112 protein-coding genes, 2 tRNA genes, 1 pseudogene and 2 riboswitches (2 of these 117 running past the window's edge) are annotated in these 115,343 nt (G+C 28.3%); of the genes and pseudogenes, 78 read left to right on the top strand and 37 right to left on the bottom strand.

The features are described 5' to 3' along the window. The 6 genes from pyrF to DYA59_RS04605 form a co-directional block, all read left to right on the top strand. Window positions 1–167, top strand: the final stretch of a protein-coding gene (gene pyrF, locus DYA59_RS04630) for an orotidine-5'-phosphate decarboxylase (RefSeq protein WP_115269845.1). The gene continues 562 nt to the left of window position 1, outside the view; 167 of the gene's 729 nt are visible here — the last part of the coding sequence; the start codon falls outside the window, past its left edge; its stop codon occupies window positions 165–167. Next, window positions 161–1,375, top strand: a complete 1,215-nt coding sequence (locus DYA59_RS04625; RefSeq protein WP_115269843.1) for a dihydroorotase — start codon at window positions 161–163, stop codon at window positions 1,373–1,375. The genes pyrF and DYA59_RS04625 overlap by 7 nt, the downstream gene beginning before the upstream one ends. Further along, a complete protein-coding gene (gene pyrE / locus DYA59_RS04620; RefSeq protein WP_005887442.1) occupies window positions 1,368–1,991 on the top strand; it encodes an orotate phosphoribosyltransferase in 624 nt (207 codons plus the stop codon). The genes DYA59_RS04625 and pyrE overlap by 8 nt, the downstream gene beginning before the upstream one ends. 219 nt (window positions 1,992–2,210) lie before the next feature. Then, window positions 2,211–2,480: a cysteine-rich small domain-containing protein gene (locus tag DYA59_RS04615; RefSeq protein WP_115269841.1), complete on the top strand. Its 270-nt coding sequence runs from the start codon at window positions 2,211–2,213 to the stop codon at window positions 2,478–2,480. A 77-nt stretch (window positions 2,481–2,557) separates the two neighbouring features. Further along, on the top strand, window positions 2,558–4,348 hold the full coding sequence (hflX, locus tag DYA59_RS04610; protein WP_115271484.1) for a GTPase HflX: 1,791 nt from the start codon (window positions 2,558–2,560) through the stop codon (window positions 4,346–4,348). Between the two features lie 4 nt (window positions 4,349–4,352). Continuing rightward, window positions 4,353–5,699 carry an MATE family efflux transporter gene (locus DYA59_RS04605; RefSeq protein WP_115269839.1) on the top strand — a complete coding sequence of 449 codons (1,347 nt, stop codon included), beginning with the start codon at window positions 4,353–4,355 and terminating at the stop codon, window positions 5,697–5,699. Here the strand turns inward: DYA59_RS04605 and DYA59_RS04600 are convergent. Then, entirely contained in the window at window positions 5,696–6,331 is a 636-nt protein-coding gene (locus DYA59_RS04600) for a hypothetical protein (RefSeq protein ID WP_115269838.1), read from the bottom strand. The two genes, DYA59_RS04605 and DYA59_RS04600, sit on opposite strands and share 4 nt — an antisense overlap. Before the next feature lie 11 nt (window positions 6,332–6,342). After that, window positions 6,343–6,744: a GrdX family protein gene (locus DYA59_RS04595; protein WP_115269836.1), complete on the bottom strand. Its 402-nt coding sequence runs from the start codon at window positions 6,742–6,744 to the stop codon at window positions 6,343–6,345. Window positions 6,745–6,974: 230 nt separating this feature from the next. Between DYA59_RS04595 and DYA59_RS09600 the strand changes: the two genes are divergently transcribed. Genes DYA59_RS09600 through carB form a run of 3 tightly spaced genes read left to right on the top strand, consistent with a single transcriptional unit; the run spans window position 6,975 to window position 11,476 of the window. Continuing rightward, on the top strand, window positions 6,975–7,109 hold the full coding sequence (locus DYA59_RS09600; protein WP_281268938.1) for a hypothetical protein: 135 nt from the start codon (window positions 6,975–6,977) through the stop codon (window positions 7,107–7,109). Between the two features lie 55 nt (window positions 7,110–7,164). Beyond that, on the top strand, window positions 7,165–8,220 hold the full coding sequence (locus tag DYA59_RS04590) for a carbamoyl phosphate synthase small subunit (protein WP_115269834.1): 1,056 nt from the start codon (window positions 7,165–7,167) through the stop codon (window positions 8,218–8,220). 49 nt (window positions 8,221–8,269) lie between these two features. Continuing rightward, window positions 8,270–11,476 carry a carbamoyl-phosphate synthase large subunit gene (carB, locus tag DYA59_RS04585; protein WP_115269832.1) on the top strand — a complete coding sequence of 1,069 codons (3,207 nt, stop codon included), beginning with the start codon at window positions 8,270–8,272 and terminating at the stop codon, window positions 11,474–11,476. Between the two features lie 89 nt (window positions 11,477–11,565). Here carB and DYA59_RS04580 read toward each other — a convergent pair whose 3' ends face one another. After that, complete coding sequence (locus DYA59_RS04580) at window positions 11,566–13,302, bottom strand: phosphoenolpyruvate carboxykinase (RefSeq protein WP_115269829.1); 1,737 nt, start codon at window positions 13,300–13,302, stop codon at window positions 11,566–11,568. A 212-nt stretch (window positions 13,303–13,514) separates the two neighbouring features. Here DYA59_RS04580 and DYA59_RS04575 point away from each other — a divergent pair, with 212 nt between their 5' ends. The 6 genes from DYA59_RS04575 (at window position 13,515) to DYA59_RS04550 (ending at window position 19,724) form a co-directional block, all read left to right on the top strand. Continuing rightward, a complete protein-coding gene (locus DYA59_RS04575) occupies window positions 13,515–14,225 on the top strand; it encodes a DeoR/GlpR family DNA-binding transcription regulator (RefSeq protein WP_115269827.1) in 711 nt (236 codons plus the stop codon). A 15-nt stretch (window positions 14,226–14,240) separates the two neighbouring features. After that, window positions 14,241–15,152, top strand: coding sequence for a 1-phosphofructokinase (gene pfkB / locus DYA59_RS04570; protein WP_115269825.1), 912 nt, complete (start codon window positions 14,241–14,243; stop codon window positions 15,150–15,152). An 11-nt stretch (window positions 15,153–15,163) separates the two neighbouring features. Next, window positions 15,164–17,020 carry a PTS fructose transporter subunit IIABC gene (locus DYA59_RS04565; RefSeq protein WP_115269823.1) on the top strand — a complete coding sequence of 619 codons (1,857 nt, stop codon included), beginning with the start codon at window positions 15,164–15,166 and terminating at the stop codon, window positions 17,018–17,020. Between the two features lie 332 nt (window positions 17,021–17,352). Next, the gene (locus tag DYA59_RS09670; protein ID WP_115269821.1) at window positions 17,353–17,535 is read left to right on the top strand and encodes a transposase; all 183 of its coding nucleotides are present in this window, start codon (window positions 17,353–17,355) and stop codon (window positions 17,533–17,535) included. 8 nt (window positions 17,536–17,543) lie between these two features. Next, the gene (locus DYA59_RS04555) at window positions 17,544–17,834 is read left to right on the top strand and encodes a hypothetical protein (protein WP_115269819.1); all 291 of its coding nucleotides are present in this window, start codon (window positions 17,544–17,546) and stop codon (window positions 17,832–17,834) included. 336 nt (window positions 17,835–18,170) lie between these two features. Further along, window positions 18,171–19,724 carry a nitrite/sulfite reductase gene (locus DYA59_RS04550; protein WP_115269817.1) on the top strand — a complete coding sequence of 518 codons (1,554 nt, stop codon included), beginning with the start codon at window positions 18,171–18,173 and terminating at the stop codon, window positions 19,722–19,724. Window positions 19,725–19,967: 243 nt separating this feature from the next. Here the strand turns inward: DYA59_RS04550 and DYA59_RS04545 are convergent, their stop codons facing one another. Continuing rightward, window positions 19,968–20,876, bottom strand: coding sequence for a DMT family transporter (locus tag DYA59_RS04545; protein ID WP_115269815.1), 909 nt, complete (start codon window positions 20,874–20,876; stop codon window positions 19,968–19,970). A gap of 154 nt (window positions 20,877–21,030) precedes the next feature. Between DYA59_RS04545 and DYA59_RS04540 the strand changes: the two genes are divergently transcribed. From DYA59_RS04540 to DYA59_RS04455, 18 genes are all read left to right on the top strand, one after another. Then, window positions 21,031–22,353: a hemolysin family protein gene (locus DYA59_RS04540; protein WP_115269813.1), complete on the top strand. Its 1,323-nt coding sequence runs from the start codon at window positions 21,031–21,033 to the stop codon at window positions 22,351–22,353. A gap of 19 nt (window positions 22,354–22,372) precedes the next feature. Next, window positions 22,373–23,722: an MATE family efflux transporter gene (locus DYA59_RS04535; RefSeq protein WP_115269811.1), complete on the top strand. Its 1,350-nt coding sequence runs from the start codon at window positions 22,373–22,375 to the stop codon at window positions 23,720–23,722. 9 nt (window positions 23,723–23,731) lie between these two features. Next, window positions 23,732–26,350 (top strand): PD-(D/E)XK nuclease family protein, encoded by a 2,619-nt coding sequence (locus DYA59_RS04530; protein WP_115269809.1) that lies wholly within the window; start codon window positions 23,732–23,734, stop codon window positions 26,348–26,350. Then, entirely contained in the window at window positions 26,350–29,403 is a 3,054-nt protein-coding gene (locus DYA59_RS04525) for a UvrD-helicase domain-containing protein (protein ID WP_115269807.1), read from the top strand. Before DYA59_RS04530 ends, DYA59_RS04525 begins: the two co-directional genes overlap by 1 nt. Before the next feature lie 98 nt (window positions 29,404–29,501). Then, window positions 29,502–30,344 (top strand): fumarate hydratase, encoded by an 843-nt coding sequence (locus DYA59_RS04520; RefSeq protein ID WP_115269805.1) that lies wholly within the window; start codon window positions 29,502–29,504, stop codon window positions 30,342–30,344. Between the two features lie 22 nt (window positions 30,345–30,366). After that, entirely contained in the window at window positions 30,367–30,924 is a 558-nt protein-coding gene (locus DYA59_RS04515) for a Fe-S-containing hydro-lyase (protein ID WP_115269803.1), read from the top strand. Between the two features lie 589 nt (window positions 30,925–31,513). Further along, window positions 31,514–32,203, top strand: coding sequence for a metal ABC transporter ATP-binding protein (locus tag DYA59_RS04510; protein ID WP_115269801.1), 690 nt, complete (start codon window positions 31,514–31,516; stop codon window positions 32,201–32,203). Between the two features lie 2 nt (window positions 32,204–32,205). Beyond that, window positions 32,206–33,141 (top strand): ABC transporter substrate-binding protein, encoded by a 936-nt coding sequence (locus DYA59_RS04505; protein WP_115269799.1) that lies wholly within the window; start codon window positions 32,206–32,208, stop codon window positions 33,139–33,141. After that, window positions 33,119–33,868, top strand: coding sequence for an ABC transporter permease (locus DYA59_RS04500; protein ID WP_115269797.1), 750 nt, complete (start codon window positions 33,119–33,121; stop codon window positions 33,866–33,868). The genes DYA59_RS04505 and DYA59_RS04500 overlap by 23 nt, the downstream gene beginning before the upstream one ends. Then, on the top strand, window positions 33,865–34,539 hold the full coding sequence (locus DYA59_RS04495) for an ABC transporter ATP-binding protein (RefSeq protein WP_115269795.1): 675 nt from the start codon (window positions 33,865–33,867) through the stop codon (window positions 34,537–34,539). The genes DYA59_RS04500 and DYA59_RS04495 overlap by 4 nt, the downstream gene beginning before the upstream one ends. Window positions 34,540–34,598: 59 nt before the next feature. Next, window positions 34,599–35,453, top strand: a complete 855-nt coding sequence (locus DYA59_RS04490; protein ID WP_115269793.1) for a CvfB family protein — start codon at window positions 34,599–34,601, stop codon at window positions 35,451–35,453. Between the two features lie 29 nt (window positions 35,454–35,482). Next, on the top strand, window positions 35,483–35,821 hold the full coding sequence (locus DYA59_RS04485) for a DUF5684 domain-containing protein (RefSeq protein ID WP_115269791.1): 339 nt from the start codon (window positions 35,483–35,485) through the stop codon (window positions 35,819–35,821). Between the two features lie 193 nt (window positions 35,822–36,014). Beyond that, a complete protein-coding gene (locus DYA59_RS04480) occupies window positions 36,015–36,590 on the top strand; it encodes a beta-class carbonic anhydrase (RefSeq protein WP_115269789.1) in 576 nt (191 codons plus the stop codon). Between the two features lie 14 nt (window positions 36,591–36,604). Then, window positions 36,605–37,408 (top strand): DUF368 domain-containing protein, encoded by an 804-nt coding sequence (locus DYA59_RS04475; protein ID WP_115269787.1) that lies wholly within the window; start codon window positions 36,605–36,607, stop codon window positions 37,406–37,408. 10 nt (window positions 37,409–37,418) lie between these two features. Next, window positions 37,419–37,835, top strand: a complete 417-nt coding sequence (locus DYA59_RS04470) for a septal ring lytic transglycosylase RlpA family protein (RefSeq protein WP_115269785.1) — start codon at window positions 37,419–37,421, stop codon at window positions 37,833–37,835. A gap of 79 nt (window positions 37,836–37,914) precedes the next feature. Continuing rightward, the gene (locus DYA59_RS04465) at window positions 37,915–38,670 is read left to right on the top strand and encodes an SDR family NAD(P)-dependent oxidoreductase (RefSeq protein WP_115269783.1); all 756 of its coding nucleotides are present in this window, start codon (window positions 37,915–37,917) and stop codon (window positions 38,668–38,670) included. Window positions 38,671–38,726: 56 nt separating this feature from the next. Next, window positions 38,727–39,890 (top strand): hypothetical protein, encoded by a 1,164-nt coding sequence (locus DYA59_RS04460; RefSeq protein ID WP_115269781.1) that lies wholly within the window; start codon window positions 38,727–38,729, stop codon window positions 39,888–39,890. A gap of 12 nt (window positions 39,891–39,902) precedes the next feature. Next, window positions 39,903–41,162 (top strand): pyridoxal phosphate-dependent aminotransferase, encoded by a 1,260-nt coding sequence (locus DYA59_RS04455; RefSeq protein ID WP_115269779.1) that lies wholly within the window; start codon window positions 39,903–39,905, stop codon window positions 41,160–41,162. Between the two features lie 105 nt (window positions 41,163–41,267). On the opposite strand, the gene DYA59_RS04450 is transcribed toward DYA59_RS04455, so the two are convergent. The 5 genes from DYA59_RS04450 to DYA59_RS04430 all read right to left on the bottom strand — a co-directional run bounded on the left by DYA59_RS04450 (window position 41,268) and on the right by DYA59_RS04430 (window position 43,642). Continuing rightward, the gene (locus DYA59_RS04450; protein ID WP_115269777.1) at window positions 41,268–41,540 is read right to left on the bottom strand and encodes a hypothetical protein; all 273 of its coding nucleotides are present in this window, start codon (window positions 41,538–41,540) and stop codon (window positions 41,268–41,270) included. 102 nt (window positions 41,541–41,642) lie between these two features. Further along, on the bottom strand, window positions 41,643–41,987 hold the full coding sequence (locus tag DYA59_RS04445) for a histidine triad nucleotide-binding protein (RefSeq protein ID WP_115271482.1): 345 nt from the start codon (window positions 41,985–41,987) through the stop codon (window positions 41,643–41,645). Between the two features lie 13 nt (window positions 41,988–42,000). Next, a complete protein-coding gene (gene rpiB, locus DYA59_RS04440; protein ID WP_115269775.1) occupies window positions 42,001–42,432 on the bottom strand; it encodes a ribose 5-phosphate isomerase B in 432 nt (143 codons plus the stop codon). Between the two features lie 63 nt (window positions 42,433–42,495). Beyond that, complete coding sequence (locus DYA59_RS04435; RefSeq protein ID WP_115269773.1) at window positions 42,496–42,987, bottom strand: FKBP-type peptidyl-prolyl cis-trans isomerase; 492 nt, start codon at window positions 42,985–42,987, stop codon at window positions 42,496–42,498. Window positions 42,988–43,051: 64 nt separating this feature from the next. After that, on the bottom strand, window positions 43,052–43,642 hold the full coding sequence (locus tag DYA59_RS04430) for a DJ-1/PfpI family protein (protein ID WP_115269771.1): 591 nt from the start codon (window positions 43,640–43,642) through the stop codon (window positions 43,052–43,054). Between the two features lie 118 nt (window positions 43,643–43,760). Here DYA59_RS04430 and DYA59_RS04425 point away from each other — a divergent pair, with 118 nt between their 5' ends. Together DYA59_RS04425 and DYA59_RS04420 are read left to right on the top strand one after the other, a co-directional pair. Beyond that, a complete protein-coding gene (locus tag DYA59_RS04425) occupies window positions 43,761–46,112 on the top strand; it encodes an aminotransferase class I/II-fold pyridoxal phosphate-dependent enzyme (protein ID WP_115269769.1) in 2,352 nt (783 codons plus the stop codon). A 156-nt stretch (window positions 46,113–46,268) separates the two neighbouring features. Continuing rightward, window positions 46,269–47,123: a YitT family protein gene (locus DYA59_RS04420; protein WP_115269767.1), complete on the top strand. Its 855-nt coding sequence runs from the start codon at window positions 46,269–46,271 to the stop codon at window positions 47,121–47,123. A 70-nt stretch (window positions 47,124–47,193) separates the two neighbouring features. Here the strand turns inward: DYA59_RS04420 and DYA59_RS04415 are convergent, their stop codons facing one another. Next, a complete protein-coding gene (locus DYA59_RS04415; RefSeq protein ID WP_115269765.1) occupies window positions 47,194–47,760 on the bottom strand; it encodes a thymidine kinase in 567 nt (188 codons plus the stop codon). Between the two features lie 194 nt (window positions 47,761–47,954). On the opposite strand from DYA59_RS04415, the gene DYA59_RS04410 reads away from it, so the two are divergent. The 5 genes from DYA59_RS04410 (at window position 47,955) to DYA59_RS04390 (ending at window position 55,236) form a co-directional block, all read left to right on the top strand. Next, on the top strand, window positions 47,955–48,557 hold the full coding sequence (locus tag DYA59_RS04410; protein WP_115269763.1) for a helix-turn-helix transcriptional regulator: 603 nt from the start codon (window positions 47,955–47,957) through the stop codon (window positions 48,555–48,557). 11 nt (window positions 48,558–48,568) lie between these two features. After that, window positions 48,569–51,136 carry a pyruvate, phosphate dikinase gene (gene ppdK / locus DYA59_RS04405; protein WP_115269761.1) on the top strand — a complete coding sequence of 856 codons (2,568 nt, stop codon included), beginning with the start codon at window positions 48,569–48,571 and terminating at the stop codon, window positions 51,134–51,136. A gap of 87 nt (window positions 51,137–51,223) precedes the next feature. After that, window positions 51,224–53,179 (top strand): fructose-1,6-bisphosphatase, encoded by a 1,956-nt coding sequence (locus DYA59_RS04400; RefSeq protein ID WP_115269759.1) that lies wholly within the window; start codon window positions 51,224–51,226, stop codon window positions 53,177–53,179. 88 nt (window positions 53,180–53,267) lie between these two features. After that, window positions 53,268–54,638, top strand: coding sequence for an OmpP1/FadL family transporter (locus DYA59_RS04395; protein ID WP_115269757.1), 1,371 nt, complete (start codon window positions 53,268–53,270; stop codon window positions 54,636–54,638). A 25-nt stretch (window positions 54,639–54,663) separates the two neighbouring features. Beyond that, on the top strand, window positions 54,664–55,236 hold the full coding sequence (locus tag DYA59_RS04390) for a TetR family transcriptional regulator (RefSeq protein WP_115269755.1): 573 nt from the start codon (window positions 54,664–54,666) through the stop codon (window positions 55,234–55,236). Between the two features lie 185 nt (window positions 55,237–55,421). Here DYA59_RS04390 and DYA59_RS09665 read toward each other — a convergent pair. The 9 genes and pseudogenes from DYA59_RS09665 to moaA form a co-directional block, all read right to left on the bottom strand. Further along, window positions 55,422–56,041, bottom strand: a pseudogene (locus DYA59_RS09665) (transposase); the annotation flags it as partial. Between the two features lie 567 nt (window positions 56,042–56,608). Then, window positions 56,609–56,684, bottom strand: a tRNA-Thr gene (locus DYA59_RS04380). Between the two features lie 38 nt (window positions 56,685–56,722). Continuing rightward, window positions 56,723–57,427 carry a radical SAM protein gene (locus DYA59_RS04375; RefSeq protein ID WP_115269753.1) on the bottom strand — a complete coding sequence of 235 codons (705 nt, stop codon included), beginning with the start codon at window positions 57,425–57,427 and terminating at the stop codon, window positions 56,723–56,725. 95 nt (window positions 57,428–57,522) lie between these two features. Further along, on the bottom strand, window positions 57,523–58,332 hold the full coding sequence (locus tag DYA59_RS04370; RefSeq protein ID WP_115269751.1) for a peptidylprolyl isomerase: 810 nt from the start codon (window positions 58,330–58,332) through the stop codon (window positions 57,523–57,525). A gap of 66 nt (window positions 58,333–58,398) precedes the next feature. Beyond that, window positions 58,399–59,172: an ABC transporter permease gene (locus tag DYA59_RS04365; protein ID WP_005885530.1), complete on the bottom strand. Its 774-nt coding sequence runs from the start codon at window positions 59,170–59,172 to the stop codon at window positions 58,399–58,401. Further along, window positions 59,165–60,025 (bottom strand): ABC transporter permease, encoded by an 861-nt coding sequence (locus tag DYA59_RS04360; protein WP_172606981.1) that lies wholly within the window; start codon window positions 60,023–60,025, stop codon window positions 59,165–59,167. The genes DYA59_RS04365 and DYA59_RS04360 overlap by 8 nt, the downstream gene beginning before the upstream one ends. Then, window positions 60,009–61,151 carry an ABC transporter ATP-binding protein gene (locus DYA59_RS04355; protein WP_115269744.1) on the bottom strand — a complete coding sequence of 381 codons (1,143 nt, stop codon included), beginning with the start codon at window positions 61,149–61,151 and terminating at the stop codon, window positions 60,009–60,011. The genes DYA59_RS04360 and DYA59_RS04355 overlap by 17 nt, the downstream gene beginning before the upstream one ends. A gap of 132 nt (window positions 61,152–61,283) precedes the next feature. Continuing rightward, a complete protein-coding gene (locus DYA59_RS04350; RefSeq protein WP_115269742.1) occupies window positions 61,284–61,715 on the bottom strand; it encodes an MOSC domain-containing protein in 432 nt (143 codons plus the stop codon). 1 nt (window position 61,716) lies between these two features. Then, the gene (moaA, locus tag DYA59_RS04345; RefSeq protein WP_115269740.1) at window positions 61,717–62,691 is read right to left on the bottom strand and encodes a GTP 3',8-cyclase MoaA; all 975 of its coding nucleotides are present in this window, start codon (window positions 62,689–62,691) and stop codon (window positions 61,717–61,719) included. Window positions 62,692–62,829: 138 nt separating this feature from the next. Between moaA and yqeB the strand changes: the two genes are divergently transcribed. From yqeB to DYA59_RS04320, 5 genes are all read left to right on the top strand, one after another. Beyond that, window positions 62,830–63,645 carry a selenium-dependent molybdenum cofactor biosynthesis protein YqeB gene (gene yqeB, locus DYA59_RS04340; RefSeq protein ID WP_115269738.1) on the top strand — a complete coding sequence of 272 codons (816 nt, stop codon included), beginning with the start codon at window positions 62,830–62,832 and terminating at the stop codon, window positions 63,643–63,645. A gap of 9 nt (window positions 63,646–63,654) precedes the next feature. Then, complete coding sequence (locus DYA59_RS04335) at window positions 63,655–64,425, top strand: XdhC family protein (RefSeq protein ID WP_115269736.1); 771 nt, start codon at window positions 63,655–63,657, stop codon at window positions 64,423–64,425. 62 nt (window positions 64,426–64,487) lie between these two features. Then, on the top strand, window positions 64,488–64,865 hold the full coding sequence (locus DYA59_RS04330; protein ID WP_115269734.1) for a RidA family protein: 378 nt from the start codon (window positions 64,488–64,490) through the stop codon (window positions 64,863–64,865). A 127-nt stretch (window positions 64,866–64,992) separates the two neighbouring features. Then, complete coding sequence (locus DYA59_RS04325; protein WP_115269732.1) at window positions 64,993–65,748, top strand: exodeoxyribonuclease III; 756 nt, start codon at window positions 64,993–64,995, stop codon at window positions 65,746–65,748. Window positions 65,749–65,773: 25 nt separating this feature from the next. After that, complete coding sequence (locus DYA59_RS04320) at window positions 65,774–66,532, top strand: GntR family transcriptional regulator (RefSeq protein ID WP_218564213.1); 759 nt, start codon at window positions 65,774–65,776, stop codon at window positions 66,530–66,532. Between the two features lie 196 nt (window positions 66,533–66,728). Here the strand turns inward: DYA59_RS04320 and DYA59_RS04315 are convergent, their stop codons facing one another. From DYA59_RS04315 to DYA59_RS04305, 3 genes are read right to left on the bottom strand one after another with little or no spacing between them, the layout of a single operon-like run. Further along, window positions 66,729–67,502: a nucleotidyltransferase family protein gene (locus DYA59_RS04315; RefSeq protein ID WP_115269730.1), complete on the bottom strand. Its 774-nt coding sequence runs from the start codon at window positions 67,500–67,502 to the stop codon at window positions 66,729–66,731. 24 nt (window positions 67,503–67,526) lie between these two features. Next, on the bottom strand, window positions 67,527–68,519 hold the full coding sequence (locus tag DYA59_RS04310) for a hypothetical protein (protein WP_115269728.1): 993 nt from the start codon (window positions 68,517–68,519) through the stop codon (window positions 67,527–67,529). Next, window positions 68,513–69,319: an SIR2 family protein gene (locus DYA59_RS04305; protein ID WP_115269726.1), complete on the bottom strand. Its 807-nt coding sequence runs from the start codon at window positions 69,317–69,319 to the stop codon at window positions 68,513–68,515. Before DYA59_RS04305 ends, DYA59_RS04310 begins: the two co-directional genes overlap by 7 nt. Window positions 69,320–69,453: 134 nt before the next feature. Here DYA59_RS04305 and cls point away from each other — a divergent pair, with 134 nt between their 5' ends. From cls to DYA59_RS04280, 5 genes are all read left to right on the top strand, one after another. After that, a complete protein-coding gene (gene cls, locus DYA59_RS04300; RefSeq protein ID WP_115269724.1) occupies window positions 69,454–70,899 on the top strand; it encodes a cardiolipin synthase in 1,446 nt (481 codons plus the stop codon). 24 nt (window positions 70,900–70,923) lie between these two features. Continuing rightward, window positions 70,924–71,676, top strand: coding sequence for a PHP domain-containing protein (locus DYA59_RS04295; protein ID WP_115269722.1), 753 nt, complete (start codon window positions 70,924–70,926; stop codon window positions 71,674–71,676). A gap of 50 nt (window positions 71,677–71,726) precedes the next feature. Next, window positions 71,727–71,803 (top strand) — tRNA-Arg (locus DYA59_RS04290). Between the two features lie 23 nt (window positions 71,804–71,826). Next, on the top strand, window positions 71,827–72,123 hold the full coding sequence (locus tag DYA59_RS04285) for a hypothetical protein (protein ID WP_115269721.1): 297 nt from the start codon (window positions 71,827–71,829) through the stop codon (window positions 72,121–72,123). A 112-nt stretch (window positions 72,124–72,235) separates the two neighbouring features. Further along, a riboswitch (glycine riboswitch) is annotated at window positions 72,236–72,314 on the top strand. Between the two features lie 3 nt (window positions 72,315–72,317). Beyond that, window positions 72,318–72,393: riboswitch (glycine riboswitch) on the top strand. 106 nt (window positions 72,394–72,499) lie between these two features. Continuing rightward, window positions 72,500–73,852, top strand: a complete 1,353-nt coding sequence (locus tag DYA59_RS04280) for an alanine/glycine:cation symporter family protein (RefSeq protein WP_115269719.1) — start codon at window positions 72,500–72,502, stop codon at window positions 73,850–73,852. Between the two features lie 171 nt (window positions 73,853–74,023). Here the strand turns inward: DYA59_RS04280 and DYA59_RS04275 are convergent, their stop codons facing one another. The 12 genes from DYA59_RS04275 to DYA59_RS04215 all read right to left on the bottom strand — a co-directional run bounded on the left by DYA59_RS04275 (window position 74,024) and on the right by DYA59_RS04215 (window position 84,768). Then, window positions 74,024–74,215 (bottom strand): DUF4250 domain-containing protein, encoded by a 192-nt coding sequence (locus tag DYA59_RS04275; RefSeq protein WP_115269717.1) that lies wholly within the window; start codon window positions 74,213–74,215, stop codon window positions 74,024–74,026. Next, window positions 74,205–75,923, bottom strand: a complete 1,719-nt coding sequence (locus DYA59_RS04270) for a BatD family protein (protein ID WP_115269715.1) — start codon at window positions 75,921–75,923, stop codon at window positions 74,205–74,207. The genes DYA59_RS04275 and DYA59_RS04270 overlap by 11 nt, the downstream gene beginning before the upstream one ends. Beyond that, window positions 75,850–76,818: a hypothetical protein gene (locus DYA59_RS04265; protein WP_115269713.1), complete on the bottom strand. Its 969-nt coding sequence runs from the start codon at window positions 76,816–76,818 to the stop codon at window positions 75,850–75,852. Before DYA59_RS04265 ends, DYA59_RS04270 begins: the two co-directional genes overlap by 74 nt. Beyond that, window positions 76,808–77,776 carry a vWA domain-containing protein gene (locus tag DYA59_RS04260; RefSeq protein WP_115269711.1) on the bottom strand — a complete coding sequence of 323 codons (969 nt, stop codon included), beginning with the start codon at window positions 77,774–77,776 and terminating at the stop codon, window positions 76,808–76,810. The genes DYA59_RS04265 and DYA59_RS04260 overlap by 11 nt, the downstream gene beginning before the upstream one ends. 14 nt (window positions 77,777–77,790) lie before the next feature. Continuing rightward, entirely contained in the window at window positions 77,791–78,750 is a 960-nt protein-coding gene (locus tag DYA59_RS04255; RefSeq protein WP_115269709.1) for a vWA domain-containing protein, read from the bottom strand. Continuing rightward, window positions 78,743–79,450 carry a hypothetical protein gene (locus tag DYA59_RS04250; protein ID WP_115269707.1) on the bottom strand — a complete coding sequence of 236 codons (708 nt, stop codon included), beginning with the start codon at window positions 79,448–79,450 and terminating at the stop codon, window positions 78,743–78,745. The genes DYA59_RS04255 and DYA59_RS04250 overlap by 8 nt, the downstream gene beginning before the upstream one ends. Beyond that, window positions 79,447–80,259, bottom strand: a complete 813-nt coding sequence (locus DYA59_RS04245) for a DUF58 domain-containing protein (protein ID WP_115269705.1) — start codon at window positions 80,257–80,259, stop codon at window positions 79,447–79,449. Before DYA59_RS04245 ends, DYA59_RS04250 begins: the two co-directional genes overlap by 4 nt. 9 nt (window positions 80,260–80,268) lie before the next feature. Continuing rightward, window positions 80,269–81,231 (bottom strand): AAA family ATPase, encoded by a 963-nt coding sequence (locus tag DYA59_RS04240; protein ID WP_115269703.1) that lies wholly within the window; start codon window positions 81,229–81,231, stop codon window positions 80,269–80,271. Between the two features lie 462 nt (window positions 81,232–81,693). Then, window positions 81,694–82,830, bottom strand: coding sequence for an aminotransferase class V-fold PLP-dependent enzyme (locus DYA59_RS04230; RefSeq protein ID WP_115269701.1), 1,137 nt, complete (start codon window positions 82,828–82,830; stop codon window positions 81,694–81,696). A 182-nt stretch (window positions 82,831–83,012) separates the two neighbouring features. Then, window positions 83,013–83,768, bottom strand: a complete 756-nt coding sequence (locus DYA59_RS04225; RefSeq protein WP_115269699.1) for an energy transducer TonB — start codon at window positions 83,766–83,768, stop codon at window positions 83,013–83,015. Beyond that, the gene (locus tag DYA59_RS04220) at window positions 83,761–84,153 is read right to left on the bottom strand and encodes an ExbD/TolR family protein (RefSeq protein ID WP_115269697.1); all 393 of its coding nucleotides are present in this window, start codon (window positions 84,151–84,153) and stop codon (window positions 83,761–83,763) included. The genes DYA59_RS04225 and DYA59_RS04220 overlap by 8 nt, the downstream gene beginning before the upstream one ends. Window positions 84,154–84,156: 3 nt before the next feature. After that, the gene (locus tag DYA59_RS04215; protein ID WP_115269695.1) at window positions 84,157–84,768 is read right to left on the bottom strand and encodes a MotA/TolQ/ExbB proton channel family protein; all 612 of its coding nucleotides are present in this window, start codon (window positions 84,766–84,768) and stop codon (window positions 84,157–84,159) included. A gap of 232 nt (window positions 84,769–85,000) precedes the next feature. Here DYA59_RS04215 and DYA59_RS04210 point away from each other — a divergent pair, with 232 nt between their 5' ends. From DYA59_RS04210 to DYA59_RS09505, 21 genes are all read left to right on the top strand, one after another. Next, complete coding sequence (locus DYA59_RS04210; RefSeq protein ID WP_115269693.1) at window positions 85,001–85,492, top strand: SGNH/GDSL hydrolase family protein; 492 nt, start codon at window positions 85,001–85,003, stop codon at window positions 85,490–85,492. Window positions 85,493–85,540: 48 nt separating this feature from the next. After that, entirely contained in the window at window positions 85,541–85,765 is a 225-nt protein-coding gene (locus DYA59_RS04205) for a hypothetical protein (protein ID WP_115269691.1), read from the top strand. 847 nt (window positions 85,766–86,612) lie between these two features. Continuing rightward, complete coding sequence (locus DYA59_RS04195) at window positions 86,613–87,764, top strand: ABC transporter substrate-binding protein (RefSeq protein WP_115269689.1); 1,152 nt, start codon at window positions 86,613–86,615, stop codon at window positions 87,762–87,764. Window positions 87,765–87,874: 110 nt separating this feature from the next. After that, window positions 87,875–88,759, top strand: a complete 885-nt coding sequence (locus DYA59_RS04190) for a branched-chain amino acid ABC transporter permease (RefSeq protein ID WP_115269687.1) — start codon at window positions 87,875–87,877, stop codon at window positions 88,757–88,759. Between the two features lie 12 nt (window positions 88,760–88,771). After that, window positions 88,772–89,749 (top strand): branched-chain amino acid ABC transporter permease, encoded by a 978-nt coding sequence (locus DYA59_RS04185; RefSeq protein ID WP_115269685.1) that lies wholly within the window; start codon window positions 88,772–88,774, stop codon window positions 89,747–89,749. Further along, window positions 89,739–90,590 (top strand): ABC transporter ATP-binding protein, encoded by an 852-nt coding sequence (locus DYA59_RS04180; RefSeq protein ID WP_115269683.1) that lies wholly within the window; start codon window positions 89,739–89,741, stop codon window positions 90,588–90,590. Before DYA59_RS04185 ends, DYA59_RS04180 begins: the two co-directional genes overlap by 11 nt. Beyond that, a complete protein-coding gene (locus tag DYA59_RS04175; protein WP_172606950.1) occupies window positions 90,590–91,312 on the top strand; it encodes an ABC transporter ATP-binding protein in 723 nt (240 codons plus the stop codon). Before DYA59_RS04180 ends, DYA59_RS04175 begins: the two co-directional genes overlap by 1 nt. A gap of 752 nt (window positions 91,313–92,064) precedes the next feature. Beyond that, window positions 92,065–93,672 (top strand): nickel ABC transporter substrate-binding protein, encoded by a 1,608-nt coding sequence (nikA, locus tag DYA59_RS04170; RefSeq protein ID WP_115269681.1) that lies wholly within the window; start codon window positions 92,065–92,067, stop codon window positions 93,670–93,672. 55 nt (window positions 93,673–93,727) lie between these two features. Then, complete coding sequence (opp1B, locus tag DYA59_RS04165) at window positions 93,728–94,669, top strand: nickel/cobalt ABC transporter permease (protein WP_115269679.1); 942 nt, start codon at window positions 93,728–93,730, stop codon at window positions 94,667–94,669. A gap of 4 nt (window positions 94,670–94,673) precedes the next feature. Further along, window positions 94,674–95,498: a nickel/cobalt ABC transporter permease gene (gene opp1C / locus DYA59_RS04160; RefSeq protein ID WP_115269677.1), complete on the top strand. Its 825-nt coding sequence runs from the start codon at window positions 94,674–94,676 to the stop codon at window positions 95,496–95,498. Further along, window positions 95,498–96,337, top strand: a complete 840-nt coding sequence (locus DYA59_RS04155) for an ABC transporter ATP-binding protein (protein WP_115269675.1) — start codon at window positions 95,498–95,500, stop codon at window positions 96,335–96,337. The genes opp1C and DYA59_RS04155 overlap by 1 nt, the downstream gene beginning before the upstream one ends. After that, window positions 96,321–97,118, top strand: a complete 798-nt coding sequence (locus DYA59_RS04150) for an ABC transporter ATP-binding protein (RefSeq protein WP_005885476.1) — start codon at window positions 96,321–96,323, stop codon at window positions 97,116–97,118. Before DYA59_RS04155 ends, DYA59_RS04150 begins: the two co-directional genes overlap by 17 nt. After that, complete coding sequence (locus tag DYA59_RS04145) at window positions 97,111–98,409, top strand: MATE family efflux transporter (protein WP_115269673.1); 1,299 nt, start codon at window positions 97,111–97,113, stop codon at window positions 98,407–98,409. Before DYA59_RS04150 ends, DYA59_RS04145 begins: the two co-directional genes overlap by 8 nt. A gap of 10 nt (window positions 98,410–98,419) precedes the next feature. Further along, window positions 98,420–99,358, top strand: coding sequence for a M14 family metallopeptidase (locus tag DYA59_RS04140; RefSeq protein WP_115269671.1), 939 nt, complete (start codon window positions 98,420–98,422; stop codon window positions 99,356–99,358). 157 nt (window positions 99,359–99,515) lie between these two features. Next, on the top strand, window positions 99,516–101,105 hold the full coding sequence (locus DYA59_RS04135) for a CTP synthase (RefSeq protein WP_115269669.1): 1,590 nt from the start codon (window positions 99,516–99,518) through the stop codon (window positions 101,103–101,105). A 244-nt stretch (window positions 101,106–101,349) separates the two neighbouring features. Continuing rightward, entirely contained in the window at window positions 101,350–101,778 is a 429-nt protein-coding gene (queD, locus tag DYA59_RS04130) for a 6-carboxytetrahydropterin synthase QueD (protein ID WP_115269667.1), read from the top strand. Beyond that, window positions 101,778–102,446: a putative 7-carboxy-7-deazaguanine synthase QueE gene (gene queE, locus DYA59_RS04125; protein ID WP_115269665.1), complete on the top strand. Its 669-nt coding sequence runs from the start codon at window positions 101,778–101,780 to the stop codon at window positions 102,444–102,446. The genes queD and queE overlap by 1 nt, the downstream gene beginning before the upstream one ends. Continuing rightward, window positions 102,446–103,021, top strand: coding sequence for a GTP cyclohydrolase I FolE (folE, locus tag DYA59_RS04120; RefSeq protein ID WP_115269663.1), 576 nt, complete (start codon window positions 102,446–102,448; stop codon window positions 103,019–103,021). The genes queE and folE overlap by 1 nt, the downstream gene beginning before the upstream one ends. Before the next feature lie 12 nt (window positions 103,022–103,033). Next, window positions 103,034–103,732 carry a 7-cyano-7-deazaguanine synthase QueC gene (queC, locus tag DYA59_RS04115; protein WP_115269661.1) on the top strand — a complete coding sequence of 233 codons (699 nt, stop codon included), beginning with the start codon at window positions 103,034–103,036 and terminating at the stop codon, window positions 103,730–103,732. Further along, the gene (gene queF, locus DYA59_RS04110; RefSeq protein ID WP_115269659.1) at window positions 103,733–104,215 is read left to right on the top strand and encodes a preQ(1) synthase; all 483 of its coding nucleotides are present in this window, start codon (window positions 103,733–103,735) and stop codon (window positions 104,213–104,215) included. A 95-nt stretch (window positions 104,216–104,310) separates the two neighbouring features. Continuing rightward, on the top strand, window positions 104,311–104,727 hold the full coding sequence (locus DYA59_RS09505) for a hypothetical protein (RefSeq protein ID WP_218564212.1): 417 nt from the start codon (window positions 104,311–104,313) through the stop codon (window positions 104,725–104,727). Window positions 104,728–104,806: 79 nt separating this feature from the next. Here DYA59_RS09505 and DYA59_RS04100 read toward each other — a convergent pair whose 3' ends face one another. The 3 genes from DYA59_RS04100 to eutH all read right to left on the bottom strand — a co-directional run bounded on the left by DYA59_RS04100 (window position 104,807) and on the right by eutH (window position 109,198). Next, window positions 104,807–105,754, bottom strand: a complete 948-nt coding sequence (locus DYA59_RS04100) for a hypothetical protein (RefSeq protein WP_115269657.1) — start codon at window positions 105,752–105,754, stop codon at window positions 104,807–104,809. A 95-nt stretch (window positions 105,755–105,849) separates the two neighbouring features. Further along, window positions 105,850–107,838, bottom strand: a complete 1,989-nt coding sequence (locus tag DYA59_RS04095; protein ID WP_115269655.1) for a PAS domain-containing hybrid sensor histidine kinase/response regulator — start codon at window positions 107,836–107,838, stop codon at window positions 105,850–105,852. A gap of 268 nt (window positions 107,839–108,106) precedes the next feature. Then, entirely contained in the window at window positions 108,107–109,198 is a 1,092-nt protein-coding gene (eutH, locus tag DYA59_RS04090) for an ethanolamine utilization protein EutH (RefSeq protein WP_115269653.1), read from the bottom strand. A gap of 105 nt (window positions 109,199–109,303) precedes the next feature. Between eutH and DYA59_RS04085 the strand changes: the two genes are divergently transcribed. From DYA59_RS04085 to DYA59_RS04055, 7 genes are all read left to right on the top strand, one after another. Beyond that, window positions 109,304–110,149, top strand: a complete 846-nt coding sequence (locus DYA59_RS04085) for a hypothetical protein (protein WP_115269651.1) — start codon at window positions 109,304–109,306, stop codon at window positions 110,147–110,149. 187 nt (window positions 110,150–110,336) lie between these two features. Then, a complete protein-coding gene (locus DYA59_RS04080) occupies window positions 110,337–110,816 on the top strand; it encodes a tyrosine-type recombinase/integrase (RefSeq protein WP_342767466.1) in 480 nt (159 codons plus the stop codon). Between the two features lie 76 nt (window positions 110,817–110,892). Next, the gene (locus tag DYA59_RS04075; RefSeq protein WP_115269649.1) at window positions 110,893–111,165 is read left to right on the top strand and encodes an HU family DNA-binding protein; all 273 of its coding nucleotides are present in this window, start codon (window positions 110,893–110,895) and stop codon (window positions 111,163–111,165) included. Between the two features lie 120 nt (window positions 111,166–111,285). Next, window positions 111,286–112,866 carry an NAD(P)/FAD-dependent oxidoreductase gene (locus DYA59_RS04070; RefSeq protein ID WP_115269647.1) on the top strand — a complete coding sequence of 527 codons (1,581 nt, stop codon included), beginning with the start codon at window positions 111,286–111,288 and terminating at the stop codon, window positions 112,864–112,866. Between the two features lie 21 nt (window positions 112,867–112,887). Continuing rightward, on the top strand, window positions 112,888–114,060 hold the full coding sequence (locus DYA59_RS04065) for an iron-containing alcohol dehydrogenase (RefSeq protein ID WP_115269645.1): 1,173 nt from the start codon (window positions 112,888–112,890) through the stop codon (window positions 114,058–114,060). Between the two features lie 33 nt (window positions 114,061–114,093). Beyond that, window positions 114,094–114,801, top strand: a complete 708-nt coding sequence (locus DYA59_RS04060) for a Bax inhibitor-1/YccA family protein (protein WP_115269643.1) — start codon at window positions 114,094–114,096, stop codon at window positions 114,799–114,801. A gap of 17 nt (window positions 114,802–114,818) precedes the next feature. Beyond that, window positions 114,819–115,343, top strand: the 5' portion of a protein-coding gene (locus tag DYA59_RS04055) for an autotransporter outer membrane beta-barrel domain-containing protein (protein WP_115269641.1). 381 nt of this gene lie beyond the right edge of the window; 525 of the gene's 906 nt are visible here — the first part of the coding sequence; its start codon is at window positions 114,819–114,821; the stop codon falls past the right edge of the window.

The raw sequence follows: 115,343 nt of genomic DNA, 5'->3' as shown, positions 1-115,343 counted from the left end.
CTACAAATGACCAAGAGAGAATAATGACTCCAAAAGATGCTATAATAAATGGATGTGATTTCTTAGTAGTAGGTAGACCAATTACTAAAAATGAAGACCCAGCTAAAGCAGCACAAATGGTAGAGGCAGAAATCTTAGAAGGAATGAAAGAGGCAGGATTATGCTAATAAAAAACTGTAGAATTCTAATTGATGGAGTAGAAAAAGTTACAGATATATTAACAGCAGATGGGAAAATAATAGAGATATCGGAAAATATTCCAGAAGGAAGATTAGAGGTAGTAGATGCTAAAGGAAAATGGGTAATTCCTGGAGTGGTAGATGCTCATTGCCATATGAGAGACCCAGGACTTTCTCATAAAGAGGATTTCATGACTGGAAGTATGGCTTGTGCTAGAGGTGGAGTTACTACATTTATTGATATGCCAAATACAGTACCAGCTGTAACTACTTCTGAAATATTTGAAGAAAAAAGAGCTATGATGGTTGGAAAATCATATGTAGACTATGGATTTAATTTTGGTGGAAGTAGAAACGATAACAGTGAAGAGATAAAAAAAGTAATAGATAAGGCTGCTTCTACAAAGATATTTTTAAATATGTCTACTGGAGATATGTTAATAACAGAAGATAGTGTTATAGAAAATATTTTTAGAGAATCAAAAATTATATCTGTACATGCTGAAGAAGAGATGGTAGCCAAAGCTATTGAGCTTTGTGAAAAATATGATAAACCATTATATCTATGTCATCTATCAAAAGCTAGTGAAGCTAAGATGTTAAGAGAAGCAAAGGCTAAGGGATTAAAAGTTTACGGAGAAGTTACTCCACATCATCTTTTCTTAAATGTAGATGATGTAAATGCTGATGAGAGAAGTTCAATGTTACTTAGAATGAAGCCAGAATTAAAAACTAAAGAGGATAATGAGGAGTTATGGAAAGCTCTTGCTGATGGGACTATTGATACAATAGGAACAGACCATGCACCTCATCTAATAGAGGAAAAATTAGCAAAACTTACTTTTGGTATACCTGGAGTAGAAAACTCACTTGAGATGATGCTGAAAGGTGTAGATGAAGGGAAAATCTCAATGGCAAGACTTATTGAGGTAATGTGTACAAAACCAGCTGAAATTTTTAATATAGCAAATAAAGGAAAAATTCAAGTTGGATATGACGCTGATTTAGTAATAATAGATAGAGATGATAAGTCAGCTATAAAAGATGATGATGTAATAACTAAAGCAAATTGGACACCATATGAAAAATTTAATAGAGGTGGAAGAGTTGTTACAACAATTTTAAGAGGTCAAATAGTATATTCAAATAAAGAGTTTTATGGAAAATATGGGAGGGAAATTAATTATCATGAGTAGAGCAAAAGATGTAGCAAAATCATTATTAAGCACAGGAGCAGTAAAATTAAACGTAAAGGAACCATTTACATTTGTATCTGGAATCAAAAGTCCAATCTATTGTGACAATAGAAAAATGATAGGATATCCTGTTGAAAGACAAGTAGTAGTAGATGAGTTTATAAAAAAATTATCTGAAAAAGATTTTGATGTAGTAGCAGGAACAGCAACTGCTGGAATTCCTTGGGCAGCTTTTATAGCACAACTTATGAATAAACCAATGAGTTATATAAGAGGAGAGAAAAAAGCTCACGGAGCAGGAAGACAAATAGAAGGAGCAGATTTTGAAGGAAAAAAAGTTATTGTAATTGAAGACTTAATCTCTACTGGGGGAAGCTCAATAAAAGCTGTTGAAGCTGCTAGAAATGAAGGAGCCAAAGAAGTAGAAGTACTAGCTATCTTCTCTTATGAGTTTGATAAAGCTTATAAAAACTTTGGAGAAAAAAATATCAAATGGGAAACTTTATCTAACTTCACAGCATTACTTGAATTAGCAAAAGAAGAAAAATATTTAACTGAAGAGGAAGCTGAAATAGCTGCTTCTTGGAATAAAAATACAGATACTTGGGGAAGATAGGATATTAAGAATTATTGTATAAAAAATTAAATAATTTATGTGGGAAGAAAGTTTTATTTTCAATTGCTAGTACTTAGAACAATGCTTGCTATAATAAAATTTTCTTTTTTTATATATAGATAATTTATTTAGTTTTAATTTAAAGTAAATTATAAAAGTATATAAATATACATTGAGATATAATACTAAATTTAATTTTATAAAACAAGGAGATAAATTATGAATAGTTATAAATTTATGTGTAATAAAGATTGCAAGTATTTCCCATGTCATAAAGTTGACAATTTAGAAGACTTTAATTGTATGTTTTGTTACTGCCCATTATATATGTTGGATGATAAATGTGGTGGAAACTTTAGATATACATCTGAAGGTATAAAAGATTGTTCAAATTGTACAATACCACATTTGAAAGATATAGGCTATGATTATGTTCAGAAAAAAATTAAAGATATAATTAAGATAATAAGAGAAAATCACTCTTCTTGAGAATAAAATATTAAAATGTGGATTTATTTAGAGTTTATGTTATAATATGGAGAAAGATAGAAGATGGAGTTGATATTATGATAAGAGGGAATACAGAGGGAATAAAGGATTATATACTTAAAGAATTGGATTCTCTCTATGAGATAAATGTAGAAAAAAATAAACTTATTGAGCCAGAGATGCTTATGATCATAGCTCAAATAAGTAACAAAATAAATAGAGAGATAAATATAGCAATAGATAGAAGAGGAAATGTTACAGAGATTTCAATAGGAGATAGTAGTAGTGTACAGCTTCCTATTATGGATATACAGGAGAAAAGACTTTCTGGAGTGAGAGTTATACATACACACCCTAGTGGAAGTTCAAATCTATCTAACATAGATATATCTGCACTTATAAAATTAAAACTAGATTGTATAGCAGCAATAGGAATAACTGAAGACAAAATTACAGGAGTAACTTTAGGATTTTGTAATGTAGAGAATAATGAGTTAACACATGAGGTAGTAGGACCACTTAGTATAGAAGAAGCAGTAAACTATCCTATGATAAATAAATTTGATGAGATAGAGTCTCTTTTGAGAAAGAGAGATATAGTGGAGAATGATACTGAGTATGCTGTTCTTGTGGGAATAGATACACAGGAGAGTTTAGATGAGTTAGCAGAGTTAGCTAGAGCTTGTAATGTTCAAGTAGTAGGGACATTTATGCAAAAGAAAAATAGAGTGGATTCATGTTTTTTTATAGGTACAGGAAAGGCTCAAGAGTTGGCAGTATACAAACAATTAAAAAGAGCAAATCTGATAATTTTTGATGAAGAGTTAACAGGTATGCAGGTAAAAAATCTTGAGATGATAACAAGTTGTAAAGTCATTGATAGAACTACTCTTATATTGGAGATATTTGCTAGAAGAGCTAGAACTAGAGAGGCAAAAATTCAAGTAGAGTTAGCACAATTAAAATATAGAAGTACTAGACTTCTTGGACTTGGAAGCACAATGTCAAGAACAGGAGGAGGAGTAGGAACCAAAGGACCTGGAGAGAAAAAACTTGAGATAGATAAAAGAAGAATAAGAGAAACTATCTATGACTTGAAGCAAGAGTTAGAAAAGATAAGAAAAACTAGAGTTACTCAAAGGGAGAAGAGAGAGGAATCTGGTATTCCTAAAATATCTTTAGTAGGGTATACAAACGTAGGAAAATCAACTTTGAGAAACCTTTTAGTAGATATGTTCCCAGCAGATAATACTTCTAAAAAAGAGGCTGTTTTTGCTGAAAATATGCTATTTGCCACTTTAGATATTACAACTAGAGCTATAACTTTACCAGATAAGAGAGTGGTTTCTCTTACAGATACAGTAGGATTTGTAAGAAAACTCCCACATGATTTAGTAGAGGCTTTTAAGTCTACTTTAGAGGAGGTAAGTTTTTCAGATTTGATTATCCATGTAGTAGATGCCTCTAGTGATACTGCTATTGAACAGATAATAGCTGTTGAAAAGGTATTGACAGAGTTAGACGCTATGGATAAGCCGATGTTTTTAGCTTTAAATAAGTGTGACAAAGCTACGGAAGAGCAACTTAATACTATAAAAGAGAAGTTCCCAGCTTATAAAACTATTGAGATAAGTGCAAAATCTCAAATGAATATAGATGGATTCTTAGAGATGATGGTGGAATCTCTACCTCAAACAACAAGAGTATGTACATATCTAATCCCTTATAGTGACTCATCTATGGGAGCTTATCTACACAGAAATGCTATAATTCAAAGTGAAGAGTATGAGGGAGAAGGATTAAAAATATCTGCAGTAGTAAATAATGAGGTATACAATAAATGTAAAAAATATTTAATAGGGGAATGATAGTATGAAAAAAACTATTGGAGAGATTTTAAAATTGGCTCTACCTGCTGTGGGAGAGATGATACTCTATATGATGATATGGGTATTTGACACTATAATGGTGGGAAGACACAGTGGGCAACTTGGAGTTTCTGCAGTAGGGCTTAGTTCAGAAGTAATATATACTTTTTTTAATATATTGGTGGCTATGGGAGTTTCTATCTCCGTTACATCTATCGTATCTCGTTCTTTAGGAGCAAAAAATATAGATAAGGCTAGCGAGGTATCAAATATTGCTATAAAGATAGGGATTTTTCTAGGTGTAGTTTTAAATGCTATATATTTTATATTTGCTGAAAATATCTTAAAAATAGCAGGGGCTAGTGATGATGTTATCAGATTAGGAAAGGTGTATCTAAAGGTTTGTTCCTTTGGAATAATCTTTAATATGCTCACTAATATTTTTAACGGAATATATAGAGGGTGTAAAAATACTAGAACTCCACTCTATGGAGCTGCTATTATGAATATTGTCAATGTGTCACTAGATTATATTCTTATCTTTGGTAAATTTGGAGCTCCAGAACTAGGAGTAAAGGGAGCTGCTATTGCCACAGTAACTGGTATAGTTTGTGCCTTTATCTTCTCTTTTTCACAACTGAAGAGATTGCCTTTTAAGATACAGCTAAATAGAAAAATTGTAATGAAAGATTTTAAGGAGCTAGTTTATTTAGCTATCCCATCAGCTTGCCAAGAGGGAGCTTTCAGTATAAATAGACTTATCAATGTATCTATAATAATGGGATTGGGAAGTCTTGCCTTTGCAGCAAACCAGATTACGATAACTATTGAGAGTATAAGTTTTATGCCAGGTTGGGGATTTGCTGTGGCTCTTACTACACTAGCTGGACACTCAGTGGGAGAGAGAAATTTTGAAAAGGCAAAGAAATATATCTATTACACAGTAACTCTCTCTATAATAACAATGGGATTTACAGCTATTATATTTTTCCTATTTCCAAATGAGTTAATTTCACTATTTATAAAAGAGAGTGAAAAAGAAGTAATAACATTGGGGGCTATGTGTCTGACATTAGCAGCAATAGAGCAAGTACCTATGGCAATAGCTATGGTTATTGAAGGGGCTATGAAAGGAATGGGAGATACTAAGACACCATTTAAAGTAGTATTATTTACTAACTGGGTAATAAGGTTACCACTTATATACTATTTTCTCTATCTTCAAAGATATCCAGTGACTACATTTTGGAAAGTGACTGCTCTCCAATGGAGTATAGAGGCAATAATTATAGTTTTTGTATTTGAAAGAAAGTGGAAAAAATATTATAGAACAAAAAAAACTACAACTTAGTAGTTGTAGTAGTAGTCAATACCAAGAGCTTTTATTTGAGAAAGTAAAGGCTCTTTTTCTTTCTTCAAATTAAAGATAAAAGGTGTATCAAAATTAGAACATGCTTTTAAATATATTAATGTATCAAGAGTTCTAGGTTCAACAAAAATAGCTTTAGAATGGATGACGTTATTAATATTAAGTGTTGAAGTTTTTCCCTCTTTTAAAATTATATTATATTTAAAATAACTTGAGTATTTTTTGTAAAATTCTTTCCAATCATTAATCCCTTGGATATCGAAAATAATCTTATTTTTACATAAGTTTGAAAAAGTGATAGTTCTATCAAGTAATTCTAAAAATTCTTTTATATCATCGATTAAATTTAATCTTAAGGTATAAAATAAAAAATTTGAAGAAAGACTATGAAATAAGATGTTTTCGAAAGATTTTTTTAATATTTCTAAAGTAAACTCTTTAAAAATGCCTACTTCATATGCTAATTGATACATATAATCTTTGTCATTAAAGCCTAGTTTGGAAAAATCTTTTATAATTTTATATCCTAGTATATTATTATCTTTTAATGAATAAATAGGAATAAAGTTAAATTGGAGATTATTAATTATTCTCTCAAAATATTTTTCTTTCATAAGCCACCTACTTAAAAATTATCAAGTCGTTTTATAAATTCAGTAAGAATATTTAAATCTATAAATCTATATTTTTCTAATTCACATTCTTCAATATCTAAAATAATTTTTCTAAAAGGTAGTTTTTTAGCAATTTTAATAGTTGAATCTATCATATTTTTTTGAGAATCATCATTTATAAAAATTTTACCTAAAAAATCTGCTTTAGAGATAGCAACTGATTTATAGGGATTATCTAAATTATCTAATGTACTCAAAATAGGGTCAGATAATAAAATATGACCTTTATATATTTTTTCTTTAATAATTTCAAGAAGATCTATTAGATCCTTTTTTTGATAAAATAAAACTTCATTTGTTTCTTTATAGAAGTTATAAACTTTACTATTATTTGTAATTATAGTATACTCCATGAAATCACCTCCTGTTATTTTATTAGCACAAAAAATAGAATTCGTCAAGTGAGGTTCTAAAAAAGCTATTATTTTATAAATAATAGAGTAAAAATTTTATATTATAATATTTAATTTGAGTATATTTTTTAAAAAGATTAAGTAATTTAAAAAAATATTGACATAATATAAAAAAAAAGTTATAATTATTTTCAGTAAAAAATGAGAAAGAGGAAAAATGGAGGGAGAAAATGAGAAAGATGTTGATTGGGCATATTTTAGAATTTAAAATTTTTCTTATTGACAATTTATTCGATTTTTCTTTTAAAGATAAACTTATTTTGAAATTTATTAATTTTTATTTTAGAAATGATATGACTTTTTAGTTATATCATTTTTTTTGGGAAAAAATTTTAGTATTAGGATTTATAGGAGGTTAAAGTGAGAGGAAAACTTATTCTTGAAAATGGTATGAGTTTTGAAGGAAAAATTTTTGGTGAGTTAGGAGAGTGTACTGGAGAATTAGTATTCAATACAGGAATGACTGGTTATCAAGAACTTTTAACTGACCCATCATACTGTGGGCAAATTGTAGTAATGACATACCCAATGATAGGAAACTATGGAATCAACTTAGAGGATATGGAGTCTAGTAAAATCCATTTAAAAGGGTTTGTAATTAAAGAAGATGCTAAACTTCCTAATAACTTCAGATGTGAAATGACATTAGATGGATTTTTAAGGCAAAACAGTGTAGTAGCATTTAAAGGTGTAGATACAAGACAACTTACAAAAATAATCAGAGAAGAGGGAGCAATGAGAGCTATAATCACTGCTGAAGACTTAACTGAGAAAGAGATATGGGAGCGTTTCAATGCATATAGCAATAAAGATGCTGTAAGCCAAGTAAGTACAAAAGAGATATATGAGATTCCTGGAGAGGGAAAAAGAATAGGAGTAATGGACTTTGGAATAAAAAGAAATATCCTAAGAAGTTTCTCAAAAAGAGGTTGTCACTTAGTGGTTTTCCCTTGGAATACAGCAGCTGAAGAGATAATGAAATATGATTTAGATGGATTATTCCTATCTAATGGACCTGGAGACCCAGCTGATTTAACTGGTGTAATTGAAGAGATTAAGAAAATGGTAGGAAAACTTCCAATAGTTGCTATCTGTTTAGGACACCAATTATTATCTTGGGCATTAGGTGGAACTACTACTAAATTAAAATATGGACATAGAGGATGTAATCACCCAGTTAAAGACTTAATAAAAAATAAAATTTTTATAACTTCTCAAAACCACGGATATGTAGTGGATAGAGTACCTGAGGCTATGGAAGTAACTCATATCAACTTAAATGATAACTCTATCGAAGGAATGAGAAGTAAAGATTTAAGAATTATGTGTGTACAATATCACCCAGAGGCTTGGCCAGGACCAGCAGACTCTGACTATCTATTTGATGATTTCTTAGATGTTATAGAAGGAAAATAATTCTAAATATTTATTGTGTATAAAAAGGAAAATTTTCGGGAGGATATAAATGTTAGATAAATCTATAAAGAAAACACTTGTTATAGGTTCAGGACCAATAATCATAGGACAAGCAGCAGAATTTGACTATTCTGGAACACAAGCTTGTGAAACATTAAAAAAAGAAGGAATAGAGGTTGTATTAATCAACTCTAACCCTGCAACAATAATGACAGATAAAGCTGTAGCTGATAGAATATATATCGAGCCAATCACAGTTGAGTTCGTAGAAAAAGTAATAGCTAAAGAGAGACCTGACTCAATACTTGCTGGAATGGGAGGACAAACAGCTCTTAATATGGCAGTTGAGTTAGCAGAGAAAGGTATCCTAGATAAATATGGTGTAAAAGTAATCGGAACTCCTATCGAATCTATCAAAAGAGGAGAAGACAGAGAGTTATTCAGAGAGGCTATGGAAAAAATTGGAGAGCCTATCATTAAAAGTAAAATTGTTGAAAGTTTAGAAGAGGGATTCAAAGTAGCCAATGAAATAGGATACCCAGTAGTTGTAAGACCAGCTTATACACTTGGAGGAACAGGTGGAGGATTTGCTAACAATGATGTAGAGTTAGAAGATATTCTTTCAAAAGGTTTAGCACTATCGAGAGTTGGACAAGTTCTAATTGAAAAATCAATCCTTGGATGGAAGGAGATAGAGTATGAAGTAATAAGAGATGCTAATGGAAATGCTATCACAGTATGTAATATGGAAAATATTGACCCAGTTGGAATACATACGGGAGACTCAATAGTAGTTGCTCCATCACAAACTCTATCAGATAGAGAGTATCAAATGTTAAGAACTTCAGCTCTTAAAATAGTAAATGAGATAGGAGTAGTAGGAGGATGTAACGTTCAATTCGCTCTACACCCAAAATCATTTGAGTATGCTATTATAGAGATTAACCCAAGAGTATCAAGATCGTCTGCATTAGCTTCTAAAGCAACAGGATATCCAATAGCTAGAGTTGCTACTAGATTATCATTAGGATACCTATTAGACGAAGTTAAAAACGAAGTAACTGGAAAAACATTTGCTTGTTTTGAACCAGCTCTTGACTATATAGTTGTAAAAATCCCTAAATGGCCATTTGATAAATTCAAAAAAGCAAACAAAAAACTTGGAACTAAGATGATGGCTACTGGAGAGGTAATGGCTATTGGAAATAACTTTGAAGCTGCTTTCCAAAAAGGATTACGTTCTCTAGAAATAGGAAGATTTAGCTTTGAGCACCCAGTTGTTAAGAAGATGACAATAGAGGAATTAAAAGCTGCTGTTGTAAAACCAGATGATGAAAGAATTTTCGTAGTTGCTGAGATGCTAAGAAGAGGATACATCAAAGAAAGGCTTCAAAAATTAACTGGTATAGATAAATTCTTTATGGAAAAAATCGAATGGATAGTTAAACAAGAAGAGTTATTAAAGAAAATGAAATTCAAAGATTTAGATGAGCACTATCTAAGAAATCTTAAGAAAAAAGGATTCTCTGATAAAGGAATTGCTAGCTTAATGGGAATTTCTGAAAGAGATATCGAAAGAAAGAGAAAAGCTTACAGTATAATCCCTACTTATAAAATGGTTGATACTTGTGCTGGAGAGTTTGCTGCAGACTCATCTTACTTCTATTCTACTTATGATCAATTTGATGAAGTAGTAGTAAGTAACAACAGAAAAGTAGTAGTTATAGGTTCAGGACCAATCAGAATAGGACAAGGAATAGAGTTTGACTACTGTACAGTACACGCTGTAAAAACTTTAAAGAAATTAGGAATTGAAAGTATAATTATCAATAACAACCCAGAAACAGTTTCAACTGACTTCTCAACTGCTGATAAATTATATTTTGAGCCATTAGTAACAGAGGATATTATGGCTATCCTAGAAAAAGAGAAGCCAGAGGGAGTAATTCTTCAATTTGGAGGACAAACAGCTATAAAACTTGCTAATGATTTAAGTGATAGAGGAATAAAAATCATAGGAACAAGTGCTGATAAGATAGACGAAGCTGAAGATAGAGAGAGATTTGAAGAGATGATGGAAGAGCTTAACATCAACAGACCAAAAGGAAGAGGTGTTTGGGATGTAGCTCACGGAATAGAGATAGCTAATGAGATAGGATATCCTGTACTTGTAAGACCTTCATACGTACTTGGAGGACAAGGAATGGAAATATGTCACGATGAGTATAACTTAGTAAAATACTTAGAAGCTTCATTTGAAAGAGATTCTGCTAACCCAGTATTAATAGATAAATACTTAAACGGAATAGAATTAGAAGTAGATGCTATCTGTGATGGAGAAGATGTATTAATCCCTGGAGTAATGGAACACTTAGAGAGAGCTGGAGTTCACTCTGGAGACTCTATAACTATCTACCCTCAACAAAATCTATATGAAGGAACAGAGGAAGAGTTATTAGAAATAACTAAGAAAATGGCTAAAGCTCTTGAAGTAAAAGGTATGATGAATATCCAATTTATCGCTTACCAAAATAAATTATATGTAATTGAAGTAAACCCAAGATCTTCAAGAACAGTTCCATATATCTCTAAAGTATCTGGAGTACCAGCTATTGAAATAGCTACAAGAGTTGCTCTAGGAGAGAAATTAAAAGACTTAGGATATGGAACAGGAATCTACAAAAAACCAAATGTAGTTGCTGTAAAAGTACCAGTATTCTCTACTGAAAAATTATCAAGTGTTGAGGTATCATTAGGACCAGAAATGAGATCAACAGGAGAGGTTTTAGGCGTAGGAAACAATGTAGATGAGGCAATCTTCAAAGGATTATTAGGAGCTAAGAGAGTTCACCTAATCCAAGATAGAAAAATCCTAGTAACTATTAGAGATAAAGATAAAGAGGAATTTTTACCAATAGCTAAGAGCTTAGTAAAACACGGTTCTACTCTATTTGCAACTAAAGGAACTCAAAAATTCCTAGCAGAAAATGGTGTTGAGTCTACTCTAGTAAATAGAATAGGAGAAGAGTCACCTAATATCAACGATGTATTAAAAAATAGAGAGGTTGACTTATTAATCAATACTCCTACTAAAGCTAATGACGCTCAAAGAGATGGATTTAAAATGAGAAGAACAGCTATTGAGTATGGTGTAGATGTACTTACTTCATTAGATACTATCAATGCAATTTTAAGAATGCAAGATAGTCATATTGATGAAAATAAATTAGATGTATTTGATGTGAGCAAAATTTAATGGAACTATCATTAAAATATAAAATATAGCAAATAAAAATATGGTCATAACTAATAATTTTAATTATTGTTGTGACCATATGATAAAAATTAGTCTTTAATTAGTTCAAATAATTTTTGAGCCGCTTTCATAGGCCCCTTTTTTTCCATACCTTTTATTCCTAATTGAGTTTTAATCTGTCCTACTTTGACTCCTTTTGAAAACATCTCTTTGAAAAATCTATCAATTAAAATATTTGTTTCTTCTTGTTTTTGAACTGGTCCAAAAGGATTAGCAAAATATGAATCAACAATTCCTACTTCACTAGTAGTTCCTTTTGCCATTCTTCTTCCGGCTTTAAAAACTTCGATAGCTTCAGTAGGATTAGTAAAAAATTCAAGTTCGTTATTGTCTGTTTTATCATAATTATTGGCATAAAAGAAAAAATCTATAGGATAACCTTTCATTATATCAGCATAAGATGCTATAGGAATGATTATTCTTGAATTTTTTTTATCTGGATTCATAAAGATACTTCTATCTATTTCTTTATAAGCATAGCCAGTATCTAAATCATCTAATCTAACAAAAGCTCCTATCTCTGTTCCTACTCCTAATGGAGCTCCACCTTTTGGATTTAGAAGAAGTGTTCCCATATCATCAAAGATTACTTTCATATCTTTTACATACTGTTCACTTAAATTTCTAAAAGCTTCTAAGCTCTCTGATTTACCAGCACCACTATCTCCCATGATAACTATATTATATTTTTTACCATTTTTCATTACAATATTAACCATAGCGCCATGTATAGGTAATCCACCTTTTTGTATCATTCTTAAGTTATGAAGAGTTAAAATCATTTTTTTCATATATCCGAAATAATCTATATCTTCTCCGTAGTTAGCATAACCTACCATCATGTTATTTTCTTTATCATTATAGAAAAGAGTTTTCATTTCAGTATCATAATCTTTTACACCATAAATATATATGATATCAGGTCTTCTATTTTTATATTCTTCCTCTCTTGCTAATTCAAATAAATTACATAAAGCTATTCCTTGTGACATAAAAAATCTATTAAAATAGATGAAAGCGAGAGATTCACCAACTTTTGCAGGATAACAAAACCAATTTTCCTCATTTATACAAACATCTTTTAAAGGATTTTCAAAAACCTCTTGGAAAATACCAGTTCTAGTATTTCTTTTTGGATAAGTTATAAATGGAGGTTGTAAAATAATTGTTTCTATAAATGGAACTCTTTCTAAAAAAGAATACTCAGGTGGGTAGACTCTATTCATATCATTTAATATAATACCAGCATTAATACCAGCATTTAATTGCCTGTAGACTCTATGTTTATAACCCATTACCGTTTCTTCTATTTGTCTATATGTACTAAGAATAAGATTTTTAAAATTATTTATAGCATCAATAAAGTTTACATTTTGGAGACCTTCACCTCTTTTTGCATTTCTAACGATAGCATATCTCTCATATTTTCTCCAAAATGTATATAGGTTTTCTATAAATTCAATAAAAGTATTTTTGTCTTCTAAAAGTTTCGCATATTTTTCATCTAATTTAGCTATCTCTTCTTCTTCTAAAACAATAAGGAGCTTAAAAAGTCTTGTAATTTCCTGAACTAAATTTGCATTTTTACCACAACAACTTTTTATATAAATATATACCGGTGTTTCTTTTTTTTCAATTTTTTCAATAAAAGCAGTTAAAACTCTTTTAAAACCATCACTATTTAAAAGTGATTCTGCATTATTACAATATTTAACAGTAAAATTAACTGTTATACTATTTCTATTGATCGTTGCTTCTTGTCTCATTTAAAATCCTCCTAAGATATATATTACAAATATACATTATCATATAAAAAGACTAAAGTCAAGAATAAAGATTCAAATATTTTTATTTTTTATTTTTTTAAAAATATTTTTTTAATTATTCTTGATAGTTTTTGATTATTTTGAAAGAAAATGATTGATTTTTATGAAAATTTATGTTATATTTATATTGAAAAAAATGAGGTGATAATGTTATGAATGTTCGTAGATTTGACATAATACTTAAACTTTTAAATGAAAATAAAAATATAAAAGTTCAAGAGCTAATGGAAAAATTGGATGTTTCAGAAGCTACAATTCGTAGAGATTTAAATACTCTTGAAAAAAAAGGAAAAATAAAAAGAGTACATGGTGGTGCTGTTTTAAATATACCTTCTGAAGAGAATATAATTTCTAAAAAAACTATTCACTCTAAAGCTAAAGAAAAAATTGCTAAGATTGCTAGTGAATATATAAAAGATGGAGATATCGTATATCTTGACGCTGGAAGTACAACGGAAATTCTAATCAAATATCTTGAAGATAAAGAAAATATTAAAGTTGTAACTAATGGTATCTCTCATTTAGAAGAGTTAAATAGATATGGAATAGAAACTTATCTTCTTGGTGGTGAAGCTAAATTTACTACTGGAGCCACTGTAGGAATAGGTGCTGTAACTTCTTTAAGGGGTTATAACATAGATATAGCTTTTATAGGAGCTAATGGAGTGACTAGCGAAGGGTATTCCACTCCAGATACTAAGGAAGCTATGATAAAAAGTGAAGCTATCAATAGAGCTAATGAGGTTTATTTCCTGTGTGATTCATCTAAATTTGGAAAAAAATCTTTCGTAGTCTTTGCTAGCTTAGAAGATGGAACTCTTCTAACAGAGGGAGAGATTCCAGAGGAATTTAAAATAAAATAATTTTAGGAGGGAAAAATGATATATACACTTACACTTAATCCTGCCATAGATTACTATATGAGCATAGAAAATTTTCAACTAGGAAGTCTTAATTTATTGGAAGAAGGATATACTTTACCAGGTGGAAAAGGAATAAATGTTTCTAAAGTTTTAAAAAATTTCTCTGTTGAAAGTAAAGCTCTAGGATTTGTTGGGGGATTTACAGGGGATTATATTAAAAAACATTTAAAAGAATATGAAATAGAAAGTGATTTCATAGAACTTCAAGAAAATACTAGAATAAATATTAAATTAAAAACTAAAGATTTTGAAACAGAAATAGCTGGAAAATCTCCTAATATTTCTCAAGAAGATGTACAGGAGTTATTAAAAAAATTTGAAAAAATAGGAAAAGATGATGTAATAATATTATCAGGAAGTGTTCCTAATTCTATTTCCAAAAGTATCTATGCTGATATTATAAAACTTTTACCAAAAGATTGCAAAGTTATATTAGATACTAGGGGATTACCTTTTGTAGAAGGATTAAAAGAGGGAGTATTTTTAACAAAACCAAACAATCATGAATTGGAAGAGTTTTTTAATAGAAAATTAAACAACATAGAGGAAATTATACAAGCTGGAAAAGATTTACAAGCTTTAGGAAGCAAAAATGTATTAATCTCTTTAGGAAAAGATGGTTCTATATTAATTACAGAAAAAGAGGTATATATAGGAAATGCTCCACAAGGTAAGCTTATTAGCTCAGTTGGTGCTGGAGATTCTATGGTGGCTGGAGTTGTATACGGAATAGCAAAGGGAATGACTCTTGAAGATAGTTACAAATATGGAATAGCTTCTGGAAGTTCAACAGCCTTTTCTGAAGGACTTACAACTTTTGAAGGAATGAATAGTTTATTAAATAAAATAGAGATAAAAAAATATTAGAGGAGGCTCAAATGATAACAAATTTACTTACACTTGAGTGTATCAATTTAAATTTAAAAGGTCAAACTAAACAAGAAATTATTGATGAAATGGTAGAGATTCTTTATCAAGGTGGAAAATTAAATGATAAAGAAGAGTATAAAAAAGCTATTTTAGCAAGGGAAGCTCAAAGCTCTACTGGATTAGAAGAGGGAATTGCTATACCTCATGCTAAAACTTCTGCTGTAAAAATACCTAGTATAGCTTTTGGATTATCAAAAAATGGAGTAGATTATGAATCGTTAGATGGAGAACCATCAAAACTATTTTTTATGATAGCTGCTCCAGCTAATGCTTCAAACACTCATATAGAAATTTTATCAAAACTAACAACTATGTTATTAGATGATGAAATAAGAGAAAAATTATTAGAGGTTAAAACTGAGCAAGAAGTAATAGATATCCTTACTTCAGATATAAAAGAGGAAGAGAAAAAAGAAGAGGAAGTATCAGATGAATCCCCAGAGGTTTTAGCTGTAACAGCTTGTCCTACTGGAATAGCTCATACATATATGGCTGCTGACGCTCTTATAAAAAAAGCTAAAGAGATGGGAGTAAATATCAAAGTAGAAACTAATGGTTCTACTGGTGTAAAAAATGAGATAACTGCTGAAGAGATTAAAAGAGCTAAAGGAATTATAGTAGCAGCAGATAAAAATGTAGAGATGGAGAGATTTGCTGGAAAACATGTAGAAATTGTACCTGTTAAAGAGGGAATAAAAAATCCAGAAACTCTTATAAAAAATGCTTTAAATCAAACAGCTCCTATTTACACTGTAACTACTAGTGGAGAAAAAACTCCTGCTAAAAAAGAAAAAACAGGATTCTATAAACACTTAATGTCTGGGGTATCAAATATGTTACCATTTGTTGTTGGAGGAGGTATCTTAATAGCCCTATCATTCATGTTTGGTATTCAAGCTAGTAATCCTAATGACCCATCTTTCCATCCTGTAGCAAAACTACTTAGTGATATTGGTGGAGGAAATGCTTTCTTCTTAATGATACCTGTTATGGCTGGATTTATTGGAATGAGTATTGCTGATAGACCAGGATTTGCTCCTGCTATGGTAGGAGGACTTATCTCTCTAAATAATGGTGGTGGATTCTTAGGGGGACTTATTGGTGGATTCCTAGGAGGATATGTTGTAGTTTTATTAAAAAAATTATTTGCTAAATTACCTAATAGTTTAGAAGGGTTAAAACCTGTTTTATTATATCCTCTATTTGGTATATTTATTACTGGTGCTTTAATGTATGGAGTTATTATCAATCCAATAGCTGCTCTTAACAGTGGAGTTACTAACTTTTTACAAGGACTAGGAACAGGAAACTTAGTTCTATTAGGAATTTTAGTTGCTGGAATGATGGCAGTTGATATGGGAGGTCCAGTAAATAAAAGTGCCTTCACATTTGGTATTGCCATGATAACAGCTGGAAATTATTATCCTCATGCTGCTGTAATGGCTGGAGGAATGGTTCCACCTCTTGGAATAGCTCTAGCTACTACTTTCTTTAAAAATAAATTTACTAAAGATGAGAGAGATGCTGGAAAAGTTTGTTATATAATGGGATTATCATTTATCACAGAAGGTGCTATTCCATTTGCAGCTGCTGACCCTATCAGAGTAATTCCAGCTTGTATAATTGGTTCAGGAATTGCTGGAGGATTATCAATGTTCTTTAGAGTACAATTACCAGCTCCACATGGTGGATTATTTGTATTACCAGTTATGACAAACCCTATTATGTATCTAGTAGCTATAATAGTAGGTTCTGTAGTTACGGCTTTAATCTTAGGATTTATTAAAAAAACTGTTCAAGAATAATATTATATTAATATAAAAAAAGGGCTGTTGTAAATTTAAATAGTCTAAACCTTTGAAATTAGCTGAAGAGATTTTTTATCTCTTTAGCTTTTTTCTTTTTGCATTAAAAAAAGGTATAAAGTACTCGAAATTTTTTCAAATTTCTAATACAATATATCTATGTCAAACCTAATTAGTAATAACATGTATTTTAATTTAATTCAACCCAAAATTTTTAAGCTTTTACAATACCAAATTTCTAATGATGACTCCGTAAGAAAATTTAGTACCATTTTTGAGGATATGGATTTTACTAAACTTTTGTAAGTAAAATTAAGGTGCATCCTGTTAAAATGTTTGCTATCATTCTTTATGGGTGTTCTAGAGTAATATATTCTACTAGAGATATTGAACTCACGTGTCATGAAAATATCAAATTTCGATTTCTTTTACAGAATTCTAAAATCCCTGATTACTTCACTATTTCAAGATTTTTAATTAAAATTAGTGATTTACTCGCTGATTTGTTTAAATAATTTTTGAGATGGAGAATATTTTATATATCGATAGAACTAAAATTGAAGCATATTCAAACAGATATTTTTTTGTTTGGAGAGATCCTATTGAAAAATATAGCTCAAGATTAGATAAAAAAATAGAACTTTTAATCGAAAATTTTAATAATGATTTTAATAAAAATTATAAAAATTTCTTAGAAATTTGTTCTTACTTATCTAATCTTAATATTAAATCTTTAAAAGGAAGAGGACATAGAAAGTCTAAAGAACAGAAATGTTTTGAGAAATGTATGGATTATTTAGAAAAATATCAATAATATTTAAATCATTTTATTAATTTTCGAGGAAGAAATAGTTACTCTAAAATTGCGTGCTAAAAGAAGTGTTTTCAAGAAAAATAGGAATATTTTGTATGGGTTATAATTTTTAATATTAATTTCAATTTTCCAGATTTAAAGTACTAAAAAATTTTTCTCTTTTTAAATTGATTCTATATTATATAAGAATTATCTTTTTAAATTAATTTTAATTTTATTTATGATATTATAATAGTATAAATTTATAATGGTATAAAAAAACTTTATTTTAAAATTAAAGGAAAATGTAATATACTTATTAAATAATTAAGTAAATTAAAATTTGGGAGGAAAATAGTGAAAAATCAGTATGAAATTTTAAAAAATGAAATAAAAGCTTTTCATAAAGAAGGGTATAGGTTTTTGAATAAAGAGATTTCGGTAGGAGATTTTAAAAAAATATCTGGTGGAATGGGAGTTTATGCTCAGAGAGGAGGAGAGAAGTTTATGATAAGACTTCGTACTAATTCTGGATTACTTCCTCTTAATCAATTAAAGTTAATAGATTCTTTTTTAGAAAACTTTAATATAGAGAAATTACATTTAACAACAAGACAAGCTATACAACTACACGATTTATCAATAGATGATGTTTGTGATATTATGGAAAAAGCTCTTGATAATGGGCTTTATACTCGTGGTGGAGGTGGAAACTTTCCAAGAAACGTAAGTCTTTCTCCTATGTCTGGAGTAGAAAAAAATGAAGCTTTTGATGTTACAGAATTTGCTAATGCAATCAGTAAATACTTAATGGAAAGAATAACTACATATCATTTACCTAGAAAATTAAAAATTTCAATGTCATCTAGCTCAACTGATGGTGGAAACTCTACTATAAATGACTTAGGATTTATAGCTAAAGTTGAGAATGGAGAAGTTTATTTTGATATGTACATAGCTGGTGGATTGGGAAATAATCCAGAAATCTCTATTCCATATGGAAAAAAAGTAAAGCCTGAGGAGATACTTTATTATGTAGAAGCTATGGTAAATTTATTTATGGCTGAGGGAGATTATAATAATAAAGCTAAGGCTAGAACTAGATACATTCCAAAAAGAATGGGAAGAGAGGAGTTTTTAGTTGCTTTTGATAAACACTTAGAAAAAGTTAAAAATTCAAAAGATTTAACTTTAAATTTAAAAGCAATTATTTCTGAAACTCAAGAAACTTATACTCATTCTCTAGCTGAAACACCATCACTTTTACATCAAAGACAAGATGGATTATATACTCTAATAATACACCCAGTAAATGGACAACTTTATCATCAAGATTTTAAAAACTTAGTAGAGTTTTTAGAAAATAATAAGAATGCTGAAGCTAGATTAAGTATGAACGAAGATATCTATGTAAGAGATCTTACTGAAGAGCAAGTAAAAGAACTAAGTGAGATAGTAAAAAATTACAATGGAGAAACAAAAATTAGACAAAGTGTAAGTTGTATTGGAGTTCCTACTTGTCAATTGGGTGTAGAGCAAAGCCAAACTTTACTAAAAAATATCTTGAGTTATCTATCTGAAAACAATATAAAAGAAGATAAATTACCAAGTATAAATATTTCTGGTTGTCATAACTCTTGTGGAAGACATCAAGCTTCTGATTTAGGATTTGTTGGTGGTAAGAAAAAAGTTGGTGATGCTCTAGAAGATGTATTTGACTTGTATGTAGATGGAATTGTAAAAGAGGGAAAAACAACGTTAGGAGAAAAAATTGGAACTATAATTATGAGAGATATTCCTAAATTTATTTTAAAATTAGGAATAGAACTTGAAGAAAAGAAATTAGAGTACAAAGAGTTTATAAAAGATAAGCAAAGATTTCAAAAGATAGTAGAGGAATTTCTTTGTTAAAATAAAGTGACTTCTCAAGTATTTTTAATTTAAAAAACAAAGAAATAAAAAATCTATAATAAGTTAATTTTGAAACTTCAATAGCTTTCTATGATTATACATAGAAAGCTATTTTTGCTAAAAAGGGAAAGAAAATTATAATTAAGTAATAAAAAACTTTTTTTGAGTTAATGAGATTATAAACTTTATTTTGATTAACTTTTATTAAAATTTTATATTCAAACTAGTATTGAGTTATAAAATTTAAAATTTTTTTTGCTTAAGTGCAATTATACAACCTATTAGTATAAGAATAATAGCAAAACTTTGAAATAAAAAAATTTTTTCATTTAAAAGAAAATAGCTAACTATAGCGGTAGTAGGAGGAATAAGTAATTTTAAAATATTTAAAATTATTACACCTTGCTTTTGAATTATAAAAAATGATATAAACATGCCTACAAATATGGAGTAAATTCCTGTAAGTAAAACTATAATTATCTTATTAGGTGGAGCAGTAATCAACTCATTAATATTTCCAGAAAATATTGAAAAAGTAAAAAAAAGAATGCTTGTTAAAATTGAAGAGCAGCTACTGATAACAATTGAATGAAGGTATTTAGTAATATCTTTGACGATAAGATTTTGTATAGCTTGAATTATAATTGTTCCTATTAAAAAAATAATTCCCAATAAAAAGTCGGAATTAGAGGAAATTTTGTAAGTTCCTGTGAAAACAAAGATAAAAGATCCTATTAAGGCTAAAATACTACCAAAAATGAAATGTAATTCTTTCAATTTCTTTTTTTCATCTAAATATAGTATACCAGCTACAATTGTAGAAAATGGTATGCTCAAGATTCCAAATATACTTCCAGCTAAAGCTGAAGTTTTATTTAATCCAGCTATGAAACAATACATATTTCCGGCTGTTAAGAAAGCGATTATTATTAATTTTAAAAATAGTTGAAGATTGTCTTTTAGCTTGATAATTTCGTGTCTAAACTTTATAGTGGCAACTAATAGGAGAAGAGTTCCACCAGAAAGAAACATAATTGCATTAGTATTAATCGGATTAAAAATATCGCTAATGTAACGAATAAGTGGATATCCAAACCCCATAAATAAAATATAAATTAAAGCTAATAATTGATGTTCTTTAGTATACTTCATCTTTTCTCCCTTGTATTAAGTATAAAATATGTTATAATTATATTATAATAGTATTTTAGCATAAAAATTATATTTTTTATATGATATAGAAAAATTTTTGAATTTTAATTTTAGGAAATAAGGAAATGGAAAATAAAATCTGAGGAGAAAATTTATGAATATAGAAATTAGAATTTTATTATTGCTTGTTTTGATTGGGATAGGAGTATTTCTTTCTATCAGTGAGATATCTCTAGCATCTGCTAGAAAATTGAAGTTACAAGTTATGGTAGATGAGGGAAATAAAAATGCTAAAAAAGTTATGCAAGTTCAAGATACATCTGGAAATTTTTTTACAGCTGTTCAAATAGGAACAAATACTGTTTCAATTTTAGCTGGAATAATTGGAGAAAATATAGCTAAGCCATATGTAGAAAGCATTATAGTTAATTTTTTTCCAATTCTTTCTCCAAAATCAAATTTTATAGGTGGAATAGTATCCTTTATAATTATAACAGCTTTATTTATAGAATTTGCAGATTTGGTTCCAAGAAGACTGGCTATGGTAGCTCCAGAGAAGATATCTACAGTAATAGTAACTCCTATGTGCATGTTAATAAGGGTAGTTAAACCATTGATATGGGTATTTAATGGAATAGCAAACTTTATATTTGAACTTTTTAAAATACCACTTGTTAGAGATGAAAGAATAACTTATGATGATATATTTGCTATGGTAGATGCTGGAGCAGAAGCAGGAGTAGTACAGAAAAAAGAACACTCACTTATAGAAAATATTTTTGAATTGGAGTCAAGATGGGTATCCTCTATAATGACAACTAGAGATAGTATAGTATATTTAACTATAAATGAAAAAGAGGAGAGCATAAAGGATAAAATAGCTAATAACCCTCACTCAAAATTTTTAGTTTGTGAAAATGATATAGATTCAATTTTGGGATATGTGAGCTCTAAGGATATTCTACCTAAAATATTAAATGGAGAAGTAGAGGGATTAAAAAATATTAAAGGTATTTATAATAAAAATCTTTTAGTAATTCCAAATACTTTGACTTTGTCAGAAGCCTTAGATAGATTTAATGAAGCAAGAGATGACTTTGCTATAATTTTAAATGAATATGGATTAGTGGTGGGACTGATTACTTTAAATGACGTAGTCAATACTCTTATGGGAGATATAGTACATCAAAACTTTGATGAACAGATAATAGCAAGAGGAGAGGGTTCTTGGCTTATAGATGGAGCTACTTCAGTAGAGGATGTGAAAAAAGTTTTAGATGATATAGAAAAATTCCCTGAAGAAGATACATATGAAACTATTGCAGGATTTATGATGTATATGCTAAAAAGTATACCTAAAAAATCTGCAGTTGTAGATTTTGAAAATTATACTTTTGAAGTGGTAGATGTGGATAAATTTAAAATAGACCAACTTCTAGTTACTAGAAAGAATAGTAATGAAAATGATATTAAATAATTTAGGAGATGATTTATGAATGAAGTTGGCAAAGGAATGGAGAGAGAATAGGAAAAATTTTGTTGATATTATAAAAATAGCTTTACCAGCTATTGCTGACTTATTTGCACAAACATTATTAGGTTTTTTTGATATGATTATGGTTGGAAAGCTTGGAGCAGTAGCTATAACCTCTGTTGGAGTAGGAAATGCTCCATTAAATGCTGTAACTCCTATTTTTTTTGCTGTAAGTACAGGTACTACTGCTCTAGTAAGTCGTGCCTATGGTTCTAGAGATAGAAAAGAGGGGAAAAATGCCTTAGCTCAAAGTTTGATACTCTCTATTCCAATCTCTTTGGGAATCACTTTACTTCTTTTTATATTTAGAGAGAAAACATTGGAGTTAGTAGGAAGAGCAGATGATATGAAGCTAGTTATGACAAATCAATACTATTCAACAGTTCTATTGGGTATGCCATTTCTATGTTTTAATGTGGTATTCTTTGCTGCTTATAGATCGATATCTAAAGCTAATATACCAATGATAGCTAATATCTTAAGTATTTTTTCTAATATTTTATTTAACTATCTATTTATTTTTGTATTTGATTGGGGAGTTATGGGAGCTGGAATTGCTACCACTATTTCTCGTGGAATGATAACTTGTATTTTTATATATACTACATTTTTTACAAGAAGATTTTGGATATCTATCCCTTTACAAAAATTAAAAGTTTTTGATAAGAAGATGTCTATAAGAGTTTTAAAAATTGGAATACCAGCTGCTATTGAACAAGGGGTATTTAGAATTGGTATGTTGATATTTGAGATGATGGTGATATCATTAGGAACAATGGCATATACAGCTCATAAGATAGCTCTTACAGCTGAGTCATTTTCGTATAATATGGGATTTGGATTTGCTGTAGCTGGGACAGCTTTAGTAGGACAACAGTTAGGAAAAGATTCTACTAAAGCTGCTCATAGAGATGCGTTAGCAACTACAGCTTTAGCTATATTTGTTATGTCAATATTTGGATTGATATTTTTTATTTTGCCAGGAACTATTATCTATATGTTTACTGATGATATAGAAATAAAAAAAATGGCAACTATAGCTCTTAGACTTGTTTCTATTTGTCAACCTTTCCAAGCTGTATCGATGGTTCTTAGTGGTTGTCTAAGAGGAGCTGGAGATACAAAAGCTGTACTTTGGATAACTACAATAGGTATGTATGTAATAAGAATACCACTTACATATTTTTTCCTATATAAGATAGATACAGGACTTTCTGGAGCTTGGATAGTTATGACAATAGACTTGGCTTTTAGGAGTATGGCTTGTTATAGAGTATTCAAAAAAGGAAAATGGAGCTATGTAAGTGTATAGGAGAGATGTATGGGTATAAATTTTAGATATATAGATTATGGAGTAAAATTCATAGATATTTATTCAAGAAAAGATGAAAAGGAAAGAGAAAAGCTCTATATATTTTCAGATAACAGAATGAAGGATATCTTTTCTAAAAAAATGTCAGAAAAGCTCTTTGAGGAGTCAGCAACTCTTATAACTATGGAAGAGTTCAAGGATAGAATTTTTTATACAGATAAGATTATTTTAAAAGAGGCTAAGAGAATCTTAGCCTTTTTCAAGTGTATATCACAAAATATAAAAGATGAGCTTGGAATAGTTACTTACTATGATGTGATAGATATAGCTAACAATTTTTTTGCTTATTATAGAGAGCTATTGGTAAATGAGGTGGAAGAATTAAGTGAATATCCCCATTGGCAAAAAAAATATTTAGGATATTTTTCAGAGATAAAAAAATTCTTTGATAAATTGTGTGAGGAGTACAACTATCTTCCAAGTGATTGGTTAGAAAGAAGAGAAAATTATAGAGATATATGGTTAGAGAACTTTAGTAAGATAATATTTGTAGATATGGTGGAGTTTCCTAAAATATATGTAGAGCTTATAAAAGAGTTGAGTAGTAAAAAAGAGATAGAGATAGCTATACAGATGAAAAAGGGAGATTTTAATGAGAAAGAGTTTAAAATAAATAGAGTAAGTATTCCAGAGAAAATAAAAAATATAGAGGTATATCAATTTAAAGATGAGTTAGAGGAGGCTTTATCACTGATTTATCTAAAAAAAATAGAAAAATATGAGATATACTCTCCAGCTCCTGAAAGAAATATTTTCTCAAAAATCTTTCCTAGTTATTTTGTTCCATCACAAAATTTTACAATGAATGATACAAAACTATACAAATTTTTAAATATTCAGTTAGATATAATATCAAGTGAAGAGGAAAAGTTAGGAAGAGTCTATCAAATCTCTAAGTTTCTTTCTGCTTTTGAAGAGAGAATATTTAAAGATTATTATAATATAAGTGAAGTGGAGTTTAATCTTTTAAATAGTTGTGCTATGGAAGGGTATAAGTATATCTCAAGAAAAATCTTACAAGAGGAGTGGTTTGAAAAAAATATGCCACTGGACTTTTTAGACAAATTAAATGAGATTATCTTTGATATAGAGAGTATTACCTATATTTCCAATACCAATGAGCTATATATCTATTTTAAAGAGCATATAAAGATGGAAAGATTTATTGAGGAGAATCTGGATAATACAGATATTTTTGATAAATTTTTTGAAATATTTGGGATAATAAAAAGTAATGAGGTAATGAAAATTCACTCTAATTTCAATGAGTATTTTGGAGATAAGATGGGAATAGCTCTCTATAGACTTCTTATCCAATATATGAAGGATTTAACAATAAAGAGTAATATAAAATATGGACAAGATATCGTTCTTATAAAGGGAATGGACTTTGTAAGATATAGTGAGGAATATAAGGATATCAACTATTTTTTAGATATAACAGATGAGTATCTACCTAAAAATTTAAATGATAATCTAATTTTGACAGAGAAGCAGAGAAAAGAACTAGGTATTACCACCAAAGAGGAGAAAAGAGAGATAGAAAGATATAGATTTTTTCAAGCTATATTTAGTGAAAAAGATTGTGTAATCTTTACTAAGAAAGATGAAGAGAAAGGTGTAGAGATATCTCCATTTTTAGAGGAGATAATATTGAAATACTCCCTACCTCTTTTAAAAACTCCTGTACAAAATAGAAATAGTATCAATATGCTAAAAAAATCTCTAGTAGGGGTGGAGTTGGGATATTCTCAAAGTAGTGATGAAAGATACATAAAAGATTCTGAAGATTTCAAAGAGGGAAAACTTCAAATAGGAGCCTATGACTATGATAATCTTATAAAATGTCCACTTAGTTTTTATTTCTCCAATATAGAGGGATTAACTCATACTCTGAAATATGAGGATAAAGATATCAGTAGTAGAGTCTTAGGAATAATAGTACATAAAGTCTTAGAAGAGTATGTAAACTCCATTTGGAAAAAAGTTTTACAAGATGGAATAGGAGAGGTAGAGTATTCTGAAGTGGAAGAAAGAATGAAAAAAGCTTTTAAAAAGGAGAGAGCTAAGATACCTCTACATATGGACAACTATTGTGAAGAGATAATGATACCTATAATAAGCAGAAATATAGTGAGATTTTTTAAAGATTTAAAAGCAAACTATGAGGGGATAGCTATTAAAAGATTTCAAAGTGAGAAGAGTTCCTATGAAAATACTCCATTTTATTCTGGAGATATAGATGTATATCTGAGAGGAAGAGCGGACTTGGTAATAGAGAGTGAGATAGGTAACGAGATAATAGATTATAAGACGGGAAATAAGCAAGATGGACAGTTAGATTACTATACAATAATACTGTATGGAGAGTCTGGACAAGCTAAGAAATTGGTATTTAATGCTTGGAAAGGAAAGATAGAGAGAGAAGATAAGGTAGTTCTTACAAGGGAAAAATTAGAGGAAAATATAAAAAATTTTGTAGACTCTCAAGAATATATGAGGGCAGAGAAGAAAACACCTTGTACAACCTGTGAGTATTATAATATCTGTGGAAGAGGTAGAGAGTAATGGGAAAAAAATTGATATTGAAGGCAAGTGCTGGGACAGGAAAGACATATAGATTATCTCTTGAATATATAGCCTCTCTTATGGAGGGAATAGATTTTAAAGATATTTTAGTAATGACATTTACAAAAAAAGCCACTGCAGAGATTAAAGAGAGAATTTTAAAATTTTTAAAAGAGATTTGTGAAAGTGAAGAGAAAAGAGTTGAGATAGAGAAAAATCTTCAAAATATATATGGAGATGGTTTTTCTTTTGAGATATCTAAAATAAAAAAGATTTATAAAAATATTGTTGAGAATAAAGATAAATTAAAAATCTACACAATAGACTCATTTACTAATACCATCTTTAAAAAAGCAATAGCTCCATACCTGAAAATATACTCATATGAGATAGTAGATGAAGAGGAGAATAGGAAAATCCTTATTAGAACATTTGAAAAACTTTTTGAAAATAGAGAGGACTTCAATCTTTTTAAAAGTTTTTTAGAGGATAATAGCGAAAAAGATATGGATAGGTATGTGGAGCTTATTAGAAATATTATAAATCAAAGATGGAAGATGATTCTCTTAGGAAAAAACTTAGAAAAGAAAGAACCTCTTGATTATAAACCAGCTCTTCCAATACTAGAAAAGCAGGAGGAGATTTTAAAAGAGATAGCTGGGATAAAAGGAAAGCCCTTTGATGATTTGGTAAAAAAAGATTATAGGGGATATTTTTTTTCAAAGGATAAGGGAGAGTATTTAAAGGAAAATTATAATATTTTTCTTAAGGATAAATTTTGGAGTGGAGTGAAGGTAAAATCTAAAAAAGGGGATATAGACTCTCAACTTGAGGATTTAAACTATCTATATGTGGAGTTTAAAGATAATCTTGGAAGAGAGATGTACAATAGACTTGTAATTCCATATGAGGAGAAACTTTTCCAAACCATTGAGAAAATCTATGCTATCTATGATGAGATAAAATTTAGAGAGAAGAGATTTACTCATACAGATATAAGTAACTATACCTTTAAATATTTAGAGGAAAAAGAGCTTGGATTTATAGATGAAAATGGACTTACTGAGGAATTTTTTGAGATTATAGATGGTAGGCTTAGAAGTGTATTTATAGATGAGTTCCAAGATACAAGTATTTTACAGTGGAGAATACTAAAAAATATCTTAGATAAAAGTGAGAATATCATCTGTGTAGGAGATGAGAAGCAGAGTATCTATGGTTGGAGAGGAGGAGAGAAAAAACTTTTTGAAAATCTTGCTCAGATAATAGATGGAGAAGAGGAAGAGTTAGATACCTGCTTTAGAAGTAAAAAAAATATAGTAGAGTATACAAATGAAGTCTTTAGGGATATAGCTGATAAAAGTGTAGATGTATATCCTCCTAATTGTGATTGGAAATTTAATAGTGTAGGGTATAGAGAGAGTGAAGAGTCAGGTTTTGTAAAACTTCTTACTGGAGAAGAGGAGAGAGAGGCTCTTGAAGTTATGGTAGATGAGATAGAGAAAAACTTCTCAACTAATTACAGTGGTATAGGAATTTTGGCTAGAACTAAAAAAACTTTAGAGAGAATAGCTTTTTCATTGGGAGAGAGAGGAATACCATATACTTTAGAGTCTGATACAAGTATAGTAGAGAGCAGAGGAATAGGTGGAATCTATGCTCTTATCTCTTGGCTTGTAAAAAAAGATTTTTTATCACTACTAGATTTTTTACGTTCAGATTTAGTAAATATCTCAGCTCCAACTTTAAAAGAGATAATTAAAAAGAGAGATGAGGTAGAGAGTTATTTGTACAGTGATGGCTCTATTGATATAGAAGAGGATATTTTTTCTACTTTAAAAGATATCTACATAAATTATACTAATCACTGTGGAGAAACAGAGTTTTTAACCTATGAGATGTTACTTAGAATAGGGATTGGAAATAGATTTCAAAATGATGAAGATACTTTAAATATCTTTGGATTTTATAAATTGCTTAAGGAGTATAGATATTTTAATGATTTTCTGATTGAGTATGCGGAGAATAATCAAAAAGAGAAGTTTAAAAAGATATCAGCTGGAAGTAGTAATACAATCTCTCTTATGACAATTCATAAATCTAAAGGATTAGAGTTTGATACACTGTTTTATTTTATTCCTAGTAAACCAAGAAACAGTGGAGATAAGGGAATGGAGTTTTACTTTGAGATGGATAAAAACTATTCCCAAGTAAAATCCTATCTGATAACAGATAATAAATTTAATAATATCTTGGAAAGTGTAGAAGAGATAGATTATCTAGAGGAAAAGAGATTGAAATGGGAGCACGAGGAGATAAATAATCTATATGTTGCTCTTACTCGTCCTAAAAATAATATTTTTGTAGTGGTAGAAAAGATAGAGGATATAGAAAATTCTAATTTCTCAACTTTATTAAAAAATAGAGATAGAGGAGAGATAATTTTAAACAAGGTAGAAAAAGAAGATAATTTAAAGGGAATAGAGTATGATGTGAAACTCTCTACTCCAATAGTTACTCACAAGAGTGATAAAGAGGAAAATCAAAGAGAGGGAATAAATAAGATATATTCTCATACTCTTCAGATAGAGGGAAAAAGAGTAAGAGGAATAATTATACACTATTTCTTAGAAAATATTTTACATTGGGAAGAAAAAGAGATAGAGCTATCTAAAAAACTTACCTATGCTAAATATATCTCTGTAGTTGGGGAAAAAGAGATGAATGAGTTACTTTCTAAAGAGAATATAGAGTATATTTATGAGAGATGTAGAAATATTTTTGATACCAATTGGGATTTTATATATAGAGAGTATCCAACATATCTTAAAATAGATGGAGAGAATAGAAGTTTTAGAATAGATAGATTGATGATAAAACTACCAACAGAGAAAGAAAAAGGTATTATCTATATAGCTGATTATAAAACAGGTAAGTATGATGAGGAGCAGTTAGAAAATTATAAGTTGTCAATGATAGAGAGAGTAAAAAGAAATGAAAGAGATATAGAGGAGTTTGAAATAATTACTGAGTATATAGAGTTATATGTATGAGAGATAGAAAGAGATATAAATTAAAAATTAAATTTTTATATATAGAGATATAAAATAATGAATTTTGATGATTTGATTATAGTGAAAGGTGATATTTAATGAAAGAGTTAGATTTAAAAAAAGTAATTTTTGAAGTAGAAAGAATGTGTGTTGAGGCGAACTATTTTTTAAATGATAATATATTACAAAAAATAAAAATAGCTTATAATAATGAAGAGTCAGAAGTAGGAAAAAATATACTAGGTCAAATTATAGAAAATGATGAGATTGCTATGAATGAGCAAGTTCCTATGTGTCAAGATACAGGAATAGTAGTAGTATTTTTAGAGATTGGTACAGAGGTAAAAATTAATGGAGATATATATGAAGCTGTAAATGAAGGGGTAAGAAGAGGATATGAAAAAGGGTATCTTAGAAAATCTGTTGTAAGACACCCATTAGATAGAGTTAATACTAAGGATAACTCTCCAGCTATAATTCATACAAAACTAGTGCCAAATTCAGATAAAGTAAAAATAATAGTTGCTCCTAAAGGTGGAGGTTCTGAAAATATGAGTGCTTTAAAAATGTTAAAGCCATCTGATGGAGTAGAGGGAATAAAAAAATTAGTAGTAGAAACTATAAAAAATGCTGGTGGAAACCCTTGCCCTCCAATAATTGTAGGAGTTGGAATAGGTGGAAACTTTGAAAAGGCAGCTATATTAGCAAAAGAAGCTGTACTTAGAGATATAAATGATGTAACTCCAGACCCAATAGCAAGAAATTTAGAGGCTGAGTTATTAGAATTAATTAATAAAACAGGAGTAGGACCTTTAGGATTAGGAGGGCTAACTACTGCTCTTGCTGTAAAAGTTAATACTTATCCTTGCCATATAGCTGCTCTTCCAGTTGCTATTAATATCAATTGCCACGCAGCTAGACATAAAGAAGTAGAGTTATAGGAAAGATTGAGGAGGAAAAATTATGGAATACCATTTAACAACACCTTTAAAAGATGAAGATATAGCAAAATTAAAAGCAGGAGATACAGTAAAAATAACTGGAGTAATATACACAGCTAGAGATGCTGCTCATGCTAGACTTGTAAAATTATTAGAAGAGGGAAAAGAGTTGCCTATTGATGTAAAAGGACAAGTTATATACTATGTAGGACCAACACCAGCTAAACCAGGAAAACCAATAGGAAGTGCTGGACCAACAACAAGTTATAGAATGGACGCCTATGCTCCTGATTTAATAAAAGTAGGATTAAAAGGGATGATAGGAAAAGGAGCAAGATCTAAAGAAGTTAAAGATGCTATGATTTCTGAAAAGGCAGTTTATTTTGCCGCAGTAGGAGGAGCAGCTGCTTTTATAGCTAAATCAATAAAAAAAGCTGAGCTAATTACTTATGAGGACTTAGGAGCAGAAGCTTTAAGAAGACTTGAGGTAGAAAATTTCCCAGCAATAGTTATCAATGATATCTATGGAGGAGATTTATATCAAGAGGGACAAGCTAAGTGGAATAGATTAGACAAATAAAAATTAAAACACAAGAATAAATAGGGGTTGTTACAAATTCTTAAATTGAAATTAAAAAATAGAAATATTTAACAATATAAAAGGAAAAAAGTTTACTTCCAATCGCTAGTGTTTACGCAATGCTCATTACAGTAAATTTTTTCCTTTTTCTTTACTTTTCCTATGTCACAATTTCAATTTAAGAAATTTACTAGGAGATAGGATAACATTCAAGAATGACGAAGATTGAGGAGAATAAATAGAGCAAGTTAGCGAAATCGAACGCTAAAAAACACAACTGTTTGAGTGAAACGAGTTTTCCAATAGTAGAGGAGTTTTAACGACTACTACTATTGAGACACAGAAATTTATTTTCTGTGTTACATTAAGAAAACACTGAAAGTTTTGCTTTTTGTGTCTCAAAATTCTTAAAGAGCTAGAACTCTTAGAATTTTGGAAGCCTACTTGCTCTTTATTCTTTGAAAGAAAGTTATTTTTGTATTTTTAATAAGAGAAGTTTCTATTCAATTAAATTTTTCAATTTCATTTACTTAAAATTTACAACGTGATATAATGTGGTATGGGATAAAAATTTAATGGAGGGAGCTAGATGAGTAATTATATTTTGACTGTTGATAATTTTTGTTTATCACATAAAAATAGGAGTATTTTAGAAAATTTATCTTTTTATGTAAAAAAGGGGGATTATCTAGCTGTTGGAGGAGTTCCAGGTTCTGGAAAAAGTACCCTTATTAGAAGTATATTAGGGCTTGTAAATAATGGGATAAGTGGAAATATAGAGTATTATAATATAAAAAAAACAGAGATTAGTTATATACCACAAAATTTGATGCAGCAAAAAGAAAACTTTTTAGGTACAATAAGAGAAGTAGTAGCTGTATCTTTACTTTCTAAAAAAAGAGGAAGAGCTTTTACTGAAGAGGATTGGGAAAAGGTAGATAATCTTTTAAGAAGATTAAAACTTTTTGATATAAAGGATAATAAAATAAATAAATTAACTAAAGGTCAACAACTTAAAGCAAGTTTGGCAAAACATCTGATAACAGAGCCAAAACTTCTTTTTATAGATAGTCCTAATTCAACTTTAGATATGAAAAATAAATTAGATTTTTATCAAACAATAAAGATGTTATGTGATGAGGATAAATTGACAGTAATATTTATAACTCACAATATAAAAGAGATTTGCCAATATGCTAACAAGCTACTTTTTCTAAAGAAAAAAGATAGAACATATTATTTTGGAGATGCTCAAGAGTTTATTAAGGATAAGGAGTAGAGATGTTTAAAAAGAATTTACTAATATTATTTGTTTTACTAAGTCTAAATATTTTTGCTGACTCTATAAGAGTAATAGTACCAGATGGATTACCAGCTCTTTCAATAGTGAATATGGTGTCAACTACTAAAGAGATAGATGGAAAAAAGATAGATTATAAGGTAGAAAAGCTATCTGATGCTCTCGTAGTGGATATGTTAAAAAGAGAGGGAGATATAGCTGTTGTTCCATCTAATTTTTCAGCTCAACTGTATAATAAAAATTTAGATTATAAAATACTTGGAACAGTTGGTTGGGGTTCTTTTTATGTAGTAAGTAGAGATAATATAAAATCTTTAGAGGAGTTAAAAGGAAAAGAGGTTTATACTTTTGGAAAAGGGCTTACTCCAGATATAATATTTCAAAGTATTTTAGATAAAAAGGGAATAGATAAAAAAGATATAAAAATAAATTATCTTTCTAATGGGAATGAAGTAGCTTCTTTATACTTAGGAAAAAAGGTGGATACTATTGTTATTCCAGAGCCAATGTTGAGTAAAGTATTATCTAAAAGTTTATCTTCTAATATTGTAGTCAATTTAAATGATGAGTGGAAAAATATTATTGAATCAGACTTAGGTTATCCTCAATCTACTCTTGTTGTAAAAGAGGAAGTTTATAATACAAATCCTAAATTAGTAGAAGAGTTCATATCTAAATTGACAGAGAGTATATCATTGATTTATAAAAATCAAGATAAAACTACTGAGAATATAAAGTTAAATAATTTAGAAATAGATACAAGTATTTTGGATAAAGTTTTGACTAGAGCTAATATTTCTTATACTCCAGTAGTGGACTGTCAAGAGGAGTATCATAAGTATTTTGAGATTTTAGAAAGTGTAAATAAAAAAGTAATTGGAGGAAGGTTACCAGATGAAGAGATTTATGCAAAATAGTCCTAAATTTCTTTCGATGTTCTTCTTCTTTATAATTTGGGAGGGAGTTGCCTTATATATAGACAACTCTCTTCTTTTTCCAAGAGTAAGTGAAATTTTTCTCTCATTGAAAAATTTAGTGACAAGTGGAGATTTTACCTTAATATTGTGGAATACACTGAGTAGATTTTTCATTTCTATTGTCTTCTCTTTAATATTAGCTATAATTTTCTCTGTGGCTTCATATAGATATGAGGTAATAAGTTTTCTTTTATTTCCATTTATAATTTTTCTAAGAGCTGTTCCAACTATTGCTATAATTATAGTAGTGCTTATATGGAGTAGTGTAGAAAAAGTTCCTATTGTTGTAGGAATGTTAATTTTATTTCCAATACTATATGAGAGTATTTTAGGTGGTATAAAAAATGTAGATAAAAATCTATTGAAGATGTCAAAGGTTTTTAAGGTGCCTACTAAAAAAGTTGTAAGAGATATTTATATTCCAAGTATATATTACTCTATATCTTCAAATATTCCATCATATATGGGGCTTACTTTTAAAGTGATAATAGCTGGAGAGGTTCTTTCTCAAGAGAGTTTATCAATAGGAGGAGAGATATTTATCAATAAGATTTACTTGGAAAGTTCAAATATCTTTGCTTGGATTATAGTAGTTATAGTTTTAAATTATTTTTTAGAAAAGGGATTAAAGACTATAAATAGTAGAGTGTGTAGGTGGGAAAAATGAGAGTAGAAAATTTAAAAAAAAGCTATGGAGAGAGAAAGGTTTTAGATGGAATCTCCTTTGAAGGAGAAGAGGGCAAGATAACAGTAATACTTGGAGAATCAGGGTGTGGAAAATCTACACTACTGGGAATACTCTCTAAAAATATAGATGATTACTCTGGAGAGATTAATTTTGATAGAGATACTAATTCAGGAATATCCTATATATTTCAAGAGGATACTCTTATCCCTTGGAAAACAGTATATGAAAATATAGAGTATGTACTTAAAGATAAAATATCAAAGGATAATATAAGAGAGCATATAGAAAAATATCTGAAAATGGTAAATCTTTTAGATTATAGAGATGAATATCCACAACATCTAAGTGGTGGAATGAAAAGAAGAGTGGGAATAGCAAGAGCCTTTGCTTATCCCTGTGATTATCTTTTTATGGATGAGCCCTTTGAATTTTTAGATATAAAAACAAAACAAGAGATAATTGAATATTTTAAAATATTACAAGAGAAAGAGAAAAAAACAGTGCTATTTATAACTCACGATATAGAGTCAGCTTTAAAAATAGGAGATAAGATTATAATATTTTCATCAAAGCCTACAAAAGTAAAAAAGGTTTTTGAAAATATGTCTGATAATGTGTTAGAAGATGAAATTAGAAAAATATTCTTGTAAAAAAATATAAATAGATATATAATAATAAAGAATTGAAGCAGCTATAAAAGGAGAATTTAATGATAAAAATAGGAAAAAGACAAAAATTGGTTATAAATAATTTTGCCAGTATTGGAGCTTATCTTGATGCTGAAACTGGAGATAGTAAAGATAATATCCTACTTCCTAATAATGAACTAGAGGATAGAGAATTAAAAGAGGGGGATGAAGTAGAAGTTCTTGTATATATGGACTCTGAAGATAGACCAGTGGCAACTTTTAGAAAGACAGAGGCATTAGTAGGGACATTAGCTAAATTAGAGGTTACTGATATACATCCTACACTTGGGGCATTTATGGATTGGGGACTAAAAAAAGAGTTACTACTTCCAAAAAGACAGCAAGAAACTGATGTGGAAATTGGTAAAAAATACTTAGTAGGTATATATGAGGATAGTAAGGGAAGACTTTCTGCTACAATGAAAATATATAAATTCTTACTTCCAAGTACATCTATGAAAAAAAATGATATAGTATCAGGAACTGTGTATAGAATAAATGATGAGATAGGTGTCTTTGTAGCTGTTGAGGATAGATATTTTGGGCTTATTCCTAAAAATGAATATTTTAAAAATTATAAAATAGGTGATGAGATAGCAGCTAGAGTAATTAGAGTGAGAGAAGATGGAAAGCTTGATTTATCGCCAAGAGAGTTAGCTTACTTACAGCTTGATAAAGATGCAGAGTTAATATTAGAAAAGATGAGGATTTTAAAGGATAGTTTTAGATTTAATGATAAAACTAATCCAGAACAGATAGTAAATTATTTTAATATGAGTAAAAAAGCTTTTAAAAGAGCTATTGGAAATCTTTTAAAACAAGGTAAGATAGAAAAAACAGAAGATGGGTATTTTAAGCTAGTTAGTAAAAAGTAGATTGTAAAAAACATTCAAGGAGAGATTTTATGGTAAATTTAATTATTTATATTATCTTAGTAGCCGGTATGTGGAAAATGTTTGAAAAGGCAGGAATAGATGGTTGGAAAGCAATAATCCCTATTTATAATATTTATTTAGAAACTGTATATATAGCAAAGAAAGAGTGGTGGTATGTAATTCTTTATCTTATACCAATAGTTAATATTTTTGCTATAATAAAACTTCATCTGGAAATAGCTAAAAATTTTAGAGTTTCATCTCCTCTTGCTTTTTCATTGGGATTAACTCTTTTACCATTTATATTTTATCCAATATTAGGTTTTAGTGAATATAAATTTATTAATAGTAATCTTATAGAAAAATGAAATTTTTAATTTATAAAATTAAGAAGTCTTATTGGAAATCAGTAATTCTTTTTTTGATTTAAAAGTAAGACTTTTTTATTTATGAAATAAAATTAATTAAGACTGAATAATTAGATATCTTGACAGGGTGAAAGAATTAAGTTAGAATATTCTAAGTAAAAGTAGATTGAATAAATTTTAATGAGGTGATTTTATGGAATTAAAAAACAACCTAAAAGAAATTTTAAAATTTAATAAAGAGTTTGTTGAAGGTAGAGAGTATGAAAAATATAATACTACAAAATATCCAGATAAAAAAATTGCAATACTTTCTTGCATGGATACAAGACTTACAGAATTATTACCCAAGGCCTTAAATTTGAAAAATGGAGATGCTAAAATTATAAAAAATGCTGGTGGGACAATAATTCATCCATTTGGAAGTGCTATGAGAAGTCTACTTATATGTGTGTATGAGTTTGATATCGAAGAAATATTTATAGTAGGTCATTATGATTGTGGTGTTAGTAGTATGGATACGGATAAAGTGATTAAGAAAATGATAGAGAAAGGAATAAACATACAGACTCTTGATACTCTTTCTCGTGCTGGAATAAAAGTAAAAAAATGGTTACATGGATTTGATTGTGTTGAAGAATCAGTAAAGGAAAGTGTAGCAAAAGTAAAAAATCATCCACTTATGCCAGAAAATATTGCGATACATGGATTAATAATGGATCCATTAACTGGGAGATTAGATGTCGAAATCAATGGATTTGATTATATATAATTAAGGGGTAACTAATGGTGCAACTTTTTTTGAAAGGAATTATAATAGGAATTGCTAATATCATGCCTGGAGTTTCTGGAGGAACATTAGCAGTAATAATGGGAGTATATGATAAACTTACAGAGGCAATAGGAAATTTTCTTACTGTTCCTGTTAAGAAAAAAATAGAGTACATAAAATTTTTGTTACAAATAGGAAGTGGAGCAGCTATTGGAATAATTTTATTTGCAAGAGTAATAGAATTTTGTTTTACTAATTACCCAAGGGCTACTGCTGGAGGATTTAGTTTACTGATTCTTCCGTCTATTCCATATATTATAAAAGGAGAAAATAAAAAAGACAAAAAGAATATTTTCTTCTTCTGTTTAGGTGCTTTGTTTACTTTAGGATTTGTATATGCTGATTATAAATTTGGAAAAGATAGTGGAGTAACGGAATTGGCTACAGTAGTCACTACAAGTTATACTTTAAAACTTTTTGCTTGTGGTGGACTTGCTGCAGGAGCTATGATTATTCCAGGAATATCTGGTTCACTTTTACTTCTTATGTTGGGAGAATATTATAATATTTTAGGATTTATCAATAAATTCTTCTCGAATCTTATAAATATTACAGGTTATTCTTCAATAAGTGAGATAATCACAAATTTATATATACTACCTTTGACAGCTTTTGGATTGGGAGTATTGATAGGCCTTGTTCTAATAGCTAAGCTTATAAATATACTTCTCCAAAAATATAGAAGTGTAACACTGTTTTTTATAACTGGGATAATAGTTGTATCAATTTTACAAATTTGGTTAAATCTATATAAATAAAGGAGAAAAGATGAGATATTTTCTAGTAGTAGTAGTTTTAATTTTTGTAACAGCTTGTACATCTACTGGAACAGCTAGCTGGTATGGAAAAGGTTTTGCTGGGAAATTAACAGCAAGTGGTTATGTTTATGATCCTAATCAGTTGACTTGTGCTTCTAATGAGTATCCTTTTGGAACTGTATTAAAAGTAACTAATAAAGAAAATGAAAAATCTGTACTTGTTGTAGTTACAGATAGAGGTGGATTTGAAAAATATGGGAGAAAGATAGATTTAAGTAGAGTTGCTTTTAATAAGATAGCTTCTACTGGTCATGGGCTTATTGATGTAAAGGTAGAAAAAGTAAGTGATAAAAATACTTTTAAATATAAGCATGGAAGTCCTAGATTTACCTCTTCAGAGTATAAAAAATATATCAAGGGAATTTAATAAAAATTCAAGAATAACGAAGAGTGAAAAGAAAAAAGTTATTCTTGAATTTTTTATTTACTAAATTAAGGAGGAAGAAATGAAACTTTTAATTACAGGTGCTACTGGAGGAATGGGAGAGGAGATTATAAAAATCTTTAGAAAAAATAGTTATGAAGTTATTGCTTTAGGTAGAGATAGAAAGATATTAAAAAGATTGGAGGAAAATTATCAAGTTAAATCCTATTCTATAAATATAAAAGATGAAGTGGAGATAGATAAATTTTTAGAAGATATAAAAGATGAAAAGATAGATGTAGTTATAAATGGAGCTGGGATAGGAGAGATAGATTATTTTGAAAATATGGAGTATGATAAAATAAAAAAGCTTATAGAGATAAATAGTGTTGCTCTAACTAAAATTACTCATCATTTTTATAAAAAAATGGTAGAGAGGGGCAGTGGAAAAATAATAAATATCTCATCTACTGCAGGTTTTCAAGAGGGAGGTCCTCTTATGAGTATATATTATGGAACAAAGGCTTATGTAAACTCTCTCACTCTGTCTCTTTATGAAGAGGGAAGAGAAAAAGGTGTAGAGATATATCTTTTAACTCCTGGTCCGACTAAAACAAAATTTAAAGGAATGGACAGGGAACTGTCAAAATTTGAAAAAATCTATGTAACTACTCCAGAAGAGGTGGCAGTAGAATTATGGAAGGGAGTAGAGAGAAAAAAGAAGATTATAATTCCAGGAAAAATTAATAAAATTTTATATTTTATTGACAAATTTATTCCATTAAAAGTAAAATTAAAGTCAATAAAAAAAATTCAAGAAAAAAAGATAAAAAAATAGTTTTATTTTTTGAAAAAAATGGTATAATGTTTTTATGTAAAATATTGGAGGAATATATGAAAAGAAAAATTATTCTAATAATATTATCACTATTTTTATGTAGTTGCTCTTATTTTCAAGTGAGGAATGCTATAAAAGAAGCTGATAGTGGAAATTATGTAACTTCATTGAATGAACTACTGAGTATTTTAAAAGAAAATAATGAGGACAGAAGAGCTTTAGATGCCTTTGAAATAATATATCCCAATGCAGAGAAAAAATACTATGATGAGTTGGATATATCTCGTGGAAGAGATATCATTGGTTATACAAAGGCACTTCTTAATCTATTGAGAGTACAGGATATCTATTATAAATTACCAACAACAAGTAAAAACTCTATTGCAATTATCATACCACCTCAAGAGGAGAGATTAGATATAAAAAAAGAGTTAGCACAAAGTTTTTTTACAATAGGTAATGGAGTGAGAACGGAAACTTATGAGGAGAAATTAAGAGCTTATGGATTTTTTTCACAAGCTAAAATATATGACTTACAGCAGAGAAAAGATATAGATGATAAATATATAAGCAGTAGAAAACTTGCTTTAGGAAAATTTCTAATAAATTTTAAAGGGGAGAATAATAGTTTTAGAACTAGATTAAAAGAGAGCTTAAATTCTAATTTAGTAAAATATCCTCTCTTCTCCTCAGGAACTAATAAAAATTATAATCTAAAATTTGACATAAATGTTTCTAAGTTAAATTACTTTCCACCTAAGGTGGTAACCCATAGTGGAATAGATAGTTATATAGAAAGAGTAAAAAAAACAGTAATGGAGAGAGTAGTAGAAACTAAAATAGTAGATGGAAAAGCAGTGGAAGTGGAGAGATGGGTACCAGTAGAAAAAGAGGTAGAGGTAGAAGTATTTTATAGATATTTTAAACATATAAAAACTACTTCTATGGAGTATCAATTGAAATATAATCTAGCAGAAAAAAATGGAACTCCTATCTCGTCGGACAGTAAAAAGATTTTCTATGAAGATAGTGCTGTGTGGGTAGAGTACTATCCATTACACCCTTTTGCATATGGTAGACCATTTAGATTTCCTGTAAGTGAGTTTGAAAAGCCTGTAATGAGTAGAGAGGAACTAAGAGAAAAAGTACTTTCATTAGGAAATGAGGAATTAGATAGTGTATTAAAAAAATTAGATTTTAATAGAATAATAGATTGGTAAGGAGGAAGAAAAATGATAGCAAAAGACTTGGGAGAGAGAAAATTAGTAGATAAGGTATTTAGTGTGGCTAAAAAGGCTAAGGATGCTATGGCAGAATTAGGAGAGGAGAAAGTAGTTAATGCTACTATTGGTTCACTCTATGATGAAACTGGTAAATTGGTAGTATTAGATACAGCTATGAAGGTGTATAAAGAGTTACCACCAGAAGAGATAGCTGGATATGCTTCTGCTTTTACAGGAGCACCTGAGTATAAGGAGAGTGTAAAAATCTCTCTATTTGGTAGAGACTATAAAGAGTTTTTAAAAGGACACTATGTAGAGGTACTTGCTACTCCTGGAGGAACTGGAGCTATCAGTAATAGTATAAAAAATTATTTAGGTCATGGAGATACACTGTTACTTCCTAAATGGTTGTGGAGTCCATATATTTTAATGGCTAAGGAGAAAAATGGAGATTGTGATTTCTATACTCTATTTAATGAAGAGAATAGATTTGATTTAGTTGATTTTAAAGAAAGAGTAGAAAAATTAGCTAAGAAACAGGATAACGTGGTAATAATTATCAATGACCCTTGCCAAAATCCTACTGGGTATAGATTGACAATAGAGGAGTGGAAAGAGATTAGAAAAATTTTAATCTCTGCTTCTGAAGAGGCTAATATTATACTTATTCTTGATGTGGCTTATATTGATTTTGATGATAGAAGTTTTGAGGAGAGAAGAGAGTATTTAGAAACTTTTAAAAATCTTCCAGAAAAAGTACTTACAATATTTACATTTAGTTTATCAAAGGCTCTAACAAGTTATGGAATGAGAGTGGGAGCCCAAATTGCTCTATCAACATCAGAAAGTGTAGTAAAAGAGTTTTATGAAGCTAACTCTTTTTCATGCCGTTCTACTTGGTCCAATATCTCAAGAGGTGGAATGAAAATGTTTAGCGAGATTATTTTAGACGAAGAAAAAAGTTTTAGATTAGAAAAAGAGAGAGAGTTTTATAGAAATCTTATTAAAGAGAGAGCAGATATATTTATAAGTGAAGCTAAAGAGTGCGGACTAGATATATTGCCATATGTAAGTGGATTCTTCTTAACTATCCCAACTGGTAAATATACTCCAAAGGTAGAGGAGTTATTGGAGAAAAATCATATATATACAGTTATATTAGATGAGGGAATAAGGATAGCAGTATGTAGTATAACTAAAGAAAGAATAAAAGGGCTTGCTAAGAGAATAAAAGTTATATATGATGAAGTTATAAGTTTATCCGAGTAGTTATTCTAGAAAAATGACAAAAGACTGGATGTTTTTAATACTTCCAGTCTTAAAAATTGTTAATTAAAATATAAATATATAAAATATTTCAATTTTATTTTGAAATTATTTATTAAAATATTTTCCTTCAATATCTTCATAATTCTCTACTTCATGTTCAGCAGCTTGAACTTTTTTCGTATCATATTTAATTTGCTCAGCTATAATAGAAACGTATTTTTTTAAAACAGCTTGTTTTTCTAAAAGTAACTTTTTTTGTTCTTCATCAGTACCAGTTTTGAACTCTTCACTTGCGATGAAGTTATTTAGTCTTTCCAACCTAGTTACTTCAGTCTCATATTCCTCATTGATATATCTTAGATTTTTTACGATTCCCATAGTAATCCTCCTCATAAATAAAATAATAATTTTCCCTTTCTTAATTAAAGTATTTACCTTCTAGTACATTATACACCTTCTAAAAAAATTTGCAAGAAAAAATTATTTACTTAATAAAGCTCCTAACATTTTACCTCCTAGGATGTGAAAATGTAAGTGAAAAATCTCTTGTCCTCCAAATTTATTACAATTACTAATAATTCTATAGCCTTCTTCAGCAATTCCTAATTCTTTAGTTATGTGAGCAATAGAAAGATATATTTCCCATAGAAGGTCCTTATCTTCAGGTTTGATATCATTTATAGTGGGAATTTCTTTCTTAGGTACTACTAATATATGTATGGGAGCAGCTGGATTGATATCTTTAAAAGCTATTACTTTATCATTTTCATATACAATATCAGCTGGAATCTCTCTATTAATTATTTTTGTAAAAATACTTGCCATAAAATCATCTCCTTTAAATAGTTTCAATAGAATTTACTCTACTAGAATGCCTTCCACCTTCAAAATTAGTTGTAAGAAAAATATCAACCATTTCAAAGGCAAGAACATCTCCTATTATTCTAGCACCTAATGCTAGTACATTAGCATCATTGTGCTCTCTTGTAAGTCTTGCCATGGTTGTATTTGTACAAAGAGCTGCTCTTACACCAGGAATTTTATTAGCTGCAATAGAAATTCCAATACCTGTACCACATATTACTATTCCATAGTCTACATTTTTATTAGAGACAGCATATCCTACAGCATGTCCAAACCTTGGATAATCAACAGAAGAAGTTGAGTTAGTTCCTAAATCTAATATTTCATATCCCTTTTTAAATAAATGAACTTTTATTTTTTCTTTTAATTCAAATCCACCATGATCAGCACCTAAAGCTATTTTCATTTTACCTCCTGAATTCTTATAATTTTTATATAAAAAGACTGACTCAAGCCAGTCCCCTCATAATTATTCCTCACCTTCAAAACCATGAAAATGAACATGGCCATGTTCCAATTCTTTAACAGTAGCTTCTCTTATTCCTGTAACTTCAACTTCAAATCTAAGATTTTTCCCAGCAAAAGGATGATTACCATCAGCAATTACTATATCATCATTTATAGAGGTAATAACATATTGTTGTTCAGTTCCGTCATCCATATCAGCTATAAATTCCATACCTTCATATATATCATCGAACTCGATAAAATCAGATTTATTCATTTCTTCAATAAGTTCTTCATTATAATTTCCATATCCCTCTTCAGGAGAGATCATAATTGTAGTAGTAAATCCTTTTTCTTTTCCTTCTAAAATTTTTTCAACTTTAGGAACAAACTGGCCTTTTCCATGTATATAGAAAAAAGGGCCTACATCTTTTGTATTTTCTAAAAGTTCATCAGTATCATTATCATAGACTTTGAACTCAAGAGTTATCACATTATTTTTTATGACTTTCATAATTTCACCTCTTAAATTTATATATTGTATATATTAAAAGAATAACATAAATTTTTGTCTCTGTCTATAAAAAACCCATATTATATTTTACTTTTTTCATATTTTCCTTATTTGTTAAAAGGGAAAGTAATAAAAATGCTACTTCGATAGCGTTTTTAGGAGAAGAGCAGGTAATAATATTTTTATCTTTTACAATTTCTTCTCTAACTGCTATAGCTCCATATTTTTGAAGTTGATTGAAGTATCTATTGTTATCATGAAGATATGTTGTAGCTTTGAGATTTTTTAATATCCCTGCTTCTCCCAATGGAATGACTCCTGTACAAATACCTACAATAATCTTATTTTGTTTATTAAATTCTTTAATTATATTTTGAAATTCTATTTGTTTCATATCTTCAAAAAAACCTTTGAAGCCAAATCCACCCGGAATAATTAGAGCATCGTAATCATTGACAATAAAATTTTCATTTGTTAAGTTTATCTCTGGAATAATTTTGAGATTCCAAGTATTGGAAATTATGTGATGAAATCCTGCTGTTTTCAAAAAAGTGTTCTTTTTTCCGACTATGTTATTCCAACCAAAAATATCAGTAAATGGCGCAATCTCAAGTAATTCAGTACCTTCTGAAATTATTAATAAAATTTTTTTCATATTTTTCTCCTAAAAAAATAAAAATTATTGACTATTTTAATAAAAAGCTTTACAATACATCAGTATAAGAAAATTATACGATAATTAGATAAAAAAAACAATGTTCAAAGGAGGTAAGATGTCAAAGCTAGACCAAAATAAGACTCCACTATTCTCTATATTAAAGGATGTATATGTAGGAAGAGACATACTTCCATTTCATGTACCAGGACATAAAAGAGGGAAAGGTGTGGATAAAGAATTTTATGATTTTATGGGAAATGGTCCTTTTTCAATTGATGTTACTATATTTAAGATGGTAGATGGGTTACATCAACCGAAAAGTTGTATAAAGGAAGCACAGGAATTAGCGGCTGATGCATATGGTGTTAAAAAAAGTTTTTTTGCAGTAAATGGAACATCAGGAGCTATTCAAGCTATGATTATGTCTGTAGTGAAAGCTGGCGAAAAAATATTGGTACCAAGAAACGTACATAAATCAGTATCTGCTGGAATTATACTAAGTGGTTCAGAACCAATATATATGAATCCAGAAGTAGATGAAGAATTAGGGATAGCTCATGGTGTAAGACCTCAAACTGTTGAAAATATGTTGAAGCAACATCCTGATATTAAAGCTGTACTAATAATTAATCCAACTTATTATGGAATAGCTACAGATATAAAAAAGATAGCTGATATAGTTCATAGTTATGATATACCCTTGATAGTTGATGAAGCTCATGGGCCACATTTACATTTTCATGATGACTTACCTATTTCTGCTGTAGATGCTGGAGCGGATATATGTACGCAAAGTACACATAAAATAATTGGTGCTATGACTCAGATGTCATTACTTCATGTTAATTCTGATAGAGTAGATATAAATAGAGTAAAACAAATTTTAAGCTTATTACACACAACATCTCCATCATATCCTTTAATGGCATCATTAGATTGTGCTAGAAGGCAGATAGCAACAGAAGGAACTGAATTATTAGATAAAGCTATAAAACTTGCAAGGCGTTTTAGGACGGAAGTAAACAGAATTCCAGGAATATTTTGTTTTGGAGAAGAAATAGTAGGAAAAGAAGGAGTATTTGCTTTTGATCCGACCAAAATAACTGTTACAGCTAAAGAATTAGGTCTTACTGGTGCAGAATTAGAGAGTATATTGACAGAAAAATACAATATACAAATGGAATTATCTGATTTTTATAATGTTTTAGGATTGGTAACTATCGGAGACACAGATGAAAGTATTGATAAACTTATTAATGCTTTAAAAGATATAAGCGAAAAATATTATGCTAAAGGGAATAAATTAAAAAGAGAATTTTTAAAGATGCCTCCTATTCCAGAACAGGTATTAATACCAAGAGAAGCTTTTTATAGTGAAAAAAATAAGATATTATTCGCAGAAAGTGAAGGAAAAATTTGTGGTGAAATGATAATGGCATATCCCCCAGGAATTCCTGTAATAACACCTGGAGAAAGGATTTCTACTGAAATTATAGAGTATATTAATGATCTAAGAGATGCAGAGCTTCATGTCCAAGGAATGGAAGATCCGGAACTAGTAACCATTAATGTAATAGAAGAAGAAGATGCTGTATATTTATATACAGAAAAAATGAAAAGTAAGATGTTTGGTGTTCCAATGAATCTAGGAGCAAATAAAGCAGGAATTGAATTTGGTATAGATGTGCTATGTGAAAATTACCCTGATACCTTTGATGAAATAGAAGTTATAAATATTGAAAAGCAAAAAGAAAATTTTAACGAATGGAATTTAAAATATAAAAATACTATTTTAAATACTTGTGAAAAACTTGCTGTTTCTGTAAATGAAGCGGTTAGAGACGGATATAGACCAATAATAATTGGTGGAGATCACTCGATAGCTTTAGGAAGTATATCTGGAGTATCATTAGAAAAAGAGATTGGAGTAGTTTGGATAGATGCCCATGGGGATATGAATACTGATGAATCAACTATATCTGGGAACATTCATGGGATGCCACTTGCATTATTACAAGGTGCTGGAGATAGAGATTTGGTAAATTGTTTTTACGAAGGAGCTAAAATTGATAGTAAAAATGTAGTAATATTAGGTGCTAGAGATTTAGACTTTAAAGAAAGAGAAGTGATAGATCAATTAGGTGTCAAGGTAATTTATCATGATGAAGTATTACAAAAAGGCCTAGATAGAGTATTAGAAGAAATACAAGAGTATTTAAAAGTAGATAATTTACATATCAGTTTTGATGTAGATTCTGTAAATCCAGAATTGGCTCCAGGAGTTAGTACTCCAGTGAGAAATGGATTTACTACTGATGAAATATTTCAAACTTTCAAATTTTTATTTAAAAATTATTTTGTAACTTCGGTGGATATAGTTGAATTTAATCCAGTAAATGATAAAAATAACAAAACATTAGATTTTGTAAATGAATTAACAGAGTATGTAGTTAATCCAGATTATTAATTAAGTATTCAGAAGAGTTATTGTAGAGAGTATAATAACTCTTTTTTCTTAATTATTTTTCAAAAACTATCATATCTAAGAATCGGAAGTTGCTGAATTATAGAAGAAAAGAACTTAATATAATATGTAATATGAAAGGAGTGAAGAAGTAAAAAAGTGAGTTCTAAAATTTTAAATTATTTAAAAGAATATATAGTAATTACAATAGGATGTTTTTTTTACGGAGTTTCTATTAATTATTTTTTTATAACAAATCATTTAGCTGAGGGAGGTGTGGCTGGAATATGTCTAATTCTATATTACTTATTCAAATTACCAGTTGGAATAACATATTTTGTAATAAATATACCTCTTCTTATTATAGCGTGGAAATTATTAGGTAAGGATTTTTTATTTAAAACTCTTTATGGGACAGCTTGTTTATCATTTATAATAATTCTTACTGAGGGTTGGAAAGGACCAAATAGTGATATAATGCTAGGCTCAATATATGGTGGAGTTTTTATTGGAGTAGGTTTGGGTCTTATTTTTGTAGTGAATGGGTCAACTGGTGGAACTGATATAATAGCTCGTATATTGAATAAATATTTTAATATTTCACTAGGGGCTACAATGTTATTTTTAGATATTGTAATTTTAGGGATTGCGGCTATTTTTTTTGGAAAAGAGATAGTTATGTATACCTTAATAGCTATGATGATAGTCTCTAAAACAATAGATTATTTTCAAGATGGATATACAAAATCAAAGGGAATTACTATTATTTCAACAAAAACTGAAGAGATAAGAGTCAGAATAATGAATGAAACTGGGAGAGGAATAACCATTATAAAAGGTCAAGGGGGATTCACTAGAAATGAGATGGATTTACTTTTTTGTGTTGTGAGTAAATTTGAAGTAATTAAGGTTAAAACAATAGTAAAAGAAATAGATAACTTTGCTTTTTTAACAATATCAGATGTTTCAGAAGTTTTAGGAGAAGGATTTAAGTCACTATATCATTCTAAATAAAATATTTTAGACTAGGGAAATTTTCCCTAGTTTTTATATTATAATAAATTTATTTCAAATAATAAAAATTTTATTTATTATTTTCTTTATGTTCTAAAAAACATTTTAAACAAACACCTTTAAAGTGATTTCCTATAATTATCTCCCCACTATTTTTATTTTGACTTTTATCAACTAGAATATTCATAGTAGCTTTAGCATCTCCACATACTTCACATACAGTTGGGATTTCTACAATTTTAGTAACAAATGGAAGCATATAAGAAACAGTATCAAATAATTCACCCATAAAGTTTGACATAAGACCGTAACCAAAGACCAATGTTTTAGAATCTCTAATTATTTTAATTAAATCATTAACTTGTATTTTAGTTATAAATTGGATTTCGTCTATTAAGATAAGATTAGGTTTATTTTCGAGCCACCAAGTGTAAAGATTAAAATCATGGTTAAGAATGGTAGCGTCCATTCCTTCTTTTAATGCTCTACTTTTTATTTTTCCTCCATCTCTAGTATTTGTGGCTGGTTGAAATACGGCTACCTTTTTTCCAGCTATTAAATTTCTATGAGCAGTAAGGATTAGCTCCGCGCTTTTTCTGGCTCCTACTACTGAATAATAAAAGACAAATTTACCCATTGATTTCTCCTTATATAAAAATTCTATTTAGAATATTATAACATAAAATATAGAAAAATAGATATTATCTTAATAAAAATAAATAATGTACACTTATAAAACTATTGACTTATTCATTAAATAATGATATAAAGATATATAGATAGTGTTTGATTAAATTTAACGATTATAATGTACACTTATAAGGGGGAAGTATGAATATCACTAAACGGCAAAAAGATATTATAGAAATCGTGAAAGAAAGTCAGCCAATTACAGGAGAGGTTATAGCCAAAAGATTATCTCTTACTAGATCAGCCTTAAGAACAGATTTTTGTATTTTGACAGGAAAGGGGATACTTAAATCAAAACCAAAGGTTGGATATGTATATCAAGAAATACAAGAAAAAAAATATATATATGAGATAATGGGGCCTGTAGTTTCTGTTGAAAATAATATTTCAGTATATGACACTATTTTACAAATGTTTGCTAAAGATGTAGGAACTATATTTATAGTAGAAGGAGAAAATCTTGTAGGGATAGTTTCTAGAAAAGATTTATTAAAAATTGCAATAGGGAAAACAGATATAACTAAGGTCCCTATTAATGTGGTTATGACGAGAATGCCAAATATAGTATATTGTGAAGAAAATGATGATATAGTAGATGCAGTAAAAAAGATAATAGTACATCAGGTAGATTCCCTTCCTGTAGTAAGATTGAAAGAAGATAATGGAAAAAATATATATCAATTAGTAGGAAGATTTACAAAAACTAATATAACAAAATTATTTTTAGAAAATGTTGTTAAATAAAAGGAGGAAAAATGAAGAAAGTTTATTTATTTGCAGAAGGAAATAAGAACATGATAAATTTATTGGGAGGAAAAGGTGGAAATTTATCAGAGATGAAAAGTATAGGGTTACCTATTCCAGAAGGAATAATAATATCTACTGAAGCTTGTAAAGAATACTATAAAAATGAAAGAGTTTTAAGTACAGAATTAAAAAAAGAGATATTAGAACAAATAGATAAACTAGAGAAATTAACTGGAAAAAGTTTTGAGGGAGAACATCCATTATTAGTTTCAGTAAGGTCTGGAGCACCTGTATCTATGCCTGGAATGATGGATACAATATTAAATTTAGGAATGAATGATGAGACTGCTAAAAAGATGATAGAAATATTCAAAGATGAAGATTTTGTATATGATTTGTATTTTAGATTTATTCAAATGTTTTCCGAAATAGTAATGGGGGTAGAAAAAGAATTATTTTTTAAACTTAGAGAAAAATTAAAAGGAAGACTTTCTAATTTGGAATTAATAAATAAAGCCAAGATTATGTATTGGGAAGAAACTGGTGAATTTTTTCCAGAGAGTGCTAAAGAGCAACTATTTATGGCTATAAATTCTATATTTAAATCTTGGGAAAATGAAAGGGCAAAAGTATATAGAAGAATAAATAGAATAGATGATAGTATGGGAACTGCAGTTGTTATTCAAGAGATGGTATTTGGTAATTTAAATGAAAAATCTGGAACAGGAGTTGCTTTTACTAGAAATCCGTCTACTGGAGAAAAGAATATTTTTGGTGAATATTTGTTAAAAGCTCAAGGAGAAGATATAGTAGCGGGTATAAGAACTCCAGAAGCAATTGAAAGATTAAGAGAGGAATTACCAGATATATATGAAGAGTTTGTAAAAATAGCTTGCATATTGGAAAAGCATAATAAAGATATGCAAGATATAGAGTTTACTATCGAAGATGGAAAACTTTTCTTATTACAAACAAGAAATGGTAAGAGAAGTCCATATGCAGCTATAAAAATTGCTGTAGATATGGTAAAAGAGGGACTTTTAACTAAAGAGGAAGCAATAATGAAAGTAGATCCTGCTGTACTACCACAATTATTACATGGAAACTTTGAACCAGCTGCTTTAAAAAATGCTACACTATTAGGTAAAGGATTAGCTGGTTCTGCTGGAGTAGCTATTGGTAGAGTGGTATTTGCTTCTGAAAGAGTGCACACTAAAGAGATGACTATACTTGTAAGAGAGGAAACATCTCCAGAAGATATCAAAGGAATAAGTTTAGCTCAAGGAATAGTAACAGTAAAAGGTGGAGCAACTTCTCACGGAGCTGTTGTGGCAAGAGGTATGGGAAAATGTTGTGTAACAGGTTGTGGAGATATCAAGATAGATGATATAAGAAGAGAGATGACAATCAATGGTTATACAGTAAAAGAGGGAGAATTTATCTCAATAAGTGGATATACAGGAGAGATTTATCTTGGAAAAGTAGGACTTACAAAGCCACAATTTGATGATAACTTAAAAGAGTTTGTAAGTTGGTGTAAAGAGATAAAAAGATTAGGAATAAGAATGAATGCTGATACAGTAACAGATGCTCAATTAGGAAAAGGATTTGGAGCTGAGGGAATAGGACTTTGTAGAACTGAGCATATGTTTTTCCAAAAAGATAAAATTTGGACAATTAGAGGTATGATACTTAGCCATGATACTGATGAGGTAGCAAGAGCCTTAGAAAAGATGCACCAATTACAAAGAGAGGATTTCTATAACATATTTAAAGTAGTAGAAAATGATGTAGTCATAGTAAGACTTCTTGACCCACCTTTACATGAATTTTTACCAAAAGAGCAAAAGGATAAAGAGAAGATGGCTGAAATTCTAGGAGTATCTCTTGAAGAGATAGAGAGAAGAGTAAGAAATCTAAAAGATGAAAACCCTATGTTAGGACATAGAGGATGTAGGCTTGCTGTAACTCGTCCAGAATTATATAATGTACAAGCTAGAGCAATAATAGAAGCTGGAATACAATGTAAGAGAGAGGGATTAGATGTTAAACCTGAGATAATGATACCTTTAATAATAGGAGCAAAAGAGTTGTTATTTATTAAGAAAAATCTAATTACAGAGATAGAAAAGGTATTTGAAGAGCAAGGTATGAGAATAGATTATAAACTAGGAACTATGATGGAAACTCCAAGAGCTTGTTTACTTGCTGATGAGATAGGAGCAGAGGTGGATTTCTTCTCATTTGGAACTAATGACTTAACTCAAACTACTATGGGACTTTCAAGAGATGACTCAGTTAAATTTATGCCAGAGTATTATGAGAATGGAATATTAAAAGTTGAACCTTTTGCAACAATAGATGAAAGAGGAGTAGGAAAATTAGTAAAACTAGCTGTAGAACTTGGAAGAAAAAATCCACATATAGAGATGGGAGTATGTGGAGAGCATGGTGGAGACCCTAAGAGTATAGAGTTCTTTGAACAAGTAGGATTAGATTATGTAAGTTGTTCTCCATTTAGAGTTTTAGTAGCTATAGTTGCTGCAGCTCAAAGTCATATAAAATATAGAAGATAGAAAATAAAGAAAACTAAAGAATTGTGGAGTTTTGAAGCAATTCTTAGTTTTCTTTTTATAATAAAATACAGAAATTAAGGAGAGAATATGGGTAATAGAGATGAGAATTTAGAGCTAAAATATTTAAAACTGTTATCTACAAAATTTAGAAATATCTCTGAAACTACAACAGAGATAATCAACTTACAAGCAATATTGAATTTGCCAAAGGGAACAGAACATTTCTTAACAGATATACATGGTGAGTACGACGCTTTTCATCATGTGTTAAAAAATGGTTCTGGAACTATAAAAGAGAAGATAAATGATATATTTAAAGATGAGCTAAGTAATTATGAAAAAAAAGAGTTAGCTAGTGTCATATATTATCCTACTAAAAAGGTAGATTATATAATGAAAAATGGGCAAAATTTAGATAAATGGCTAAAGAACACTATATATAGAATGATAGAGGTATGTAGTATGACAGCTTCTAAATATACAAGTTCAAAGGTAAGAAAAGCTATGCCACAAGATTTTGCTTATGTATTACAAGAGCTAATCTATGAAAGAAAAGAGTTACCAAATAGAAAAGAGTATGTAGAAAATATTATAGATACTATCATCTCTATCGGAAGAGCTAAGGAGTTTATAAAAGCAATAGCCGATTTGATACAAAGACTTATGATAGATAAACTACATATAATAGGAGATATTTATGATAGAGGAAGTAGTCCACATTTAATTATGGATTCACTTATGAAACATCATAACACTGATATTCAATGGGGTAACCATGATATGTTGTGGATAGGAGCAGGGCTTGGAAATAGAGCTTGTATTGCCAATGTAGTAAGAATTTGTGCTAGATATTCCAATACAGATATATTAGAGGAAGCTTATGGAATAAATATGCTTCCATTAGCTACCTTTGCTATGGAAACTTATGGAGATGATGAGTGTAAAAACTTTATTCCTAAGGGAGAGAGAAAGAGTCATTTGATGGCTCAAATACATAAGGCTATCTCTATAATACAATTTAAAGTAGAAGGAGAGATGGCAAAAAGAAATCCAGATTTTGATTTGATGGATAGACAGCTTTTAGATAAGATAGATTTTGATAGAGGAGTAGTAGAGGTAGAGGGAAAGGAGTATGAATTAAACGATAGAAACTTTCCTACAATAGATAGAGAAAACCCATATCTTCTTACAAAGGAAGAGGAAGATGTAATGGAAAAATTAGAGAGATTTTTTGTAAATAGTGAAAGATTACAAAAACATATAGAGTTTTTCTTTACTAATGGAAGTGTCTATCTAAAATATAACTCTAATCTACTTTATCATGGTTGTATTCCTCTTAATGAAGGTGGGGAGCTAAGAGAAGTTACTCTTCTTGGAGAAAAATTAAAAGGAAAAAAATATTTAGATAAAATAGAGGAGCTTGTAAGAGAAGCTTATTATTATAGGAAGAAAAAGGATAAGAAAATATTTTATAATGATTTTTTATGGTATTTATGGTGTGGAAAAAATTCTCCACTTTTTGGTAAAGATGCTATGAAAACTTTTGAAAGATATTTTATAGATGATAAGAGTATACATGTAGAGAGAAAAAATCCATATTATAGTTATTGTAATGAAGAGAGTATTTGTAGAAAAATATTAGAAGAATTTGGATTAAATCCCAATATATCACATATTATAAATGGACATGTACCTGTAAAGACTCTTAAAGGAGAGAGTCCTGTAAAAGCTAATGGAAAGTTGTATATAATAGATGGGGGATTTTCTAAAGCTTACCAAAAAGAAACAGGTATAGCTGGGTATACTCTTATATATAACTCTTATGGACTTAAAATAGTAGCTCATGAACCTTTTGAATCAGTAGAAAAAGCTGTAAAAGAGGGAAGAGATATTATCTCATCTACAAGATTAATAGAGGATACAAGTGTAAATAGAATAAGAGTAAAAGACACAGATATAGGAAAAGAACTACAAACTCAAGTAAATGATTTAAAGAAACTTTTAAATGCTTATAATAAAGGTTTAATTTCTCAAACTATCTAAAAAATTAAAAAATTTTAATCTTTATTTAATAAAATATTAAAGAAAAAATGATATATTACATATGTTATTAAAGATAGTAGGAGGAAAAATGAAAAAAAGATTAGGATTATTAGCTCTAACTACTGTATTGACATCAGTGGCTTATGGAGCTTCTATCGACCACATTCAAACATATACAACAGAATATTTAGGAAACCAAGCTCAAAATGGAATGATAAACAATGCTTCTGTTTATTATAACCCAGCTGGTATTATAAATTTAGAAAAGGGAATTTATGTTCATATAGGAGCTCAATTAGCTGTTGGACATGAGAAAATGGAATATAAAGGGGAAGAGTATAAGGCTGACTTATTTCAACCTATCCCTAACTTTGCTTTGTATAGAGTAGAAGATGATTCCACCCTTTATTGGACATTTGGAGGAATAGCAGGTGGAGGAGATCTTAAATATGATAATGGTGTAGCTGGTACAGCTGTAATTCCTGACATAGTGAATGCAATGGGTGGAATTTCTATTTCTGGTGTTGGAGCAATTAAAGATTTAAAAGATGCAGGTTCATCAGCAGAGGGAAAAAATCTTTATGCTCAAACTACTTTAGGAAAAGTTTGGAAAGTAGATAATAAGTTATCATTATCAGCAGCTGGTAGATTAGTTTATGGGATTAGAGAGTTAAAAGGAGATTTAAATTTAAAAAGTACAGATCTAGCTACACAAGCACTTATTGATGCAAAATTTAGTGGGAAATTGCATGCTGATATAGATTCAGAGAGAACAGCTTGGGGTTATGGTTTTCAACTAGGAGCAAATTATCAAGTTAATGAAAAACTAAATTTATCTATGAGATATGATAGTAGAGTAAAATTAAATTTTGAGGCAAAAGGAAGTTATAATAATGTCGTAATACCTGGAATTTTAGATTTAGGATTTGGAAATTTCTATCCAGAATATATGCCTGGAACTAAAATAAGGAGAGATTTACCAGCTATTTTAGCAGCAGGTATGTCATATAAGGTTACAGATAATTGGATAGTAGGTTTATCTGGAAACTACTATTTTAATAAAGATGCTAAAATGGATAGAGTAGCTGGAAGTGGAAATCTAGGTGGAGTACCATTAAAAGGATTAGAAGCAGAATATGATAATGGTTGGGAATTAGCATTAGGAACAGAGTATAGATTTTCTCCTAAGTGGGCTGTACTTGGAAGTATTAACTATGCAGATACAGGAGCAAAGGTTACTTCTTATGATGATGTAGAGTATGCACTAAACTCTGTAACATTAGGAACAGGATTAAAATATAATCCAGATGAAACTACTGAATGGGTATTTACAGTATGTCATTTCTTCTATGATTCAGAAAATGGACATTATGATATTAAATATCAAGGAGCAGTACCTAATCCATCATATGATAAGAGTATAACTGCCTTTGGAGTATCATATACTAAGAGATTTTAATAGAATTTGTTAAGGAGGAAAGCATATGCCAAAAAAACCAATATTTACGAAGGAACAAGTATATAAGACTGCCTTTGAAGTATTTAAAGTTGAGGGGATAGATGGAATTAGTGCTAGAAACCTTGCAAAATCATTAGGGGCATCTCCTGCACCTATATATAGTTTTTATGATTCCATAGATAATCTAAAACATGAATTATTAGATGAAGCTAAAAAACTTTTTCTTGAATATGTGAAGGAGGAGAGAACAAATTTTATATTTTTGAATATAGGAATGGGAATATGTATTTTTGCTAGAGAGCAGAAGGAGCTTTTTCAAGCTATATTTTTAAGAGAAAGTTTAGGAAAGAGAAATGAAGTAATTAGAGAGTTTAGAGATTTAATAAAAGAAGAGATGTCTAAGGATAATAGATTTGATAATTTAGATGAGGAATTTAAAACAAATCTCTATTTAGATTGTTGGATGTATGCACATGGATTTGCTACTCTTATAGCTACGAATTATTATGAAAATATAACTGATGATGTTATAAAAGAAAGATTAATGGAAGTAGCGGCTACTATGGTCTATAAAAGATTAGAAGATTATACAAAATAAAGTGAAGGAGCTGTTGCAAATTAATGATTTTTAATCATTAGTTTGCAACATTTTTATTTTGGTATAAAAAATAGAAATCATTTTATTGATTTCTTTAAATTTTTCATTTCTTATTTATTTTTAGGTAACACAAAAAACATCCCTCTTTTTTATTTTTTATGCTGTTTTTAAGGGATAAAGTGTTCTTACTTTTTTATTAGTTTTCCTCTTTGTATCAAGCGATTTAAATTATATTCTAGACAAAATAAACAAATTTCTCTTAATACACTATTTCCCTTCGAACTTTTAATTTTCTTAATTTTATATTTTTTTAAAACTACAAAAGCTTCTTCTACTTGAATACTTCTATTTATTCTTAGATACTTTCTGTAGGTGCTTAATATATTTTTTTAAGATTTTTTAGATAATATTCTAAATCTTGTATTGTAACCTATTGTCTTTTGTATTTCTGGATTAAAAAATATTGTTTTTCCTATTTTTGCTCGAATAAAGAAATTTTAATTCTAAACCATCTTTTTTAAAAAGTTTGTTTTCTTCATAGTCATATATTAAATTTTTAACTTTATTTAATTTTTTAGTTTTTAATTTTTCGAAATATATCGGTTTTATATTGAATTATATCCCTACTTTTCTAAATATTCATAATCAGCTACTACATTTTTAGTATTTAAATCTAGTAATTTGATTTTTCCAAAAAAAAGAATTAGAGTTTTTGAATTTGAAGGATTTGAAAAATATCATAAGCACAAATATATTCAATTATAACTTTAATTTGCAGATTATATCCTGGTTTTAATTGTTCATTTTCATGTAGAGATATCTTCTAGTTAAAAAATTTTTTCATAAATTGTTCAAATAAATCAGGGAATAAATGTCCAATTTTGTTTAAAAATCTAGGAATAGTAGAATGATCAAGAAGATTAAGAAATCTAAACTTAATATTTTCCAGACAAGTATTTCAATATCGTGAGTAGAATAAATAGTTCTAGAATAAGCATAAAGAATGATAGCAAATATTCTAACAAGTTTTGTAAGAAAATACTTACAAAAGTTTGATGAAATCTATATCCTAGAAAATGGTATTAAGTTTTCATGAAGGGTCATCATCAAAAATTTTGATATTGTAAAAGATTAAAAATTTTAGGTTGAATTAAAGTAAAAGACATGTTATTATTTAGTTAGGTTAATATAGGTATATAGTATTAGAAATTTGAAAAAATTTTTAATACTATATACCTTTTTTAATATAAAAAGAAAAAAATTAAATAGAAAAAAAGCTCTTCAGTTAATTTCAAAGTTTTGGCTATTTAAATTTGCAACAGCCCCTTCATTTTATAAAATATATCTAGTTATCTATAAAAATTTTAAAAACTGGTGCTCTAGAGTGGATTTGAACCACCTACCTCTTGCTTACCATGCAAGTGCTCTGCCTAGTGAGCTACTAGAGCTTTTCAATTATTATAACACATTTAAATTAAAAATTCAATTATTGTTCAAATACACCTAAATCTTTATTATCAATTAAGAGTTCAACTCTATCATTAGTAGTTAAAAAAGAATAATTTTTAATAAACCATTTAACTAGTTGAGTATCCCTTTTAATAATTGTTCCATTATCTACAAAAATGTTGATTGTTATAGATTTAAAATATTTTAAACCTAATTCAATATCTGTTTTTATCATTTCTTCAGTTTGCCCTTGAGTACAAATTAATAGACATACAGAATAAATTTCTTTTGCAATTTCTGAAAGTTGTTTTTCGTTTAAAGAAAAATTTTTATTATATTTTTTTATTCTATATTCATTATTGAAAGTTTCTAATCCCATTCTAAATCTAACTTCTGTTTCTTTAAAATATTCTCTTATTTCATTGAGCCTTTTTATATATCCATAGTAGATTTCAAAATATAAAACTTTAATTTTTTTTTCTACTACTATTTTTCTTATTTCAGTTAGAGTTTTCGATGTTAGTTCAAATACAGAACCAGAATTAATTACTTCTAAAACACCAAATTCTCCAGTTATTTTTTTTAGTGTTTTGAGGTTGACTCTATCTATTTCATTTTCATCTAAAGAGTTATCTTCAATGTAATTACAAAAATTGCATTTTCTATATTTACATGGGAAGCTTTTTAGTAAAACTATTTCTCTAGGATGTTTATTTTTAATTTTATTATATCTTATTCCCATTTTAGGTTCCTTTTTTATTTTATAGAATACATAAAGCTCAAGAATAACCCTTTATTTTAAATAAAATTACTCTTAAACTTTATGGTATTTAATAATTAAAATTCATAAGAAGATGTAGAGTCCTCTCCTTTAATTTTTCTTTCAACTGCTCTGATAAATCTAGGGATAGGCCATTCTCTTTCTTCTTTTTTTTCTTCTTGTCTAGTATATATTCTAGTTAACTCTTCTTTATAAGCAAGAGCTTCACCTTGATATTCCTCTATTGGTTTTACAGGATAATTTTTTAATCCAGGGTAAGTAGTGTTTAAAATTTGATTCCATTCATCTATTTGATCTTTATGTAATGATAAGAAAAAATCTATATCACCAGTAAATTTAATTTCTTTTATAACATCTCCAACTTCTAATTTTTTTATTCTTTCAAAGTCTATATCACTTACATATTCACCAAATATTGTATGTTTACCATTTAGCCATTCAGCAGGATACAAAGTCATAAAGTATTGAGAACCACCAGTATCAGGACCAGCATTAGCCATAGCCAACATACCTTGTTGGAAGAAGTCCAACCAATCTACATACTCATCTGGAATAGAGTATCCAGGACCACCAGTACCAGTACCAGTAGGGTCTCCACCTTGAACTACAAAATTTTCAACAGCTCTATGTATTTTAGTATTATTATAATAACCTTTTTGAGCAAGGTTTATAAAGTTTGCTACTGTTATAGGAGCAGCTTCTGGATAAAGATAAAAAGTAATATCTCCTTGAGTTGTAATAAAAGTTGCTCTAATGTCATTATATTTAGCAGCTTCTTGTTTTCTAGCAATATCTTTTAAACTAGTACAAGAATAAGCTGTAAAGATAAGTATAAATGTCAATAAAAATTTTAATATTCTCTTCATTGCTTAAATCCTCCAAAAGTCAATTTCTAAGTAGATTATACTATACTTTTTGTTATTTTCCAAGAGTTATTTAATTAAATATTTTTGTAAACTCTTAGTAGATAGAGTTAAAATTATAGATATACCAATTAGTAAAACTGATAGTGCATTGATAACAGGAGAAACTCCTAATCTTATCATAGAATAGATTCTAAGTGGAAGTGTTGATGAACCTGGTCCTGCCACAAAGAATGTAGTAACAAAATCATCAAAAGATAGAGTTACAGCTATTAAAAATCCGGATATTATCCCCGGAAGTATAGCAGGAATAATTACCTTTGTAAGTGCTTGCCACTCTGTTGCCCCAAGGTCATAAGCAGCCTCTACTATAGAATAATCGAACTCCTCTAATCTAGATAGTATTATAAATAGTACAAAAGGAATATTAAATGTCGTATGAGCTATAAATATAGTAGTAAGTCCTAATTCAAACTTTATTGTAGCAAATAAAATAAGAAGAGAAACCCCTAAAATTATCTCTGGAATAACTAAAGGAACATAAGTAAGTGTTTGTAAATATTTTTTTCCTTTAAAGTCATACCATTGAAGTCCAATAGCTCCAAGAGTTCCAATAATTGTAGAAGTAAGCCCAGATACAATAGCTATCCCTACACTATATCTAAAAGCTTTCCAAATATTATCTGAATACATAAATAACTCTCTATACCATTTTAATGAAAATCCTTTCCATACCATAGATTTTCCATCATTAAATGAATATACTATCAATATAACTAAGGGAATATAGAAAAATAACATTGAAAGTATAAAAAAGAATAATGAAGTTCTTCTCTTATTCATCTTCAGCCACCACCTCTAGTTTTGTTTCTTTATTGCTAAGCTTCATAAATAATAGTATAGCTATTGAAGTCACTATTATAAGAGCTGCTGAGATTGTAGAAGCTAGAGGCCAGTTTCTAGTAACTGTAAGATGTTGAGCAATTATATTTCCTAGCATTGTAGCCTGTGTTCCTCCTACTAACTTCGGTACAGCATATGAACCTAGAGCTGGAATAAATGTAAATAGTACAGCAGTTATAATTCCTGGCTTTATATTAGGAATAAAAATTTTGAAAAAAGCTTCTCTATTAGTAGCCCCTAGATCTCTAGCTGCCTCTATAAGAGAGAAATCAAACTTCTCTATTACAGCATATAGAGGAAGTATAGCAAATGGTAAACTAGTATATACAGAGATAAGTATAACAGCTCCTGTATTGTACAATAGTTGTAATGGAGTATCTATTATTCCTAATTTCAATAATATATTATTTAAAAATCCATTATTTCCCAATACAGCTATCCAAGCATAGATTCTAATTAAAAAATTTGTCCAAAAAGGAATAATTACTAAAAATAATAATTCTTTTTTATATTTAGACCTAGCCATATAATAAGCAGTAGGTATTGATAATAGTACTGTAAATATAGTTACCATAATAGATATATAAACTGTTTTAAATAGGGTTGTCAAAAAAACTTTGTCTGTAAATATGTAGAAACTAGCTAGTGAAAGCTCCATCTCTACTCCACCATAAGTTCCCTTTTTTAAAAAGGCGTATGCTAACACAATAGCCATTGGAATAGCAAAGAAAACTATCAACCAAAGTGCTATTGGAAGAGTGTAGTATGTACCAAGTTTACTTTTCTTCACCAGATATCACCTCTACTAAGAAACCATCATCAGCATCCCAAGCTATATATGCTTCTTCGTCCCACCAGATAGCTCCCTCATCATTATCATCAAAATACACAGCATGTTGTTTAAATACCTTAAAAGTTAACTCTTTATCATTATTTAAGAAAACAAAGTATTTACTTTGGAATCCAGAATAAATTAATTCATTTACATATACTTTTAAAACATTTATTTTTTCATTCTCATTTACAGCCTTAGGCATAGTTTTAGATAATTTAATCTTCTCTGGTCTAATAGATACCCTAACTTTATCTCCAATTTTTACAGGTTTGTCCATTTCAAAAACTAGACTTCCTAATTTTTCATTATAAAGTTTTGCAAACTCTTTATCCATAATCTCTGTAACTGTTCCTTCAAAGAAGTTATTCTCTCCTATAAAGTCAGCAACAAAAGAGTCAGCTGGAGATTCATATACCTCTGCTGGAGTTCCTACTTGTAAAATCTCTCCTTTATTCATTACAGCTATTCTATCTGATATTGATAGAGCTTCTTGCTGGTCATGTGTTATAAATATAAATGTAATTCCTACTTCTTCATGTATCAAGTCCAATTCAATCAATAGATTTTGTCTTAACTTGGCATCTAGTGCTGAAAGAGGCTCATCTAATAGTAGAAGTCCTGGTTTATTAATCAAAGCTCTAGCTATAGATACCCTTTGTTGTTGTCCTCCAGAAAGTTGATTAGGCATCTTATTAATATGTTCAGAAAGTCCCACTAATTTTACAAACTTTTTAACTTCACTATCTATAGTGGCATTATCTATTTTCTTTAATCTCAAAGGAAAAGCTACATTTTCATATACAGTTAGATGTGGAAACAGTGCATATTTTTGAAATATTGTATTTACATTTCTCTTATTAGGTGGAAGTTTTGTAATATCCTCATCTCCTAAGTAGATAGCTCCTCCATCTGGCTCTGTAAATCCTGCTATCATTCTAAGCAAGGTGGTTTTACCACACCCCGAAGGTCCCAAAATAGAAAAAATCTCTCCATCTTTTATATCCAAGTTGATGTTTTTCAATACTTGAACTCCATCATAGCTTTTAGTAACATTTTTAATACTTATGTCTTTTTTCAATCTCATACCTCCATTACTCAGAATTACTGTGTTCAATTCTTTTAGTTTAATATATTTTTTTTATTATTTAAAATATTTTACTTTTTAATCACTTTGATGATTATATCATATATTATAAAAAAAGAAAAGAGATAATAATTAAATTATCTCAATAGTATCTCCCTCTTTTACTTTTCCACCTTTTATTACAATGGTAAATATTCCCTCTCTAGGCATAATACAATCTCCTACAGCATGGTAAATTGCACAATGTGAATGACACTCTTTACCAATTTGAGTTACCTCTAATATAATATCATCATTAATTTTTAATCTAGTTCCAACAGGAAGCTTTGCACAATCCATTCCCTCTACTATAAGATTTTCTCCAAAATCTCCATCTATTACATTGCCACCTTTTGTAACGAAATCTGTAACTTTTTCTTTAGAAAGTAGACTCACTTGTCTATGCCAGTTTCCAGCATGAGCATCTCCTTCTAAACCAAAATTTTCAATTAGAACTCCCTCATGTACATTAACCTTTTGAGTTCCTTTCTTTTCACTGATACATATTGCTACTATTTTTGCCATCTTATCCTCCAATTTCATTCATATATCTTTTATCAAAATTTTCATCATCTTTTTTTTCCATTTTATGTCTATCTGGTTTACTATCTATAGTTAATTGTATTTTTTCTTTTATTACTTCATCAGATACCCCTGCTCTAAGTAACTCTTTTAAATTTAAACCATCATTCCAATGTAAACAAAGTTTTAAAAATCCCTCTGGTGTTACTCTTACCCTATTACATTTTTCACAAAAATTATGTGATATAGGAGTAATAAATCCTACACACCCTATTCCTTTTTCTGTTTTATAATAAGTTGCAGGTCCCGAACCTATTCTTTCATTAAATGGAGTTAACTTTTTCTCCTTTAAAATAATATCTTTAACCTCATCATTTGAGATTGGAACATACTCTTTTCCCAGTCCTATTGGCATAAGCTCAATAAATCTAATATCGATTGGATACTTTTCTGTCAAGTTTACAAAATCCATTATCTCACTGTCATTTTTTCCTCTAACAAGGACAACATTGAGTTTAATTCTTTTAAATTTTAGCTCTATAGCTCTATATAAAGAGAATAATACCTTATCTAAATCTCCACCACCAGTAATCTCTCTAAATAAATCTTTTTTCAACGTATCCAAGCTTATATTTAAACTATGAATTTTTTTATCTTTTAAAAACTCTAATTCCTCACTTAACCTAATTCCATTAGTAGTAATATTAATCTCTTCAATGGTTTTAATATTATTTATAGTTTCAATAATATCTCTAAAATTTCTTCTAACTAATGGTTCTCCCCCAGTGATACGAACTTTTTTTATTCCTAAATCTGAAAATATCCTTGTTACTCTTCCTATCTCTTCAACTGACAATAACTCATCTTTAGGAAGAAAAACTATATCTTTATCTCCCATACAATATTTACATCTGAGATTACATCTATCTGTTAGAGAGAATCTCAGATAATCTATAACTCTTCCTAATTTATCTTTCATTTTACCTCTTTTCTAAATATTTTCTTACTTTCTTAATATAACATATTTAATAAAATATTTCTATAAAAAATAAAGTTGACATATTTTATAAACTAGATTATGCTAAAAATAGGAAATAGATAAAGTGAGGTTGATGAAATGTCAGTTATAGACAAAAAATTAGTTATAGTAAGAGGTGGTGGAGATATAGCCACAGGTAGTATTCAGAAATTATATAGAGTAGGATTTAAAGTATTAATACTAGAAATAGAAAAACCTACCTCTATAAGAAGAAAAGTTTCATTTAGTGAAGCTATTTACGATAATGAAACAAAAATAGAAGGAATTAGTGCAAAGTTTTGTCGATCATTTAATGAATTAGAAAGCTGTTGGAATGAAAAAAAAATACCTGTATTGATAGATCCAGAAGGAAAAAGTATAGAGAAATTTAGACCTTTTGCAGTTATAGATGCAATTTTGGCAAAAAAAAATTGTGGAACAGTTAAAGAAATGGCTCCTATCACTATAGCTTTAGGACCTGGATTTGTTGCTGGAAAAGATGTAGACATTGTAATTGAAACTATGAGAGGACATAATTTAGGAAAGCTTATTTTTGAAGGTAAATCTATAGAAAATACTGGAATCCCAGGAATTATAAATGGTATAGGAAAAGAAAGAGTAATATATAGTCCTTGTTCTGGAATAGTAAGACATAATTGTAAAATAGGTGATATGGTAGAGAAAAATCAAGTTATTGCCACTGTTGATGGAGTAGATGTATTAGCTACTATAAATGGAGTATTAAGAGGAGTTATTAAAGAAGGATGTGAAGTACCAGAAAAATTTAAAATTGCAGATATAGATCCAAGAGAGCAAGAACAAGCTAATTGTTTTACTATTTCAGATAAAGCTAGGGCAATAGGTGGAGCTGTATTAGAAGCCATTTTATATCTAAAAAATAAGAAAAATATATAGAGGTGCAATATGGAGTTAATTATTTTAAAAAAGATAGAAGAAAAATTATCACAAGGGAAGAGAGGAGCATTAGTAACTATAACTGAGGCTACAGGGTCTACACCAAGAAAAAGTGGGACTATTATGGGTGTATTCAAAGATGAACTAATAGGAACCATTGGTGGTGGGAAAATAGAGAGTGTTATTATAAATAGAGCTAGAGAACTTTTGGAGATAGGTAAAAGTGAAAGTTTTGAATATAATCTTACAACTACAGATGAATTACAAATGAATTGTGGAGGGACAATGAAGGGATTTATTAAAGTCTTTGTTCCTTTTCCTAAATTATTAATTTGTGGTGCTGGACATGTTGGAGCAAAACTTTTTAAAGTAGCTAAAACACTAAATTTTGATCTGAAAATTATAGATGATAGAGAAGAATTAAAGTTTGATATACCTGAACTAATCTTAGGAAATTTTAAAGATATCTTGACAAAAGAGAGAATTGATGATAATACTTATATAGTAATAGTAACAAGAGGCCACTTATTAGATGAAGAAGTTTTAAATCTTGTAAAGAATAGAGGAGCTAAATATATAGGTGTCATAGGAAGTAAAAGGAAAATAGAAACTTTAAAGAAAAATCTTGAACGAATAGCCCCTATAAATGATAATCTCTTTGCACCAATAGGATTAAATCTTTCAGATGGTACTCCTGAAGAAATAGCTATAGATATTTTAGCTGAGATTTTAAAAGTAAAAAATGAAGGGAAACTACTCCATAGAACAATATTTAATTAGGGTAAAGTTCTCTTATATAGAGATTTACACATATAGATAACATGATGTAGGAGGAATAGAAAATGAGTAGAGTAATTCACACAGATAAAGCACCAGCTGCTTTAGGTCCATATTCACAAGCTATTGAGGTTAATGGAATGCTATTTGTATCAGGACAAATACCATTTGTACCTGCAACAATGACATTAGTATCAGAAGATGTAAAAGAGCAAACAAGACAATCTTTAGAAAATGTAAAAGCAATAGTTGAAGCAGCAGGATATTCAATGAAAGATGTTGTAAAAGCAGGAGTATTCATCAAAGATATGAACGACTTCGCAGCTATCAACGAAGTATACAATGAGTATCTTGGGGATGTAAAACCAGCAAGAGCTTGTGTAGAAGTAGCAAGACTTCCAAAAGATGTAAAAGTTGAAATAGAAGTTATCGCTGTTAAATAGTTTTAACTAATATTTTCTTAAGGACAACCAAGTAGGTTGTCCTTTTTTTTGTCTAAAATAATTGCATAAAAATATAAATATGATATAATTATAAGTGTAATATATAAATTAAATAGAAGGAGAGCTTATGAAATTAATATCATGGAATGTAAATGGATTAAGAGCTTGTGTAGGTAAAGGTTTTTTTGATTACTTTAAAGAACAACAAGCAGATATATTTTGTCTACAAGAAACAAAATTACAAGAGGGACAAATAGAATTAGAGTTAGATGGATATTATCAATATTGGAATTATGCTGAGAAAAAAGGATATTCTGGAACAGCTATTTTTACAAAGGAGAAGCCTATCTCTGTTCATTATGGAATAGGAATAGAGGAGCATGACAAAGAGGGAAGAGTAATCACATTAGAATTTGAAAAATTTTATATGATAACTGTATATACTCCTAATTCACAAGAAAAATTAGCTAGATTAGATTATAGAATGAAATGGGAAGAGGCTTTTAAAAGTTATCTTTTAGAATTAGATAAGAAAAAACCTGTAATAGTTTGTGGAGATTTAAATGTTGCTCATAAAGAGATAGATTTAAAAAATCCAAAAACTAATAGAAAAAATGCTGGTTTCTCTGATGAGGAAAGAGAGAAAATGACAAAACTTTTAGAGAGTGGTTTTGTAGATAGTTTTAGATATTTTTATCCAGATAAGACAGATATTTATTCGTGGTGGTCTTATAGATTTAGTGCTAGAGCTAAAAATGCTGGATGGAGAATAGATTATTTCTTAGTTTCTGATAGAATAAAAGAAAATATGAGAGATGCAGAGATTCATACCGAAATTTTAGGTTCTGATCATTGCCCAATAGTGTTAAATATTGAATTATAATATATTTGAAGGGAGAAAGAGAAAAGTGACAATAGAAGAGATTAGAGAAGCCATAAAAGGAAGTAAAAAGCTTCCTAAATGTGTGGCTGTTTATGATAAATTATTTAAACTTATAAAAGATGGAGAGTTTGAAGAAAATGGGAAATTACCAACAGAGCCAGAGTTAGCTAAGATGATGGAGGTAAGTAGAATGACTCTTAGACAAGCTTTAGCTTTATTACAAGAAGATGGAATTATAAAGAATATACATGGGAAAGGAAATTTTATAATTCAATCACAAAATCGTTATAAAAAGGGACTTGAAATTTTATATCATCCTATTTATACATCATTAGATATAGAGATAGATGAAGTAGAATTAGAATTTAAAATAGAGCCTCCAAGCGATTATACAATTAAAGTATTAGGACGAAAATCTCCAGTTGTGATATTTGTAGACAGATGGTATAAAGTAAAAGGAAAAGGGATAGCATATACATTGTCGTTAATTCCTATAGAAACCATAACAGAGGAAAAAATAGATTTAGATGATAAAATCTCACTTCTCAAATTTTTAGAAGAAAGTTCATACCAAAAAGCTAGGCATTCAACATTGAATATAAATTATTCTATAGCGGGTAATTTTACTTCTATGAAATATCCAATATCTAAAAATGATAAAAGCTGGTTATTAGAGGAGATACTTTATGTAAAAAGTGAATATCCTATAGTACATCACAAGCACTATTTACCGATAGAAAATTCACATATAAGTATAGAAAGAAAAAGAGCAAATACATTTTAGTACATTGCTTGTTTTTAGATATTATCTTAAAAGTTTAAATTTATAAAGCTAATAAAATTAGAAAAAAGGTCTTGAATTAATTAATTCAAGACCTAATAGTATTTAGAGCATAAAAAATATAATGAAAAATTCAATAAGGGAAATAATTATCTAAGTATTTTAAGTCAAAGGTTATAAGGAAAATAAAGTATAATTTTTATTTAAATTTTGTATCTAGTTCTCTTTTATTGTTGTTTTTATTATGATTTAATGAAAAATGAGATTTCATATTTTTAATAAAAGTTCCCATTTCATCAGCACTTCCTACAATTCTATTAAAAATAGCTAAATATTCAGTAATAATTGGATTATCTATATCATATGGGTATCTCATAAGATGATCTATTTCACTCCAAGCTTCCTCAAAAACAGTTCTCACTTGGATTTCAACAAGAATTTCATTTTTTTTTGTTACAGGTATACTTATTAAATAATGTACAGAACGATAGCCATGATCTCTAACAATAATTTCACAATTCATTGTAGAGATATTTTCTTGTAATTGAATAACATTATAATCTCCACGTCTTATATTAATTTGTGGAGTTTCTTTAATTTCCCATAGACCTAAAATTTCATGATGAATATCCTTCCAATCATCTTTAAAAAGATGTAGGACTCTTATTCCAATTAAATCAGTTACTATTTCTTTATAAGTCTCTATTGAAATTCCCTTATCTACATATTTTTTACCTTTTCTAATTATTTTTTCTATAAGATGTTTAGGCTTTTTTACTCTCCTTCGAACAGAGTGTACACTAGGTAAATCTATTAATTTAGATACAATGTATTCAGCTTCTTTTTCAAGTTGAGGAACTAATAATGAGTAATCATCATAAATTTTGATGAGGTCATCCCAAATAAGCCCGGTAGAATTGAAGTAATTTGTATCTATTGAAAAATCTTTAAAAAACTGATCTTTATTTAGCATATGAAGTTATTTCACCTCTCAAAGTTAATATTTTTGAATAGTTGTCAGTTTTAGATTAACTATTTTTCTGTAACCAAATACAAAATTTTTTTCGTTATCAATTTCTGTATTAGATATACTAGATTTAATACTAACTTCTTCTTTTAAATTATAATTAAATCCACGAATATTTAGTTCATGTATTCTTGTAAAAGAGATTTTATCTCCTGGTTTGATGTTATATTTATTATAGAGTTTGAAGTTGATCCAAGTATCTATGCTTCTAATATTATTTATATAATTATGAAGAAGATGAAGAGTATAGAATTTTATAGAAGCTTCAGAAAAATTTCTCCATTTAGATATATGAAGAAGCTTCATAGTTTCTTCATATTTTTTTACACTCTCAATAATTTTATCAAACTTATGAACTTGAATAGGATTTTCAAATTGAATTTCAGCAACTAAATCATTTATATTAAAAGTTATAACTTCACCAGAAAAAATTAGTTTAAAAATATTTGCAACAGCTATAAGCCTGATGTCTTTAAGTTTACTAAAAATCTCATAGCTAAAATAATCTCCAGCTTTTCTTATTGTTTTATCATCAAAAAGTTGAATGCTTAAGGCTAGTTTAAATTCTCTTGTCTTAAATTCAATGAGTTTAAATTTTTTATAATTTAAAACTCTAATGTTAACATTAAAAAGAGTTAAATTATTTATATTTAAATTACAACTATTTAAACTTATATTTTCAATAATATCTTCATAGAGAGGAAGATTATTTTCTTTTAAAGGAAATTCTTTTAATTTAAGTGAAGTATACGAGATTTCTAATCCTGTTTCGATACCTTTTATAAAAGGAATTTCTATTATATCTGAATCAGAGTTTTTAAGTATTTTATTTTCTATTTCATTCGTTGAAGTAATTTCGTCTTTAGTAGAAAGAGTATAATCTAATTTTAATATATTATTAGTACTTTCTTTTATTTCAGAAGTGGTAGTATTTTTGGGAGTACTTTCCTCTGGTACTACCACACAATCTTTTTTTCAGATGAAATATTAATAGCTTTTTTCGAAATCTCTTTAAAATAATCAATAAAATCTTTAGTTCCGAAAGTGATAAGTTTGATATTATATTTGTTAATTAATTCAGCTGCTTTACTACTGATAATTGTAGTAGAAGTGACCATATATAAAGGTTGTAAGTTTTTTATAGGAGCAGCTATAAAATCTAAAATATCTAATAAATCAGAATCTTCTAAACTGATACCTAAAAATAAAGTTGGTCTTAATTCAAATTCTTTCCTAACTTTATTGAAGAAATTATCATAAAACTCTAAACTTTTCAATTTTCTAATATCTTGGCTAGAGATAAAGACAGTTCCTACATTATTTATGTCACCAAAAAATTTATAATACCCAATTTTATCATCTTGAATTTCCTTTAACTGACATGGAGTTATTTTTGTGATAGTATTAGGAAAGTTATTTTCTAAAATAGTATCAAAATTGATTGTGAATATAGTTTTAAAATGATTAGAAGAGATGATATTATCATAAATTTCTAAATTGGTATTATATCTATATTCATAATTTTCTTTAATTTGCCTAACTAAATTTTTTTTTGTGTCTACAACAGAATCAAGATAAGCTTGAACTATATCAGAAAAAGAACTCATATCTTTGATATAATTTCTGACTGAATTTTTAATTTCAGATAATATAGCTTCAGAAATATCGCTTCTAGTTGGGTAACCAGATAGTTTATTTAAAAAATCTCCACTGAAGAGATTAAATTTTTGTTCTTTTTCAAACTTACTAAAAAAGCTTTTCATAACTGTTCACCTGCCTTATAAATAGAATTGTTCACTATTAGTATAGCTTAAAATTTGTAAATACACAATAAAAAAATAGAAAAATGTCAAGATTTTTTTGAGAAAAAATGTTAAAATAAAATAAAGGGGGAGTTATGGAATCATTTATTAGATTTTTTGCCAACTATATAGTGTTTATTAATATAATATTTGTTTTAATAATTGTACTTTTAGAAAGAAAAAACTCTCTATATACATTGTTTTGGATTGTATTGTTGAGTTTAGCTCCATATATTGGATTTATTGCCTATTTATTCTTTGGATTAAGTTTCAGAAAAAAAAGAGTTGTAGCCGAATACTATAGGCGAAAATTTTTATATAGTAAAGAAATTATGGGGTTTTCACAGCGTAAAGAATTAGTAAAATGGGAACAACTAATATCTTATATTGAAATTTCCTCTAAAAGTAAATTAACATCACTAAATATAAGTGAAATATTTATAGATGGGAAGAGTTTTTTTCATTCTATGATGAATGATTTAAAAAAAGCTAAAGAAAGTATATCGATGGAGTACTATCTTTTTAGATATGATAATTTAGGTAAGAAAATTGTTAATATTTTAAAAGAAAAGGCTAAAGAGGGATTAAAAGTAAGAATAATAGTTGATGGTGCTGGTGGATACAATAGAAAAATGTTAAAGGAACTTGCTGAAGTTGGGATAGAAAGTGGAATATTTTTTCCTTCACATTTTCCTTTTTTAAAAATGGCTAATTTACGTGCTAATTATAGAGATCATAGAAAACTTTGCTTAATTGATGGAAAACTTGGATATATAGGAGGTTTCAATATAGGTGATGAATATTTAGGAGAAGGAAAGCTTGGCTATTGGAGAGATACAGGAATGAAAATATTAGGAGAAATATGTTTAGAATTAGAGCAAGAATTCTATTTTTCATGGGATATTGTCAAAAAAGAAAAAATTAATGTAGAGAAAAATTATAGGTATAATAAAGAAGTATTGGATAAATTAGTTGAAATAAGAGGAAAGCATACAGGTCATATGCAAGTTGTAAGTAGTGGTCCAAATTATCAATTTCGAACTATAAGGGATAATGCATTAAAATTGATTATGGATGCAAAAAGGTGCATATATATACAGACTCCTTATTTTGTTCCTGATGACAACCTTTTAGAAGCATTAAAAATTGCAACTCTCTCTGGCGTAAAAATAAAGATAATGATTCCAAGTAAGCCTGATCATTTTTTTATATATTGGGTAAATCAATATTTTGTAGGTGAGTTACTTGATTTGGGAATTGAAGTTTATAAATATAATAGAGGATTTATTCATAGTAAGGTAATAATAATTGATGATGAGGTCGTTACAACAGGAACAGCTAATTTTGATTATAGAAGTTTTTATCAAAATTTTGAAATAAATATAAATATCTATGAAAAAGATATAGCTTTATTATTTAAAGAGATCTTCCATAAGGATATGGAATTTAGTAACAGATTATTTAGAAGTGAGTATAGTAAGCGTGGATATTATATTAAATTTAAGGAATCAATATGTAGATTATTGGCTCCTATAATGTAGGTTTAAAAAAGGAGAGTGATATAAATGATAGAGTTTCAAAAACTTTCTAATTTTTTCTTTCCTTTTATAGAGGTAGATTTTAGGTATGTTGGAAATTTTTATTATGATCTTCATATTCATACTACAGCATCAGATAGTTTTATTAAGCCTGAATTTTTCAAAAGTTTTTTGAATAAAAAAAGATATTTATTTTCGATAACAGATCATAATGATATAAGAGGGGCAATAAGAGTAAGGGAATTAGGAGTTAATAATGTTCCTGGAATTGAAATAGGATGTAAGGATGGTTTTGAAATGTTAATTTATTTCAAAAAAATTGAAGACTTAGAAGAGTTTTATCGTAAGGAGGTTGAACCATACAAAAATTTAAAGAGAATGGCTAAGACTTACAGAAGTATATATGAATATTTAAATATTTTAGATCAGTGGGAATGCCATAAATCTATTCCACACATATGTGGAATGGCTCAAAAGAAATTTATAAATAATAAGGAATATATTTATGATATACTAAAAAAGGTAGATTCTTTGGAAACGTATAATCATGGATTGCCAAGTGTAAGAAATTTATCAGCAAGGGAGTTGAGAAAAAAATATGGTTTATGTGCGACGTTTGGAAGTGATGCGCATATTTTGAGAGAAGTTATTTCTTTTTATAAGTATTCCAATATGGATTTAGCTAGAAATGAAAAAATAATAGATTATTTATATAAAATAGGAAGTTTAAGTGGAATTGGTCAAAAACATTTTTTCTATATGATTAAAAGTTTAATATAGAAAAAAAAGCTTTTCAAAATATGAAATATAGTGTATAATGTTTTGGTAAAGACCCCGTAGCTCAATTGGATAGAGCAATTCCCTCCTAAGGAATAGGTTGTGTGTTCAAACCACATCGGGGTCGCCACTTAATTTATTTAGGAGGTATATATGTTAAGAAAGATATTTTTTATTCTAACATTGCTTTTATCAATTACTGCTTGCACATCATATACTCCAAAAGAAATTAATAATAGATATTTGAGATTATCTAGAAATTTAGATAATCTTATGTCAGATAAGATAGTGGAAAAAAAAAGAGCAAATTTAGAAAAAAATTTTGAAAATTTTTATAATGGGATGTTAGAATATAGAAATAAAAATTATGTTATAGATACTGAATATTTGAATTATTATTTAGAAGAAGTAGCTATAAAATTACAATATTTAAGAGATTTAAAAGATTAAATGTAGGGAGATTGCACAGGATTATGTTAATCTCTTTTATTTTTTAAAAAATTATTGACAAAATAAAAAAAATATTTTATTATTTATAACATAAAAATTGAATAAAAATCGGATGAAGATATAGGGAGAGAGTTATTTAAAATAACCGCCGACGAAGTAAATCTTTCAGGCAAATGGACCTATATTGGACGAACCTCTGGAGAGACTCATAGAGCACCGAAGGAGCAAACCCAAAATTTTTGGACTAAACTCTCAGGTAAAAGGACAGAGAAATTATACAATACAATTTTTTTGTATGCTTCTTTTCAATTTCCAGAAGGTATATTGTACCTTCTTTTTTTATTCAATTTATAAAAAGGAAATAGGAGGAATTATAATGCAAGAAATAGTAACAAAAATTAATGAATTTTTATGGGGAAACTTTCTAATTGTTTTACTAATGGGAACTGGAGTTTATTTTACTTTAAAATTAAATTTTATTCAAATTAGAAAGTTTAAAGATGGAATAAAATTAGTGACAGATTCATTAAACTTAAATGGAACAGCAGCTGATAAAAATGGAATGTCCTCATTTCAAGCGTTAGCAACAGCTGTTGCTGCTCAAGTAGGGACTGGAAATCTAGCAGGAGCTGCTACTGCTATAGTATCTGGAGGACCAGGGGCAATATTTTGGATGTGGATGAGTGCTTTTTTTGGAATGGCTACTGTATATGTAGAAGCTATTTTAGGACAAATATTTAAAAAAAGGGTGAATGGTCAAATAACTGGGGGGCCTGCTTATTATATTGAGAGTTCTTTAAAAAATAGATATTTTTCAAAAGGATTAGCAATATTTTTTTCAGTAGCTTGTATATTAGCACTTGGAGTTATGGGAAATGCGGTTCAAGCAAACTCTATATCTGTAGCTTTTAATAATGCTTTTGGTATATCACCTATACATGTAGGAATTATAGTTTCTATTTTAGCTGGTTTTGTTTTTTTTGGTGGTATAAGAAGAATAGCATCTGTAACTGAAAAAATTGTTCCCATAATGGCAGGGCTATATATATTAGCTTGTATAGTAATAATTTTTATAAATTATAAAGGTATTATTCCAGCTATTATCTCAATATTTTATTCTGCTTTTAATCCAGAGGCTGCTTTAGGTGGTGCTATGGGAATAAGTGTAAAAAAAGCAATTAGATATGGAGTAGCAAGAGGACTTTTTTCAAATGAAGCGGGAATGGGATCGACACCACATGCTCATGCTATTGCTAAAGTTGAGCATTGTGGAGAGCAAGGAATAGTAGCTATGATTACAGTTTTCATAGATACTTTTGTTGTACTTACAGGGACAGCTTTAGTTATTATTACATCTGGGGTTACAAATGGAGAAGGAATTATTTTAACGCAAAATGCTTTTACAAATACTCTTGGAAGTTTTGGAGATGCCTTTATAGCTATATGTTTATTCTTTTTTGCTTTTTCTACTATAATAGGTTGGTACTTTTTTGGTGAAGCAAATATAAGATATCTATTTAAAAATAAGATGTCGATAAATATATATAGACTAGTTGTCATGACTATGATAATTATTGGTTCAGGGTTAAAAGTTGGATTAGTTTGGGAGATGGCTGATATGTTTAATGGAATGATGGTTCTTCCTAATCTTATAGCTTTACTAGCCTTAGGAAAATATGCTAGAACTTCAATGAAAGAGTATGAGGATTTAATCATTCAAACAATATAATCTTAAAACTTAAAAGGAACTGTTGCATAACTATTGTAACAGTTCCTTTTATTATTTCATAAATTACTCTGGGATAGATTATTTAAAAGGATTTGAAAAATTTTAATAATTTATAAAGCAGTCTTAAATTAAATAAGGAAAATGAAGTACTAATAAATAGAATTACTAATGTTATTTTTTTCTGAATTGATTATTTTCTTTATTATATATATATCCTTTTTTTTCCATTTCAGTTAATAGTTTTTCTATTTCTATATTTTCATCATCACATAGTTCGGAAAGAGAGGAGTATTTATCTCTCAATCTCATATTTAACATACTGTATGCTATGTTAATATCCATCATTAAGTATTTATTTTTCATTTCTTAGCTCCTTTTTTATTCTTCTAATTATATTTTTTCTATCTATTGGTGTATTATTGTAACAAGCACTTTCTAACTCTCTATTTAATTCTATAAAATCATTAGAAAATCCAAGTTTAACTAACCTATCTTCAAGATGTACCTTAGGACTAAAATTATATTTTCTTTTCATAAAATGGCAGTAAGCTTCATAAAATTCTTTATCATCTTTAGCAGATTTTAGAGCATTAATATCATCTAAAGATGATTTTTTATCTTTTTTGGTAAGAAGATATACTATAACTATTCCTTCGACAATTACTAAAGTAATAAGTCCTATAATTAATAGGTTATTATTTTTACTTTGACTCTTTTCCTCCACAGCAATACTATCTATTTTAATCTCTTCTAAAGGCTGAATAGTATTTGAAATAGTCTTATTAGTAGTATTAGAGATAGTAGGTGTAGTTAGTGTTGGTTGTGTAGTAGAAATACTTCCATTTCCATTGACAACTATTTTTTTAGGTGTGACAATTAAAGAATCGTATTTTTTCTCTTTAGTATTAAAATATGGGATTTTAATCTCTGGAGTAGTAAGCTCTCCACTTTTTTTAGGGATAAGAGCTACTTCGAAAGTTTTTTCAGCATAATATTTTCCATTTTCTACTTTCTCATCTGTAGATTTCAAGCTTTCAAAAATATTAAAATCATTAAATTGAGTAGTTATAATTTTTTCTAATGAGTCTAAGTTAGCATCTCCAAATATTTTAACATTTAATACTATAGATTGACCAAAGCTTATATTATCACTATTCCAAGAGTAATCTATTTTAGGAGTTCCAACTATATTTTGAAATCCCATAGGTTTATCAGTTGGAAGAGGAAGAATATTTATTTTTATATTGTTTCCACCAAAATATTTAGGTGGTGTAGTTTCTTCAAAGAAAAAATCTCTTCTTCCAGTGCTTTGAGTAACTGCCATCTGTCCAGATTTAATAGTTTTTTCTCCAGAGGAATTAGGTTGTAATATTCCTCTATAAACTCCTAATTTTAGACCTTGTTTACCAGATGGAGCTCTAAAATATGATTGTTCATAACCTCCCTTTGTAATAACAGGACTGATATCCTTTTCTGAAAAATCATTAAATTGAGGTGCTCTACTATATCCTACTGAATTTATATTTACAGTTGTTAAAAAGTTTTCTTCATATACAATTTTTTCTCCAAAGTAGAAACTATCTCCATTTTTAATAGAAGTTTCTACTGACATATCATCAGATATATTTTGTACACTTTCTTTTTGTACCTCTATATTTAAAGTGTTTGATTTTTCATTTTTTCCTGTGATACTTACACTTAAAGGGAAAGTTTTAATTTCATTAGCCATTACTGTATAACTATCAATTTTTTCACTAGTTTTATCCCCATTGATATAGGAATATTTACTTTGTGTTCCCTTTGATAGAATTTGTAGATTTTCAATTCCCTCTATCTTATAATCTTTTTTATCTTCATTTATAAATTTTACCTGTATATTAAATGGTTCATTAATAGCTGGTTTAGTATTAGAAGAATCCAATATTATATCAGCTAAAGATAGAAAAGATGTCATAAGAAAAAGAGTAGCAACTATTTTTTTCATCTTTTTATCTCCTTTACCATCTGTTTGATGGATTATTGCTATTGATATCCATAACTCTCTCATTATTTTTAAAAGATTGTTTTTCATTTCCCTCTAATCTTTTTAGAATAGCTCTCACTTCTTGCTCTCTTATCTCCTCTTGGCTTAGTTCTTTCATATTTTGAGGAGCAGTATTGGAGTTTTGGTTGTTCTCTTTTTTATCTGAGGACTCATTTTGATTTTCATTCTCTTGAGTATTGCCCTCATTTTGTTTATTATTTTGCCCATTTTGTTGAGAATTAGATTCTTGTTCCTTCTCATTATTCTGTTTTTCTTGAGAACTATTTTCTTTTTTCTCTTGCTCTTTATTATTAGAAGATTGATTTTCTTCATTACTTTGAGAACTTTTATCTTCTTGATTTTGAGAGTTGTTATTATCTTTACTATTTTGATTTTGCTCAGAATTTTTTTGAGAGTTATTTTGTTGATTTTGATTATTATTATTTTGATTTTCTTTATTCTGTTTCTCTTGTTTATCCTCTTGATTTTGTTGATTATCTTGGTTTTGTTGCTTACTCATATCTTCAAACTTTTTTAAAGTAAGCTCATAGTTTTTCTTAATATTTATATCATCAGAAGTTTTCATAGCTAATTTATACTCTTCTAAGGCTTTCTCATAAAACTCTTTATTTTTATCTTGTGAGTTATCCCTTAAATAAACATAGGAGTTTCCTTTTAAAAATCCCTCTTCCACATCTGATTTAGTAACTTCCTCGTAGTTTTTTTCACTGTAGAAAGATTTTAAAATATTTAATTTTACTTGATTATTTTCTCTTAGTTTAAGAGCTTTTTCATACTCCTCTCTTCCATTAGAGTATTTTTCCTCTTTGATAAAACTATTTCCCTTTTCTACAAAGTTATAGATTTTTAAGGGATTAAGAGATTTTATAACTAATATTATAGAGGCAACTAGAAATATTGTAGCAACTATTTTATTCCTCATCTTTTATCACCTCTTTTAATAGATACCCAATTAATATAAATAATATACCTAGAGCTAGAGGATATTGAAAATATTTTTCATAGTTTTTAGTTTTTTCATTTCTTTGACTTTTTCTTTCTAAATTTATAGTATCATTTACAAAATTTTTAGAGGTATCAACTAAGTTATTTACTTCATAGTATTTACCATTATTTTCATTAGATATTTTTTGTAAAAAATCAGAGTTAAGCTTACTGATAACAGCAGAACCACTCTCATCTTTAATAAATCCTCTCTTTACTCCATTAAGATACTCTGGAATAACATTTCCCTCCTTAGTACCAACACCAATAGAATAAACATCTATCTTATTCTCTTTTACAAAATCAAGGGATTTCTTATCAAAATCTCCTCCATCAGAGATAACTATAACTGCTTTATTTTCACTACCTATCTCTTTAAAGGATTTTTCTGCCAACTCTAAAGCTTGGTATAATTCTGTTCCACCACCAGATATCAGAGTAGTATCTATGGTATTTATGTAGTTTTGAGTAATATTATAATCATCAGTAAGAGGCATCTGTATATATGCACTATCAGAGAAAGGAATAAATCCTATTCTATCTCCTTTTAGAGATTGAATAAGATTGGTAAGGACTCTCTTCCCAGCTTCTAATCTATTGGGATAGACATCTTCTGTAAGCATAGAACGAGATGTATCTATAAGAACATAGATATTCATACCCTTTACTTCTATCTCCTCATCTTCTATCTCTTTTTGGGGAGATAATAGAGAGATTACAACTAATACACTTCCTAATGTCAGCAATAAAATTTTTATTATACTTATACGTCTTTTATTTCTTAATTTTAAAACATTTAATATATCTTTTCTTTTTCTCATACCCAAAATCATAATTAAGAGGAGAATAAGAGGAAAGATAAGATATATAGAGTTTTGTAGATTTCCAAATTCCATTGTTTCACCTCTTCTTATGGTATTTTGATATATTTCTTATATTCAAAAAAAGCACCTATTACTAGAAGTAGAAGAGCAATTTTTAAAATATTTTCATATAACTCATCTTTTTCATAATAGCTTCTTCCATCTATCTTAGTTTTTTCTAAACTGTCTATTTTGTTAAAAATCTCTTGAAACTCCTTTTCACTTCCAGCTCTAAAATACTCTCCTCCTGTTGTAGAGGCAATATTTTTCAAAAGATTTTCATCAAGCTCAGTGTTTTTAACAGTAGTATGTCCAAAGGGTACACGTATCTGTATCTCTCTAGCTCCAATACCAATAGTGTAGATTTTTATTCCTAACTCTTTTGCAATCTCACTAGCTCCCATAGGGCTCATCTCTCCAGAGTTATTCTCTCCATCTGTCATAAGTATTATAACTTTAGATTTTGCTTCAGAGTCCTTTAATCTATTTAAAGAAACTCCAAGCCCCATACCAATAGCTGTTCTATTGTTACTAGTGATATCATCTGTTGTCAGTTTAGAGGTAATATCTTTTACTACATTGTGGTCAAATGTGAGAGGAACTTTTGTATAGGCATCTCCACCAAATACAACAAGTGATATTCTATCATTGACTCTTTTATCTATAAACTCTTCTAAAAGTTTTTTAGCTGTTTCCAATCTGTTGGGTTTAAAATCTCTTTGCAACATAGATTGAGATAAATCTAAAGCTACTACTATATCTATTCCCTCTTTTTTTATAATTTTATTTTCAGATATGATTTGTGGACGAGCCAAAGCAATACACATAAGTATTAAAGAAAATAGAATAAGTATTTTTCCAATTAGATATTTTTTACTCCTCAATCTAAACTCTTTAAGAGGTTTTATACCTGGAATTTTTATTCCCTTTACCTTTTGTTTTCTAAAAAATAGATATATAATAATAGGAATAAGAAGTAAAAAATATGGAGAGGCAAATTTAAACATTTTTATCCCCCCTTACTTTTTCAAAAATTTCTCTAACTCTTTTTAAAGTTTCCTCTTTTAAATCTCTACTATCCTTAGAAAATTTATATCTATCAAGATTGTTTATAAATTTTATATCTTCACTATCTATCATACCTACAATTTCATAATTACCATTTATAAAGTGAGTTTGATATCTACTGTCAATATACTCTCTAATTGCCATACTTAAATCAAAGTCCCAAGTTTCATTGTTGATACTAGCAACTTTCTTTTCAAATCTCTCTTCTGGAGAGATATATTTCTCTTTCTTTTTAAATTTTATTCCTTTAACTAGATAGAGTAGAGATACAACTCCTAAAATGATTCCTACTATAAAGGTATAGGGAAATTTTTCTTTATAAAGAATAGTATCACTGTTATCACTTAAATGTGGATAGATTTCCTTATCGTTTTCCTCTAATACAGATTTAATATTGAGAGTCAACTTTTTATCTCCTAATACTAAGCTATTCTCTCCTACTTTATACCCTCTTATAGAGAGAATATATCCATTTTCAGATTTCTCTATATTTTCTAATTCTAAATTAGATTTTTTAAATCCCTCAACTATTTTTTCTTTTTCAATTCCTGTTATCTTTACCTTTACTAAATCTCCAACATTTATATCCTTAGCTAAAAGGAGTGATGAGATTAAAAGAAATGTCATTATTTTTTTCATACTCTCCTCCTTCTTTTAAAGTAATTAGCCAACTTTATTACATAATTCTCATCAGTGTAGAGAGTTAAAATATTTTTAGGTAACTCCTCTTCAATATGATAATTACTATCAAAATTCTCTATAACTATCTCCTCACCTGTTTCAGCATCACTCATTGTAAAAATAGCACCTTTAGGTAGAGTTTCAAATTTTCTATCAGCTATTCTCAATGGTATCAAATCATGTTTTTGACTTACCAATTTTATAGCTTTCTCATAATTTTCATCTATAAAGTCACTTATTAAAAATACAATAGCTCTTTGCTTAGAGATTTTATTAAATGAGTAAAGTACTTTTGAGATATCAGTTCCTTTTCCTTTAGGTGTGATAGATAGAAAATTATCAAGGATAATAAGTCCCTGTTTTTTTCCTTTTTTCAGAGGTATTACCTTTTCTATATCATCACTAAAAAATATAGCCCCTACTTTATCATTGTTTTTTATAGCACTGAAAGCTAAACTTCCAACTAATTGAGAGATTAAATCTTGCTTAGCAGGAAAGTTATTAGATGAAGAAATATCAATTAAAAGATATATGCTCATCTCTCTTTCCTCTGTAAACTCTTTAATATATGTTTTTCTCTGTCTAGCACTTACTTTCCAATCTATTTTTTTTACATCATCTCCAGGAGCATACCTTCTTATATCAGAAAATTCCATTCCATTTCCCTTAAAATAAGAACGATAATTTCCAGAAAAAATTTCATTAGCAAGGAGAGAAGAGGCTATCTCTATTTTTTTTATCTTTTTAAGTATCTCTTCTTTGTTCATTGTTACCTCCTATGGAAGTTCTACCCCTTCCATTATATCAGTAATTATATTTTCTACATCTTTTCCCTCTGCTTCTGCTTCATAAGTTAAGATAATTCTATGACGTAATACATCAAAGATAACTTTTTTAATATCTTGAGGTATGACAAAATCTCTTCCCTCTAAAAAAGCATTGGCTTTAGCAGAAACAACAAGGGCAATAGAAGCTCTTGGAGAAGCTCCACAACTTATATATTGATTACTTTCTCTAGTTTTAAATATGATATCCAAGATATAATCCATAAGTTTTTCATCAATGTGTATCTCTTTTATAAGTTGCTTTAATTCTTCTATCTTATCTTTATTTAAGACTTCCTCTATCTCAATAGAATCAAAATCAGTTGTAGATGTTAAAAGTTTTAAAATATTTTTTTCCTCTTCCTTAGTAGGATACTCTATTTTTACTTTCATAAGAAATCTATCTTGTTGAGCTTCAGGTAATGGATAAGTTCCATCTTGCTCTATTGGGTTTTGAGTAGCTAATACTATAAAGGGTTTATCTAGTTTAAAAGTTTCATTAGCTATTGTAATCTGTTTTTCTTGCATAGCTTCTAATAGTGCAGATTGAACTTTAGCTGGAGCTCTATTTATTTCATCTGCTAAGATTATATTTGCAAATATTGGACCTTTTTTAGTATAAAACTCCCCTGTCTTTTCATTATAAATCTCAGTACCTATAATATCACTAGGTAATAAATCAGGAGTAAACTGTATTCTTGAAAATTTTAATCCAAGAGTTTGAGCTAAAGTATTTACAGTTAAAGATTTTGCAAGTCCAGGTAATCCTTCCAATAAGATATGGTTTCCAGTAAGTATTCCTATTAAGATTTTTCTTACCATATCATCTTGTCCTACAATTTTTTTCTGTATCTCCTTTTCTAGTTTGAGAATATTTCCTCTTGTAATTTCAATTTTTTCTTTTAAGTTTTCCATAGTTGCCTCCTTTATATAAAAAATTTAATATATTTTTATTAACATTAATGTTAGACGAGAGAAATTATAAAATAGTTATAAAATTTATTAAGTAATATAAAAACTCAAGAATAACATAAAAATTATATGTAAATATATTCTTGAGTTAATTTTATTTTTAAATATTCTTACAATTTAGCTATTCTTTCTTAGAATAGGATATTGATATATATTTTCATAGTAAGGAGTACCACTATCATCTTTGGCAAAAGAAATAAATTTTTTGAAATTTCTTTTTTTTTCATATTTAATTTTTTACATAATTTTTGAGAAGGAATATTTTCTTTTTCAATATAGGCATATATGCGACGAGTATTCATATTATGAAAAAGAAAATTCCAATCAACGCAAAATGTATTTTTTTCCTTGGGCAGAAAAAAGTAATCTAATAAATGAATTAGATTTCATATTAACTCCTTTCTTTTAAATATTTGAAATAATATTTTTTATAATTTTAATCACTTCGTCAACTTCCTCTTCAGTATTGAAATATCCAAAGCTAAATCTTACTGCCCCTTGTTCAACAGTACCTAGAGCTTCATGCATAAGAGGTGCACAGTGCCCTCCTGCTCTAGTAGAGATACCAAAGTTAAGTAACTCTTCAGCTATATCTCCAGAATCATACTCTCCAATATTAAGAGTTACAATAGGACACCTCTCTTTTTTAGAGAAATCTCCATATATTTTTATATGAGGAAGATTTTTTACTCCATTATAAAATCTCCACATAAGGGAGTCCTCTTTCTCCCTGATTTTATTCATACCTATCTTATTTATAAATTCTATTCCAGCATTGAGTCCAGCTATACCATGTCCATTTAAAGTTCCAGCTTCAAGATAAGTTGGCATAATTTGAGGTTGACTTTTACTATAAGTGAGAATACCAGTACCACCAGATTTTAATGGCTTAATCTCAACACTCTCTCTTACAAATATCCCTCCTGTTCCTTGAGGTCCAAGTAAACTTTTATGCCCAGTAAAACAAAGTACATCTATATTCATATCCTCTACATCAACAGGAAATACTCCAGCTGTTTGAGAGGCGTCAACTATAAATAGTAAATTATATTTTTTACAAATCTCTCCTACTTTTTTAATATCTATAAGATTTCCAGTGAGGTTAGAACCATGTGTACAAATTATAGCCTTAGTATTATTTTTTATAAGGCTCTCCATCTCTTCATAGGATATATTTCCTAGTTTATCAGCTTTTACAAAAGAGAGCTCCACTCCTTTTTCTTCCATTTCATATAGAGGACGGAGTACAGAGTTATGCTCTAACATAGTTGTAATTACATTATCTCCATTTTTTAATGTGCCTTTTATAGCTATATTTAAAGCTTCAGTAGAATTAGAAGTAAAAGCTATTCTACTAGAATCTTTTATATTAAAAAATTTAGCAAGATTTTCTCTAGTTTTAAAAACAGTATGACTAGCAGCTATTGAAGCAGAGGTATTACCTCGTCCTACATTTCCCATAAAAGTCATTGCACTAATCATAGCTTTTACTACTTCTTCTGGTTTATATAAAGTAGTAGCAGCATTATCAAAATAGATCATATATCCTCCATCATAAACTTTTGTTTAAAAATTTTAAAATTACTTTTGTTCAGTTTATCATAAAAGAATGGAATAGTAAAGTCCTATAAATTAATAGAAATTATAATTATTTTAAATAATAAATAATCTATTTAAAATAAAATAAAATAAAAGAGAAAATTTTTCCTCTTTTATTTGGAATATTAATTATATTCAAAAATAAATTCTTTTGTAAAAAATACTTTAATATTTTTGTTTTTATAATATATAGGATTAAATTTCCATTGTTTTAAAGCTTTTAATACTTCATCATCAAAACCTAATTTTTTATGTGATTTAATAATATCAATTTTTTCAATACTTCCGTTTAAACCCACTAAAAATCTAACAGAGACAGTAACTTTATTTTTATATCTTACTTTTTTTGCTTGTACAGGGTAATTAGGTTCAATCTGTTTTAAAATTTTATACTGTATTCCATCTGAAGATTCAGCAACAAGAATTCCATCTGTTTCAATGCTAAAATTTCTTCCGAAATCAATTTGGTAATTATTATCAATGGAGTTTTGCTCTATAGTTAGTAATTTATCTTTTTTAATTTCTTTGCTTGATTTAGTTTCGATTTTTTCTATATTTTTTTTTCTTGTTTCTACTTCTTTTTTAGAATTTTTTAATTTACTTTTTATATCAGGTTCTAGAATCTTTTTTTTAGGCTTCTCTATTTTTTCTAATACTGGCTTATTTTCACTTTTATTAGCTAAAGCTATCTCTTTTTCTGCAGAAATTATTTTTTCTCTTTTAGTAAAAGAAGTTTTTATATTGATGGCTAAAGGAGCAGAATTAGTGTTCATTAAAACAGGAACATCTTCACTTACTCTTTTTTTATTAATTAGAAAAAAAGATAGATGAATACATAATGCTAAAAGGAAAAAATAAAAAATATTATCTTTTTTATTCATAATAATTTATTCCTAAATTTTCTATTCCAGCATTTTTTACTTTAGAAACAGTATCTATAATAACCTGATATTTTAACTCTTTATCTCCTGAAACAGTGACCTCTTTTACACCTTGTAAAATTGTCTCAAGATCTTCAAATTTAATAGCTTTTATTTTTCCATCTTTAGATATGAAATATTTTTCTTCTTTATCTATTATAATTTCTACGCTTTTATTTTCTTGTATAGAAGAATTAATATTAGCACTTGGTAAGTTTATTTCTATACTTCCATATTTATTAAATGTTGTAGACACCATAAAAAAAATGATAAGAAGAAAAACCACATCTATAAGAGGTGTTAAATCTAATGCCATGATTGGTCTTTTTTTTCTAAATCTTCCCATATCTTACCTCTTTCTCAAAATATCAATAAGATTAGTAGTTATTTTATCAATATCTCCTTCAATTTCATCTATTTTTTTATTAAAAAGATTATAAGCAATAATAGTAGGAATTGCAATAGAAAGTCCTCCTGCAGTTGTAATCAGTGCTTTTGAAATACCAGATGCTACTAATGTAGGGTCTCCAGCACCAAATGTGGCCAAATTTCTAAATGCTTCTATCATTCCTGTAACAGTTCCTAAAAGACCTATCATAGGTGCAATATAGCCTATAATTCCTAAAAGGTGTAATCTTTTTTCTAAACAGCCTATTTCATCTATACTAATTTCTTTAACAAGTTGATCAAAATGGTGGAAGTCTCCCTCTCTATCACAACGACAAAGAAAAGATTTTACAGTACACCCAATGGAATTTTTTTCTCTATCACAAAGAGCGATAGCATAGTTCATATCATCTGAAGTTACAGCTTTAATTATTTCTGCAGTAAAATTTTTATTCTGAGTTTTTTCACGTCGAAAGAAAAAGAAAATTCTCTCTAAGATAATAGTTAATGCAAGTACTGATATTCCAAAAAGTATCCACATTAAAGGCCCCCCAGCATTTAAATAATACATCATAATAAATTCTCCTCCTTGAAATATAATTTTTTCTAAAATTTAGTAGTACAAAATATTTTTATAAAAATTAAAGAATATCTAAATAAAGATATTCAAAGAAATCATACTATTATTTTAATAAAAAGTCAAGATTTAAAATTTTAAAATCTCAATTAAATGCTATGAGTGATTTGAGTTTGTTTTATTTTATGTTATAATTATTTGTATTCAAGTATTTTAAGGAAGTGGTTTTATGTATAAAGTAATTATGTTAGGAGATAGTTTGATAAATTGGAATTATAAATCTTCATATATAAATTATGGAAAAAATGGCTATATGACAAGAGATGTGTTATGGTTATTAGATGAAAATAAGGAGATTTACGGTGATATTGGAATTCTTTTAGTAGGAGTTAATGATTTTTTTGCAAATATGGAGTTTGAAAAATCTAAGAATTATTATGCTGAAATTGTAAAAGAGCTAGAAAAAAGAGTAAAAGAAATTATATTAATCTCTTTGCTTCCAACAGATAAGGAAATTGTAAATAGGAAAATAGAACTTTTTAATAAATGGATAAAAAAGAATTATTCTAAAAACTTTTTAAATCTTTATTTATATTTTATAGATATAAATCTAAAAATGAGAGTTGAATATACAACTGATGGAATTCATTTGAATAATAAAGGTTATGATCTATTCAATGAAATTCTGAATAAAAAAGTATTAGAATTAACTTTGTATTAAAAAAAATATATGTTATAATATAAAATAAAATAGTTTTGGAGAGTTGATATGGAAAATAACTTTTGGAGAGAATGGATAAGATTTTTTTTAATATTAATAGGAATACTTTTATTGTGGGGAGCTTTTATTTTTATTTGTGATAAATATTTGAAAAAATCTTTTGAAGAGTTAAGAGTCCTCCATTATATTATTTTTATGTTATTAATAATAAAAGCTAAAAATATTTTCCTTAAAAGAATAAAAGAAGATAAGGATGAAGAATTAAAAAGATAAATTTATATTTATTTAAGCATTTTTTATTAAAAGTGAAAACTACTATATGTTTTGATTAATTTTCCCTTATTTATATATAAATTAACTAAAGAGATTTTAAAATTTTTGTTAGTTAGATTAGAATAAGAATTCTTCTTCCTCTACAATCAATTTTTTCTAATTTTTTTATAATATCATATTTTGACATTCCTAAAATATAATATTGTAGATCCTTTGTATTTTCCTCATACCTTTCACAAAATTTTATTCTAGTGACTATATCTTCATTATCAAGTCTTATTTCTACTTTCCTAGCATATATTTTTTCTATTTTTAATATTTCATTTCTTTTCTTAAAGTTTAATTACTTAATATTACTATTTTATAATTATATAAAAAATATATAAAAATAGAAGTTTTTGTAAAAAATTAGTTTAGATAACTCTTAATATATTGTTAAAAAAGATACTTTTATAAAAATTTTTTTAAAATTATACTTGATTTTTTTTCAATTTAGGAGTATACTTGCTTTAACAGTTTAGATAAAATTATAAAATTGAAGTAAGGAGGAAAGCTATGCTTACACTTAGCGTACTAATATTTGTCATATATATAATATTACTCATACAAATAAATATGAGTTTAGTTTTATATACAAAAATATATTAGGCAAGTGTTATAGTTAAATCTTTTACTACATATATCTATATAGAGTGAAGAACTTTACTAATAAAGTACAGCCTAATCGGGCTGTTTTTTTATAACTTAAATTTTTGTCCATTTATTAAGGAAGAATATATTTTTTTATTAGTACAAACATTTTTTATTGACAAAAGTTAATATAAACATTATAAAAGGGGGAATTAATATGAAAAAATTTACACTTATGCTTTTAGGATTATCTATTTTGATTACTGCTTGTGGAGAGAAAGAGGCAGGAAATAAAGTAGGAGAAAGTGCAGAAACTATTAAAATTGGAGGATTAGGACCACTTACAGGACCGCTAGCTATCTATGGAGTTACTGCTACAAATGGATCAAAACTTGCTTTTGAAGAGATTAATAAAAATGGTGGAATTCTAGGGAAACAGGTTGAATTTGTATTATTTGATGAAAAAGGAGATTCAACTGAAGCTGTTACAGCTTATAATAGATTAGTAGATGAGGGAATTGTTGCATTAGTTGGAGATATCACTTCAAAACCATCTCTAGCTGTAGCTGAAATTGCTGCACAAGACAATATGCCAATGATAACTCCAACAGGAACTCAATTTAACATCACAGAAGCTGGACCAAATGTATTCCGTGTATGCTTTACTGACCCATATCAAGGAGTTATCTTGGCAAACCTAGCAAAAAATAATCTAAAAGCCAATACTGTAGCTATCATGGTAAATAATTCAAGTGATTATTCTGATGGAGTTGCTGAAGCTTTTATTAAAGAAGCTGAAAGATTAGGATTAAAAGTAGTAGCTAAAGAGGGGTATGCAGAAGGAGATAAAGATTTTAGAGCTCAACTTACTAAAGTAGCTGCCACTAATCCAGATGTATTATTAGTACCAGATTATTATGAGCAAGTAGCTTTAATCACTACTCAAGCTAGGGAAGTAGGGGTAAAATCAATATTTATTGGACCAGATGGATGGGACGGAGTAGCTAAAGCTCTAGACTCTTCAGCATATGGAGCTGTTGAAAATAGTTATTTTACAAATCATTATTCTGTAGAAGATACTAATGAAAAAGTTCAAAATTTCATAGAGTCATATAGAGAGAAGTATAAAGATGAACCTTCAGCTTTCTCAGCTCTTTCATATGACGCTGCTTACTTAATGAAAGCTGCTATTGAAAAAGCTGGGTCAACAGATAAGGATGCTATTATAAAAGCTATAAAAGAAAGTGACTTTGCAGGAGTAACAGGACGTTTGAGATTCGATGAAAAAAATAATCCAATTAAAGCAGTTACTGTTTTAAAAATTGTAAATGGAAATTATACTTTTGACTCTGTAATTCAAGCGGAATAAATTTAATAGTTTATAAATACTTATTAGAGTAGCTAAATTTAGCTACTCTAATATTCTAATTTATTTATATAGAGTAATTATGAAAATGAAAATATTGAGAGGAGAGAAAAATGGAAATTATTATGCAGGTTATAAATGGGCTACAAATTGGTAGTATATATGCATTAGTGTCATTAGGGTATACAATGGTTTATGGAATAGCACAGCTTATAAACTTTGCTCATGGAGATATTATTATGGTTGGAGCTTATGTTTCACTATTTAGTATTCCAGTTTTTACAAGAATGGGATTACCCGTATGGCTTACAGTAGTACCAGCTATTGTACTATGTGTGGTCTTAGGAATGTTGACAGAGAGAGTAGCTTATAGACCTCTTAGAAATTCTCCAAGAATTTCTAATTTAATCACAGCCATAGGAGTAAGTTTATTCTTAGAAAATTTATTTATGAAAATTTTTACTCCAAATACAAGAGCATTTCCAAAAGTGTTTACTCAAGAGCCACTTAGATTTGGAGATATTTATCTTAACTATGGAACTGTTGTTACTATCGTATTAACTCTTATCCTTTCAGTAGGATTACAATATTTTATGAAAAAGACAAAATATGGAAAAGCTATGCTAGCTACAAGTGAGGACTATGGAGCAGCAAAACTTGTAGGTATTAATGTAAATAGCACTATCCAACTTACTTTTGCAATAGGAAGTGGACTTGCTGCTATTGCTTCTGTACTTTATGTCTCAGCTTATCCACAAGTTCAACCACTTATGGGTTCTATGTTAGGAATAAAAGCTTTTATAGCTGCTGTACTTGGAGGAATTGGAATTCTACCAGGAGCTGTTATAGGAGGATTTATTCTTGGAATAGTTGAAAGTTTAACAAGAGCTTATTTATCATCACAATTAGCAGATGCCTTTGTATTTGCTATCCTTATTATAGTTTTACTTGTTAAACCAACAGGACTTTTAGGAAAAAATATGAGAGAGAAAGTATAGGAGGAAGAAAAGATGAATCATACAAAAAGATGGAGTTATGCTTTAACTCTGATTTTAGTAATAATTGGATATTTTTTATTGACAGGACTTATCTCATCAGGAATGATTTCAAGATATCAAACTACTGTAATGATTTTTATCTGTATTAATATTATTTTAGCTGTGAGTTTAAATATAACTGTTGGTTGTCTTGGACAAATTACTATTGGACATGCTGGGTTTATGTCAGTAGGAGCTTACACAGCAGCACTATTTGCTAAGACTGGAATTATTGAAGGATTACCTGGTTATGTTATTGCTCTTATTGTAGGAGGAATTGTTGCTGGAATTGTAGGAATAATAATTGGTATTCCAGCTTTGAGATTGAATGGAGATTATTTAGCAATTATTACTCTTGCTTTTGGAGAGATTATCAGGGTTTTAGTTGAGTACTTTGATTTTACAGGTGGTGCTCAAGGACTTAGAGGAATTCCTCGTTTTAATAAATTTGGTGTTATATATATTATAATGGTATTATGTGTAATGATGATGTTTTCACTTATGACAAGCCGTCATGGAAGGGCTATCCTAGCTATTAGAGATGACGAAATAGCAAGTGGAGCTTCAGGAATAAATACAACTTATTATAAGACTTTTGCTTTCACTGTTTCAGCTATTTTTGCTGGAGTAGCTGGAGGAATCTATGCTCATAACTTAGGAATATTAGGAGCTAGACAATTTGACTTTAACTACTCAATCAATATTTTAGTTATGGTTGTATTAGGAGGAATGGGAAGTTTTACAGGTTCAATTCTTTCTGCCATTGTTTTAACAATTTTACCAGAAGTACTTAGAGAGTTCTCTGATTATCGTATGATTGTTTACTCTTTATTATTAATCTTAACTATGATTTTCCGTCCAACAGGATTATTAGGACGTAAAGAATTCCAAATTTCAAAATTTGTAGAAATATTTATTACTAAGAAGGGGGCAGCAAAAAATGGTAAATAGAATTTTACATGCTAAAGATATAAATATTACTTTTGGTGCTCTTAGAGCTGTAAGTGATTTTAATTTAGAGTTAAGAGAAAAAGAATTAGTAGGACTTATTGGGCCAAATGGTGCTGGAAAAACTACTGTATTTAATATATTAACTGGTGTATATTCAGCTACATCAGGAATTTATACATTCAATGGAGAGGAAGTAAAAAAAACTCCTACACATAAGCTTATAAGAAAGGGACTTGCTAGAACTTTCCAAAACATCAGACTTTTTAAATATATGAGTGTATTAGATAATGTCTTAGTTGCTAATAACTTTAATATGAAGTATGGAGTTTTAACAGGAACTTTCCGTTTACCAAAATTCTGGCTAGAAGAAAGAAAAGCCAAGAAAAAAGCTATGAAACTTTTAAGAATTTTTGACTTAGATAAATATGCAGATGCTCCAGCTGGAAGTCTTCCATATGGACAACAAAGAAAATTAGAGATAGCTAGAGCTATGGCTACTAATCCAAAAGTTTTACTTCTAGATGAGCCAGCAGCTGGTATGAATCCAACAGAAACTGAAGAGCTTATGAAAACTATCAAGCTTATTAGAGATAAATTTGGAATTGCTATCTTGTTAATAGAGCATGATATGAAATTAGTTTTAGGAATCTGTGAAAGACTTATTGTACTAGATCATGGAACTATTATAGCAAGTGGAGATCCACAAAAAGTTGTTAATGACCCAGCAGTTGTGACAGCTTACTTAGGAAAAGATGATGATGAAATTGATGAAGAGGAAGCCAAAAATAAAGAGATTGCTTCTATAAAAGCTGAGATATTTAATGATGAGGAGGAAGTTTAATGGAAAGAGATATTATGCTTGAAGTAAAAGATTTACATGTATATTATGATAATATTCATGCCTTAAAGGGAATCTCTTTAAAAGTAGGAAAGGGAGAGGTTGTATCTCTTATAGGTGCTAATGGTGCTGGAAAAACTACTACTCTTCAAACAATATCTGGGCTTATTCGAGCTAGAGAGGGAAGTGTATTATTTGAAGGAGAAGATATCACAAAGGTAGAGTGCCATAAAATTTGTAAAATGGGAATCGCTCAAGTTCCTGAAGGAAGAAGAGTATTTACTAGACTACCTGTAAAAGATAATTTAAAATTAGGAGCTTTTACGATTGATGATACTCCAGAAAATCTTGAAAAAGATAGAGCTAGATTTTATGAAGTTTTTCCTAGAATGGCAGAGAGAAAAAATCAATTAGCAGGAACTTTATCTGGAGGAGAACAACAGATGTTAGCTATGGGAAGAGCTTTAATGAGTAGACCTAAATTACTTATTCTAGATGAACCATCAATGGGATTATCTCCTCTGTTTGTTAAAGAGATATTTGCTGTTATTAAAAGATTAAAAGAGGCTGGAACTACTATACTTCTAGTAGAACAAAATGCAAAGATGGCTCTTTCAGTTGCTGACTATGCCTATGTTATAGAAACAGGAAAAATAACAATGGAAGGAAAAGCTCTAGATTTATTAAATGATGCTAATGTTAAAAAAGCTTATTTAGGAGCTTAATAAATTTGCTTTCTCACTACTTTCAAATAGAGGGTGTTGTAAGTTTTTACAGCACCCTCACCTTATTATCTTTTAAATATAAGTATAAAATTTTTATCCTCTTTACTTATTCTTGTAGATTCTTTTATCTTTTGTATTGCTTTATTTTGTGTCCAGTTGTCTAAGCCATTATTTTTCAGATACTTCAGAGTTTTTTCTCTAAATTTAGTAAACATTATTGAAATTAATCAAGCTTGAGTATTTTTACATAATATTCTTTGTTAGTGATATTACTGTAAAGAGAAAAAATCTTATCAATATATTTCTCTTCTATATGATAACCAAATAAAGTTACCGATCTAAATCTGACTTTTCAATTATTATTTAAATTTACATATTTTTTTATAAAATTATGATAGATATCTTTTTTTTCTTTAAAAATTTTAAGTTACTCACAACAATATTACAAGTAGCTTAATTACCAATTACAGTTATAAAAATTTTTATATACTTTTCTAATTACATAATCAATTTAGATGAAGTTCAATACTAAATCTTTAATAAATTTTTGATTTTAAATAATATTTTTTAAATTTATAATTATATTTCCTGATTTATTTATAAATTGATTATTATTATAATATTTTATAATATGAAAATGTATAAAATATATTTTGAATATAAAAATATTTATATTGAATATAATTTAAAATTATGATATAATAATATCTAAGTTAAATATATTGAAATATAAAATATTGTGAGGAGGATGTATGAAAAAAACTATAAGTAAATTTTTAGCTAGTACATTAATAGTAGCTGGAGTTATCGGATGTACTTCCAAAAATAAAAATGATAATCTTGAAGTAGACAATAAAGAAAATCAACTTCAAAAAAAAGAAGAACTTATCTTTGTAAACTATAGAGATATTAGAGATTTAAATCCTTATCTTTATGCTGGAGAGATGTATGCTCAGGAAATGTTATATGAAACTCTTGTAAATATAGGACCTAATGGATATGAGCCATGTCTCGCAGAAAGTTGGAATATAAGTGAAGATGGAAAAACTTATACATTTAATATAAGAAAAGGTGTAACATTCTCTGATGGAACAATTTGTGATGCTCATGCTATTAAAGCAAATTTTGACGCAATTTTAGAAAATAAAAGCAGACATACTTGGCTAGAAATGATGCACCTCCTAGAAAGTGTTGATTTGATAGATGACTATACAATACAGATAAAATTAAGTAAACCATATTATCCAATGCTTACAGAGTTAGGAGTAACTAGACCATTTGCAATGATATCCCCTAAAGCTATGAAAAATGGATCAACTAAAGATGGAGTAAATGCTTACATAGGAACTGGACCATATGTTTTAAAGAAATTTGTAACAGATGAATATGCAATATTTGAAGCTAATGAAAATTATTGGGGAAAAGTTCCTGAGATAAAGAAAATATTAGTAAAAGTTATTCCAGATAATCAAACTCGTATCTTGGCTTTAGAAAAAGGAGAGATTGATTTAATATTTGGAAAAAATATGATAGATGCTGATGCTGTAAATAAATATAAAAATAGTGAAAAATTTACTGTTGCTTTATCAGAACCAACATCTACTAGACAGATTGTCATAAATACAAGTAATGAGATTTTAAAAGATAAGAATATTAGATATGCTTTACAACATGGAACTAATAAGGAAGCAATATCTCAAGGGATATTCTATGGATTAGAAAAACCTGCTGATACACTTTTTGCTAGAACAGTTCCATATTGTAATATTGATTTAAAACCATTTAACTTTGATATGGCTTTAGCTAATAAATATCTTGATGAGAGTGGTTGGATAAAAGGAAAAGATGGTATTCGTACTAAAGATGAAAAAAAACTAGAATTAAATTTACTGTATAATAGTGATAGTGTTACTGAAAAAACTATTTCTGAATATTTACAAGCTGAATATAAAAAATTAGGAATAGCTATAAATATTACTGGGCAAGAAGAGCAATCTTATCGTGATAATATGAAAGCTGGAAATTTTGATATGGTATTTAATATTTGTTGGGGAACACCTTATGATCCTCAATCTTCTTTAGCAGCAATGCGTCAACGTGTATATGGAGATTATGCCGCTCAATTAGGATTGAAAGATAAGGTTGAAATTGATAAAGCTATAACCAAGATTCTTGTTTCTACAGATGAAAAAGAGAGACAAAAATTATATACATTTGTTTTAACAAGATTACATGAAGATGCTGTGTATGTTCCACTTACTTATGAGTGTAATAAAGCAATTTATACTTCTAAATTAAAAAATGTTAACTTTACACAAACTCAATATGAAGTTCCATTTGCAGAAATGACTTTTGAATAATATAAATACCATAAGGATAGGCATAGCCTATCCTTTTTATTAGAAGGAGGAAAAGATGAAAAATTATATAATTAAAAGAATTTTAATGACTATTCCTTTACTTATATGTATATCTTTTGTTTGTTTTATATTCATAAATTTGATACCTTCAGATCCAGCTGAAGTAGCCCTTAGAGTTAGACAGACTCCGATAATCACAGAAGAGGCAATTGCACAAGTGAGAGCGGAATTAGGATTAAATGATCCATTTTTTATAAGATATATAAAATGGTTTTTTCAATGTTTAGTTTTAGATTTTGGAGTAAGTTATACTAATCCAGCTCGTACAGTTATAGGAGAGATTGGAAGATGCCTTCCTGCAACCTTACAATTGGCTGGAATGTCATTAGTTTTTGTAATTTTCTTAAGTTTACCTATAGGTTTCTTATGTGCTGTATATAAAGACTCATGGTTTGATAAAGTGATGAGAGGAATTGTTTTTATGACAACAGCTATGCCAGCTTATTGGGTAGGGCTTTTAATGATATGGTTAATCAGCATAAAATTTGATTTACTTCCTACAAGTGGAGCAGGATCTTTTAAACATCTTATTTTACCATCTTTCACAGTTGCTCTTACTTATATTTCTACATATATCAGATTGATTAGAAATAATATGTTAGAAAATATGAAAGAAGATTATGTTTTATATGCTAATGTAAGAGGACTACAACAGAAAAATATTTTAAGGAAACATATTTTAAAAAACTCTCTTCATTCATTCATTACAGCAATTGGTATGAGTATTCCACAACTGATTGCTGGAACTATAGTTGTAGAAAATGTTTTTGCTTGGCCTGGAATAGGAAAACTTTGTATAGCATCTATTTTTAATAGAGATTATCCAGTAATACAAGCATATGTTTTAATGGTTGGAACATTATTTGTAATATTCAATTTAATATTTGATATTGTCCAATATATTTCTGATCCAAGACTTAGAAAGGGAATGGAGTGATAAAATGTTAAAAAGACTTTTAAAAAATAAAATGTCTTTAATGTGTATAACTTTAATTTTTATATTAATTATCCTAGGAGTTTTTGCTCCTGTTTTTGCTCCAAATGATCCTTATGAAAATAATATTTTAAATAAATTTGCTCCATATTCATGGGAATATCCTTTAGGAACTGATCACTTGGGAAGATGTGTTTTTTCAAGAATGATATATGGAATAAGACCAACTCTTTTCTTATCATTAGTTACAATGGTGGGAACTATTGGATTAGGAACATTGATGGGATTATTATCTGGATATTTCAAAGGAATAATTGATGATGTAATAATGAGAATAGTAGATATGATGCTGTCTTTTCCTAGTCAAATAATGATACTGGCTATAGTTGCTTTATTAGGTGTAGATATTAGAAATGTTATTATAGCTAATGTTTTTATTAAATGGGCTTGGTATGCAAGAATGATTAGAACTAATGTTATAAAATATACAGATAAAAATTTTATTCTTTTTTCAAGATGTATAGATTCAGGAGAAAGATTTATTCTATTTAGACATATGATTCCTTGTATTGCTTCAGAAATGGTAGTATTAGCTACATTAGACATAGGTTGGGCAGTTTTAAATATATCAACTTTATCTTTTTTAGGACTTGGAGTACAAGCACCTATTCCAGAGTGGGGAGCTATGTTAAATGAAGCAAAAAATGTAATGACTACAAATCCAATACAGATGATAGCTCCAGGAGTAGCTGTTGTTATATTAGTAGCAGCTTTTAACTTTTTAGGTGATTGTTTAAGAGATGCTTTTGATCCAAAGGAGGCAGAAATTTAATGAAAAAAACGTTGTTAAAGATAGAAAATATCTCTATATATCTTAAGAAAAAGAATATAAAAAATTATTTAGTTGAAAATATCTCCTTTGAATTAAAAGAGGGGGAGTGTCTTGGAATTTTAGGAGAGAGTGGAAGTGGAAAAAGCTTAACATGTAAATCTATTATGGGATTATTGGATAATAAAACTTTTTTTACAGAAGGAAAAGCTATATATAATGGAGAAAATTTACTTGAATGTAGAGGAGAAGAGTTAAGAAAATTAAGAGGAAAAGAGATCGCTATGATTTTACAAAATCCAATGACATGTTTTGATCCTTTATATACAGTTGGTTATCAAATAGCAGAAACTTTTACAGAACATAGATCTTATTCAGCTGAAGAGATAAAAAAGAAGTCTATTGAAATTTTAGAAAAAATGCAATTGAAAAATCCTGAAGATATTTTATTGAAATTTCCTCATCAGTTAAGTGGGGGAATGTTACAAAGGATAATGATTGGATTAGCTTTAGCAATGAATCCTAAATTTATAATAGCAGATGAACCTACTACAGCTATAGATGCTATTACTCAATATGAAATCATGAAAGAGTTTCAAAAAATAAAAAAAGATGGAAAAGTTGGAATGATATTTATATCTCATGATTTGGGAGTAATTTCAGAGATTTCAGATTATGTTATCGTAATGAATAAAGGGAAAATTATTTCACAAGGCAAAAAAGATGAAGTATTTAAAGAAGCAAAAGATGAATTTACAAAAATGTTAATAGAGAAGAAATTAGTAGTAATGAATAGGTATAAAGAGATTATGAAGGGAGGAAAAAATGCTGTTAGAGGCTAAAAATATAAATGTAAGTTTTAAGAAAGAAAATCAAAAAACAATTTTTGGTAAAGAAAGACAGCAAGTAGTAAAAAATGTTTCTCTTTCATTAAAAAAAGGAGAGTGTCTTGGAATAATTGGAGAAAGTGGAAGTGGTAAATCTACTTTAGGAAAAACTTTAATTGGACTTTTAAAACCAGATAGTGGAAATATCTATTTAGAGGGAATAGATATGTATAATGCTAATAGAGAAAATAGAAAAAAAATTCAACAGATGATAAGTATAGTTTTTCAAGATTATACATCTTCAGCTAATCCTCGTTTTCTTGTAAAAGATATTATAGGAGAGGCTTTAAGAGTATTAGAAAAGAAACTAGGAGAAAAAGTAGATAGAGATAAAAAAACAAAGGAATTATTAGAAGTAGTTGGATTAAATGAAAATTTTATGAATAGATATCCCCATGAATTGAGTGGCGGGCAGTTACAAAGAGTGTGTATAGCTAGAGCTGTAGCAACTAACCCTCAATTTATTCTTTTAGATGAAGCTATTAGTTCATTAGATGCTTCTACTCAAACACAAGTGATGGATCTATTAAAAGATTTACAAAAAAAATATGGACTTTCTTATATTTTTATAACCCATGATCTTCCTTCTGTTACTTATATGTGTGATAGAGTTCTATTTTTTTATGAGGGAAATGTTGTAGAAGAGGTTGAGGATATTTATAAACTTTCTCAAGTAAAAAGTCCTTATGCTAAAAAACTTTTAAATTCTATATTGGAGATAAATGTTGATGAATAATAGTAATATAACACATAAGTTGTTTTTAAGCTTGATGATTCCCTTTATTTTATCTACTATAACACAACCTTTACTTGGAGCAGTAGATATTGCTGTAGTTGGAAAATTAAATAATGTAAATTATATTTCTGGAGTATCTATAGGAACACTTATTTTTAACACTATATATTGGATTTTTGGCTTTTTAAGAGTAAGTACTACAGCTTTTAGTGCTCAATCTAGTCACTATGGTGATAAGAAAAGAGTAAGTGACATATTTTTTAGACCAATAATGATAGCTTTGTTTATAAGTTTAATTATAGTTGTTTTTCAAAATATAATTTTTGAAAGTTCTATGAAATTTATAAAACCAGAATTAGAAATAGAAAAAGCAGCAACAACTTATTTTAAAATTTTGATTTGGGGAGCTCCTTTTGTTTTAATTAACTATGTACTTTTAGGTTGGCTTATGGGATTAGGAAATATAAAAGCTTCTATGACTATGCAGATTTCAGGAAATCTTTTAAATATTATATTGGATATAATTTTTGTAACAGTATTTAATTTTAAAGTTGAAGGAGTAGCTTATGCAACCCTTATTTCACAAATTTTTTCAACTTTTTTAGGAGTATATTTTATCTTTCCATACACTTACCATAAGTATATAGATTTAAAATCAATTATTAATAAAAAAGAGTTAATAGGTATCTTTTGTGTAAATAGGGATTTGATGGTTAGAACTATATGTTTAGTTTCACATAATAATCTTTTTACAATGGCAAGTTCTAATTTAGGTGGAGATATTTTAGCAACTAATGCTATACTTTTTCAAATAATGTCAATTATCTCTTATGCTTTTGATGGAATAGCTAATACAGCTAGTGTATTTGCTGGAAGAGCAAGAGGGCAAAAAGATAATCTGCTTATGAAAAATTGTTGGAAGAAGACTTTTTATTGGGGAGTTATTTTTGTTATTTTAACAACAGTAATTTATTTGATATTTTCAGATAGTATTATTAGAATATTTACTAAACTACCTAATATTATTTTATTGGCAAAAGAGTATTCAAAATGGATATTATTATATCCATCTATAGCATTTTTAGGATTAACTTTTTATGGGGTATTTACTGGTTCGGCTAAAACATTTCCCATTATGACATCTACTGTTATAGCTTTTATACTATTTTTTATATCTTGGAAATACCTAATACCACTATATGAAAATAATGGAGTATGGATTTCTTTACTTGTATTTTATTTTGGAAGAGGAGTGTTTTTAATTTCTCAATTAAAGAAGACATTGAGTTAAGGAGATGAGTATGGATTTTAAATTAGAAAATTTAGTTTGTGAAGCTGGAAAAAAAATATCTGGCTTTTGGAACATTGAAGGATATAGTATTCCAACTACTATAATAAATGGAGAGAAGGAAGGGAAAGTAATAGCAATATCTTCTGGAATACATAATTGCGAATATTTGGGAATACAAAGTGCTATTGAACTTTCACAAGAACTTAAACCAGAAAATACAAGTGGAACAGTTATTATTTTTCATCCTGTTAATTATTCTGGGTTTTTTAAAAAGATTCCAACAGTGATGCCAGAAGATAATAAAAATTTAAATAGAGCATTTCCTGGTGAAAAGACAGGGACAATTTCAGATAAAATTGCTTATCATTTTTCTAAATTTTTATATCCTCAATTAGATTTTTTTATAGATGTACATGGCGGAGATCTTTATGAAAGAGCGACAGCTTTTGTATATTCTCCAGGAATTGGAGATGAAGAGACTATAAGATTTTCTCATGAGGTAGCTCAATATTTAGCAGTTCCATATAGAGTTAGATCTTCAGCTAAAACAGGAGCATATAATTCTGCTGCTATTCAAGGAGTTCCCTCTATGTTAATAGAAAGAGGAGGAAATGGACTTTGGAGTAATGAGGAAGTACAAGATTATAAAAAAGATATTCTTTCTATATTAGGATATTTTAATATTATAGACTATTCAATTAATAAAAATTTACTTCAAAAAGAAATTACTACTGCTAAATATATCTCTTCAGAAATAGATGGATTTTGGTATCCTACTTATAAAGCTGGGGAAAAATTTAAAAAGGGTGAATTATTAGGAGAAATTAGAGATTGTTTTGGAAATATTATAACTTCATATTTTGCTGAATTTGATGGAGTAATATTATATGGAGTTTTTTCTTTAGCAGTAAGAAAAAATGAAGAAATTTTAGCTTATGGAAAAATTTAATTTGCAATTTAATTAATTTTATGATATTATAACTATGTTAGTTAATAAAACCAAATATAAAAGAAAATAAATCAGTATTTTCTTAAAAAATAAAAAACAGTCAAGGCGAATTTTTTTTTTCGCCTTTTTTTATTAAATTTTTTAGGAGGATATTAGAATGAATACAAAGTATATTTTTGTTACTGGAGGAGTTGTATCATCACTTGGAAAAGGAATTACTGCTGCCTCATTAGGAAATTTATTAAAAGCTAGAGGGTATAATGTGACTATACAAAAGTTTGACCCTTATATCAATGTAGACCCAGGAACAATGAATCCATATGAGCATGGAGAGGTATTTGTAACCGATGATGGAGCTGAAACAGACTTAGATTTAGGACATTATGAAAGATTTATTGATGAAAATTTAACTAAATATAACAATATAACTACTGGAAAAATATATCAAACTGTTATAGAAAAAGAGAGAAATGGAGAGTATCTTGGAAAAACTGTACAAGTAGTTCCACATATAACAAATGAGATAAAATCAAAGATAGAGATAGCTGGAAAAGTTAATAACTCTGATATCGTTATAACAGAGATAGGAGGAACAGTAGGAGATATAGAATCTACTCCATTTTTAGAAGCTATTAGACAATTTAAATATGATATAGGTCGTGAAAATGTACTGTACATTCATGTGGCTTTAGTTCCATATTTAAAAGCAGCTGGAGAGCTAAAAACAAAACCAGCTCAACACTCTGTAAAAGAGTTAATGAGTTTAGGAATTCGTCCAGATATATTAGTTTGTAGAACTGAGCATGACTTAAACGAAGGGCTTAGAAAAAAATTAGCTATGTTCTGTGATATAGATTATGATGCCGTGATAGAAGCAAAAGACGCTAGCACTATATATGAAATCCCTCTAATCATGGAAAAAGAAGGACTAGCAGATGTAACTTGTAAAAAATTAGGTATAGAAAATAAAAAAGCTGACTTAGTTCCATGGGAAAAAATAGTATATGATATAAAAAATCCTAAAGCAGAGGTAAAAATAGCTGTGGTAGGAAAATATGTTGAATTAAAAGACGCCTATATCAGTATAAATGAATCTTTAGAACATGCTGCTTACTCTTTAGGATATAAGGCTAGAATAAAATATATACAAGCTGAAAATTTAGATGTAGAGTCTCTAAAAGAGTATCAAGGTATACTAGTTCCTGGTGGATTTGGTAATAGAGGAGTAGAGGGAAAAATAGCAGCTATAAAATATGCTAGAGAGAATAAAATCCCTTTCTTAGGAATATGTTTGGGTATGCAATTAGCAGTTGTAGAATTTGCTAGAAATGTTTTAGGTTACACTGATGCTAACTCAAGTGAATTAGATGAAAATACTACTCATCCTGTTATTCATATAATGGAAGATCAAAAATATATTGAAAAGATGGGAGGAACTATGAGATTAGGAGCTTATCCATGTATTTTAGGAGATGGAACTTTAGCAAAAGAGTTATATGAATCTAAAGAGATAAGTGAAAGACATAGACATAGATATGAGTATAATAACATATATAGAGAAGAATTAGAAAAAGCAGGTTTAAAAGTTTCTGGGACATCTTCTGATAATACTCTTGTTGAAATAGTAGAGTTACCAAAAGATATACATCCATTCTATATAGCTGGGCAATTCCATCCAGAATTTAAGACAAGACCAAATAGACCTCACCCATTATTTAAAGGATTTATAGAAGCAAGTACAAAATAGAATTGAGAGGGAACTCCCCTCTCATATTTTTTGACAAAATATTATAAATGTGCTATCATAAAAAAGAATAAAGCTGAAAGACAGTTCATTTGTACCATCCTGTCTATAAACAAAACTAGGGCTCTTTTTTTATTGTAATTTTTTGAATTAAAGAAAAGTTTGCTTATTTAGTTTCTTTGTTGATAGGAGGATAAAAGTAGACTTTTCTTTTTTTATTCTCAAAATTATTTTAAGGAGGCAAATAATGTATACATTAATTAGTGAAGCAAGTTTTGATAGTGCTCATTTTTTATCTGGATACAATGGAAAATGTAAAAATATCCATGGACATCGTTGGACAATAAAGATGGAGATATGTGGAGAAAAATTAGAAAATGAAGGACATTTAAGAGGAATGCTTTTAGATTTTGGAGATATAAAATCTATGTTAAAAGAGTTAGCTGATTATTTTGATCACTCTTTGATTATAGAAAAAGACAGTATGAGAAATGCTACATTAAATTATTTGAAAGAAGATGGTTTTAGAATTATTGAAATAGATTTTAGACCAACAGCTGAAAATTTTTCTAAATATATTTTTGATTACTTTAAAGAAAGAAAAATTCCTGTAAAAAAAGTAATAGTATATGAAACTCCAAATAACTGTGCAACATATAGTGAGGGGATAAAATAATGGCAAATTTTAAAGTTGTAGAGATGTTTGAAAGTATAAATGGAGAGGGAAGAAAAGCTGGACAACTAGCTATTTTTATAAGATTGCAAAAATGTAATCTAAATTGTAGTTACTGTGATACAAAGTGGGCTAATGGAGATGATGCCCCTTATACTTTAATGAATGAGAAAGAGATATATAATAGAATATTGGAAAGTGGAATAAAAAATATAACTCTTACTGGAGGAGAACCACTTTTGCATAAAGATGTGGAGATACTACTAGAGAAAATAGGAAATAACCTAAACTTAAGCTTAGAGATAGAAACAAATGGAAGCATAGAGTTAGAAAGATTTTCTAAGTTGAAAAATCCACCATCATTTACTATGGACTATAAATTACCAAGTAGCAAAATGGAAAGCAAGATGTGTTTAGATAATTTTAAATATTTAACAGCAAAAGACACAGTAAAATTTGTAGTAGGGACTATTGAAGATTTAAAAAAAGCCAAAGAGATAATTGAAAGATACTCTTTAATAGGAAAATGTGCTGTATATTTTAGTCCAGTTTTTAATTCCATTGACCCAGTTGAAATAGTGGAATTTATGAAAGAAAAGAGATTAAATGGAGTAAATCTACAATTGCAAATTCATAAGTTTATATGGGACCCAGAAAGTAAAGGTGTATAATGATAGATAAAGAAGCAATAGAAAAACATATTAGGGGAATACTCATAGCTTTGGGAGATAATCCAGATAGAGAGGGACTTATAGAAACACCTAAAAGAGTAGCTAATATGTATGAAGAGATTTTCCAAGGTATGAATTATACCAATGATGAAATAGTTGAGATGTATAATAAAAGTTTTGAAGTTTTAAATAATTTAGAAAGTAATGATATGGTTATAGTTAAAGATATTGAAATTTTTAGCTGTTGTGAACATCACTTAGCTCTTATGTATGATATGAGTGTAACAGTAGCATATATTCCTAAAGATAAAGTTATTGGACTTAGTAAAATTGCTAGAATTTGTGATATGATAGGAAAAAGGTTACAACTTCAAGAGAGAATAGGAAGAGATATAGCTTATATAGTTAGTAAAATCATTAACTCAGAAGATATTGCTGTTCTTATTAAAGGAAAACATAGTTGTATGACAGCTAGAGGAATAAATAAAACAAATAGTTTTACTGAGACTTCAATTTTTATGGGAGAGTTCAAAGAAAACTATGTATTACAAAATAGATTATTCAACAGGTTATAGAGGAGAAAAGAGATGAGAGTTTTAGTATTATTAAGTGGTGGAGTAGATAGCTCAACTTGTTTGGCTATGGCTGTAGATAGGTATGGAAAAGATAATGTTGTAGCTTTGTCTGCATCTTATGGACAAAAACATACTAAGGAATTAGAGTCTGCTAGGAAAATAGCTGATTATTATCAAGTGGAATTAATAGAGATAAATTTAGGGAAGATTTTTTCATTTAGTAATTGTTCTCTCCTTTCTCATTCAGATAAAGAGATACCACAAGGTAGTTATGATGAACAATTAAAAAATATTGATGGAGAGAAACTTTCTACCTATGTACCATTTAGAAATGGATTATTTTTGTCTACAGCAGCAAGTATAGCACTTTCTAAAAATTGTCAAGTAATATATTATGGAGCTCATAGTGATGACTCAGTTGGAGATGCTTATCCAGATTGTAGTCCAGAGTTTAATGAAGCTATGAATAGAGCTATATATTTAGGAAGTGGAAAAGAATTAAAAATAGAAGCTCCCTTTGTAAATATGCATAAAAGCGATATTGTAAAAAAGGGACTAGAATTAAATCTGCCATATGAATTAACTTGGAGTTGTTATGAAGGAGGAGAATATCCTTGTGGTAAATGTGGAACTTGCATTGACAGAGAAAAGGCTTTTGAGATTAATAATTCAATTGATCCACTAGTAAAATTAAGAAAAGGAGATAAATAGATGAGAGATTTAAAAGATTTAACACTACTAGGAAATCAAGGAGTAAAATATCCAGATAATTATGCCCCAGAGATTTTAGAAACTTTTGATAATAAACATCCTGAAAATGATTACTTTGTAAAATTTAATTGCCCAGAATTTACAAGTTTATGTCCTATCACAGGGCAACCAGACTTTGCTAATATTATAATATCTTATGTACCAAATATAAAAATGGTAGAGAGTAAATCTTTAAAGTTATATCTTTTTAGTTTTCGTAATCATGGAAATTTCCATGAGGACTGTGTAAATATTATTATGAAAGATTTAATAAAATTAATGGATCCTAAATATATAGAAGTATGGGGAAAATTTACTCCAAGAGGAGGAATCTCAATAGATCCTTATTGTAATTATGGGAAAAAAGGAAGTAAATGGGAAGAGATAGCTTTAAATAGATTAGCTAATCATGATATGTATCCTGAAAAAGTGGATAATAGATAATATTCTAAAGAGAAAGTTAAATATATCACTTGATAAAAAGTAGCTATAAATACTACAATTTCATTATAATATTTTAATATAGAAGAAGTAATAGTATGAAAAACTTTTTAAAAAGTGTATGTTTTACTTATTTTTTAGTAAATTCTTTAATTTTAGCTCAAGATATTGATGTAAATGCTATAAGAGCTGTTGATGGGAGAGCTAAAACAATAATGGAATATTTGCATGATGATACTCGATTAGTACCTACAAAAGTTTTTGACAATGTATATTGCATAGGAAGTGTCAGTGTTATTGCTTGGGCAATTACAACTTCAGATGGAATAATTCTTATAGATTCAATTAAAAGAGCTTATTCTCTATATCTTACAGAAAAAGCCAAAGCTACTATTCCTAAAATAAAAAAGTATGAAGATGAATTTTTAAAGTCATTAACTTTAGAAATAGAATTAGAAAAATCAAAAATAGTGGATGAAATTTTAAAAAAAATCTGTAAAAATATTTCTAAATAATAATATAAAATAATTGCTAAGTCAGTAAATTAATTTAAGAAAACTCAAGAAGCTATTAGTTGCTCTTGAGTTTTTTAGTTTAAATTATTTTATTTAGAATATATCTTTTTTGAAGACCTGTATTAAGAATTAAAGTATTTTCTTTAATAGTATAACTAGCTTTTAATGAAATTCCTTTTTCACACTTTAAAGAATAATATTTTATCTCTTTCTTATTTATCTCTCTCTCCTCATCATAAGTCATATCAGCATCGAAATTCTTTTCTGGAACTCCTAAAAAATTTCTTAATTGGATAATTCCATCTGGATAAGTTTCTAAATTTAAAAATTCATCTATAAATTCTCTTCCAATTTGTTCAAAATTTTCATCTTCTATATAGATATAAGCATCTGTTCTTTTAGTATATGGTACAATCATTTTATTGATAAACCCTAGAGTTATATGAGCATCAGCTCCAATTAGTTTTAAAAGTTTTATAATTTTATCATCAGAAGCTCCACCTAAGGTTGTCAAAATAATCTCTGGGATAATAAATTTTATCTTATGATAATTTTCTAAAATGATATCTTTAGTTTTTTCATTTACGATTAAAATACCAGTTTTATTTTGAAAATATATCCAAGGAGAGCTTTCGTTGTATAAATCTAATTTATAATTAAAAACTTGAGAATTTTCTGATAAAAATTTATTTATATTTTTGGGTTTGCTATGTTCATAAAGAGTAATAAATTTGAAATAATCAAATTTCTCTAGATTTTTTGGAGTAATAACTCCCCTTACCAGTAAATCATTAGCTATATACTCCTTTTTAGAAATAAGTATAACATTTTTCATGTATTTATCTTTAGAAAAATTGAAAAAATATTTTTTTGTATTTTTTAAAAGAAATTTGTTCTTATCCATATTGGAATCAAAATAAAGTAAGATTAAATATTCAACATCAGTATTGATAAGTACATCTTCTATTTTTTCATTAAAATTTTCAAATGTTAAAAGAGTTATTTTTTGATTTTTTTTTTCAGACATTTTTTCCCTCTGCGATAATAAATTACTACTATAACATTTTAACATTTTTTTTCATAAAATAAAACTTTAAATTTGAGTAAAGTGCTAATTTATTTTTATAATATAGTTTTTAAAACTTTTATAAGTTTAGGAATATCTAATGGTTTAGATATATGATCATTCATTCCAGCTTCTTTAGCTAAAGCTATATCATCAGAAAAACTATTTGCTGTCATTGCTGATATATGAACTTTACACGCATCTTTTCTATCTAGGTTTCTAATTTTTTTTGTGGATTCATAACCATTCATAATTGGCATTTGTATATCCATTAAAATTAAATCAAACTCATTTGTTTTAGAGTTTTTAAATATTTCAAAAGCCAATTCCCCATTCTCTGCTGTTACTAAATCTGCTTTAGTAATAGAAAGCAAATCACAGATTATTTCTCTGTTAATTTCGTTATCTTCAACAATAAGAATTTTTTTCCCTTTTAAATTTAATTTATCTAAAGTCAAAGCTTCCTGTATTTTCGAAGTTTGATTAAAGGTCTCTTTTTTTATTACCTCTAATTCAAGTGTAAGTAAAAAAGTAGTTCCTTTTTTTAGTTCGCTTTCTATATGAATTTTCCCATTTAAAAGAGATACAAGATTACGAACAATTGACATTCCTAATCCAGATCCTGAAATATCTCTAGTTTCCTCGTTTATCTCTCTACTAAAAGGTTCATATATTCTATCTAAGAACTCTTTACTCATCCCTATTCCATTATCTTTTATAATAAACTGGTAAACCCTTCTATTTTCTTTTTCAAACTGATCCTCTATTATTTTAATTTCTATTTTCCCATTATAAGAAGTATATTTAATTGCATTAGAAATTAAATTAGTCAAGACTCTTTGCAAAATAATAATATCAGTTCGTATATATTTTTCTCTGATATCTTCAATATCTAAAATCAAGGTTTGTTTTTTTTCAAGGATATTTTCTTGATAAATATCAATTAAATTTTCTATAAAATGATCCAATCTAAAGACTTCTTCCTTTACTTCATATTTATTTATTTCAATTTTAGTCATATCTAAAACTTGATTTATAATATTTAATAAAACTTCTCCCGCTGTATGTATTTTCTCTAGACAGAGCTCTACCTTTTTTATATCATTTAAATTTGAAAGAGCCATTCTTGTCATTCCAATTATAGCATTCATAGGAGTTCTGATGTCATGTGATAATCTTGAAAGGAAACTACTTTTTGCATTGTTAGCTTGATTAGCTGAAATATAGGCTTCTTTTAGCACTCTCTTGTCTTTTTCTTCCATTCTTTTTCTTGAAGTAATATCTTTGAAGGTCATAATTAAAAAGTCTCCATCGAAAAAACTTTTCTGTTGAGAAATAGTATATTCATACCAAATATAAGAGTTAAATTTATCAAGTCTTTTTAATTCACCACTATATCTCTTATTTGAACTAAAAATATTTAATAAATTTTCTAATTTAAAAACTTTATCAAAATCTACATTTTCTTTTTTACTGAAAAAATTAGAAAATTTTTCTAAAAAAATATCATATTCTAAACTTTTACCTGTCAAATTTCCATCTAAAAATGGCTTTAATATAAAAAGTTCTCTTCGAATTAAATCAACTTTATAAATTCCATCATAAAGGGTTCCTATAATATTTAAAATATCTACATTAGTTCGATGAAATCTCTCCTTTTCTTTTTGAGCTAGATAGAACTCAGTGATATCTTGATGATAACCTACAAGCCTTATACCTTCTGTAAAAGTGATATCTATAGTACCATTGCATCTAATAAAACATTTTCCAGTGATTGGATTGTTCCAAAAATATTCTATTTCTAGGTTACCATCCCTTTTTACTGTATCAATAGCATTATTTAAAATTTCTAAAGATTCTTCAGGTATATTTTTATACCAAATTTCAAAAAGACTTTCTGGTGAAATTTCTTCTGGTGCTTGTAGAAGTCTTAGCATAGTCTTATTAGCATACATTTTAGGCTTTTTGTTTTCAACGAATTCCATCTCCCAAATACCAATATTTATTCCATTTAAAATTTTATACATGATTTTATCATCAATCATTTCTTAACAACTCTCCTTTTTTAATTTTAAAGAAACAATTAAGAATAGATTTATAATTTTTTCAAAAAATAGGGAAACCCTAACCTGGGTAAGTTAGGGTCATATGGGTTTTGTTCACGTTTGTGAACCATGGGTATTAGAAACAAACTGTCATTGTTCTACTCTTTTATACTATCATACTATTATAAAAATGTCAATGAAATATTTTAAATTTTGATAATTTTATATCCTGAATATGTGTATTCTTTAATCATTATTAATAATTATCTTAAATATCTTTTTGCTTTAATTCTTTATTATAGAAAAAATTAGCAATAAACATAGCAGATATACCACCTACAAATTTACTAATAATTACAGGAAAAACTAAATTTTTATCTACTCCTGCAGTAAAACCTAAATGACTACCTAATATAAAAGCACCACTTACAGAAAAAGAGATATTTAAAAGTTTACCTTTTTCATCCATATCTTTTAAAATATTAAACATTGGAATATTATGAGCTAAGCAAGCAATAAGACCAAGAACGGATTTTTCGTTTATTTTAAATATTTTTCCAAATTTAGTTAAAGGTTTAGTAAATGCTGAAGTAATAAAATGTAACATTGGGAATGCACCTGTAAGTGTAATGGCTATATTTCCTATTATATTTATGCCTTGAGATATGGGTAACATTCCTTTTACAATAATTATTCCAGTTAAAGCTTCTATTATTTGCAGAACTAATCCAAGTGTAGTTAGTATGAACATGAATTTTTCAAATATAAGAAAAAATTTAGCTACTAATTTAGGGAAATTTAAAAGGAGATAACACATAAAAGAGCTAAAAAGTATAATAGGAATCAAGTTAAAAATGAGCAATTTAATAGAAAAACCAGCAATTAGACCACCTGTAAAACATCCTAGTGGAATAGTTAAAATTCCTGCTAAAATGCCTTTAGAAAGATATTTTTCATCTTCTTTTCTAACTATTCCTAAAGCTATAGGAATAGAAAATGAAAGAGTGGTACCTAGCGTAGCACTTAGAAATAAACCAGCAAACATAGCAGTTTCATGTGTAAGAGCTAACTCTTGTGAAAGTATATATCCTCCCATATCATTAGCTAAAATTGCTCCAGCAAATGTAGCAGGATCAACTTTTATTAATTTGTAAAGCGGTGAAATAATTGGTTTTAAAAATGATGATATCACAGGAGAAAATGAGATAATTCCCAGCATTGCCAATGCTAATGTTCCCATTGTCATCATTCCTTCTTCGAATTTTTTACCATACCCAAATTTATTATTAAAGATCCTATCTATTGCTCCAACTAACATAAAAAATACCATAGTATAGATAATAAAAGTATTTATATTCAAAAATTTGTCCTCCATAAAAATATTTCTATTTATTATATAATATTTTATAAAAAAATGCTATAATCAAATTAATGGGAAATATGAAATAGAGTGGGGGAATTAAAAATGAAGAAATCTATTTTATTTTTTTATATATTAATTGTAAAAACCAGTTATTCTAATTTTATAGAAGTATTTTCTTTGGAGGGGAATAGTTCTAATTTTAAAAAAAATTTTGAATCAAAAGTAGATAAAAAAATAGAAACTGAAATTCAAAGAAAAGAAAATATTTCTGAAGCTACTCAAATAAAAGATGATGAGCAGATAAAAAATATTATAGAAAAAAATAAAATTACTCTCATAACTGAAGAGAAAATTCAAGAGATAATAGAATTTGCTAAGAACTCCCCTCTTCCAGAAAATAGTGTAGAAAATAAGAAAGAGTTTATACCAGTATATAAGTTTGATACAACTCAGTCAGATTTTTTTATAGATATACAAAAAGCTTTGGACAAATATGATTTTTCAGATAAAAGCGAAGAAATTTATGGAGGACAGATTACCTCTAAAGAATTAACTTCGGATAAAATTATAAATAATTTAGAGTTTGGAATAGGAGTTGCTTATAAAAATCATGAATATTATGATTCTAAATATGAAAATAAAAATTTGGACATTTGGACTCATACCCCTATTTATGCTACTGGAAAATATAAAATGTCCGATAATTCAATAAATACAAAATATTTAAAAATAAATCTAGGTTACGCTATAGGAACATTTAACGATGAAGAATATATAGATAAAAAAAAACAAAGTGGAATTTATTATGGAATTGGAGCTGGAATAGAATATAAAATTCTTTCTTTTGATTTGATCTATCAAGTCAATAAAAATGCTTATAAAAAAAATAATTCTATGCAAAATGACTCTCGAATTACTTTTTCAATAGATTATAAGTTTGATTCCTAAGAATATTCTCTCAAACTATAGCTAAATCTACTTATAAAATTTTAAAGAACATTACTAAAAAATTATATGGAGATTGTCTAAATATTTTTGGGAAAAAATTGGAGGGTGATTATGACAACTAGAAGATTGACTACTAGAGAATTACAAAAAATTTTTTTTTTGTAAAAATGGATATTTAGGAGAAAGTATTTCTATTCGTTCTAACCATCAAGTATATCTCATCTTTCTTATTCAATTAAATACTGGATTAAGAATAGGTGATGTATTAAGTTTAAAAAGAAAAAACTTTGATGGAAATTATCTTAAAATAATAGAGCAGAAAACTGGAAAGCTCCAAAATAGAAAAATTAATAAAGAAATATTGGAGAAAATTGAAAGTTACTGTACTTTTAATAAGATTGGACAGAATGATCAAATCTTTTCTATAAAAGTCCGATGGGTACAAAAATATTTACAAAAAATTACTGGAATAATTGGGATAAATATGATTTCAACACATAGCTTTAGGAAAACATATGCACATCTTCAATATATTAATAGTAATCATAATATAGAGCTAGTTAGACGATTACTTAACCATTCGTCTATTTCTATTACACAGAGATATTTAGGTATAACAGATAACGAAGTAGATGAAGCTTCAAAAAAATTTAAGATTATTTTTTAAAATCTCTTTACAAATTCTCATTTAGATAGTATATATAATAGTAAGAAAAAGCTAGAAAATAAGGGAGGGATGTATTATGACTAAAAAAGAATTTGTAGAATTGTATGCTGAAAAAGGAAAAGTATCCAAAAAAGAAGCTGAGAGAAACATCAACCTTTTTTTAGAAACTGTAGAAGAGTCTTTAGTAAAAGGTGAAGAAGTATCTTTCGTGGGTTGGGGAAAATGGGAAGTAGTTGAAAGAGCTGGAAGAGATGTAAGAAACCCTCAAACACAGGAACTAATGAGAATAGAACCAAAAAAAGCTATTAAATTCAAAACTGGAAAACTTTTAGCTGAAAAAGTAAAATAAATTGTAAAAAACCTGTGATTCACAGGTTTTTTTCTTTAGTATTTCTTTTTTTTATGCTATAATCATAGTTAATAAATCAAAATTAAAAATATTACTTGAATAATTTATAGAGGTGAAGATTTGAGATTAAGTTTCAATAATATTATTATTTCTCTTGGAAAAGACCAAGATAATGAAATAATAAAAGAGATGGAAAAAAGAGGAATAAAAAAAAATAACATAAAAAGCATAATATGGAATAAAAGATCTATTGATAGTAGAAAGAAATTTGATATTAAACTAATATATAATTTAGAAGTAGAATTAAAAAAAAGAATTGATATTACATCTTTAAAAAATGTTTCTTTGATAAAAGATGTAGAAAAAATCGCAAGAAAACCGATATTTTCTATTAATAAGGAGGTTGCTATAATAGGTTCTGGTCCAGCTGGACTCTTTGCTGCTCTTAGACTTGCAGAATATGGTTTTATTCCTATCATATTTGAAAGAGGAGAAGAAATAGATAAAAGAGATATTACAACTGAAAATTTTATAAGAAATTCTCTTCTTAATCCAAACTCCAATATACAATTTGGAGAAGGAGGAGCTGGAACTTACTCAGATGGAAAATTAAATACTAGAATAAAAAGTGAATATATGGATAAAGTATTTGAAACATTAGTAGAGTGCGGGGCTCCATCAAATATATTGTGGGATTATAAACCACATGTTGGGACTGATATTTTAAAAATAGTTGTTAAAAATTTAAGAGAGAAAATTAAATTACTTGGAGGAAAATTTTTTTTCAATCATAAATTAGAAAATATTCATATAAAAAATGGGAAAATATTCGGAATTACTATAACTAATTTAACTGGGACAACTGAATTTCATAATTTTAATTCTGTGATCCTTGCCATTGGACACTCAGCAAGAGATACATATAAAATGTTACATAAAAATGGTGTAGAAATGGAAAGTAAAGCATTTGCCATTGGAACTAGAATAGAGCATTTTAGATGTGATATAGATAGAATGCAATATGGCAAATTTGCAGATAATGAATTATTAGGCTCAGCTACTTATAATGTAACTTACAATAATAGGGCCGAAGAAAGAGGAGTTTTTTCTTTTTGTATGTGCCCTGGTGGTATTATAGTAAATGCTTCTTCTGAATTAAATACTTCTCTTGTAAATGGTATGAGTTATTCACAAAGAAATGGAAAATTTTCAAATTCTGCTATTGTAGTGGGAATAAAAGAAAATGATTTTGGTGATCATTTATTTTCTGGAATGGAATTTCAAGAAAAATTAGAAAGAAAAACTTATGAATTAGTAGAAGGATATGGTGCTTTATATCAAGGAGTATTAGATTTTATGAAAGATAAGAAAACTACTCATGAAATAGAAAGTAGTTATGAAATGAAGAAAACTTCATATAATTTAAATAATTTTTTTCCAGAAATAGTAGTAAATAATATGAAATCTGCTTTTGAATATTGGAGTAAAAATCCCATATTTATTTCTAAGAATGTAAATCTCATAGCACCAGAAACAAGAACTTCTGCCCCTGTGAGAATTATAAGAGATATAAATGGAATGTCTGTAAATGTACAAGGATTATATCCAATAGGTGAGGGAGCTGGATATGCTGGTGGAATTATAAGTGCTGCAGTTGACGGTGTAAAAATAGTAGATTTAGCTTTTACAAAAATAAACTAAAATATAGATGGAGGGACTTACATGAAAAATTTTAATTACAATGTTTCTACTAGAATTCTTTTTGGAAGAGGAAAGATAAATGAAATAGGAAAAGAAGTAAAAAAATATGGAGATAAAGTCTTAATTGTATACGGAAAAGGTAGCGTTAAAAGAAATGGACTTTTTGATGTAATAATAAATAATTTAAGGGAGTATGGAATTTATGTATATGAGTTGGATAATATAGATCCTAATCCTAGAATTGATTCTGTGTATAAAGGAGCTGAAATATGTAGAAAAGAAGGAGTAAAACTTATATTAGCTGTAGGAGGTGGAAGTGTAATAGATTGTTCTAAGGCTATTGCTGCTCAGGCTAATTATTGTGGAGATATATGGCAAGACCTTTATGTAGAACAAAAATTACAAGACTTAAAATCTGTTTTACCTGTGGCTTCAGTTCTTACTTTAGCTGCTACTGGAAGTGAAATGAATGGAAATAGTGTAATTTCTAATATGCATACTAATCAAAAATTAGCAATAGGACATGATTTATTAAGACCTGTTTTTTCTATATTAGATCCTGAATATACTTTTACTGTAAATCAGTACCATACTGCTGCTGGTATAGTAGATATTTTAAGTCATTTATTTGAGCAATATTTTACTCCAGACCATGATGGATATTTACAAAATCGTATGATGGAAGCTATGATGAAGACAGTTATTGAGTATGGTCCTATAGCTTATCAGGAACTTAATAATTATGAAGCTAGAGCTAACCTCATGTGGACAAGTTCCCTTGCTTTAAATGGAATGGTAACATATGGAAAAGTTTCTACTGATTGGGCTACTCATGGAATGGAACATGAATTAAGTGCTTTTTATGATATTACCCATGGAGTTGGTTTAGGAATTCTTACACCATATTGGATGAAATATGTTTTATCAAAAGATACAGTACATAGATTTGTGGAGTATGCTAGAAATGTATGGAATTTAAGTGGAAATGATGAAATAGAGCTAGCTAATTTAGCTATTGAAAAGACAAGAGAATTCTTCACTTCAATAGGTATTCCAAGTACTCTAGAAGAAGTTGGAATAGATGGAAGTAAATTAGAAGAAATGGCAGAGCAAGCTACAATGTTTGGAGCTCTTGGTTGTATGAAAAAATTATATAAAGAAGATGTACTTGCTATTTATAAAATGGCTTTATAGAATAAAAATATTATTAAAAAAGGAGTTAATGAGATGAATTTTAATAATTATTATAATAGAGAGATAATTAATATGAATACGGAAGTAACTAATGCATTTGTAAGAAAAGTGATGTCTTACATGATAAGTGGTCTTATTCTTACAACTCTAGTTCCTCTATATCTATTTTTCTTTAATTATGAGCTAGTAATTACTTTAACTAGATATTTTCAAATAATAGCTATTGCTGAAGTTGCTCTAGTTCTTTTCTTAAGTTTTAGAATAAATAAAATATCACCTGTCACTGCAAAACTAGTATTTTTCTTATACTCACTGATGAATGGAATACTTTTTTCTAGTTTAGCTTTTATATTTCATCCTATGTCGATACTTTATACATTAGGGATTACAGTAATAATGTTTATAGTAATTGGAGTATATGGATATACTACAAAAGAGGATTTAACAAAATATAGTAAATTTTTTATGACTGGATTAATCACAATTATTTTAATTTCTCTCATTAATATATTTCTGAAAGCTCCTATGCTTTATTGGGTTGGAACTATACTTGGAGTTGTTATTTTTTCTGGACTTATAGCTTTTGATCTCAATAGAATAAAGTATATTGCTTATAATATAGCCGATAATGATAAAGAAATGATTGAAAAAATGGGAATAATAGGAGCTTTAAATTTATATCTAGATTTTATCAATCTATTTCTTTATCTATTAAGAATCTTTGGGAAAAAAAGAAATTAAGAAGTTAGGAGTAATTTATGAAAAAATATTTAGGAATGATCTTTCTTTTATCATCTTCTCTTCTCATTGCACAAGAAAATTTTAATAATCTGGGGGAAATACACAGTAAAATTTTAGGAAATAGAGGAAAAGAACAATTTAGAGAAAGTATAATATTTAAAAAAATTAATAGAAATGGCTATAGTAATAGTAACCAATATCTTGAATATATTGCTGAAAAAAAGAGTAGCTATGATAATAGTTCATCAAAATATGATGTGAAAACAAAAGGATTTTTGATGGGAACTAATAGTAATATTCTTTCTACTCCTAATACCTATATTGGAGTAAGTCTTGGTTATTTAAAGTCTAACCTTTCCTATAATTATGAAGATGCTAAAGTGAGAACTTATGGTATAGACTACTACTTTGGAAAAAATATAGATAATTGGTTAATATTTGGAAAAGCTGGTTATGCTGAGAATAAAAATGTCTATAAAAATTATAGATATCGTACTAAAGATTATTCTTTAGGAATAGAAACTGGGTATACATACTCTTTA

This window comes from Fusobacterium necrogenes, assembly GCF_900450765.1.
Taxonomy (GTDB): Bacteria; Fusobacteriota; Fusobacteriia; order Fusobacteriales; family Fusobacteriaceae; genus Fusobacterium_A; species Fusobacterium_A necrogenes.
Note: the sequence above shows the minus strand (reverse complement) of the source record. Positions and strands in the feature narration are given on the sequence as shown.

Bases quoted from the DNA above. Each gene is read 5' to 3' on its own strand.
- DYA59_RS04625 (WP_115269843.1), top strand. From the start codon at position 161: ATGCTAATAAAAAACTGTAGAATTCTAATTGATGGAGTAGAAAAAGTT.
- pyrE (WP_005887442.1), top strand. From the start codon at position 1,368: ATGAGTAGAGCAAAAGATGTAGCAAAATCATTATTAAGCACAGGAGCA.
- DYA59_RS04615 (WP_115269841.1), top strand. From the start codon at position 2,211: ATGAATAGTTATAAATTTATGTGTAATAAAGATTGCAAGTATTTCCCA.
- hflX (WP_115271484.1), top strand. From the start codon at position 2,558: ATGATAAGAGGGAATACAGAGGGAATAAAGGATTATATACTTAAAGAA.
- DYA59_RS04605 (WP_115269839.1), top strand. From the start codon at position 4,353: ATGAAAAAAACTATTGGAGAGATTTTAAAATTGGCTCTACCTGCTGTG.
- DYA59_RS04600 (WP_115269838.1), bottom strand. From the start codon at position 6,331: ATGAAAGAAAAATATTTTGAGAGAATAATTAATAATCTCCAATTTAAC.
- DYA59_RS04595 (WP_115269836.1), bottom strand. From the start codon at position 6,744: ATGGAGTATACTATAATTACAAATAATAGTAAAGTTTATAACTTCTAT.
- DYA59_RS09600 (WP_281268938.1), top strand. From the start codon at position 6,975: ATGAGAAAGATGTTGATTGGGCATATTTTAGAATTTAAAATTTTTCTT.
- carB (WP_115269832.1), top strand. From the start codon at position 8,270: ATGTTAGATAAATCTATAAAGAAAACACTTGTTATAGGTTCAGGACCA.
- DYA59_RS04580 (WP_115269829.1), bottom strand. From the start codon at position 13,302: ATGAGACAAGAAGCAACGATCAATAGAAATAGTATAACAGTTAATTTT.
- DYA59_RS04575 (WP_115269827.1), top strand. From the start codon at position 13,515: ATGAATGTTCGTAGATTTGACATAATACTTAAACTTTTAAATGAAAAT.
- pfkB (WP_115269825.1), top strand. From the start codon at position 14,241: ATGATATATACACTTACACTTAATCCTGCCATAGATTACTATATGAGC.
- DYA59_RS04565 (WP_115269823.1), top strand. From the start codon at position 15,164: ATGATAACAAATTTACTTACACTTGAGTGTATCAATTTAAATTTAAAA.
- DYA59_RS09670 (WP_115269821.1), top strand. From the start codon at position 17,353: ATGTTTGCTATCATTCTTTATGGGTGTTCTAGAGTAATATATTCTACT.
- DYA59_RS04555 (WP_115269819.1), top strand. From the start codon at position 17,544: ATGGAGAATATTTTATATATCGATAGAACTAAAATTGAAGCATATTCA.
- DYA59_RS04545 (WP_115269815.1), bottom strand. From the start codon at position 20,876: ATGAAGTATACTAAAGAACATCAATTATTAGCTTTAATTTATATTTTA.
- DYA59_RS04540 (WP_115269813.1), top strand. From the start codon at position 21,031: ATGAATATAGAAATTAGAATTTTATTATTGCTTGTTTTGATTGGGATA.
- DYA59_RS04535 (WP_115269811.1), top strand. From the start codon at position 22,373: ATGAAGTTGGCAAAGGAATGGAGAGAGAATAGGAAAAATTTTGTTGAT.
- DYA59_RS04530 (WP_115269809.1), top strand. From the start codon at position 23,732: ATGGGTATAAATTTTAGATATATAGATTATGGAGTAAAATTCATAGAT.
- DYA59_RS04525 (WP_115269807.1), top strand. From the start codon at position 26,350: ATGGGAAAAAAATTGATATTGAAGGCAAGTGCTGGGACAGGAAAGACA.
- DYA59_RS04520 (WP_115269805.1), top strand. From the start codon at position 29,502: ATGAAAGAGTTAGATTTAAAAAAAGTAATTTTTGAAGTAGAAAGAATG.
- DYA59_RS04515 (WP_115269803.1), top strand. From the start codon at position 30,367: ATGGAATACCATTTAACAACACCTTTAAAAGATGAAGATATAGCAAAA.
- DYA59_RS04510 (WP_115269801.1), top strand. From the start codon at position 31,514: ATGAGTAATTATATTTTGACTGTTGATAATTTTTGTTTATCACATAAA.
- DYA59_RS04505 (WP_115269799.1), top strand. From the start codon at position 32,206: ATGTTTAAAAAGAATTTACTAATATTATTTGTTTTACTAAGTCTAAAT.
- DYA59_RS04500 (WP_115269797.1), top strand. From the start codon at position 33,119: ATGAAGAGATTTATGCAAAATAGTCCTAAATTTCTTTCGATGTTCTTC.
- DYA59_RS04495 (WP_115269795.1), top strand. From the start codon at position 33,865: ATGAGAGTAGAAAATTTAAAAAAAAGCTATGGAGAGAGAAAGGTTTTA.
- DYA59_RS04490 (WP_115269793.1), top strand. From the start codon at position 34,599: ATGATAAAAATAGGAAAAAGACAAAAATTGGTTATAAATAATTTTGCC.
- DYA59_RS04485 (WP_115269791.1), top strand. From the start codon at position 35,483: ATGGTAAATTTAATTATTTATATTATCTTAGTAGCCGGTATGTGGAAA.
- DYA59_RS04480 (WP_115269789.1), top strand. From the start codon at position 36,015: ATGGAATTAAAAAACAACCTAAAAGAAATTTTAAAATTTAATAAAGAG.
- DYA59_RS04475 (WP_115269787.1), top strand. From the start codon at position 36,605: ATGGTGCAACTTTTTTTGAAAGGAATTATAATAGGAATTGCTAATATC.
- DYA59_RS04470 (WP_115269785.1), top strand. From the start codon at position 37,419: ATGAGATATTTTCTAGTAGTAGTAGTTTTAATTTTTGTAACAGCTTGT.
- DYA59_RS04465 (WP_115269783.1), top strand. From the start codon at position 37,915: ATGAAACTTTTAATTACAGGTGCTACTGGAGGAATGGGAGAGGAGATT.
- DYA59_RS04460 (WP_115269781.1), top strand. From the start codon at position 38,727: ATGAAAAGAAAAATTATTCTAATAATATTATCACTATTTTTATGTAGT.
- DYA59_RS04455 (WP_115269779.1), top strand. From the start codon at position 39,903: ATGATAGCAAAAGACTTGGGAGAGAGAAAATTAGTAGATAAGGTATTT.
- DYA59_RS04450 (WP_115269777.1), bottom strand. From the start codon at position 41,540: ATGGGAATCGTAAAAAATCTAAGATATATCAATGAGGAATATGAGACT.
- DYA59_RS04445 (WP_115271482.1), bottom strand. From the start codon at position 41,987: ATGGCAAGTATTTTTACAAAAATAATTAATAGAGAGATTCCAGCTGAT.
- rpiB (WP_115269775.1), bottom strand. From the start codon at position 42,432: ATGAAAATAGCTTTAGGTGCTGATCATGGTGGATTTGAATTAAAAGAA.
- DYA59_RS04435 (WP_115269773.1), bottom strand. From the start codon at position 42,987: ATGAAAGTCATAAAAAATAATGTGATAACTCTTGAGTTCAAAGTCTAT.
- DYA59_RS04430 (WP_115269771.1), bottom strand. From the start codon at position 43,642: ATGAAAAAAATTTTATTAATAATTTCAGAAGGTACTGAATTACTTGAG.
- DYA59_RS04425 (WP_115269769.1), top strand. From the start codon at position 43,761: ATGTCAAAGCTAGACCAAAATAAGACTCCACTATTCTCTATATTAAAG.
- DYA59_RS04415 (WP_115269765.1), bottom strand. From the start codon at position 47,760: ATGGGTAAATTTGTCTTTTATTATTCAGTAGTAGGAGCCAGAAAAAGC.
- DYA59_RS04410 (WP_115269763.1), top strand. From the start codon at position 47,955: ATGAATATCACTAAACGGCAAAAAGATATTATAGAAATCGTGAAAGAA.
- ppdK (WP_115269761.1), top strand. From the start codon at position 48,569: ATGAAGAAAGTTTATTTATTTGCAGAAGGAAATAAGAACATGATAAAT.
- DYA59_RS04400 (WP_115269759.1), top strand. From the start codon at position 51,224: ATGGGTAATAGAGATGAGAATTTAGAGCTAAAATATTTAAAACTGTTA.
- DYA59_RS04395 (WP_115269757.1), top strand. From the start codon at position 53,268: ATGAAAAAAAGATTAGGATTATTAGCTCTAACTACTGTATTGACATCA.
- DYA59_RS04390 (WP_115269755.1), top strand. From the start codon at position 54,664: ATGCCAAAAAAACCAATATTTACGAAGGAACAAGTATATAAGACTGCC.
- DYA59_RS04375 (WP_115269753.1), bottom strand. From the start codon at position 57,427: ATGGGAATAAGATATAATAAAATTAAAAATAAACATCCTAGAGAAATA.
- DYA59_RS04370 (WP_115269751.1), bottom strand. From the start codon at position 58,332: ATGAAGAGAATATTAAAATTTTTATTGACATTTATACTTATCTTTACA.
- DYA59_RS04365 (WP_005885530.1), bottom strand. From the start codon at position 59,172: ATGAATAAGAGAAGAACTTCATTATTCTTTTTTATACTTTCAATGTTA.
- DYA59_RS04355 (WP_115269744.1), bottom strand. From the start codon at position 61,151: ATGAGATTGAAAAAAGACATAAGTATTAAAAATGTTACTAAAAGCTAT.
- DYA59_RS04350 (WP_115269742.1), bottom strand. From the start codon at position 61,715: ATGGCAAAAATAGTAGCAATATGTATCAGTGAAAAGAAAGGAACTCAA.
- moaA (WP_115269740.1), bottom strand. From the start codon at position 62,691: ATGAAAGATAAATTAGGAAGAGTTATAGATTATCTGAGATTCTCTCTA.
- yqeB (WP_115269738.1), top strand. From the start codon at position 62,830: ATGTCAGTTATAGACAAAAAATTAGTTATAGTAAGAGGTGGTGGAGAT.
- DYA59_RS04335 (WP_115269736.1), top strand. From the start codon at position 63,655: ATGGAGTTAATTATTTTAAAAAAGATAGAAGAAAAATTATCACAAGGG.
- DYA59_RS04330 (WP_115269734.1), top strand. From the start codon at position 64,488: ATGAGTAGAGTAATTCACACAGATAAAGCACCAGCTGCTTTAGGTCCA.
- DYA59_RS04325 (WP_115269732.1), top strand. From the start codon at position 64,993: ATGAAATTAATATCATGGAATGTAAATGGATTAAGAGCTTGTGTAGGT.
- DYA59_RS04315 (WP_115269730.1), bottom strand. From the start codon at position 67,502: ATGCTAAATAAAGATCAGTTTTTTAAAGATTTTTCAATAGATACAAAT.
- DYA59_RS04305 (WP_115269726.1), bottom strand. From the start codon at position 69,319: ATGAAAAGCTTTTTTAGTAAGTTTGAAAAAGAACAAAAATTTAATCTC.
- cls (WP_115269724.1), top strand. From the start codon at position 69,454: ATGGAATCATTTATTAGATTTTTTGCCAACTATATAGTGTTTATTAAT.
- DYA59_RS04295 (WP_115269722.1), top strand. From the start codon at position 70,924: ATGATAGAGTTTCAAAAACTTTCTAATTTTTTCTTTCCTTTTATAGAG.
- DYA59_RS04285 (WP_115269721.1), top strand. From the start codon at position 71,827: ATGTTAAGAAAGATATTTTTTATTCTAACATTGCTTTTATCAATTACT.
- DYA59_RS04280 (WP_115269719.1), top strand. From the start codon at position 72,500: ATGCAAGAAATAGTAACAAAAATTAATGAATTTTTATGGGGAAACTTT.
- DYA59_RS04275 (WP_115269717.1), bottom strand. From the start codon at position 74,215: ATGAAAAATAAATACTTAATGATGGATATTAACATAGCATACAGTATG.
- DYA59_RS04270 (WP_115269715.1), bottom strand. From the start codon at position 75,923: ATGAAAAACAATCTTTTAAAAATAATGAGAGAGTTATGGATATCAATA.
- DYA59_RS04265 (WP_115269713.1), bottom strand. From the start codon at position 76,818: ATGAGGAATAAAATAGTTGCTACAATATTTCTAGTTGCCTCTATAATA.
- DYA59_RS04260 (WP_115269711.1), bottom strand. From the start codon at position 77,776: ATGGAATTTGGAAATCTACAAAACTCTATATATCTTATCTTTCCTCTT.
- DYA59_RS04255 (WP_115269709.1), bottom strand. From the start codon at position 78,750: ATGTTTAAATTTGCCTCTCCATATTTTTTACTTCTTATTCCTATTATT.
- DYA59_RS04250 (WP_115269707.1), bottom strand. From the start codon at position 79,450: ATGAAAAAAATAATGACATTTCTTTTAATCTCATCACTCCTTTTAGCT.
- DYA59_RS04245 (WP_115269705.1), bottom strand. From the start codon at position 80,259: ATGAACAAAGAAGAGATACTTAAAAAGATAAAAAAAATAGAGATAGCC.
- DYA59_RS04240 (WP_115269703.1), bottom strand. From the start codon at position 81,231: ATGGAAAACTTAAAAGAAAAAATTGAAATTACAAGAGGAAATATTCTC.
- DYA59_RS04230 (WP_115269701.1), bottom strand. From the start codon at position 82,830: ATGATCTATTTTGATAATGCTGCTACTACTTTATATAAACCAGAAGAA.
- DYA59_RS04225 (WP_115269699.1), bottom strand. From the start codon at position 83,768: ATGAATAAAAAAGATAATATTTTTTATTTTTTCCTTTTAGCATTATGT.
- DYA59_RS04220 (WP_115269697.1), bottom strand. From the start codon at position 84,153: ATGGGAAGATTTAGAAAAAAAAGACCAATCATGGCATTAGATTTAACA.
- DYA59_RS04215 (WP_115269695.1), bottom strand. From the start codon at position 84,768: ATGATGTATTATTTAAATGCTGGGGGGCCTTTAATGTGGATACTTTTT.
- DYA59_RS04210 (WP_115269693.1), top strand. From the start codon at position 85,001: ATGTATAAAGTAATTATGTTAGGAGATAGTTTGATAAATTGGAATTAT.
- DYA59_RS04205 (WP_115269691.1), top strand. From the start codon at position 85,541: ATGGAAAATAACTTTTGGAGAGAATGGATAAGATTTTTTTTAATATTA.
- DYA59_RS04195 (WP_115269689.1), top strand. From the start codon at position 86,613: ATGAAAAAATTTACACTTATGCTTTTAGGATTATCTATTTTGATTACT.
- DYA59_RS04190 (WP_115269687.1), top strand. From the start codon at position 87,875: ATGGAAATTATTATGCAGGTTATAAATGGGCTACAAATTGGTAGTATA.
- DYA59_RS04185 (WP_115269685.1), top strand. From the start codon at position 88,772: ATGAATCATACAAAAAGATGGAGTTATGCTTTAACTCTGATTTTAGTA.
- DYA59_RS04180 (WP_115269683.1), top strand. From the start codon at position 89,739: ATGGTAAATAGAATTTTACATGCTAAAGATATAAATATTACTTTTGGT.
- DYA59_RS04175 (WP_172606950.1), top strand. From the start codon at position 90,590: ATGGAAAGAGATATTATGCTTGAAGTAAAAGATTTACATGTATATTAT.
- nikA (WP_115269681.1), top strand. From the start codon at position 92,065: ATGAAAAAAACTATAAGTAAATTTTTAGCTAGTACATTAATAGTAGCT.
- opp1B (WP_115269679.1), top strand. From the start codon at position 93,728: ATGAAAAATTATATAATTAAAAGAATTTTAATGACTATTCCTTTACTT.
- opp1C (WP_115269677.1), top strand. From the start codon at position 94,674: ATGTTAAAAAGACTTTTAAAAAATAAAATGTCTTTAATGTGTATAACT.
- DYA59_RS04155 (WP_115269675.1), top strand. From the start codon at position 95,498: ATGAAAAAAACGTTGTTAAAGATAGAAAATATCTCTATATATCTTAAG.
- DYA59_RS04150 (WP_005885476.1), top strand. From the start codon at position 96,321: ATGCTGTTAGAGGCTAAAAATATAAATGTAAGTTTTAAGAAAGAAAAT.
- DYA59_RS04145 (WP_115269673.1), top strand. From the start codon at position 97,111: ATGAATAATAGTAATATAACACATAAGTTGTTTTTAAGCTTGATGATT.
- DYA59_RS04140 (WP_115269671.1), top strand. From the start codon at position 98,420: ATGGATTTTAAATTAGAAAATTTAGTTTGTGAAGCTGGAAAAAAAATA.
- DYA59_RS04135 (WP_115269669.1), top strand. From the start codon at position 99,516: ATGAATACAAAGTATATTTTTGTTACTGGAGGAGTTGTATCATCACTT.
- queD (WP_115269667.1), top strand. From the start codon at position 101,350: ATGTATACATTAATTAGTGAAGCAAGTTTTGATAGTGCTCATTTTTTA.
- queE (WP_115269665.1), top strand. From the start codon at position 101,778: ATGGCAAATTTTAAAGTTGTAGAGATGTTTGAAAGTATAAATGGAGAG.
- folE (WP_115269663.1), top strand. From the start codon at position 102,446: ATGATAGATAAAGAAGCAATAGAAAAACATATTAGGGGAATACTCATA.
- queC (WP_115269661.1), top strand. From the start codon at position 103,034: ATGAGAGTTTTAGTATTATTAAGTGGTGGAGTAGATAGCTCAACTTGT.
- queF (WP_115269659.1), top strand. From the start codon at position 103,733: ATGAGAGATTTAAAAGATTTAACACTACTAGGAAATCAAGGAGTAAAA.
- DYA59_RS09505 (WP_218564212.1), top strand. From the start codon at position 104,311: ATGAAAAACTTTTTAAAAAGTGTATGTTTTACTTATTTTTTAGTAAAT.
- DYA59_RS04100 (WP_115269657.1), bottom strand. From the start codon at position 105,754: ATGTCTGAAAAAAAAAATCAAAAAATAACTCTTTTAACATTTGAAAAT.
- DYA59_RS04095 (WP_115269655.1), bottom strand. From the start codon at position 107,838: ATGATTGATGATAAAATCATGTATAAAATTTTAAATGGAATAAATATT.
- DYA59_RS04085 (WP_115269651.1), top strand. From the start codon at position 109,304: ATGAAGAAATCTATTTTATTTTTTTATATATTAATTGTAAAAACCAGT.
- DYA59_RS04075 (WP_115269649.1), top strand. From the start codon at position 110,893: ATGACTAAAAAAGAATTTGTAGAATTGTATGCTGAAAAAGGAAAAGTA.
- DYA59_RS04065 (WP_115269645.1), top strand. From the start codon at position 112,888: ATGAAAAATTTTAATTACAATGTTTCTACTAGAATTCTTTTTGGAAGA.
- DYA59_RS04060 (WP_115269643.1), top strand. From the start codon at position 114,094: ATGAATTTTAATAATTATTATAATAGAGAGATAATTAATATGAATACG.